This window comes from Dyadobacter beijingensis DSM 21582 (genome assembly GCF_000382205.1).
Classification (GTDB): Bacteria; Bacteroidota; Bacteroidia; order Cytophagales; family Spirosomataceae; genus Dyadobacter; species Dyadobacter beijingensis.
Genome location: NZ_KB907790.1, coordinates 115,343 through 230,685 on the forward strand (window position 1 = coordinate 115,343; position 115,343 = coordinate 230,685).

103 protein-coding genes (2 of these 103 running past the window's edge) are annotated in these 115,343 nt (G+C 51.4%); 59 read left to right on the forward strand and 44 right to left on the reverse strand.

The annotated features are described in order from the left end of the window. Both mfd and gldJ read left to right on the forward strand, forming a co-directional pair. A protein-coding gene (gene mfd, locus H144_RS0124070; RefSeq protein ID WP_019944668.1) for a transcription-repair coupling factor crosses the window boundary here: on the forward strand, positions 1 to 2,960 show its 3' portion. The gene continues 388 nt to the left of window position 1, outside the view; only the last 2,960 of its 3,348 coding nucleotides appear in the window; its start codon lies off the left edge, out of view; the stop codon is at positions 2,958 to 2,960. Between the two features lie 122 nt (positions 2,961 to 3,082). Further along, positions 3,083 to 4,345 (forward strand): gliding motility lipoprotein GldJ, encoded by a 1,263-nt coding sequence (gene gldJ / locus H144_RS0124075; RefSeq protein ID WP_026350954.1) that lies wholly within the window; start codon positions 3,083 to 3,085, stop codon positions 4,343 to 4,345. A gap of 55 nt (positions 4,346 to 4,400) precedes the next feature. Here the strand turns inward: gldJ and H144_RS0124080 are convergent, their stop codons facing one another. Continuing rightward, the gene (locus H144_RS0124080; protein ID WP_019944670.1) at positions 4,401 to 5,093 is read right to left on the reverse strand and encodes a ComF family protein; all 693 of its coding nucleotides are present in this window, start codon (positions 5,091 to 5,093) and stop codon (positions 4,401 to 4,403) included. A gap of 70 nt (positions 5,094 to 5,163) precedes the next feature. Here H144_RS0124080 and H144_RS0124085 point away from each other — a divergent pair, with 70 nt between their 5' ends. Continuing rightward, complete coding sequence (locus H144_RS0124085; RefSeq protein ID WP_019944671.1) at positions 5,164 to 6,525, forward strand: dihydroorotase; 1,362 nt, start codon at positions 5,164 to 5,166, stop codon at positions 6,523 to 6,525. Here the strand turns inward: H144_RS0124085 and H144_RS0124090 are convergent. From H144_RS0124090 to H144_RS0124100, 3 genes are all read right to left on the reverse strand, one after another. Further along, a complete protein-coding gene (locus H144_RS0124090; RefSeq protein ID WP_019944672.1) occupies positions 6,508 to 6,933 on the reverse strand; it encodes a (deoxy)nucleoside triphosphate pyrophosphohydrolase in 426 nt (141 codons plus the stop codon). The genes H144_RS0124085 and H144_RS0124090 overlap by 18 nt on opposite strands. 88 nt (positions 6,934 to 7,021) lie before the next feature. Beyond that, positions 7,022 to 8,047: a Holliday junction branch migration DNA helicase RuvB gene (gene ruvB, locus H144_RS0124095; RefSeq protein WP_019944673.1), complete on the reverse strand. Its 1,026-nt coding sequence runs from the start codon at positions 8,045 to 8,047 to the stop codon at positions 7,022 to 7,024. Positions 8,048 to 8,148: 101 nt separating this feature from the next. Then, positions 8,149 to 11,022, reverse strand: a complete 2,874-nt coding sequence (locus H144_RS0124100; protein ID WP_229207980.1) for a PKD domain-containing protein — start codon at positions 11,020 to 11,022, stop codon at positions 8,149 to 8,151. Positions 11,023 to 11,246: 224 nt separating this feature from the next. On the opposite strand from H144_RS0124100, the gene H144_RS0124105 reads away from it, so the two are divergent. The 3 genes from H144_RS0124105 to H144_RS0124115 all read left to right on the forward strand — a co-directional run bounded on the left by H144_RS0124105 (position 11,247) and on the right by H144_RS0124115 (position 14,288). Next, a complete protein-coding gene (locus H144_RS0124105) occupies positions 11,247 to 12,278 on the forward strand; it encodes a PorP/SprF family type IX secretion system membrane protein (RefSeq protein WP_019944675.1) in 1,032 nt (343 codons plus the stop codon). A 115-nt stretch (positions 12,279 to 12,393) separates the two neighbouring features. Next, a complete protein-coding gene (locus H144_RS0124110) occupies positions 12,394 to 13,182 on the forward strand; it encodes an NIPSNAP family protein (protein ID WP_019944676.1) in 789 nt (262 codons plus the stop codon). Positions 13,183 to 13,277: 95 nt separating this feature from the next. Then, complete coding sequence (locus H144_RS0124115) at positions 13,278 to 14,288, forward strand: zinc-binding dehydrogenase (protein ID WP_019944677.1); 1,011 nt, start codon at positions 13,278 to 13,280, stop codon at positions 14,286 to 14,288. A gap of 2 nt (positions 14,289 to 14,290) precedes the next feature. Here H144_RS0124115 and murQ read toward each other — a convergent pair whose 3' ends face one another. Continuing rightward, positions 14,291 to 15,094, reverse strand: a complete 804-nt coding sequence (gene murQ / locus H144_RS0124120) for an N-acetylmuramic acid 6-phosphate etherase (protein WP_019944678.1) — start codon at positions 15,092 to 15,094, stop codon at positions 14,291 to 14,293. A 325-nt stretch (positions 15,095 to 15,419) separates the two neighbouring features. Here murQ and ilvD point away from each other — a divergent pair, with 325 nt between their 5' ends. The 12 genes from ilvD (at position 15,420) to H144_RS33045 (ending at position 29,585) form a co-directional block, all read left to right on the forward strand. Then, entirely contained in the window at positions 15,420 to 17,105 is a 1,686-nt protein-coding gene (gene ilvD / locus H144_RS0124125; protein ID WP_019944679.1) for a dihydroxy-acid dehydratase, read from the forward strand. Positions 17,106 to 17,147: 42 nt separating this feature from the next. After that, a complete protein-coding gene (gene ilvB / locus H144_RS0124130; RefSeq protein ID WP_019944680.1) occupies positions 17,148 to 18,908 on the forward strand; it encodes a biosynthetic-type acetolactate synthase large subunit in 1,761 nt (586 codons plus the stop codon). A gap of 18 nt (positions 18,909 to 18,926) precedes the next feature. After that, complete coding sequence (gene ilvN / locus H144_RS0124135) at positions 18,927 to 19,460, forward strand: acetolactate synthase small subunit (protein ID WP_019944681.1); 534 nt, start codon at positions 18,927 to 18,929, stop codon at positions 19,458 to 19,460. A 64-nt stretch (positions 19,461 to 19,524) separates the two neighbouring features. Then, complete coding sequence (gene ilvC, locus H144_RS0124140) at positions 19,525 to 20,571, forward strand: ketol-acid reductoisomerase (protein ID WP_019944682.1); 1,047 nt, start codon at positions 19,525 to 19,527, stop codon at positions 20,569 to 20,571. Between the two features lie 94 nt (positions 20,572 to 20,665). Next, the gene (ilvA, locus tag H144_RS0124145; protein WP_019944683.1) at positions 20,666 to 21,922 is read left to right on the forward strand and encodes a threonine ammonia-lyase IlvA; all 1,257 of its coding nucleotides are present in this window, start codon (positions 20,666 to 20,668) and stop codon (positions 21,920 to 21,922) included. An 18-nt stretch (positions 21,923 to 21,940) separates the two neighbouring features. Beyond that, on the forward strand, positions 21,941 to 22,789 hold the full coding sequence (locus tag H144_RS0124150; protein ID WP_019944684.1) for an AraC family transcriptional regulator: 849 nt from the start codon (positions 21,941 to 21,943) through the stop codon (positions 22,787 to 22,789). A 25-nt stretch (positions 22,790 to 22,814) separates the two neighbouring features. Further along, positions 22,815 to 23,207, forward strand: coding sequence for a nucleotidyltransferase family protein (locus H144_RS0124155; protein WP_019944685.1), 393 nt, complete (start codon positions 22,815 to 22,817; stop codon positions 23,205 to 23,207). A gap of 204 nt (positions 23,208 to 23,411) precedes the next feature. Then, positions 23,412 to 24,815, forward strand: a complete 1,404-nt coding sequence (leuC, locus tag H144_RS0124160; RefSeq protein ID WP_019944686.1) for a 3-isopropylmalate dehydratase large subunit — start codon at positions 23,412 to 23,414, stop codon at positions 24,813 to 24,815. Positions 24,816 to 24,829: 14 nt separating this feature from the next. Further along, positions 24,830 to 25,426, forward strand: a complete 597-nt coding sequence (leuD, locus tag H144_RS0124165; RefSeq protein ID WP_019944687.1) for a 3-isopropylmalate dehydratase small subunit — start codon at positions 24,830 to 24,832, stop codon at positions 25,424 to 25,426. Between the two features lie 80 nt (positions 25,427 to 25,506). After that, complete coding sequence (locus H144_RS32445) at positions 25,507 to 27,069, forward strand: hydroxymethylglutaryl-CoA lyase-like TIM-barrel protein (protein ID WP_033403243.1); 1,563 nt, start codon at positions 25,507 to 25,509, stop codon at positions 27,067 to 27,069. Positions 27,070 to 27,096: 27 nt separating this feature from the next. Continuing rightward, positions 27,097 to 28,167, forward strand: a complete 1,071-nt coding sequence (gene leuB / locus H144_RS0124175) for a 3-isopropylmalate dehydrogenase (protein WP_019944689.1) — start codon at positions 27,097 to 27,099, stop codon at positions 28,165 to 28,167. Positions 28,168 to 28,430: 263 nt separating this feature from the next. After that, positions 28,431 to 29,585: a 2-isopropylmalate synthase gene (locus H144_RS33045; protein ID WP_084600013.1), complete on the forward strand. Its 1,155-nt coding sequence runs from the start codon at positions 28,431 to 28,433 to the stop codon at positions 29,583 to 29,585. 141 nt (positions 29,586 to 29,726) lie between these two features. On the opposite strand, the gene purU is transcribed toward H144_RS33045, so the two are convergent. Continuing rightward, entirely contained in the window at positions 29,727 to 30,560 is an 834-nt protein-coding gene (purU, locus tag H144_RS0124185; protein ID WP_084600016.1) for a formyltetrahydrofolate deformylase, read from the reverse strand. 138 nt (positions 30,561 to 30,698) lie between these two features. Between purU and msrC the strand changes: the two genes are divergently transcribed. Further along, positions 30,699 to 31,184, forward strand: a complete 486-nt coding sequence (gene msrC, locus H144_RS0124190) for a free L-methionine (R)-S-oxide reductase MsrC (RefSeq protein ID WP_026350956.1) — start codon at positions 30,699 to 30,701, stop codon at positions 31,182 to 31,184. Positions 31,185 to 31,275: 91 nt separating this feature from the next. Here the strand turns inward: msrC and H144_RS0124195 are convergent, their stop codons facing one another. Continuing rightward, a complete protein-coding gene (locus H144_RS0124195) occupies positions 31,276 to 31,572 on the reverse strand; it encodes a muconolactone Delta-isomerase family protein (protein WP_015813116.1) in 297 nt (98 codons plus the stop codon). Between the two features lie 246 nt (positions 31,573 to 31,818). Between H144_RS0124195 and H144_RS0124200 the strand changes: the two genes are divergently transcribed. The 6 genes from H144_RS0124200 to H144_RS0124225 all read left to right on the forward strand — a co-directional run bounded on the left by H144_RS0124200 (position 31,819) and on the right by H144_RS0124225 (position 37,698). Next, the gene (locus H144_RS0124200) at positions 31,819 to 32,388 is read left to right on the forward strand and encodes an RNA polymerase sigma factor (RefSeq protein ID WP_019944693.1); all 570 of its coding nucleotides are present in this window, start codon (positions 31,819 to 31,821) and stop codon (positions 32,386 to 32,388) included. After that, positions 32,357 to 33,832, forward strand: coding sequence for an outer membrane beta-barrel protein (locus H144_RS0124205; protein WP_229207981.1), 1,476 nt, complete (start codon positions 32,357 to 32,359; stop codon positions 33,830 to 33,832). Before H144_RS0124200 ends, H144_RS0124205 begins: the two co-directional genes overlap by 32 nt. A gap of 109 nt (positions 33,833 to 33,941) precedes the next feature. Further along, a complete protein-coding gene (locus H144_RS0124210; protein WP_157505115.1) occupies positions 33,942 to 35,159 on the forward strand; it encodes a serpin family protein in 1,218 nt (405 codons plus the stop codon). A gap of 188 nt (positions 35,160 to 35,347) precedes the next feature. Continuing rightward, on the forward strand, positions 35,348 to 36,637 hold the full coding sequence (locus H144_RS0124215) for an LVIVD repeat-containing protein (protein WP_026350957.1): 1,290 nt from the start codon (positions 35,348 to 35,350) through the stop codon (positions 36,635 to 36,637). 1 nt (position 36,638) lies between these two features. Then, positions 36,639 to 37,217 (forward strand): hypothetical protein, encoded by a 579-nt coding sequence (locus H144_RS0124220; RefSeq protein ID WP_019944697.1) that lies wholly within the window; start codon positions 36,639 to 36,641, stop codon positions 37,215 to 37,217. Positions 37,218 to 37,227: 10 nt separating this feature from the next. After that, positions 37,228 to 37,698 carry an META domain-containing protein gene (locus H144_RS0124225; RefSeq protein WP_019944698.1) on the forward strand — a complete coding sequence of 157 codons (471 nt, stop codon included), beginning with the start codon at positions 37,228 to 37,230 and terminating at the stop codon, positions 37,696 to 37,698. Between the two features lie 18 nt (positions 37,699 to 37,716). Here the strand turns inward: H144_RS0124225 and H144_RS0124230 are convergent, their stop codons facing one another. Together H144_RS0124230 and H144_RS0124235 are read right to left on the reverse strand one after the other, a co-directional pair. Then, positions 37,717 to 38,838 carry a glycosyltransferase family protein gene (locus tag H144_RS0124230; protein WP_019944699.1) on the reverse strand — a complete coding sequence of 374 codons (1,122 nt, stop codon included), beginning with the start codon at positions 38,836 to 38,838 and terminating at the stop codon, positions 37,717 to 37,719. A 2-nt stretch (positions 38,839 to 38,840) separates the two neighbouring features. Continuing rightward, complete coding sequence (locus tag H144_RS0124235; protein WP_019944700.1) at positions 38,841 to 39,707, reverse strand: UDP-2,3-diacylglucosamine diphosphatase; 867 nt, start codon at positions 39,705 to 39,707, stop codon at positions 38,841 to 38,843. 172 nt (positions 39,708 to 39,879) lie between these two features. Here H144_RS0124235 and H144_RS0124245 point away from each other — a divergent pair, with 172 nt between their 5' ends. From H144_RS0124245 to H144_RS0124265, 5 genes are all read left to right on the forward strand, one after another. Further along, positions 39,880 to 41,352, forward strand: a complete 1,473-nt coding sequence (locus tag H144_RS0124245; RefSeq protein WP_019944702.1) for an energy transducer TonB — start codon at positions 39,880 to 39,882, stop codon at positions 41,350 to 41,352. A 145-nt stretch (positions 41,353 to 41,497) separates the two neighbouring features. Continuing rightward, positions 41,498 to 42,361: an SPFH domain-containing protein gene (locus H144_RS0124250; RefSeq protein ID WP_019944703.1), complete on the forward strand. Its 864-nt coding sequence runs from the start codon at positions 41,498 to 41,500 to the stop codon at positions 42,359 to 42,361. 1 nt (position 42,362) lies between these two features. Continuing rightward, entirely contained in the window at positions 42,363 to 42,545 is a 183-nt protein-coding gene (locus H144_RS0124255) for a type II toxin-antitoxin system antitoxin (protein WP_019944704.1), read from the forward strand. Between the two features lie 55 nt (positions 42,546 to 42,600). Continuing rightward, the gene (locus H144_RS0124260) at positions 42,601 to 44,781 is read left to right on the forward strand and encodes a S9 family peptidase (protein WP_019944705.1); all 2,181 of its coding nucleotides are present in this window, start codon (positions 42,601 to 42,603) and stop codon (positions 44,779 to 44,781) included. Continuing rightward, complete coding sequence (locus H144_RS0124265) at positions 44,778 to 45,527, forward strand: hypothetical protein (protein ID WP_229207982.1); 750 nt, start codon at positions 44,778 to 44,780, stop codon at positions 45,525 to 45,527. Before H144_RS0124260 ends, H144_RS0124265 begins: the two co-directional genes overlap by 4 nt. Before the next feature lie 53 nt (positions 45,528 to 45,580). Here the strand turns inward: H144_RS0124265 and H144_RS0124270 are convergent, their stop codons facing one another. The 3 genes from H144_RS0124270 to H144_RS0124280 all read right to left on the reverse strand — a co-directional run bounded on the left by H144_RS0124270 (position 45,581) and on the right by H144_RS0124280 (position 49,003). Further along, positions 45,581 to 47,101: a M28 family peptidase gene (locus H144_RS0124270; RefSeq protein ID WP_026350958.1), complete on the reverse strand. Its 1,521-nt coding sequence runs from the start codon at positions 47,099 to 47,101 to the stop codon at positions 45,581 to 45,583. 89 nt (positions 47,102 to 47,190) lie between these two features. Further along, entirely contained in the window at positions 47,191 to 48,174 is a 984-nt protein-coding gene (hemB, locus tag H144_RS0124275; RefSeq protein WP_188982642.1) for a porphobilinogen synthase, read from the reverse strand. Between the two features lie 142 nt (positions 48,175 to 48,316). After that, positions 48,317 to 49,003 (reverse strand): response regulator transcription factor, encoded by a 687-nt coding sequence (locus H144_RS0124280; RefSeq protein WP_019944709.1) that lies wholly within the window; start codon positions 49,001 to 49,003, stop codon positions 48,317 to 48,319. A 165-nt stretch (positions 49,004 to 49,168) separates the two neighbouring features. Here H144_RS0124280 and H144_RS0124285 point away from each other — a divergent pair, with 165 nt between their 5' ends. The 3 genes from H144_RS0124285 (at position 49,169) to H144_RS0124295 (ending at position 52,086) form a co-directional block, all read left to right on the forward strand. Continuing rightward, the gene (locus H144_RS0124285; RefSeq protein WP_019944710.1) at positions 49,169 to 50,188 is read left to right on the forward strand and encodes an alpha/beta hydrolase; all 1,020 of its coding nucleotides are present in this window, start codon (positions 49,169 to 49,171) and stop codon (positions 50,186 to 50,188) included. Positions 50,189 to 50,299: 111 nt separating this feature from the next. Next, on the forward strand, positions 50,300 to 51,130 hold the full coding sequence (locus tag H144_RS0124290) for an enoyl-ACP reductase FabI (RefSeq protein ID WP_019944711.1): 831 nt from the start codon (positions 50,300 to 50,302) through the stop codon (positions 51,128 to 51,130). 143 nt (positions 51,131 to 51,273) lie between these two features. Next, complete coding sequence (locus tag H144_RS0124295) at positions 51,274 to 52,086, forward strand: hypothetical protein (RefSeq protein ID WP_019944712.1); 813 nt, start codon at positions 51,274 to 51,276, stop codon at positions 52,084 to 52,086. 11 nt (positions 52,087 to 52,097) lie between these two features. Here the strand turns inward: H144_RS0124295 and H144_RS0124300 are convergent, their stop codons facing one another. Together H144_RS0124300 and H144_RS0124305 are read right to left on the reverse strand one after the other, a co-directional pair. Then, positions 52,098 to 52,748, reverse strand: a complete 651-nt coding sequence (locus tag H144_RS0124300) for a Uma2 family endonuclease (RefSeq protein ID WP_019944713.1) — start codon at positions 52,746 to 52,748, stop codon at positions 52,098 to 52,100. A 26-nt stretch (positions 52,749 to 52,774) separates the two neighbouring features. Next, positions 52,775 to 54,316 carry a YifB family Mg chelatase-like AAA ATPase gene (locus tag H144_RS0124305; RefSeq protein WP_019944714.1) on the reverse strand — a complete coding sequence of 514 codons (1,542 nt, stop codon included), beginning with the start codon at positions 54,314 to 54,316 and terminating at the stop codon, positions 52,775 to 52,777. Positions 54,317 to 54,451: 135 nt separating this feature from the next. Between H144_RS0124305 and H144_RS0124310 the strand changes: the two genes are divergently transcribed. Next, a complete protein-coding gene (locus H144_RS0124310) occupies positions 54,452 to 55,444 on the forward strand; it encodes an N-acetylmuramoyl-L-alanine amidase family protein (RefSeq protein WP_019944715.1) in 993 nt (330 codons plus the stop codon). A 10-nt stretch (positions 55,445 to 55,454) separates the two neighbouring features. Here the strand turns inward: H144_RS0124310 and H144_RS0124315 are convergent, their stop codons facing one another. Together H144_RS0124315 and H144_RS0124320 are read right to left on the reverse strand one after the other, a co-directional pair. Next, positions 55,455 to 56,303, reverse strand: coding sequence for a TIGR01459 family HAD-type hydrolase (locus H144_RS0124315; RefSeq protein ID WP_019944716.1), 849 nt, complete (start codon positions 56,301 to 56,303; stop codon positions 55,455 to 55,457). Between the two features lie 41 nt (positions 56,304 to 56,344). Further along, positions 56,345 to 57,385 carry an aminoglycoside phosphotransferase/kinase family protein gene (locus H144_RS0124320; protein WP_019944717.1) on the reverse strand — a complete coding sequence of 347 codons (1,041 nt, stop codon included), beginning with the start codon at positions 57,383 to 57,385 and terminating at the stop codon, positions 56,345 to 56,347. A gap of 80 nt (positions 57,386 to 57,465) precedes the next feature. Between H144_RS0124320 and H144_RS0124325 the strand changes: the two genes are divergently transcribed. Further along, entirely contained in the window at positions 57,466 to 58,446 is a 981-nt protein-coding gene (locus tag H144_RS0124325) for a 1-acyl-sn-glycerol-3-phosphate acyltransferase (protein WP_019944718.1), read from the forward strand. Between the two features lies 1 nt (position 58,447). Here H144_RS0124325 and H144_RS0124330 read toward each other — a convergent pair whose 3' ends face one another. Together H144_RS0124330 and H144_RS0124335 are read right to left on the reverse strand one after the other, a co-directional pair. Next, entirely contained in the window at positions 58,448 to 59,629 is a 1,182-nt protein-coding gene (locus tag H144_RS0124330) for an ATP-binding protein (RefSeq protein WP_026350960.1), read from the reverse strand. A gap of 81 nt (positions 59,630 to 59,710) precedes the next feature. After that, a complete protein-coding gene (locus H144_RS0124335) occupies positions 59,711 to 60,769 on the reverse strand; it encodes a VOC family protein (protein WP_019944720.1) in 1,059 nt (352 codons plus the stop codon). Between the two features lie 281 nt (positions 60,770 to 61,050). On the opposite strand from H144_RS0124335, the gene aroB reads away from it, so the two are divergent. Together aroB and H144_RS0124350 are read left to right on the forward strand one after the other, a co-directional pair. Beyond that, positions 61,051 to 62,085, forward strand: coding sequence for a 3-dehydroquinate synthase (aroB, locus tag H144_RS0124345; RefSeq protein WP_026350961.1), 1,035 nt, complete (start codon positions 61,051 to 61,053; stop codon positions 62,083 to 62,085). Positions 62,086 to 62,175: 90 nt separating this feature from the next. After that, positions 62,176 to 62,751 (forward strand): DUF4136 domain-containing protein, encoded by a 576-nt coding sequence (locus H144_RS0124350; protein WP_019944723.1) that lies wholly within the window; start codon positions 62,176 to 62,178, stop codon positions 62,749 to 62,751. Positions 62,752 to 62,817: 66 nt separating this feature from the next. Here H144_RS0124350 and H144_RS0124355 read toward each other — a convergent pair whose 3' ends face one another. The 4 genes from H144_RS0124355 to H144_RS0124370 all read right to left on the reverse strand — a co-directional run bounded on the left by H144_RS0124355 (position 62,818) and on the right by H144_RS0124370 (position 67,262). Next, positions 62,818 to 63,702, reverse strand: coding sequence for an NAD(P)-dependent oxidoreductase (locus tag H144_RS0124355; protein WP_019944724.1), 885 nt, complete (start codon positions 63,700 to 63,702; stop codon positions 62,818 to 62,820). A 28-nt stretch (positions 63,703 to 63,730) separates the two neighbouring features. Beyond that, positions 63,731 to 65,344, reverse strand: coding sequence for an acyl-CoA carboxylase subunit beta (locus H144_RS0124360; RefSeq protein ID WP_026350962.1), 1,614 nt, complete (start codon positions 65,342 to 65,344; stop codon positions 63,731 to 63,733). Between the two features lie 106 nt (positions 65,345 to 65,450). Beyond that, the gene (locus H144_RS0124365; RefSeq protein ID WP_019944726.1) at positions 65,451 to 66,416 is read right to left on the reverse strand and encodes an MlaD family protein; all 966 of its coding nucleotides are present in this window, start codon (positions 66,414 to 66,416) and stop codon (positions 65,451 to 65,453) included. Between the two features lie 48 nt (positions 66,417 to 66,464). Continuing rightward, positions 66,465 to 67,262 (reverse strand): N-acetylmuramoyl-L-alanine amidase family protein, encoded by a 798-nt coding sequence (locus tag H144_RS0124370; protein ID WP_019944727.1) that lies wholly within the window; start codon positions 67,260 to 67,262, stop codon positions 66,465 to 66,467. 244 nt (positions 67,263 to 67,506) lie between these two features. Here H144_RS0124370 and H144_RS0124375 point away from each other — a divergent pair, with 244 nt between their 5' ends. After that, a complete protein-coding gene (locus H144_RS0124375; protein WP_229207983.1) occupies positions 67,507 to 70,257 on the forward strand; it encodes a putative LPS assembly protein LptD in 2,751 nt (916 codons plus the stop codon). A 68-nt stretch (positions 70,258 to 70,325) separates the two neighbouring features. Here the strand turns inward: H144_RS0124375 and H144_RS0124380 are convergent, their stop codons facing one another. After that, on the reverse strand, positions 70,326 to 70,724 hold the full coding sequence (locus H144_RS0124380) for a DUF1573 domain-containing protein (protein WP_019944729.1): 399 nt from the start codon (positions 70,722 to 70,724) through the stop codon (positions 70,326 to 70,328). A 207-nt stretch (positions 70,725 to 70,931) separates the two neighbouring features. Between H144_RS0124380 and H144_RS0124385 the strand changes: the two genes are divergently transcribed. Genes H144_RS0124385 through H144_RS0124400 form a run of 4 tightly spaced genes read left to right on the forward strand, consistent with a single transcriptional unit; the run spans position 70,932 to position 75,662 of the window. Then, on the forward strand, positions 70,932 to 73,346 hold the full coding sequence (locus H144_RS0124385; RefSeq protein ID WP_019944730.1) for an alpha-ketoacid dehydrogenase subunit alpha/beta: 2,415 nt from the start codon (positions 70,932 to 70,934) through the stop codon (positions 73,344 to 73,346). 4 nt (positions 73,347 to 73,350) lie between these two features. After that, positions 73,351 to 73,926 carry a sugar transferase gene (locus H144_RS0124390; protein ID WP_026350963.1) on the forward strand — a complete coding sequence of 192 codons (576 nt, stop codon included), beginning with the start codon at positions 73,351 to 73,353 and terminating at the stop codon, positions 73,924 to 73,926. Beyond that, positions 73,920 to 74,510 (forward strand): acetyltransferase, encoded by a 591-nt coding sequence (locus tag H144_RS0124395; protein WP_019944732.1) that lies wholly within the window; start codon positions 73,920 to 73,922, stop codon positions 74,508 to 74,510. Before H144_RS0124390 ends, H144_RS0124395 begins: the two co-directional genes overlap by 7 nt. A gap of 12 nt (positions 74,511 to 74,522) precedes the next feature. Then, entirely contained in the window at positions 74,523 to 75,662 is a 1,140-nt protein-coding gene (locus H144_RS0124400; protein WP_019944733.1) for an aminotransferase class I/II-fold pyridoxal phosphate-dependent enzyme, read from the forward strand. 26 nt (positions 75,663 to 75,688) lie between these two features. Here H144_RS0124400 and H144_RS0124405 read toward each other — a convergent pair whose 3' ends face one another. From H144_RS0124405 to H144_RS0124420, 3 genes are all read right to left on the reverse strand, one after another. Then, positions 75,689 to 76,549: an FKBP-type peptidyl-prolyl cis-trans isomerase gene (locus H144_RS0124405; RefSeq protein ID WP_033403246.1), complete on the reverse strand. Its 861-nt coding sequence runs from the start codon at positions 76,547 to 76,549 to the stop codon at positions 75,689 to 75,691. 71 nt (positions 76,550 to 76,620) lie between these two features. Then, a complete protein-coding gene (gene nth / locus H144_RS0124410; RefSeq protein WP_026350964.1) occupies positions 76,621 to 77,283 on the reverse strand; it encodes an endonuclease III in 663 nt (220 codons plus the stop codon). Between the two features lie 373 nt (positions 77,284 to 77,656). Then, positions 77,657 to 78,256, reverse strand: a complete 600-nt coding sequence (locus H144_RS0124420; RefSeq protein ID WP_015813074.1) for an RNA polymerase sigma factor — start codon at positions 78,254 to 78,256, stop codon at positions 77,657 to 77,659. A gap of 382 nt (positions 78,257 to 78,638) precedes the next feature. Between H144_RS0124420 and H144_RS0124425 the strand changes: the two genes are divergently transcribed. After that, a complete protein-coding gene (locus H144_RS0124425; RefSeq protein ID WP_019944737.1) occupies positions 78,639 to 79,334 on the forward strand; it encodes a YjjG family noncanonical pyrimidine nucleotidase in 696 nt (231 codons plus the stop codon). 7 nt (positions 79,335 to 79,341) lie between these two features. Here the strand turns inward: H144_RS0124425 and H144_RS0124430 are convergent, their stop codons facing one another. The 4 genes from H144_RS0124430 to H144_RS0124445 are packed head-to-tail and all read right to left on the reverse strand — an operon-like array spanning position 79,342 to position 82,491. Next, on the reverse strand, positions 79,342 to 80,238 hold the full coding sequence (locus H144_RS0124430; protein WP_019944738.1) for a S1 family peptidase: 897 nt from the start codon (positions 80,236 to 80,238) through the stop codon (positions 79,342 to 79,344). 24 nt (positions 80,239 to 80,262) lie between these two features. Beyond that, positions 80,263 to 80,805, reverse strand: a complete 543-nt coding sequence (locus tag H144_RS0124435) for a DUF2911 domain-containing protein (RefSeq protein ID WP_026350965.1) — start codon at positions 80,803 to 80,805, stop codon at positions 80,263 to 80,265. 3 nt (positions 80,806 to 80,808) lie between these two features. Continuing rightward, positions 80,809 to 81,459, reverse strand: a complete 651-nt coding sequence (gene porG / locus H144_RS0124440) for a type IX secretion system protein PorG (RefSeq protein ID WP_019944740.1) — start codon at positions 81,457 to 81,459, stop codon at positions 80,809 to 80,811. 60 nt (positions 81,460 to 81,519) lie between these two features. Next, positions 81,520 to 82,491 carry a DUF6089 family protein gene (locus tag H144_RS0124445; protein ID WP_019944741.1) on the reverse strand — a complete coding sequence of 324 codons (972 nt, stop codon included), beginning with the start codon at positions 82,489 to 82,491 and terminating at the stop codon, positions 81,520 to 81,522. A 283-nt stretch (positions 82,492 to 82,774) separates the two neighbouring features. Here H144_RS0124445 and H144_RS0124455 point away from each other — a divergent pair, with 283 nt between their 5' ends. Genes H144_RS0124455 through H144_RS0124465 form a run of 3 tightly spaced genes read left to right on the forward strand, consistent with a single transcriptional unit; the run spans position 82,775 to position 85,218 of the window. Next, complete coding sequence (locus tag H144_RS0124455; protein ID WP_019944743.1) at positions 82,775 to 83,401, forward strand: ABC transporter ATP-binding protein; 627 nt, start codon at positions 82,775 to 82,777, stop codon at positions 83,399 to 83,401. 60 nt (positions 83,402 to 83,461) lie between these two features. Further along, on the forward strand, positions 83,462 to 84,706 hold the full coding sequence (locus H144_RS0124460; RefSeq protein WP_019944744.1) for an ABC transporter permease: 1,245 nt from the start codon (positions 83,462 to 83,464) through the stop codon (positions 84,704 to 84,706). Positions 84,707 to 84,765: 59 nt separating this feature from the next. Beyond that, positions 84,766 to 85,218, forward strand: a complete 453-nt coding sequence (locus H144_RS0124465; RefSeq protein ID WP_019944745.1) for a YEATS domain-containing protein — start codon at positions 84,766 to 84,768, stop codon at positions 85,216 to 85,218. Here the strand turns inward: H144_RS0124465 and H144_RS0124470 are convergent, their stop codons facing one another. Both H144_RS0124470 and H144_RS0124475 read right to left on the reverse strand, forming a co-directional pair. After that, positions 85,219 to 86,304, reverse strand: coding sequence for a complex I subunit 1/NuoH family protein (locus H144_RS0124470; RefSeq protein ID WP_019944746.1), 1,086 nt, complete (start codon positions 86,302 to 86,304; stop codon positions 85,219 to 85,221). It abuts the gene before it with no gap. Positions 86,305 to 86,351: 47 nt separating this feature from the next. Beyond that, positions 86,352 to 87,362, reverse strand: coding sequence for a gliding motility protein GldB-related protein (locus tag H144_RS0124475; protein ID WP_019944747.1), 1,011 nt, complete (start codon positions 87,360 to 87,362; stop codon positions 86,352 to 86,354). Between the two features lie 20 nt (positions 87,363 to 87,382). Between H144_RS0124475 and H144_RS0124480 the strand changes: the two genes are divergently transcribed. Continuing rightward, the gene (locus H144_RS0124480) at positions 87,383 to 88,258 is read left to right on the forward strand and encodes an NAD(P)-binding domain-containing protein (RefSeq protein ID WP_019944748.1); all 876 of its coding nucleotides are present in this window, start codon (positions 87,383 to 87,385) and stop codon (positions 88,256 to 88,258) included. Between the two features lie 59 nt (positions 88,259 to 88,317). On the opposite strand, the gene H144_RS0124485 is transcribed toward H144_RS0124480, so the two are convergent. From H144_RS0124485 to H144_RS0124495, 3 genes are all read right to left on the reverse strand, one after another. Then, positions 88,318 to 89,472, reverse strand: a complete 1,155-nt coding sequence (locus tag H144_RS0124485) for a TlpA disulfide reductase family protein (protein ID WP_019944749.1) — start codon at positions 89,470 to 89,472, stop codon at positions 88,318 to 88,320. Positions 89,473 to 89,500: 28 nt separating this feature from the next. Continuing rightward, the gene (gene gatB / locus H144_RS0124490; protein ID WP_019944750.1) at positions 89,501 to 90,991 is read right to left on the reverse strand and encodes an Asp-tRNA(Asn)/Glu-tRNA(Gln) amidotransferase subunit GatB; all 1,491 of its coding nucleotides are present in this window, start codon (positions 90,989 to 90,991) and stop codon (positions 89,501 to 89,503) included. 95 nt (positions 90,992 to 91,086) lie between these two features. Then, entirely contained in the window at positions 91,087 to 91,620 is a 534-nt protein-coding gene (locus H144_RS0124495; RefSeq protein WP_019944751.1) for a c-type cytochrome, read from the reverse strand. Between the two features lie 274 nt (positions 91,621 to 91,894). On the opposite strand from H144_RS0124495, the gene rpmG reads away from it, so the two are divergent. The 6 genes from rpmG (at position 91,895) to H144_RS0124525 (ending at position 96,133) form a co-directional block, all read left to right on the forward strand. Beyond that, positions 91,895 to 92,077: a 50S ribosomal protein L33 gene (gene rpmG / locus H144_RS0124500; RefSeq protein WP_019944752.1), complete on the forward strand. Its 183-nt coding sequence runs from the start codon at positions 91,895 to 91,897 to the stop codon at positions 92,075 to 92,077. Between the two features lie 100 nt (positions 92,078 to 92,177). Continuing rightward, positions 92,178 to 92,330, forward strand: a complete 153-nt coding sequence (locus H144_RS34025; RefSeq protein WP_015813059.1) for a DUF4295 domain-containing protein — start codon at positions 92,178 to 92,180, stop codon at positions 92,328 to 92,330. A 137-nt stretch (positions 92,331 to 92,467) separates the two neighbouring features. Continuing rightward, positions 92,468 to 93,430 carry a signal recognition particle-docking protein FtsY gene (gene ftsY / locus H144_RS0124510; RefSeq protein WP_019944753.1) on the forward strand — a complete coding sequence of 321 codons (963 nt, stop codon included), beginning with the start codon at positions 92,468 to 92,470 and terminating at the stop codon, positions 93,428 to 93,430. 103 nt (positions 93,431 to 93,533) lie between these two features. Continuing rightward, on the forward strand, positions 93,534 to 94,145 hold the full coding sequence (locus tag H144_RS0124515) for a PH domain-containing protein (protein ID WP_019944754.1): 612 nt from the start codon (positions 93,534 to 93,536) through the stop codon (positions 94,143 to 94,145). A gap of 131 nt (positions 94,146 to 94,276) precedes the next feature. Next, entirely contained in the window at positions 94,277 to 95,587 is a 1,311-nt protein-coding gene (rimO, locus tag H144_RS0124520; protein ID WP_019944755.1) for a 30S ribosomal protein S12 methylthiotransferase RimO, read from the forward strand. Positions 95,588 to 95,656: 69 nt separating this feature from the next. Then, on the forward strand, positions 95,657 to 96,133 hold the full coding sequence (locus tag H144_RS0124525) for a DUF4293 domain-containing protein (protein WP_019944756.1): 477 nt from the start codon (positions 95,657 to 95,659) through the stop codon (positions 96,131 to 96,133). A 36-nt stretch (positions 96,134 to 96,169) separates the two neighbouring features. Here H144_RS0124525 and H144_RS0124530 read toward each other — a convergent pair whose 3' ends face one another. Further along, on the reverse strand, positions 96,170 to 97,144 hold the full coding sequence (locus tag H144_RS0124530; RefSeq protein ID WP_019944757.1) for a KpsF/GutQ family sugar-phosphate isomerase: 975 nt from the start codon (positions 97,142 to 97,144) through the stop codon (positions 96,170 to 96,172). A gap of 93 nt (positions 97,145 to 97,237) precedes the next feature. Here H144_RS0124530 and recQ point away from each other — a divergent pair, with 93 nt between their 5' ends. The 5 genes from recQ (at position 97,238) to lhgD (ending at position 104,892) form a co-directional block, all read left to right on the forward strand. Further along, positions 97,238 to 99,451 (forward strand): DNA helicase RecQ, encoded by a 2,214-nt coding sequence (gene recQ, locus H144_RS0124535; protein WP_019944758.1) that lies wholly within the window; start codon positions 97,238 to 97,240, stop codon positions 99,449 to 99,451. A 57-nt stretch (positions 99,452 to 99,508) separates the two neighbouring features. Next, the gene (purD, locus tag H144_RS0124540) at positions 99,509 to 100,798 is read left to right on the forward strand and encodes a phosphoribosylamine--glycine ligase (protein ID WP_026350969.1); all 1,290 of its coding nucleotides are present in this window, start codon (positions 99,509 to 99,511) and stop codon (positions 100,796 to 100,798) included. 117 nt (positions 100,799 to 100,915) lie between these two features. After that, a complete protein-coding gene (locus H144_RS32455) occupies positions 100,916 to 102,406 on the forward strand; it encodes a regulatory iron-sulfur-containing complex subunit RicT (RefSeq protein ID WP_157505119.1) in 1,491 nt (496 codons plus the stop codon). A 69-nt stretch (positions 102,407 to 102,475) separates the two neighbouring features. After that, positions 102,476 to 103,669 carry an anhydro-N-acetylmuramic acid kinase gene (locus H144_RS0124550; protein ID WP_019944761.1) on the forward strand — a complete coding sequence of 398 codons (1,194 nt, stop codon included), beginning with the start codon at positions 102,476 to 102,478 and terminating at the stop codon, positions 103,667 to 103,669. 23 nt (positions 103,670 to 103,692) lie between these two features. Beyond that, positions 103,693 to 104,892 (forward strand): L-2-hydroxyglutarate dehydrogenase, encoded by a 1,200-nt coding sequence (gene lhgD / locus H144_RS0124555; RefSeq protein ID WP_019944762.1) that lies wholly within the window; start codon positions 103,693 to 103,695, stop codon positions 104,890 to 104,892. A gap of 74 nt (positions 104,893 to 104,966) precedes the next feature. Here lhgD and H144_RS0124560 read toward each other — a convergent pair whose 3' ends face one another. The 6 genes from H144_RS0124560 to H144_RS0124595 all read right to left on the reverse strand — a co-directional run bounded on the left by H144_RS0124560 (position 104,967) and on the right by H144_RS0124595 (position 113,587). Continuing rightward, positions 104,967 to 106,616: an amino acid permease gene (locus H144_RS0124560; protein WP_019944763.1), complete on the reverse strand. Its 1,650-nt coding sequence runs from the start codon at positions 106,614 to 106,616 to the stop codon at positions 104,967 to 104,969. A gap of 124 nt (positions 106,617 to 106,740) precedes the next feature. Continuing rightward, a complete protein-coding gene (secDF, locus tag H144_RS0124565; protein ID WP_019944764.1) occupies positions 106,741 to 109,722 on the reverse strand; it encodes a protein translocase subunit SecDF in 2,982 nt (993 codons plus the stop codon). 117 nt (positions 109,723 to 109,839) lie between these two features. Next, positions 109,840 to 110,193 (reverse strand): hypothetical protein, encoded by a 354-nt coding sequence (locus H144_RS0124575; protein ID WP_019944766.1) that lies wholly within the window; start codon positions 110,191 to 110,193, stop codon positions 109,840 to 109,842. Between the two features lie 245 nt (positions 110,194 to 110,438). Further along, positions 110,439 to 111,338 carry a type VI secretion system baseplate subunit TssG gene (locus tag H144_RS0124585; RefSeq protein WP_019944768.1) on the reverse strand — a complete coding sequence of 300 codons (900 nt, stop codon included), beginning with the start codon at positions 111,336 to 111,338 and terminating at the stop codon, positions 110,439 to 110,441. Positions 111,339 to 111,363: 25 nt separating this feature from the next. Further along, positions 111,364 to 113,157, reverse strand: coding sequence for a type VI secretion system baseplate subunit TssF (locus tag H144_RS0124590; RefSeq protein ID WP_019944769.1), 1,794 nt, complete (start codon positions 113,155 to 113,157; stop codon positions 111,364 to 111,366). Position 113,158: 1 nt separating this feature from the next. Further along, on the reverse strand, positions 113,159 to 113,587 hold the full coding sequence (locus tag H144_RS0124595; protein ID WP_019944770.1) for a GPW/gp25 family protein: 429 nt from the start codon (positions 113,585 to 113,587) through the stop codon (positions 113,159 to 113,161). Between the two features lie 78 nt (positions 113,588 to 113,665). On the opposite strand from H144_RS0124595, the gene H144_RS0124600 reads away from it, so the two are divergent. Next, entirely contained in the window at positions 113,666 to 114,433 is a 768-nt protein-coding gene (locus H144_RS0124600; RefSeq protein WP_019944771.1) for a TssN family type VI secretion system protein, read from the forward strand. A gap of 48 nt (positions 114,434 to 114,481) precedes the next feature. Here H144_RS0124600 and tssD read toward each other — a convergent pair whose 3' ends face one another. Together tssD and H144_RS0124610 are read right to left on the reverse strand one after the other, a co-directional pair. Further along, positions 114,482 to 114,898: a type VI secretion system tube protein TssD gene (tssD, locus tag H144_RS0124605; RefSeq protein ID WP_019944772.1), complete on the reverse strand. Its 417-nt coding sequence runs from the start codon at positions 114,896 to 114,898 to the stop codon at positions 114,482 to 114,484. Positions 114,899 to 114,945: 47 nt separating this feature from the next. Next, a protein-coding gene (locus H144_RS0124610) for a type VI secretion system Vgr family protein (protein ID WP_019944773.1) crosses the window boundary here: on the reverse strand, positions 114,946 to 115,343 show its end. The gene runs 1,441 nt beyond the window's last position; the window shows 398 of its 1,839 coding nt (coding positions 1,442-1,839); the start codon falls outside the window, past its right edge — the gene reads right to left on this strand; the stop codon is at positions 114,946 to 114,948.

Below are 115,343 nucleotides of genomic sequence, written 5' to 3' on the forward strand. Positions count from 1 at the left end.
AGGCATTGTTTGAAAAAGTTATTAACAAGCGCTCGCTGCGGGCGAACACGTTTTCGGTCAAAGTAGGTGAAAAGCTCGATCCTGCATTCCTGACGGAGTTTTTGAACAGCTACGGCTTCGAAATTACCGATTTCGTATTCGAGGCCGGCCAGTTTTCCGTGCGCGGAGGTATTCTCGATGTGTTTTCGTTTGCCAACGAACACCCGTTCCGCATCGAACTTTTCGGCGACGAGGTGGAAAGCATCCGCTCGTTCGACCCGGATACGCAGCTTTCTATCGATAGCGCGAAACAGATCAATATCGTACCGGATATTCAGCAAAAGCTCTCGCACGAAACGCGGGAATCGTTCCTGAGCTTCTTCGGCGACGAAACGTCCATCTGGTTCAAAGATGCCGAACTGACCTTGGAAGTCATTGAAAAATGCTTCGAAAGGGCTGAAAAGGCATTGGAAGAAGTGACCGGCGGCGGCGTGCAGATCGTTTCGAACCCGAATGAGCTCTTTGAAACCCGGCGCGGGTTCCTGAACCAGGTGAAGAAGTTCAAAACGGTAGAATTTGGTAAAAAGTCCTATTTCAAAACGGAAATAAAGCTGCCCTATGGTTCAAAGCCGCAGCCTTCATTTAATAAGGATTTTAAACGGCTTTTGGACGATCTGTCTGAAAATCAGAACAAAGGATACGTCAATATCATCGTCGCCGAGCAACCCAAGCAGCTCGACCGGCTGGAAAGGATCTTCGAAGACCTCGATCCGTTCGTAAAATTCCGGCCAATGCACATTTCGTTGCGGGAAGGTTTTGTGGACGATAATATGAAGGTAGCCTGCTACACCGACCACCAGATTTTCGCGCGTTTTCACAAATACCGGTTGAAAGAAAAATTCAGCAAATCCAAGGCGATGACCTTGAAAGAGCTGAAATCCTTACAGGTAGGCGATTTCGTGACGCATGTCGATTACGGGATCGGACGTTTTGCCGGGATGGAGCGGAAGGATGTGAACGGGAAAGAGCAGGAAGCGGTGCGGCTCATTTACCGGGATAATGATTTGCTGTATGTGAGCGTGCATAACCTGCACAAAATCGCCAAGTATACCGGCAAGGAAGGCACGCCGCCCGCCATGAGCAAGCTCGGCTCGGGTGAATGGGAAGCCAAAAAGTCGAAGGTTAAGAAGCAGCTGAAAGACATTGCGCACGAGCTGATCGCATTGTACGCCAAACGTCGCCAGGCACCGGGGTTCCCCTTCTCGAAAGACAATTACCTGCAAGTGGAGCTCGAATCGTCGTTTATATATGAGGACACGCCCGACCAGGCAACCGCTACGGCCAATGTGAAGGACGATATGGAGAAAGGCCACCCGATGGACCGCCTCGTGTGCGGTGATGTAGGTTTTGGTAAAACCGAAATCGCGATCCGGGCGGCATTCAAGGCCGTTTGCGACAGCAAGCAGGTGGCGGTACTCGTACCGACGACCATTCTGGCTATGCAGCATTTCAAGACATTCAGCGACCGCCTCGCCGATTTCCCGGCGCGGGTGGGATATATCAACCGTTTCAAATCGGCGAAGGAAATCAAGCAGACCCTGAAGGACGCCGAGGAAGGTAAAATCGATATTCTGATCGGTACGCACCGCATTTTGAACAAAGATGTGAAATTCAGGGACCTCGGCTTGCTGATCGTGGACGAGGAACAGAAGTTTGGAGTGAAAGCCAAAGACCGGCTGAAAGAGATGCGCGTCAACGTGGATGTGCTCACACTGACGGCAACGCCGATCCCGCGTACGCTGCATTTCTCACTCATGGGCGCGCGCGACCTTTCGGTAATCGCCACGCCGCCGCCGAACCGCCAGCCTGTGACGACGGAAGTGCATACGTTCAGCGAGGAGTTCATTCGTGACGCGGTCAGTTTCGAGGTACAGCGCGGGGGACAGGTGTTTTTTGTCCATAATCGCGTGAACGATATCGAATCCATTGCCAATATTATCCTCCGCCTCGTGCCCGACGTACGCATAGGTGTCGCGCACGGGCAAATGGACGGCGATAAGCTGGAAAAAGTGATGATGAACTTCATCGAAGGCGAGTACGACATTCTCGTTTCGACCAATATCATTGAATCCGGGATCGATATAGCCAATGCGAATACGATCATCATCAATTCTGCGCATATGTTCGGGCTCTCGGACCTGCACCAGATGCGCGGCCGCGTGGGGCGCTCGAACCGGAAGGCATTCTGCTACCTGCTCACGCCCTCGGCATCGACGCTGGCGAGCGATTCGCGCAAACGTTTACAGACCCTGGAAGAGTTTTCCGACCTCGGCGACGGTTTCAAGGTGGCCATGCGCGACCTTGACATTCGTGGTGCGGGTAACCTGCTCGGTGCGGAACAAAGTGGTTTTGTGAATGACCTGGGATACGAGCTGTACCACAAAATGCTCGACGAGGCCGTTCAGGAGCTGAAAAGCAACGAATTTAAGGACCTGTTCGAAGGCGTATTCAGCCTGCCGAAAAACCTGGTGCCGGACACGCAGATCGAGACCGATTTCGCGACGCTGATCCCGGACGATTATGTCAAAAATATTTCGGAAAGGTTGTCGTTATATACCCGCCTCGATAATATTGCGACAGAGGAGGAGCTCGGGAAGTTTGAAAAGGAAATTCTCGACCGTTTCGGTCCGGTGCCGCACGAGGTGCAGGATTTGCTTAAAACGGTCCGTTTGCGCTGGGAAGCAGAGGCTTTGCAGTTTGAAAAACTGACTTTGAAGAGCAATACGATGAAAGGCTACTTCGTTACTTCGCAGAATGACGATTTCTTTCAGTCGGCTAAGTTTGGGCAGGTGATCGATTACATTAAAAAACACCCGAAACAAATTTCGCTTAAAGATCAGAAAGGCAAGCTGATACTGATCTGCGAAGATGTGAAAAGCATCGATCAGGCGCGCCAGGTGCTCATGGAAATGACGCGGTAGCTAAATGGCACGATGTACCTGATAATTGATTTTTAAAAATAATACCGATTGATTTCATACATTTGCGGTTTCGCATACTATAAAATACCAAACACTTAAGTCACTTTAAAGCAATGATTTGCATGCAAAAGATGGGTACCCGGTCGATCGCGTTGATTCTGATTGTGTTATTAGCGGCAACTGCGTGTAGTAAGAAGAAGCCAACCAGCTTGAAACCTGGCAAGACCAGCTCGAAAACAGGCTTGGCTTACAACGGTAAAGACGGGTTTGAGGTAAAGCAATACAAAGCTTTGCCAGCCGGTCCGGACCTTGTGTACATCGAAGGTGGCCGTTTTACGATGGGTTCACTGGAAGAGGATGTGATGACGCGCCGGGACAACCCGAAACGCACCGTCAGTATCCAGTCGTTCTATATGGACCAGACGGAAGTGGCGAACGTTCACTACCTCGAATATCTGAATGCAGTTCAGCGGGATTCTTCGGAAGAATTCTATTCAAAAGCGCTTCCGGATACAAACGTTTGGTTTAACGAATTGTCATTCAATGACTCTTATGTAACAATGTACCTTCGTCACCCGGGCTTCCGCTTGTACCCGGTGGTAGGCGTCTCGTGGGTACAGGCCAACGACTACTGTGCATGGCGTACAGCAGCCGTGAGCCAGGCTAACAACCAGAAAGGTGCAGCCGCCGCAGGTGGTAAGAAGAAAAAAGGATTTTCTTTCGGCAAGAAGAAGAAAGCAGCAGAAGGCGAAGCCGTTGCAGCTGCTGACGCTCCGGCACCACAGCTCCGCATCGAAAGCGGCTACGTAATGCCTCCATACCGCCTTCCGACAGAAGCTGAATTCGAATATGCGGCGATGGCGATGATCGGAACACAATATTCCGACGAGAACCAGGCCAATTCAAGAATTTATCCTTGGGACGGTTCGACCATGCGTAACCCACGCGGCCGTAAGCAGGGAACGATGCTTGCCAACTTCAAACGCGGACCTGGTGACTACGCCGGTATAGCAGGTAAGTCTAACGACGGCGCGATCATTACCCAGGAAATCCGTTCATATCCTGCTAACGACAACGGCTTGTACGACATGGCTGGTAACGTAAGCGAATGGGTGTACGACGTGTACCGCCCGCTTTCCAACTCCGACGTGAACGACCTCAACTCTTTCCGTCGCGACGGATACCAGGATGAGGCGAAAAACTACGATACCAAGAACAGCAACTCGATGGTTGATGACAAGCTGAGAGTTTACAAAGGCGGTTCGTGGTCCGACGTGGCATACTGGTTGTCGCCAGGAACCCGCCGCTACATGGATCAGGACTCGGCTACTGCGATGGTAGGCTTCCGTTGCGCGATGATCGCCACCGGAACGCACAAGGAGTAGTTTCAAATAACATTAATCAAAATGCCGCTGTTCTCCGAACGGCGGCATTTTGCATTTAGTGCTGTGCCAATGCAATGGTCAGGATATGAAACTCCCGGCAGCCGGCTGCCAGCAATGTGCGAGCGCATTCTTCCAGTGTTGCACCGGTCGTGAGCACATCGTCGATCAGGATCACGCTTTTGGGACAAAGCCCTGGTTTCACAGAAAACACGCCCTGCACATTATCCCTTCTTTCCAGTTTGCTTTTGCCCGTTTGCGTGGCCGTGTAGCGCGTTCGTTCGAGCACATCGGCCGACCAGGGAATGCCCGTTGCTTTGGAAAAACCTTCGGCGAGCAGGTCGCTTTGATTATAGCCGCGCTGTTTGCGCTTTTTGGCATGCAGCGGAATGCTGAGGACGATCGCGGCATCTGGTAAATGCCCGGCGGCTCTGAGCTCCTGCCCGAACATCTGCCCCAGCAGGATACCCAATTCCTTGTCGCCTTTGTATTTGAGCGCATGCAGCAGCTTTTGTACTTTGCTCCTTTTGGTAAAAATCAGAAATGAGTAGGCGGACGCTACTTCCGGAAGGTTCACAAATTTGAACCGCAATGTTTGGCTATGCAGCCCCCCGATGCCCACGCGCGGCAGGGAAATGCGGCATAATGTGCAAATGCAGGCTTCGTTGCCTTGTAACGGCTGGTCGCAGGCCTGGCAGCAGCGTGGAAATAGCAGATCGATGAAATCGAGTAAGAGTTGTTTCAGGTTCATTTTTCCAATTTTTCACGGTGAATTTCAACCTGTCTGAATACCTTTGCACGACAAACACCAATCGCCGCTCATGACAACGCTGATCGTAAATGCACAGGTCGTAAATGAAAACCAGGTTCAGTATTTAGACGTAGTAATTGAAAATGGTCACATTAAAAAAATAGGAAAGGACTTGCAGCACACGGTGGCCGACCGGGTAATCGACGCGAAAGGACTTTACCTCATGCCGGGCGTGATCGACGACCAGGTGCATTTCCGGGAGCCAGGGCTTACGCACAAGGCGAACATTTACACAGAATCCAAAGCAGCGGTGGCCGGCGGCGTCACTTCCTTCATGGAAATGCCGAACACCGTGCCGAATACCCTCACGCAGGAACTGCTGGAAGACAAGTACCAGATCGGAGCTAACACCTCGCTGGCGAACTACTCGTTCTTCATGGGCGCCTCGAACGACAACTACGACGAGGTAATGCGCACCGACCCGACCCAGGTATGCGGAATCAAGATATTCATGGGATCGTCGACGGGAAACATGCTCGTAGACGCACCGGAAGTGCTGGAAAAGCTCTTTGCCAATGCGCCGTGCATCATCGCGACGCATTGCGAAGACGAGCCGACGGTAAAGGCCAGAATGGCCTATTTCAAGGAAAAATACGGCGATGACGTGCCTTACGACATTCACGCATTGATCCGTAATGAAGAAGCCTGCCTTAAATCTTCCACTTTCGCGAGCTCGCTTGCGCACAAGCACGGCACGCGACTACATATTCTGCACATTTCCACCGGCGACGAAGTGCATTTGTTTGAAGTAGGGAACAGATCAAACGGCAAGATCCTGCTAGCAAACGGCCAGCCGAAACTGGTTACCGCAGAAGCCTGCGTGCACCATTTGTGGTTTGACGCCGAAGATTACCGGAGATTGGGTAACGACATCAAATGCAACCCGGCCATTAAGGCGCCGCATCACAAAGAAGCGATCCTGCAAGCCGTGCTGGATAACCGTATCGACGTCATCGCGACGGATCATGCGCCGCATACCATCGAAGAAAAAGCCCAGCACTACTGGCAGGCGCCGTCGGGCTTGCCGCTGGTACAGCATACGCTGAATGTCATGCTCGAATTGAGCAGGGCAGGCAAGATTACCATTGATCGCGTGGCGGAGAAAATGAGCCATGCCGTAGCCGATTTGTTCAATATCGACCGTCGCGGGTATATCCGGGAAGGTTATTGGGCGGATTTGATCCTCGTGGATACAAATGCAACCACGCAGGTTGAGAAGGCTAATATTTATTCCAAATGCGGCTGGTCGCCGTTTGAAGGCACGGAGTTCCATTCACGCATTACGCATACGTTCGTGTCGGGGCACCTGGTGCAGGAGAATGGGAAGTTTGATGAAACGGTGAAAGGAAAGCGGTTAAAATTTAGCCGCTAGGTAATCGTAGTAATTCTGGATCACGTTCAGATCGGCCTCCGTCCAGTCGAGGGAAGGCAGGTCGTCCGGGTGCACCCAAAGGATCTGCTCGTGCTCCGTCAGCACAAAATCGGTGCTGTCAACCCTGCAAATAAACGGTACGAGCACGATTTCGCGCCAGCCCTGGTCTTTGGACGTCTCAGGGAGCTTGTCGACGATTTCAACAGCTACGCTAAGCTCTTCCATGATTTCACGGAATAATGCCTGCTCGTCTGTTTCGCCTTTTTCGAGTTTTCCGCCGGGGAATTCCCATTGGAGGGGGAAGGATAGTGCCGCGCTTCGCTGCCCGGCGAGTACTTTTCCATCATGTTCTATCACAGCACAAGGCACTCTCACTACCAACTTTTCGGAAACCAGTACTTCGATCATAGGAGGCGGTTACGCTAATTCACCGCAAAATTACAATTTTAAGGTTTATGTTGTATGTTAATGTTAAAACTTCTTAAAAAGTTAACGCTCAGAACAATTCACCCGAGCGATGGCGCGGCAGAATACCGAGATGCCTGAATGCCTTTTCCGTTACTTCGCGTCCTCTTGAAGTGCGTTTGATATAACCTTCCTGAATGAGGAACGGCTCGTATACTTCCTCAATCGTGTCCGCCTCTTCGCCGCAAGCCGTCGCGATGGTGGATAACCCTACCGGTCCGCCTTTGAACTTCTGGATAATGGTGCTCAGAATACGGTTGTCCATTTCATCGAGCCCGTTTTGATCTACATCCAATGCTTGCAAAGCCATCTCGGCAATAGCCACCGTAATGCGTCCATTACCTTTTACCTGGGCAAAATCACGCGTCCGGCGCAGCAAATTATTGGCGATACGCGGCGTACCACGGCTTCGGCGGGCGATTTCGAAAGCGGCGTCCGCTTCCAGCGGCGTGCCCAGGATCGAAGCGGAACGTCTCAGAATTGACGAAAGCAGCTGCGCATCGTAGTATTCGAGCCGTGCGTTAATCCCGAACCGCGCACGCAGGGGCGATGTGAGCATACCCGCACGCGTAGTAGCGCCTATGAGCGTGAAAGGGTTCAGGCCGATCTGAATGCTGCGGGCATTCGGGCCGCTGTCGAGCATAATGTCGATTTTATAATCCTCCATCGCCGAATACAGGTACTCTTCCACGACCGGGTTGAGGCGGTGGATTTCGTCGATGAACAGCACGTCGTGTTCCTGCAAATTGGTAAGGAGGCCGGCAAGGTCACTGGGCTTGTCGAGTACCGGGCCGGAGGTAATTTTAATCCCCGAACCGAGCTCATTGGCAATGATGTTCGACAAGGTCGTTTTGCCCAAACCCGGAGGGCCGTGGAGTAATACGTGGTCGAGGGCGTCGCCGCGCTGGCGGGCTGCCAGCACGAATATTTTCAGGTTTTCAAGAATCTTGTCCTGCCCGGTAAAATCCTCGAAAGACAGCGGACGCAATGCGCGCTCGATCTCTTTGTCGGTATTGGAAAGGTTTTCGTTATCTCCGGACAGATAATCCTGGCGCATAGTCGGTTGAATAGACAGTGAAAACCAGCCTTCCGATCGCACGGAGGCTGGTTTGATATTATTAAATCAAAAATAACGGTTTTAATCTGCAAAAGGAAGGCTTAGCGGATCACCATCACCGCCCCGCGCTTCACGATCGGATTGCGTTCAGGGAAGTATTGCGCTTCGTAGGACATGACGTACGGATAGCTTCCGGGCTGCACTTTCACGCCCTTGTAGGTACCGTCCCATTCCGCTTCGATGCTGTTGGTCGCATATATCACCTCGCCCCAGCGATTATAGATCCGCATCGTGAAGTTGGTGTAATAAGCGCCAAACACTTTCAGGCTTTCATTGCGGCCTTCGCCGTCCGGCGTAAATGCATCGGGGATGAATACCCGCGGTTCGCATTGGTCCACGACTTCGGTGGCTTGCTCGGTAACGCAGCCTTCCTGGTTGGTGGCGCGGACAATGTAGCGGCCTTCCTGGTTGACTGTAATGGTACGCGTCGTATCGCCCGAATGCGGCCATAAATACGAGTACGGGCCCTGTCCGGCAGCATCCAGGATTACCGACTGGCCGTCGGGGATACAAATGTAGTTTTCAGGCGCCAGACCGAGGATCGGCGAGGGCAGCTCGCCTACCTGAATGGTGTCGGAGTTGTAGCAATCATTTCTGTCTTTTACTACGACACTATACTGGCCCGGCTGGCCGATCGTCACCTTGCGGGTGTCTTCTCCCGTGCTCCACTTGTATTCAATCCACCGCTCGCTTTCTACACGCAGCACAATGGAGCTGTCACGGCATAATGTAGTATCAGGGCCGATGGAGAATGCCGGTGGCTTGCGCAATGTGATTTCGATGGTATCGGCAGCGTAGCAATCGCCTTGCGGGCCGTTGAATGCGATAGCAATGTAGCGGCCGGTGGAAGTGGCATTGTAGGTACGGCCGCGGCCCACTACCCGTCCCCGGTTGATCCACGCGTACACTTCCGCATTCACCTTCATATCCAGCGGCACGTAAGCCCCGCAAGTGTCTTTGTCAGGCCCCAGGTCGATGTTGGAAGGCGTTTCATAAATGGTTATTTCCTGCACGATGGTCGTGTCGGTACATTTGTTCGTAGCGCGCATGGCCACCATGTATTTGCCGGGCTGCGTATAGGTATAAGTGGCTTGCTGCTGCTTGGAAGGCGCGGTGAATGAGCCATTGCCGAGAAAATCCCACGAATACATATCCTCGATCGGGTCGCACATCGGGCTGGCCTGGAATGTCGTGGGCTCATTGGTACAGAAGCCGTCGGCCTCAAACCCCGGCCCGGACGATTCCTGCGTGAAATCCTGGACCATATTCGGCAGACCGAGCTGGCTTTTTTTGCCGCCGAGGTTTACGCCGTCGCGTTCGTAGTCTACGCCCGTTAGCGAGTTGCCTTCCGGTTCTCCGATCACGGCCAGGTATTCACTGCCTTCAATGGCCATGTAAATGCGGCCATCCGGCCCGAATTGTAATGCGCCGTATTTCTGCGTGGCGGAACTGTCGATGGTAATGGCCGTTTCAATGACCAGGCTGTCGGGCAGCGAGAGGTCATATTGTTTCAAAAGGGATTTCGTACCGTTTTCACCCTGGAAAGACACATACATTTTCTCTCCGCTTGGTGAGAATTCGATTCCGTAAGCAATGGGCGGCGCGGGGCCGAGATCCATTGTTTTTTTGTAGGTCAATGTGCCCGTAGAATCATTGAAAGTGAACAATTCCACATAGTTGCGGGCCGGACCGGGGATTACCACGGCCAATTGCCGCTCACCGGTAGTGCTGTCGGGCGAGGAGAATTTCATGTAACCTTCGGCCTTGTTCGTGCTGTCGTGCGCCATGCCCAGTTCGGGAGCGCTTACTTCGACAAGCCCGCCGGTGGTAGCGTGGAAAATGCGGAATTTATTGGTGCCGTAATCGTGCGAAACGACCCAGTAAGTGCTGTCCCGGTCGTTGCGCACGGAGGCAATGCGCTCGGTGGTAGGCTGTTGCAACGTTGTATTTTGCTCAATAATCTGACCCAAACCATTATTGCGGCGCATGTCTACAACGCTCACGGTCAACAGCTTTTCGCCGTTGATGTCGGTAGTGGTAAACACATTATATAAGTACTCGCAGCCGCGGCAAGTGGGCTGTGGCACAATGAGCACCGATTGCGTGGAATTCGGGCTACCCTTCATGGGCGCGCACGGCCCGAACGTGCACGTCATTTCGTCCCCGTTCTTGTTCCAAACCTTTATACCATCCGAATAGAAGAGCAGTTGGCCTTTGGAATTGGCGATGGACGATGTTCCCTCGGGCGTGTTGAGCTTTCCGTCGGTTAATGGGGTTGGGGGTGTGTTGGAAAAATCCAGCCCTGCATTGCCGCCGAAGTACCATTTGGACCCTTCCTGCGCTTGCGGCTCCATACAGATCTTGACATTGATCCTGTTTTGAATCTTACAACCGTTCGGCATGATGACCTCCACGGAGTAACAGCCGGAGCTATCCACTTTCAAAGTTTGTGTCGTGTCGCCTTTGGGATACCAGATATATTTGGCACCGGCGGGTGCGCCATTGGGGTAAGGATCGAGGATCAGCGTGTCGCCTTTACAGATGGTCGTGTCGATTTTCCAGCCCTGAAATTCCGGCGGCAACTCCCCGATGTTGACGGATTGTGTCACGGTTTGGGTAGCGCCGCCTCTCAGTGTCCTGACCAGCGTTACCGTGTAAGTGCCAGGTGACAGGTATGAGTGCTGCGGATTGCGGCGCGTATCGGTCGCTCCGGCTTCTCCGAAGCTCCATCGCCACGCGGTGGCAGTGGAGACCGTATCCCTGAAAGAAGTTGAATCCGCTTCGCAGTCAGGGTTTTGCATGCATTGTCCCTGCACGAGAAAGGGCGTCTGTGCCCACGTACTCGCGGCGGAGAGCAGCATGAGCAGGCAGAGGACATAAAAAAAGTGCTGGTACCTATTATAAAATCGCCCCATGTTTCGTTACTTGTTCAAACACCCCTAGCCGTCTCATAGAATATTCAAGTTACCCGACATTACTAACGAAAATAAAATGTTAAAATTTTGTGCGGTAATGTCGTAAAAACCACTCTAATTTGAATATTAATACGCAATTTGGAGATATTTTGTGAAATTAATCAGGTAAATTTTTTGTGCCCGGAAAGGGTCCGTTTTTAAGGAAGCGGCAAGCTGATAAATCTATGACCAAGCGTTTACTTCTTCTCTTCATACTGACACTGCTTTGCCTTAAAGGTTGGAGCCAGGACCCGCAATTTTCGCAGTTCTATGCAAACCCTCTTTACCTGAACCCGGCATTGGCCGGAGGAGCGCTGGCACCGCGTGCAACCATCAATTACCGTAACCAATGGCCTTCCTTGTCGGCCAACTTTGTCACCACTTCCTTCGGTGCCGATATGTTTTTACCCAATGTCAACAGCGGCGTGGGCGTACTCGTGACAATGGACAGCCAGGGACTGGGTAACCTTAAATCGACAGAGGCTGCATTGCAATATTCTTATCAGATTCAGTTTAACGAACTGACTTCCCTTCGCCTGGGCATCCAGGGCGGTATCGCTTCCCGTACGCTGGACTATTTCGGATTGACTTTCGGAGATCAATACAATAATGGCGGACTTACCGGTCAGCCATCCGAAGATCCGTTCGCGAAAGGCGGTCCTAATGTGTTCTATGCCGATTTCGGTGCCGGGGCGATGCTCTACTCGGACTGGTACTGGGCTGGTATTTCCGCCCACCACCTTAACCGCCCGAACCAGGCATTTTCGGACCTCACGCAGGCGCGGCTCCCGGTAAAAGCAAGTTTGCAGGCCGGTTTGCGTATTCCTTTTGCGGGCTATACATTCCTGGGCGACGAAATCGACAAGGAGAAAACCATTTCTCCCGCTATTATGTACAAAAAGCAGGGCAAATACGACCAGTTCGATGCCGGGATGTATGTGACCATCGAGCCGTTGGTGCTCGGGGCCTGGTACCGCGGTATTCCATTTAAAAAATACGAGCAGAATATCAATAACCACGAATCGCTGATATTCCTGGCCGGTTTTCGCCAGGACAAATTTTCGATCGGTTACAGCTACGACCTCACCATTTCTACATTGGGCGCAGGCAGCGGCGGCGCGCACGAAATCTCGCTGTCCTACGTTTTCGCCCCGCTCGATTCGAAGCCGAAACGTCCGAAAGCACGTAAGCGCCAGTTATCTTGTCCGAAGTTCTGAGAAGCCGGCACCGCACGGCTGTGCTAAGAATTAAATTAGCGGGTTTTGCGATAGGGTAAACCTGCCATTCACGAGTCTTTTCGGGTAGTTATCAAATTTAACCGATTACTACCCCATGCTCCGACAGCCGAAACAGAAATTTGCGTTCTTCATGCTGCTTCTGACAGCAGCATTACATGCCGTTGCCGCACCTCCGAAACGCGAATTTTACGAAATCAAAATTTATCATCTTAAAAACACGGATCAGGAGGCCCGCGTGGAAGCCTTCCTCAAAGACGCATACGTGCCTGCCGCGCACCGCGCGGGTATCAAGAACGTTGGCGTTTTCAAGCCTGTTCCCACCGATACCATGGCCGGTAAGCTCATTTACGTGCTCACGCCGCTGAAATCGCTCGATCAGTTGCTCACATTGCCTAAAACGCTAGATAAAGACGCGGCATACGCATCGGCGGGAACCGATTATATCGATGCCAATTACAAAACGCCTCCCTACGCGCGCTTTGAATCGATCGTTCTGCAAGCTTTTACGGATGCGCCCATGCACATGAAGCCCAACCTGACCGGTCCGAAAAGCCAGCGCGTGTATGAGCTGCGCAGCTACGAAGGGCATACCGAGAAAATTTACCGGAACAAGGTGAAAATGTTCAATGCAGGAGGGGAAGTGCCGCTTTTCAAACGCCTTGGCTTCAATGCGGTATTCTACGGCGAGGTGATCGCCGGCAGCCATATGCCGAACCTGATGTACATGACCACGTTCGAGGACAAAGCTTCGCGTGACGCGCATTGGAAATCGTTCACCGAGGACTCGGAATGGCTCAAACTGAAAGCAAACCCAGAGTACCAGAACAACGTGTCAAAAAACACCAGCTTCTATTTGTATCCCACCGAATATTCGGATATATAGCATCTGAAACGGTTCCAATCATTTGAAATGATGAACAAGGGCAGGTTCCGTTTCGGACAGGCCGGTTCATCATTTTTTGTTTAAACCCCAACATTATGAAAGCCGCTATTTTAAAAAGTCTTCATGAGCCGCTGGTGATTGAAGAAACGCAAAAGCCAAACCCCGGCCCGGGAGAGGTGATCGTGGAGGTGAAGGCCGCGTCGCTGAACCACCGCGATGTGTGGATACAGAAAGGACTTTACCCCCGAATTACAACACCCATCATCCCCGGCTCCGACGGCGCAGGCATTGTGACCGAAGTGGGTGATGGTGTAGCCAAAAGCTGGATCGGGAAGGAAGTGATCATTAACCCGTCCCAGAACTGGGGCGATAATCCCGATTTTTACAGTGAAGACCATAAAATCCTCGGCCTGCCGGATAACGGCACATTTGCCGGATATGTGAAAACGGAAGCGAAGTACCTGGCCGAAAAGCCGGCGCATTTATCATTCGAAGAAGCTGCGGCCGTGCCGATGGGCGGGCTTACGGCCTGGCGGTCGCTCATCACGCGCTGCCGGTTCAAAGAAGGGGATCGTGTGCTCGTAACGGGTGCGGGCGGCGGCGTGGCGCTTTTTGCGATCCAGTTCGCCATTGCGGCGGGCGCGGAAGTATGGGTAACCTCGGGTTCCGACCAGAAAATACAGCGGGCGATCGAAATGGGTGCGAAAGGAGGTATTAACTATAAAAACCCGACGTGGTTCCGCGATCTGCTCGTGAAAGCGCGCGGTCCGAAGACGGGATATTTCAATGTGATTATCGACAGCGCGGGAGGTCCGGGTTTTGCCAAACTGATCGACATTGCCGCGCCGGGAGCGCGCATTTGTTTCTACGGCGGCGGTACGGGCAACATTACCGACATTGTGCCCGCCAAAGTGTTTTTCAAACAATTGAACATCCTCGGCAGCACAATGGGTACCGAGGCAGAATTTGCCGACATGGTGCAATTCATCAGCGAAAAGCAGATCGTGCCGGTGATCGACCGGGTCTTCCCGCTGGAAGAAGCCGAGCAGGCACTCCGCTACATGGATGCCGGGCAGCAGTTCGGTAAAATCGTGCTCTCGTTGTAATGCTATTTGCGGACGGCCTCGATGGCCGCGCGCACGCTTCCGTGCTCGTCGAGCAGTGATTGCGCTTCATCCGGCGCGATATTCAGCTCGTCAATGATCATACGCAACGCCCTGTTGACCAGTTTTTCGTTGGTGAGCTGCATATCGACCATCTTGTTACCTTTCACCTTGCCCAGGCGGATCATGACCGAAGTCGAAATCATGTTCAGCGCCAGTTTCTGGGCCGTGCCGGATTTCATACGCGTGCTACCGGTGAGAAATTCAGGACCGACGACTATTTCAACGGGATATTCGGCTGCTTTGGCTACTGCCGAGCCGTCGTTGCAAACCACGCAGCCCGTGAGCAAGCCCGCATTGCGCGCTTCGTTCAAGCCGCCGATCACATAAGGCGTGCGGCCGGAAGCGGCAATACCTACCAATGTATCGTTTTCATTGGGCGCGAATGCTGCCAGGTCTTTCCACGCCTGGTTCCAGTCGTCTTCCGCGTTTTCCACCGCTTTCCGGATAGCGGTATCGCCGCCGGCGATGATTCCTACCACGAGATCGAAAGGTACGCCGAATGTCGGCGGGCATTCCGACGCATCCACTACGCCTAATCTTCCGCTGGTGCCTGCCCCGATATAGAAGAGCCGGCCGCCCTTTTTCATCCTCGGCACGATCTGCTCCACCAATGCTTCGATCTGCGGGATCGATTTCTGAACGGCATGAGGTACGGTCTGGTCCTCGCGGTTAATGGAGGTCAGGATTTCGTTAACACTCATTTTTTCGAGGTCATTATAGTAGGAAGATGATTCGGTCGTCAGCATTGTGGTTCGTGGTTTTTGGAATTCAAAATTAAATCTTTTCCGATAACGATCCCGCACCGGGAAGAAATTTGGTATTTATCATAGATTAATAACAAAAAATCCTTCCAATGTTTGGAAAATAAAAAGATTGGCTCCTAATTTGTAACACCAAGTCAAAAACAGCGAAATTTCGCTAGACTTAAATGTTACGCTAAAATGAAATCGACAATCATCGTCCCGGTCCTACTTATCGTCACGCAATAGCGTGAGTGGGATGATAGCACATAACTGGCACCTCACTCACACAACCGAGTGGGGTGTTTTTATTTAAATACAATCATTCACTATGGCGACAGAATTAAACAGATTTTCGAAGACCCTTACCCAGGAAGTTACTAACCCCGCAGCGCAGGCCATGCTTTACGGCATTGGTCTGAAGGAAGAAGATTTCGTGAAACCGCAGATCGGTATTGCCAGCACCGGTTATGAGGGGAATCCTTGCAACATGCACCTGAACGGCTTGTCGGTGTACGTGAAACAGGGTGTGAATGCGAATGATATGGTCGGCCTGATCTTCAACACGATCGGTGTGTCGGACGGTATGACCAACGGGAACGACGGTATGCGCTACTCGCTGCCGAGTCGCGACATTATTGCGGATTCGATCGAAACGGTCGTGGCGGCGCAATGGTACGATGGCGTGATCGCGGTGGTAGGTTGTGACAAAAACATGCCGGGTGCCATTATGGCGATGGCGCGTCTGGACCGTCCTTCGATCATGGTGTACGGCGGAACGATCCGTTCGGGACATTATAAAGGACAAAAACTGGACATCGTTTCGGCATTCGAAGCGTTGGGTAAGAAGTTTGCGAACAATATATCTGACGAAGATTACAAAGGTGTAATTCAAAATTCGATCCCTGGCCAGGGTGCTTGCGGCGGTATGTATACGGCCAACACGATGGCGTCGTCGATCGAGGCAATGGGATTGAGCCTGCCGTTCAGCAGCTCCTACCCGGCCACGCACGAAGGCAAGCAGGAAGAATGCAAGAAGATCGGTGCGGCGATGAAGAAATTGCTCGAACTGAACATTACGCCGAAAGACATTATTACTAAAAAGTCGCTTGAAAACGCACTGACCGTCGTAATGGCGCTCGGCGGATCTACCAACGCGGCATTGCATTACCTGGCGATTGCTCGTGCGGCAGACATTCCTTTGACATTGGACGACATTCAGGCGATCTCGGACCGCACGCCGTTCATCGCGGATTTGAAGCCTAGCGGTAAATACTTCATGGAAGATATCCTGGAAATCGGCGGTGTTCCTGCGGTGACCAAGTATTTGTATTCGGTAGGACTCATTCACGGAGATTGCATTACGGTTACAGGCAAGACTGTCGCTGAAAACCTCGCAGAGGCGCCGGATTTGAATTTTGAAACACAAAAAATGGTGTTCCCGATCGAAACACCGATCAAGCCTTCGGGCCACATTCAGGTGCTTTACGGTAACCTGGCGCCAAGCGGAGCAGTTGCGAAAATCACCGGCAAGGAAGGTCTGACGTTCGATGGCGAAGCCAAAGTGTGCGAGCACGAATCGGAGATTATCGACATGCTGTCGAAAGGAGAAATCAAGGCCGGCCACGTGGTAGTAATCCGTAATGCAGGCCCGAAAGGCGGTCCGGGTATGTCGGAAATGCTGAAACCTACTTCCGCGGTAATGGGAGCGGGCCTGGGCGACAAGATCGCATTGATCACCGACGGTCGTTTCTCAGGCGGTACGCACGGTTTCGTGGTAGGCCACATTACTCCGGAAGCATTCGAAGGCGGGCCGATCGCGCTCGTGAAAGACGGCGACCGGATCAGCATCGATGCCAACACCCGCGTCCTGACGCTGCACATTTCCGACGAAGAAATGGCAGCCCGCAAAGCCGCCTGGGTACAACCCGCGCCGCGCTTTACAAAAGGTATGCTGGGAAGATATATCAGAACCGTGAAGTCGGCCAGCGAAGGCTGCGTGACTGACGAAGCGTAAAATTCACGATAGAAATTCATCCGACTAAACAATACAGAGGTCATGGGATTTAATGAAAATCAAACTGCAACAATTCAGGGCTCGGAACCGGCGGTTTCGGTGGCGAAGCCGGAGCTGATCAATGGCTCGCATGCGGTCATCCAGTCGCTGATCGCCGAAGGTGTTAAAACCATTTTCGGGTATCCGGGCGGGGCGATTATGCCGGTGTATGATGCGATCTATGACTATCAGGACCAGATCAATCACATCCTGGTGCGCCACGAGCAAGGTGCTGCGCACGCCGCGGAAGGCTTTGCGCGCATTTCGGGCGAGGTAGGCGTGTGCCTTGTAACTTCCGGACCTGGCGCTACCAACCTCGTGACGGGTATCGCCGACGCGATCATCGATTCTACGCCGATGGTCTGCATTATCGGCCAGGTGGCGTCACATTTGCTGGGCACCGACGCATTTCAGGAAACCGACGTGATGGGTATCACCATTCCGATCACGAAATGGAACTACCAGGTGACCAACGCCGACGAAATCCCTGAAATCATCGCGAAAGCATTTTACATCGCGAAATCAGGTCGTCCGGGGCCTGTGCTGATCGACATCACGAAAGATGCGCAGCAAAAGCTGATGACGAAGCCTTTCGTACATAAGAAAACCGAGAAACTGCTTAGCTACCACCCGCGCCTTGCTCCGAAAGATGAGCAGCTGGCAGCGGCGGCGAAGCTGATCAACCAGGCGAAACGTCCGTTCCTGTTCGTAGGCCATGGCGTACAGATTTCCGGTGCAGAGCAGGAATTGATCCGGTTCATTGAAAAAACCGATATTCCGGCTGCTTCGACATTGCTCGGGCTTTCGTCCATACCGGTAGACCACCCGAATTATGTGGGCTGGCTGGGTATGCACGGTAACTACGGTACCAACGTGCTCACCAACCAATGCGACCTCATTATCGCTGTCGGAATGCGTTTCGACGACCGGGTGACAGGCGATTTAAGCCGTTATGCGAAGCAGGCGAAGGTTGTTCACATTGAAATCGACCCGGCGGAGATCGACAAAATTGTGAAAGCCGATGCGCCGGTGGTAGGTGATGCCAAAAAAGCATTGGAATTACTGCTTCCACTGGTGAACGAGAATAACCACGAAGCCTGGAAAGCGGAATTTAAGAAATACGACGCAATTGAGGACGAGAAAATCACGCAGCCTGAACTGGCCCCCACGACCGAGAAGATCAAAATGGCGGAAGTGATCCGCACGCTTTCGGATAAAACCAAAGGTGAAGCGGTGATCGTGGCGGACGTGGGCCAGCACCAGATGATGACTGCGCGCTATTACCAGTTCAAAAAGCCCAGCTCTTTCATTACATCGGGCGGTTTGGGAACAATGGGTTACGCGTTGCCGGCCTCATTCGGAGCGAAAGTAGGCGCGCCCGACCGCGAAGTTGTGGCGATGATCGGTGACGGATGTTTCCAGATGACGATTCAGGAGCTTGGTACGATTGCGCAAAGCGGCTTGCCGGTTAAGATTATTATTCTTAACAACAACTTCCTCGGAATGGTACGTCAGTGGCAACAGCTTTTCCACCAGAAACGCTATTCGTTCGTGGAGCTGCAAAACCCCGATTTCATCACGATCGCCAAAGGTTTCGGCATTGATGGCCATACCTGCGCGAAACGCGAGGATTTGCACGCATCGCTCGACAAAATGCTGGCTTCCGACAAGCCTTACCTGCTGGAAGTGCTGGTGGAGAAAGAAGAAAACGTGTTCCCGATGGTGCCAACGGGCGCTTGTGTAGCCGATATCCGTTTGGAATAATATAAAAGAGGAAGAATCATGACATCATACACCATTTGTGTTTTCACCGAGAACTCCATTGGTATTCTCAACAAGATCACGACGATTTTCACGCGGAGAAGGATCAACATCGAAAGCCTGACCGTTTCTGAAACCGAGCGTAAGGGTATTTCCCGCTTCACGATCGTCATCCGTAGCGAGTCGCGCGAGACGGTGGAAAAGCTCGTCCGCCAGATCCGCAAGATCATCGAAGTGCTGGCCGTGTTCGGGTATCTCAATGAAGACATCGCGTACAACGAGATCGCATTGTTCAAGGTTTCGACGCCGATCGGCGCCAAACCGCTCGATATCGAGACGATCAACAAGACTTACAAGGCCTGGGTCGTTTACTGGCACCTCACGTATGTGATCATCCAGAAGACGGGTACCGAAGAGGAGATCTTTGAATTTTTCGACTATATCAAACCCCACGAAATCCTCGAATTCGTTCGCTCGGGCCGTGTGGCGGTAAGCAAATCGCCTCAGACACTGGTAGATTATCTGCCGGAAGCGGAATGGGAGTATTACCAATAGTCTATAAAGTTTTAGTAGTATTGCTTTTAAATTCGTAGTAAATCAATAATCCAATCAATAATCAATGGCAAAATTAAATTTCGGCGGGGTCGAAGAAGAAGTAGTAACCCGTGAAGAATTTCCACTTGAAAAAGCACGTGAAGTACTTTCTACTGAAACTATCGCTGTAATTGGTTACGGCGTACAAGGCCCAGGCCAAAGCTTGAACATGCGTGACAACGGATTCAATGTAATCGTTGGTCAGCGTAAAGGTGGTAAGTCCTGGGACAAAGCCGTTGCTGACGGATGGGTACCAGGCGAAACGCTTTTCGACATCGAAGAGGCGCTTGCAAAAGGAACCATCATTTGCTACTTGCTTTCTGACGCAGCTCAGATCGAACTTTGGCCAACTGTTAAAAAACACCTTACTGCCGGTAAATCATTGTATTTCTCACACGGCTTCGGTGTAACTTATAAGGATCAGACCGGCATCGTTCCTCCTGCTGACGTGGACGTATACCTGGTTGCTCCAAAAGGATCAGGAACTTCATTGCGCCGTCTGTTCGTAGAAGGAAAAGGCTTGAACTCTTCTTTCGCGGTATTCCAGGATGCTACCGGCAAAGCGCGTGAAAAATGTATCGCAATGGGTATCGGCGTAGGTTCAGGTTACCTGTTCGAAACCGATTTCTACCGTGAAGTAACTTCCGACCTTACCGGCGAGCGTGGTACTTTGATGGGTGCTATCCAGGGTATTTTCGCTGCACAATACGAAGTGTTGCGTTCAAATGGCCATACGCCATCGGAAGCATTCAACGAAACAGTGGAAGAATTGACCCAATCATTGATGCCATTGGTGGCTGAAAATGGTATGGACTGGATGTACGCTAACTGCTCTACTACTGCACAGCGTGGTGCTTTGGATTGGTGGAAGCCTTTCCGTGACGCTACGAAGCCTGTTTTCGAGCAACTTTACAACTCTGTAAAGAGCGGCGAGCAAGCTACTATCTCGATCACCCGCAACTCACAGCCTGACTACCGTGTGAAACTGGAAGAAGAACTGGCTGAGCTGCGCGAATCAGAAATGTGGCAGGCAGGTACAACTGTACGCGGATTGCGCCCAGAAAGAAACTAATTGTTTCAGAATAATTTATTGCAGTTGACTTAGGTCAACTGCAAAAGATAAAAATGGAGCTTTGCTTTTTGCAAAGCTCTTTTCATTGAATCCTATGAGCACTTCACATTCCGTTCCGACTCTCGATAACATATTCCTCGCCGCCGAACGCCTGCGCGGGGTGATTAACCACACACCGATATTTTACAATGCACATCTTTCGGAGCAGTATGGGGCTAATATTTACCTCAAAAGAGAAGATCTGCAGACGGTCCGCTCCTACAAAATCCGGGGCGCCTATAACAAAATGGCCAGCCTCACGCCCGAGGCCCTCGCGGGCGGGATCGTGTGTGCGAGCGCTGGCAACCACGCGCAAGGCGTAGCGTACGCGTGTAGGAAAATGGAGGTAAAAGGCGCGATTTTCATGCCTACCACCACCCCGGCGCAGAAGGTGAAGCAAGTGCGGTTGTTTGGCCAGGAATGGATTGAAATCCATTTGGTAGGTGATACCTATGACGATGCCTATCACGCATCTATGGCCTACCGTGACAGCACCAATGCCGTTTTTGTGCACCCTTTCGACGATTTACAGGTGATAGAAGGCCAGGGAACAGTAGGGCTGGAAATATTCAAAGACGCCGATTTCAAAATAGATTATCTGCTGATGGCGATTGGCGGAGGCGGATTAGCGTCAGGTATTTCAACTGTTTTCAAACAGCTTTCGCCCAAAACCCAGCTGATCGGCGTAGAACCGGAAGGCTCCCCGACGATGCATAAATCCATCCAGGAAGGACATGTGGTGACCCTGGATAATATCGACAAGTTCGTGGACGGCGCCGCGGTAAAGCGTGCCGGCGACATTACATTCGATATTTGCAGCAAGAGCCTGAACCAGATCCTTCTCGTACCGGAAGGAAAGGTATGCTCGTCGATTTTGCAGCTTTACAATGAAGAAGCCATCGTAGCCGAACCCGCCGGCGCATTGACAGTGGCTGCATTGGACCTGATCAAAGAGGATATTACGGGTAAAAATGTAGTAGTGCTGATCAGTGGAGGGAATAATGACATTACACGAACGGAAGAAATTAAGGAGCGCTCGTTGCTCTATGAAGGCTTGAAGCATTATTTCATCATCCGTTTCCCGCAGCGCTCGGGTGCATTCCGGGAATTTTTGAATGTCCTCGGGCCGAATGATGATATTGCCCGTTTCGAATACGTGAAAAAGACGAACCGCGAGCAGGGGCCTGCGTTGGTGGGTATTGAATTGAAAAGTCGCGAAGACTTCGCCCCGCTCATCGAACGAATGGATTCGAATAGAGTGGTTTATGAATATCTGAATGATCAGCCGGATTTGTTTCAGTTTATGGTGTAACATTTAGCCGATAACAACTTGCTCCGCGTACCATCCGATATCAGCTCCCAGGAATTTGAGTCCCTGAAAATTCAGGATATGACCTTCGTGGCCTATCGGAATGAGGTGTATCCTTCCAAATACGATGTGTTTTTCGAGGAACATGCGGTGATTGTCGTGCTGGAAGGCGAGAAGAAATTCACCAGCCCGACCCAGGAAGTGCATGTAGAAAAAGGGGATATTCTGTTCATTCAGAGGGGTTTTTACCTCATGTCGGAATCCATTCATGAGGCTTACAAGAGTCTGGTTTTCTTTTTTGATGAAAAGCTGCTGAAAGAGTTCGTAGGGCTGCATCCGGAGCTTTTCGACGCGCAAAAAGATGCAGAAACTGTCGAATACCCGATTCTGTTGTTGAAGTCGGATGATAATTTCGAGAAATTTATCCAATCCGTGTTTCCCTACTTCCGGTCTAGAACGGAGTTGAAGAACCACTTTCTGCGATTGAAATTTCAGGAGTTGCTGCTGCATTTAATGGAATTGGATAATTCAAACCAGCTGCGGGGTATTTTGTACAGCTTGTATAAGGGAGAGAAAGTCGACCTTTCGTTTTTAATGAACAGCTATTACCTGAAACCGCTTACACTCAATGAGCTGGCGCGTTTGTCGGGTAGGAGCTTGTCTGCATTCAAAAGGGATTTTCAGGACGAATTCAATACCTCGCCGGCACTATGGCTGAAAAACAAGCGGCTCGACTACGCGGATTTCCTGTTGAGGAACAGCACCAAAAACGTTTCCGAGATCAGTACGGAGATCGGCTACGAGAGCGTTTCGCATTTTATCAAGACTTATAAAGAGAAGTACGGGACTACGCCGAAGCGGCAGGGGTGAATTGTTAATTTCAAATCCATAGGTTATGAAGTTACCGGATAGAATATTGAAGGGAATCAATGAAGGTAGGGAGGAAATTGCCGAAGGGCGCTTCATAACATTGAGCCAATTCGAGGACAGGATGCGAAACCGTACGCTAACAAGAATTTTAGACTGTCTACATAAGCATAAACTCAGCCTGTTTGCCAAGTATCCAATAAGATCACTTGCACTCTTCGGTTCCTATGCACGGAACGAGGCTCGCGAGGAAAGCGACGTGGATATTTTGGTCGAATTTTCTCAGCCTGTTGGCTTCGAATTTATTGACTTAGCGGGAGAGCTTGAAGAACTATTGCAGCAGAAAGTAGATCTGGTAAGTAAGAATGGGGTCAAACCGAATGTTTGGCCATTTATAGAGAAGGATCTGATTTATATCTAAGTTCGGAGACGCGATACAAATAAAGATTTCCGCTCAAACCATCTCCCCAAACCAAAATCACTATTTTTTGAACCTTTACCGTTATACATATTCCTTTAATTATACGGTAATTTGTAATGTCGGTTCTCCTTTTGAGAAAGGCGTTGATTATCAGCTCTTTCTTGGAAGCCTGAACGACGAGGCGAAATTCTAATTTTAATCAAAATGAGTAATCAAGCGAGTACCCTTTTCGACAAAGTGTGGGATGCCCACGTTGTCCGTAAAATCGAGGATGGTCCGGATGTGTTTTTCATCGACCGCCATTTTATCCACGAAGTAACAAGCCCTGTTGCTTTCCTTGGACTCGAAAACAGAGGCATTGGTGTGATGTACCCCGAGCGCACTTTCGCGACGGCCGATCACAACACCCCGACCATCAACCAGCACCTTCCTGTGGCTGACCCGCTTTCGGCTAACCAGCTGAAAGCCCTCGAATCGAATGCTGCGAAATACGGCATCTCACACTGGGGACTGGGCCACGCTCGCAACGGGATTGTACACGTGGTAGGGCCTGAAAACGGTATTACGCTGCCGGGCATGACCATCGTTTGCGGTGATTCCCACACTTCTACCCACGGAGCATTCGGCGCGATCGCGTTCGGTATCGGTACTTCGGAGGTAGAAATGGTGCTTTCTTCGCAATGCATTATGCAGCCTAAGCCTAAGAAAATGCGTGTAAACGTGAATGGCCAGCTGGGCAAAGGGGTTACTCCGAAAGACGTGACGCTTTATATTATCTCGAAACTGACCACTGCCGGCGCGACGGGCTATTTTGTTGAATATGCAGGTGATGTGTTTGAAAACATGTCGATGGAAGGCCGTATGACCGTCTGCAACATGAGCATCGAAATGGGTGCCCGCGGCGGTATGATCGCTCCCGACGAAACGACTTTTGCGTACATCAACGGCCGCGAGCAAGCTCCGAAAGGAGAGAAGTGGGACAAAGCATTGGCTTACTGGAAAACTTTGAAAACAGACGAAGGCGCTGCTTTTGATAAGGAATATAATTTCGACGCGGCCGACATCGAGCCGATGATCACTTACGGTACCAACCCCGGAATGGGACAAGGTATTACAAGGGCGATCCCTACTTCCGACAAAGTGGAAGGTGGTAAGGCTACTTATGACAAGTCGCTGAATTACATGGGCTTCCATGAGAACGAGAATATGCTGGGCAAGAAAATCGACTACGTTTTCATTGGTAGCTGTACCAATGGCCGTATCGAGGACTTCCGTGCATTCGCGTCGATCGTGAAAGGCCGTAAGAAGGCCGACAATGTGACGGCGTGGATCGTTCCGGGCTCGCATATTGTAGAAGCGCAGATTAAAGAAGAGGGTATTCTGGACATTCTGACCGAAGCTGGTTTCGAGCTGCGCCAGCCTGGATGCTCGGCTTGTCTCGCGATGAACGACGACAAGATTCCTGCCGGCAAATATGCCGTAAGTACTTCTAACCGTAACTTCGAAGGTCGCCAGGGTCCCGGCGCACGTACGTTGCTCGCAAGCCCGCTCGTTGCCGCCGCAGCAGCTGTTACCGGCGTAGTTACAGATCCAAGAACACTTCTTTAATCCGCATTAACACAATGGCTTACGATAAATTCACCATACTGAAAAGCTCGGCCGTGCCTTTGCCGATCGAAAACGTCGATACAGACCAGATTATCCCTGCACGCTTCCTGAAAGCGACCAAACGCGAAGGATTCGGCGACAACCTCTTCCGCGACTGGCGGTATAACGGCGACGATACGCCGAAGCAGGACTTCGTCTTGAACAACCCTATTTACTCCGGAAAAATACTCGTAGGAGGCCACAACTTCGGCAGCGGTTCCAGCCGCGAGCACGCTGCGTGGGCGATCTACGACTACGGTTTCCGCTGCGTTGTTTCCAGCTTCTTTGCGGATATTTTCAAGGGTAACTCATTGAATATCGGTATCTTGCCGGTGCAGGTGAGCCCTGAATTCCTCAACAAAATTTTCGAAGCGATCGAGGCCGATCCGAATACGGAACTGGAAGTGAACCTGCCAGAACAAAGCATTACCATCCTGGCAACCGGAGAGAAAGAGTCTTTCGACATCAATGGTTATAAAAAACACAACCTGACGAACGGCTTCGACGATATCGATTATCTGCAAGCTATGAAGGGAGAGATCAAGGAGTTTGAAGCTGAAAGAATATTTTAATGGGCTGTCGGCGATCGGCAGTCGGCTGTCGAACTTGATTTTCTGACCGCCGACTGCTGACCGCCGACGGCTGACTACCTATGAACAGCCGCTACATAGAAATAATGGACACGACACTTCGCGATGGTGAGCAAACCAGCGGGGTGTCGTTTTCCGCATCAGAAAAACTGACCATTGCCCAAATCCTTTTGCAGGAAGTGAAGGTAGATCGCATTGAAGTAGCCTCGGCACGCGTGTCGGAGGGGGAGTTTCAGGCGGTTAAAAAAATCACCGATTGGGCTGGTAAGAATGGTTTTCTGGATAAAATTGAAGTACTCACGTTCGTCGACGGCGACGCGTCCATTAACTGGATGGTGCAGGCCGGCGCGAAAGTGATGAACCTCCTCACCAAAGGGTCTCTCAACCATTTGACCCATCAACTCAAAAAATCGCCGGAAGCGCATTTCGAGGACATTCGCAATGTGGTCGAGCTGGCGGAAACGAAGGGCATTCAATGCAATGTGTACCTGGAAGATTGGAGCAACGGTATGCGTAGTTCCAAAGAATATGTGTTCCAATCGCTCGATTTCCTGACCACGCTGCCCGTCAAGCGCATTCTCCTGCCCGACACTCTCGGCATTCTGACGCCTTTTGAATCCTATACGTTTATCAAGGAGATCGTCGATCGTTATCCGAACCATCATTTCGAATTTCATGGCCATAACGATTATGACCTGGGTGTGGCGAATGTCATGGAAGCGCTTCGCGCGGGCGTGCAAGGCTTGCACCTGACCGTGAACGGCATGGGCGAGCGCACGGGTAATGCGCCGCTCGCGAGCACGATTGCCGTGATCAACGACCTCATGCCTGAATGCACGACGGCGGTCAATGAGAAGTCGCTGTACTCGATCAGCAAGCTGGTGGAGACGTTTTCGGGTATCCGCATTCCGGCCAACAAGCCGATTGTCGGCGAAAGCGTGTTCACCCAAACGGCAGGCATCCATGCAGATGGCGATAAAAAGAACAACCTGTATTTCAGCAAGCTGATGCCCGAGCGTTTCGGCCGTCAGCGGTTGTATGCATTGGGTAAAACTTCCGGAAAGGCGAATATCGAGAACAATCTGCGGGATCTGGGCATCACACTGTCGGACGCCGATTTGAAGAAGGTAACGCAACGCATTATCGAGCTCGGCGACCGCAAAGAGGCTGTGACGCCTGAGGATTTGCCTTACATTATCTCCGATATCCTCGATAGCGACGCCATTGAAGAAAAGGTGGTCATCACCAATTATGTGCTTACGCATTCCAAAAATCTGAAACCGTCCGCCACATTGCAGATATCTTTCGGCGAGGAGGTTTTTGAGGAGAATGCACAGGGCGACGGTCAGTACGATGCATTTATGAATGCATTGAAAAAGATTTATGCCAAAAAGGGGATCGACCTGCCGATGCTGAGTGACTACACCGTTCGCATTCCGCCTGGCGGTAAAACGGACGCATTGTGCGAAACGATCATTACCTGGGAAATCAACGGGAAGGAGGTTAAAACGCGCGGTCTGGATTCGGACCAGACGTTCTCGGCGATCAAGGCTACGCAGAAAATGCTGAACCTGATCGGCGTGCCTGAAAGCAAGATTGCAGCCGAACCCATCATTACTTTATAATTTATTGATTATCAATTAAAACTCTTAATGAAAAAGCATATCCTTATCGTTCCGGGCGACGGAATCGGACAAGAAGTTACAGAGGTAGGAAAGGCAGTGTTGGTAAAAATCGCCGAGAAATTCGGTCATGAATTCACTTACGACGAAGCATTGATGGGCCATGTGGCCATCGAAGCGACCGGCAATCCGCTTCCGGACGAGACCCTCGAAAAGATGCGTAACTCCGATGCGATCCTGTTCGGCGCCGTAGGTCACCCGAAATATGACAACGATCCTACTGCCAAAGTTCGCCCTGAGCAAGGCTTGCTTAAAATGCGCAAGGAGCTCGGTTTGTATGCTAACCTTCGTCCGATCAAGCTGTTCGACGAACTGTTAGGCGCCTCTTCCATCCGTCCTGAAATCCTGAAGGGTTCGGATATCCTTTTCTTCCGTGAGCTGACCGGCGATATTTATTTCGGAGAAAAAGGCCGCAAAAACGATAACAATACCGCTTACGACATCGCGGAATACAGCCGTTATGAAGTAGAGCGCATTGCACGCAAAGCATTTGAAGCTGCTCGTACGCGTGGAAAACGTCTTTGTTCGGTAGATAAGGCTAACGTTTTGGAGACCAGCCGTCTGTGGCGTGAAGTAGTTCAGGCGTTGGCTCCTGAATATCCGGACATTACCGTTGAGCACCAGTTTGTGGATGCAGCAGCGATGATGCTGATCAAAGATCCTAAGCGTTTCGACGTGGTTGTGACCGCGAACCTGTTCGGGGATATCCTTACCGACGAGGCCAGCCAGATTGCGGGATCAATGGGTATGCTCGCTTCGGCATCGGTTGGCGACAGCACAGGTGTTTACGAACCGATCCACGGCTCGGCGCACGACATTACAGGCAAAGGTGTTGCAAACCCCTTGGCATCAGTACTTTCGGCTGCATTGCTCCTCGATATTTCATTTGGTTTGAAAGAAGAATCGGAAGCGATTATTTCGGCGGTTGACAAGTTGCTGAAAGATGGTTTCAGAACGCGAGATATTGCCGATGCAACCACCCCGGCAGACAAGGTGTTGAATACCCAGCAGGCAGGCGAAGAGCTTTTGAAAAGAATTTAAAAAATTTCAAAGTTTTGCCAAACAATATTTGTTGCATTCAAAACTTGTGCTTTCTTTGCAGAAGAAACTCGCGGTTAGCGAAATTTCGCCGCATGAATATGAGCCAGCAGAATAACCTCAATCTCATTCTCCAACAACAACCGTGAGTCCGGGAAAGGTTATGTTTTGATATGTTCCAAACCCTTTCCCGTGACAAGGAAAGGGTTTTATATTGCTTGAAATATTGTTAAATTCGTGTCCCATAAAAAAATTAATACCCACCAATGAGTAATCGAGTTCAGATCTTCGACACTACTTTACGAGACGGCGAGCAAGTGCCGGGCAGCCAATTGACCACAGAAGAAAAAATTGTTGTTGCCACACAACTCGAAAAACTGGGGGTAGACATTATCGAAGCCGGTTTCCCGGTTTCAAGTCCCGGGGATTTTCGTTCCGTGGTTGAAATCTCCAAAGCAGTACGCGAGCCGATCATCTGTGCGCTTTCTCGTGCGGTGCAGGGCGATATTGACGCAGCAGCAGAAGCATTGCAATATGCACAGCGGGCTCGGATTCACACCGGTATCGGGTCGTCGGACATTCACATCCAGCATAAATTCAACACTACCCGTGAAAAAATCATCGAGAGGGCGATCGCGGCTACGAAATATGCTAAGAGCAAAGTAGAAGACGTAGAATTCTATTGCGAAGACGCCGGTCGCGCAGACCTGGTTTTCCTTTCCCAACTGGTAGAAGCGGTGATCGGCGCAGGTGCAACCGTGGTAAATATCCCTGACACGACAGGGTACTGCCTGCCCGACGAGTATGGTAATAAGATCAAATACATCTTCGAACACGTTTCGAACATCCATAAGGCAACCATTTCCATCCACTGCCACAACGACCTCGGCCTTGCAACGGCGAATTCCATCGCGGGTATCAATGCAGGAGCACGCCAGGTAGAGGTGACGATCAACGGGATCGGCGAGCGCGCCGGTAACACGTCGCTCGAAGAGGTGGTGATGGCGTTAAAAGTACATCAGGAACTGGGCCTGGAAACAGGTATCAACACGCAACACATTTACCCGACCAGCCAATTGGTGTCGAAAATGATGCGCATGCCGGTGCAGGCCAACAAGGCGATCGTTGGGCGTAATGCGTTCGCGCACTCGTCGGGGATTCACCAGGACGGCTTCCTGAAAAACAACCTGAACTACGAGATCATGAACCCGCAGGATGTGGGTGTGGATAAGTCGGATATCGTGCTGACTGCCCGCAGCGGTCGTCATGCGTTGAAGCACCGTCTGGAATTGCTGGGTTTCAGCTTTGAAAAACCAGTGCTGGATGAGTTGTATACCCGCTTCCTGGAAGTGGCCGACGTGAAGAAAGAAGTGAACGACGGAGACCTGGTTGAGCTGGTGCGTACAGCCGAAGCAGTTTAATTAGAATATCCTTAGAATTAGTTAACAGCTTGAATCTGAATTTGATGTTTTAAAGAAATTTTTGTAAGATTACATATTCAATAACATCCATCAGATTGCAAAAAGCCCTCGGTGATTCTGACTAAGGGCTTTTTCTTTGTTTTACAGGATGATGGTGCGGTTGTTATGGATAAAAACCCGGTCGTTAAATACCAGTTTTAGCGCCTTTGACAACACCGCTTTCTCCGTAACCTTTCCCAATGTTGCCATATCCGAAGCGGTTAGTTTGTGATCGACTTCTTTTACATCCTGCGCGATGATCGGGCCTTCGTCGAGGTCGTTGTTCACAAAGTGCGCGGTAGCTCCGATGATTTTCACACCTCTTTCGTAAGCCTGCCGGTACGGGTTTGCCCCGATGAATGCAGGTAGAAATGAATGGTGGATATTTACGATGCGGTTCGGATAACGGTCGACAAAACCAGGTGTGATAATACGCATATATTTGGCCAGCACTACATAATCGGGGCGGTAGATGTCGAGCGTCCGCAAGATCGCACTTTCGTGTTCCTCACGCGTTTTGTTTTCGTGGGAAATAAAATGAAAAGGGATTCCAAACTTGCTCACGAGCGGCTGCAATGCATTGTAATTGCTGATAACTGCCAGAATAGTCGCGTCGAGTTCATTGAATGCATAGCGGATCAGCAGCTCCCCCAGGCAGTGATGTTCCTTGGTCACCATGAGCACAATATCCTTGTTCTTTTTAGGATTAATGCGGAGGTTAAGCCCGGCCGGCAGTTCCGATTGCAGTGCGCTTAATAGTGCGGGGATATCCGCTTCGCCTTCAAATTCGGTACGCATAAAGAAATACCGTGAAGGACTTACGTATTCGTCGTTGCTGATGATATTTTGATTGTGGGCAAAAAGAATGCGGGTAACATGGTAGATCAGCCCCTTGTGATCGGGACCGTCCATTAATAATATATGTCTTTGACTCATCGGCGGGTTTTGCATTAAATCGAACTTCAAATATAGCATTCGCCGTTCTTAACTGCTCAATTTGAATGCATTTTAGCGTGAATCTGTAACTATTCAAATGGCATCCGTGTTAACCAGTAATCATAATGCATTTCAATGATGGCAGAGACATTATTTATACCCACAGATACAAATAGAGAAGCGGTTTACACGGCACTTTTTCCACAAATAGAAGCATTGATTGCCGATGAAGGTGACCTTATTGCCAACCTTGCGAATATAACCGCGGTTATTAAGGAGGCATTCGGCTTTTTCTGGATTGGATTTTACCTGGTAAAAGAAGGACAGCTGGTGCTCGGCCCATTCCAGGGACCCATTGCGTGTACGCGCATACCGTTCCACAAAGGCGTGTGCGGGGCAAGTTATTCCCGCGCCGAAACGATCATCGTGCCGGACGTGGAGGCATTTTCCGGCCATATCGCATGCAGTTCGGCATCCCGTTCGGAGATCGTAGTGCCTGTGTTTCACCGGAATGGAACGGTTGCAATGGTGCTGGACGTAGATAGCGACCAGCTCGATGATTTTAGCGAAACCGATCGCGCGCATCTGGAAAAAATCGCGTCGCTGATCACACGTAAGCTTTGATTTGAAGAAAAATAAGAAAGCCTCTTCCTGAATGGAGGAGGCCGGCGTTGCGGGCGATAACGCCCTGCCACGAAAAGTCTTTAAATGGGTGTCAGTTTAATGAAAACATGGGCAACCGGAGGGCCACCACATTGTTGAACATCAGCTTGGTTATCTTGGGGTCCATATAATCGATTAGTGGGAATTCCGAAACGAGCGACATTACTTCAAATTCACTTTCCGCTCTTACTACGCACCAGAGTCGGGAATAATCATCGGACAAAGCATAGGACATTAGCCTTCCCTGCTCCATCAGTTCATTAATCTTTTTTCTCTGAGCGGGTATTTTTGCTGTGAAATCTTCCGACATGACAGCCGGAAGCTGGATTTCAACCATATATTGGCTCATGGGCGATAGATTTTAGGTTGTAATTGTTAAAGGATAAGCGCCCCGGATTAGTTCCTTCATAGAAAGTACCAGCCATTTGGCAATAGTTTTTCAAAGTGTTCCAACCATTTTGATTATGAGCGTGTCAACTCACTTACGACGGCCTGAAAAAAGGAGGCCGGATCATAACGCAACAGTAATCGGCTATCTTATGGGTAGAGGTGCTGAATTTATTTACAAACCGAACGAAGCACCCCTAACCTTCGGATGACGTTTAACGAACAGGAATTGGTGAAAGGCTGCAAGCAGCGCAACCGGATCGCCCAGAAACAGCTATATGATGTTTATGGGGGTAAGTTGTTCGCTATATGCCTGCGCTACACGAAGAACCGCGCCGACGCGGAGGACGTGTTGCAGGATGCCTTCATCAAAATTTACGAAAACATTGATTCATTCAGGGCGGACAGCCCGCTGGAATACTGGCTCAGGTCTGTGGTAGTAAATACCGCGCTGAACCATTTGCGGCAGCAGAAGTATCTGAAAGAGCTGGATGATATCGATATACACCACAATGGTGTGGCCGACCGGGAGTTTACGCTGGGGAATTTCCAGATGCAGCAGTTGCAGGGAATGATCCAGGAACTTCCGCCGGGGTGTCAGACGATCTTCAATTTGTATGCAATTGAAGGTTATCAACACAATGAGATTGCCCAGATGCTGGGTATCTCCGAAGGGACTTCCAAATCGCAGTACTCGCGGGCGAGGAGTTTACTTCAACAAAAATTGAACAAAGAAAAAAGATTTGATGATGGATCCGTCCAACATAAACAGTTTTGAAGATCAGTGGAGGAAGGCCTTGCAGGAGGCTTCTGAGACGCCCCCGCCGTCGGTGTGGGCGGGTATAGAAGCGCGCCTGGACAAGGATGAGGAGAAGGTGATCCCGCTCTGGTGGCAATCGCCGAAAATGTGGTATGCCGCTGCGTCGATCGTAGCATTGATGCTCGTCGGTGGCGGGCTGTGGTATTCGGGTATCGAAAAAACCGGCGTACAAGTGGCTGTGAGCACAAAGCCGGTTGAAAAGCCAGCTGTCCCTGCGGGTAAAGCTGCACCTGTCGAAACCGCTGCGCCAGGATTGAACAAACCAGAAACGGCCAGGCCGGCTGATGACAATACCGCGATTGCTGCTCGGCGTAGCGGCAATGCTGCTGCCCGGAAACCGGAAAATGTACTGGGCAAAGTTCACGAACCAGCTGCGGAACCTGCCACCGTTGCAACAGCTACCGTTCCTCAAAATGCGGCTGCAAAAGGCACGTCGAATAGTTTGATTGCAGAAACAGGCGTTCCAACTACATTGCCGGCGGAAATCGCATCTTCCAAAATTGCCGGGACTAGCAATGCAGCAGCGGATGAAAATCAGCCGATTTCCGCGCAGCTACTGGCTTCGTTGCCATACAGCAACCTGGACGTTTACATGCAGAAACGCATTGTCTTCTTCCGTCCCGAAGTGCGTAATGAAGAGCCTGTAAAGGTTTCGAAACCTAAGGAATACTATGCGGGCGTAGGCATTATGCCAGCGTCGTTTAATCCGGATGTACAGTTAAAAGAAGCCCCGATGGCGTTTTCAGCCCAATCGGTGAGCCAGAAACGTGCCGTAACCGGTTCCAGCCAGGCGCGGGCGTCCTATGCCGTGCAAACGCAGGGTGGCGTGCGGCTTTCGAAGCACTGGTCGGTGGAAACGGGCGTGAGCTACCTCCGTGGAAATTCGGCTTACGAAGGCGGCGGTTATATGCTGAATGCCTACAACAGCATGGCGGCCAATGTACTTGAAAATGCACTGGCCGGGATGCCAGCCGCAGCAGCGAACAGCGATAAATCAGCCAATTTCGACAATGGCGCATTGTATATCGATGTGGCTAAAAAAGTGAGCAACAATTACCAGTATCTGCAATTGCCGGTTCAGGCGGGTTTTACATTGAACCCGGAGAAGAAGTTCAGCTACTCGGTGCTCGGCGGGATGATGGCGAATTTCTTTTTGGCCAATGAACTGGAATCCGCGTCGGGCGACATTATCCGGACCACCGCCAGCGACGAGATTTACCGCGGCATGAACTGGGCGGCTACGACCGGTTTGCGATTGAATTATAAACTTTCTGCAAACTGGGGCGCCAATCTGACAGGTTCTTATCAACGAGCGGTTTCGTCCGGTTTTAAATCCAATCAGAGCCTGGATTCGCACCCGTATTTGTACGGCGTTTCGTGGTCGGTTCGCTATTCTTTTTGAGAATATTGAAAAAAGTTTCCAACCATTACCGGTTGGTTTGAATCTTCGATTTGTGGGTTGATTGTGGAGAAGTAAAAAGTTCTTGCATCTGTTAGCCATGAAAATTTTAATGAAATCGATCACTGTCACGATGCTCGCGGCGGCCACGTTACTCGGCTGTTCCGATGACGGCGTTAATTCAAACAACGAGGTGAACCCGGTGGTCATACCGGCTGCCGTTTCGACCGGAACTACGTCGTTCGCATTTGATTTCATTCATGCATTACAGAAAACACAGCCCACCAGCGAAAACTTGTTCGTTTCGCCGCTAAGCCTGCATATGGCTTTGGGAATGCTTTTGAATGGCGCCGAAAATGAAACGGCCGCCGAAATTCAAAAGACATTGAAAATGGACGCCATTGCATTATCCGAATTGAATGCGGCCTATAAAACATTGATTCAAGACTTGCCCGTCGCCGATTCGAAAGTAAGTTTGGGATTAGCCAATTCGGTTTGGTACCGGAATGATTTTACCGTTGAAAATGAATTTCAATACACATTAAAAGATTCGTTTGAATCGGAAGTGACAAGTTTGCCATTTGACAATGCCGCGAAAGAACGCATTAACAAATGGGCCAGTGATAAGACGAACGGGAAGATCAAACAAGTAATCGATCAGATCCAGCCCGATCACGTCATGTTCCTTTTGAATGCATTGTATTTCAAAGGAGACTGGAAAACGAAATTCGATGCCAATAAAACAAAAGACACGCCATTCCAGCTGGCAAACGGGCAGAGCAAAACGGTGAAAATGATGTACGCTTCATCCGATTTCAAGGTGGGCGGCGGAAACAATTACGCAGCCGTGCAGCTCCCTTATGCGAATGGCCAGTTTACTATGACATTGCTTATTCCGAGAGGACAGGCGAATATTAACCAGGTGCTGAACGAAATCACCGGCGAGAGTTGGACGCAGCTGACCGGAAGAATGGTCGAGCAGGGTGTAACGGTAGGATTGCCGAAGTTCACGCTCGATTATTCGGCGCAATTGAAAACGACATTGCAGGGAATGGGCATCGATAGGGTGTTCAAATCCGGCGCGGAACTTGGGAAAATCAATAAATCGGGCAGGCTTATGGTCGATTTTGTGAAGCAGGATGCTTACCTGGGCATTGATGAGCAAGGTACGGAAGCAGCGGCAGTCACTTCGATCGGCATTGTAGCCACGTCGGCAGGACCTGAGCCACCGAGTTATATTTGCGACCGCCCGTTCGGACTAGTGATCAGTGAAAGTACTTCCAATACCATTCTTTTTATGGGAAGGATAAATAATCCGGAATCGAAATAGGGCCGAAAGGCTATTAAAAATATCAAAGATAAAAAATACCGGTCCGCCGGTATTTTCGGGGTGCGTTATCGTCCGAAGGCATTGCTTTCGGACGATTTTGTTTTGTATTCCAACTAATTGCAAAAAAAGGTTGTCATGCACTTACCGAAGTAATAATATCATTTTTACTAGCCTCTAAAACCTGTCCTATGAATCCTAAACTTCTACTATTGTGTGTCGTGGCATGGCTGTGCTGGTCGTGTAACGATCAATGCAAAGAGACGCGCGTTGTACGCCGTTTCAGCAATGTAACGCATTCCCTGATGGAATTGCGGACGATGGTAAAAGCCGAATCGCCGCGCACGCTCCAACAACCGGGAAAGATGTATGTAAAGGGGAAGTATTTATATGTGAATGAAATTAAAAAAGGCATTCATATCATCGACAATGGTAATCCCGCCAGCCCCAAATTCGTCACGTTTATCAATATCCCCGGTAATGGCGATATCGCGGTTCGAGATAATATTCTTTATGCCGACAGCTTCTCGGACCTCGTATCCATCGACATCACCGACCCCGCAGCTCCGAAAGAGGTGGGCAGGGTGAAAAATGTATTCAAAACCGGCCTTTTCGATGGCGGTAGCTGGGCATTGAATGAGACGGTAGGTGCCATTAACGACCAGAGCGTGGAATGGGTCGAGGAAACGGTAACCGTAAACTGCGAGGATAATATATCGCCTAACTGGTGGTGGGGCGGCATGCTCGTATTCGCCGACCGCGCGTTTCTGAGCAACTCTTCTTCTGCCTCGCCGCAATCGTCGGGCGGGACCAGCGGCCAGGCGGGTTCCATGGCGCGTTTCGCATTGGACCGTAACTTTTTATATGCTGTCGGTCAGAACCAGCTGCACCTTTTCAATATCTCAAAAGCGGCGCAGCCGGTCGATTTCGCGACGGTAAACCTCGGGTGGGGAATTGAAACGATCTTTCCATATGACAATAAGCTGTTCATAGGCTCGTCGACGGGCATGTTCATCTACGACAATACCAATCCCGCCGAACCCAAGCAGCTTTCCACATTCCAGCACGGCCGCGCGTGTGATCCGGTGGTCGTGAGCGGGGACATTGCGTATGTGACCCTGCGTACGGGTACCGCATGCGGGGGCGGACAAAACCAGCTTGATCTTGTGGATGTGAGCAATCCGTCGTCTCCGCAGCTGATCAAAAGCTATCAGATGGAAAACCCGCACGGCCTGAGCATCGACTTTCCGAATTTGTTCCTGTGCGAAGGCGAGCATGGCTTGAAGGTATTCGATGTATCCGACAAGTTTTCTGTGGATAAACACCAGCTGGCACATTTCAAGGATATGCACGCCTATGATGTGATTTCGCTCGGCAAAACATTGCTGCTCATTGGCGACGACGGTTTCTACCAATATGACGCCTCGAACCCGAAAGATTTAAGATTGCTGAGCAAAATTCCGGTTGGAAAAGCGATTTGATATGAAAGGGATCGTCATACTGATACTCATTCTTGTTGCGGGAACTGCAAATGCGCAGACGGCCAACAAAATGAAATTCGTCAATCACACAGAGTTTGGCGGGTTGTTCGGGCGGGTGAAATTTCAAAACCCGTATTCCAATAACGAGCAAATTGTGGACAGTAAAACCAGCCTTACGGTGCAGACATTCAACGGCATTCAGCTCAACCGAAGGCTATCGGCCGGCGTCACATTGGGAATGGATTGGTACAAAGCCGCGTTGCTGAACCCGATAGCGGCAGGTTTGCGGTACGACCTGTGCGGCCGTAAAAATGTGCAATTGTACGGCTCGGTCGATGCAGGTTATGCATTCACCTGGTTCCACGACGACTCCGAGGGCTTCGACACCGACGGCGGACTGATGCTCAATCCGGGCATCGGAATGAAGGTAGGGAAGCCCGGTGCTGCCGCATTTACGATTTCTCTAACCTATAAAAGACAGGAAGCGCACGTGACCAAAACGCCGCTGTGGGACCAGCGGGAACGGTATGAAGACAGGGTTTATAACCGGCTCGCGTTGAGATTAGGGATCAGTTTTTAATCAGTTAGCCATGAAAAAAGTTATTTCTGCCGCCGCGTTAGGCCTGTTTTTTCTTTCCACCGCATTCGAATGCGGCCGCGAGGTCGATTGCTGCGTGCCGCCTCCCTGCACGGAAAATGCATCGCTGGACGGCACCTGGAAGCTGGAACAATTTCAGAATATATCGACCGGCACCAGCGATCCCGATCCGAATGTCGAGGGAAAGAGCGTGATCTACACTTTTGACGACGATCAGAGGGAAGGCAGCATTACAGGCCACACTTTTGTGAACACCGTCATGGGCAGTTATACGCTCGGTGCGGGCTGTACGATTAAAGTGAATGGCTTCGGTGGAAGCAAGGTCGGTGAGCCCGAATGGAGCCGTAAAGCGTGGTTCCCGTCCGATTCGGCGGCGTTGGGTAACTATTCGGTGGTGAAAGACAAGCTGGTCATCCGGTTCGGGCAGAGTCCCGAACAATTGGTTTTCAAGAAGCAAAAATGAATCGCCGGGCGGGAAATGTCAGATCTCCGACTGCATTTTCCGCCTGATTTCAATGGATTTTTCGAAATCCGCAACTTCCCGCACAAACATTTCCTGCCCGCGCAGGTACCAGTTCCTGAACTTCTCCGACTGGTCGATATGTTTCGGTAGATAATCGAAAATCACGGATAGGTCGAAAGACCTGGACATTACCCCAGCGCCTGAGATCACGCCGTCGATCGCATTGCATTCCTGTTCGAAATGGTTGGGCACAGGCACCATCATCACGGGCTTGCCCAGGTACATCGCCTCACATACCGATTCGAAACCAGCCGTCGTAACTAACGCCCGGCAGGTTGCGAGCATGCGGAGGTACTTTTCGCTGTTGATCTGGTGGAATGTCAGCGTATTGTCGAAAACAAATTCTTCCGAAGCCTCCGCGTTGTCCCAGAAGCAATGCAGCTGCACGTCCGGGTGTTTCAAGTGCCAGTCGATCACCTGTTTGCTCAGGCTGTGATGCGTCATGTACACGAGGATAAACGAGCCTTTTTGCGGTATAAGGCGTGTTACTTCCTTGCGCAGCAGCGGTGGTACAACGGTAATATTCATCTTTTGCGCCGAATGCATTTCGCGGAACGATAATGCAAGCCGCTTAGCCGACATCCAGGACGTGGACCGTGAATTGAGGTTGATCAGAAATTGGTTAACCCGGCTTTTTTCCGGGAAAATAAACTTCGGATGCAGCAGCAGATACTGGTGCGCAATGCACACCATCGGTATGTTGGAGCGGTAAATCAGGTTATAAAGCCCGCCGTATGTGTCATAAAAGCTGATGATCAGATCGGGGTTGATCTGCTTCACGGTCTGGTGAATGCTATGCAGGCTTTTGAGGTATTTGGGTAAATGCGCCAGGTGCGTGGCGATCGTGCGGCCGACGTTCATACCGCCGCCATGTGCTTTGTAAATGATATTAGGCGCGGCAAAATGATGTACCGGCGCGAAAATCTGCTCCTGAAAAAATGAAGGGATATTCCGGCCAGGCGACGTTCCTACCATCGCGCCCACCACCTTGTGCCCTGCACCGCGCAGGATCTGGCCGAGCGAAATGGCTTGCGTCAGATGCCCCCGGCCCTCTCCCTGAACAAGAAAAAGGATTCTCATAGCTATAAGTAGTGCTGATTCCGTCCCGTTAAAAAACCAGTGAATGCCACTTGCTTTTCAATGCCGGGGAAGTTCTCAACGACTTTTTTGGTGCTTGTTTTTTTTACAGGCTTTTCGGTAATCGTCTGCTGATCGTAATACAGCAGGCTCCAGTTGCCGTCGAAATCCTCTACCAATGCGCTCAGCGTTTCCACCCAGTCGCCGGAATTCATGTATTTGATGCCGTCGATCTCGCGGATGGCCGGATGGTGAATGTGGCCGCAGATCACACCGTCGCAGTCGCGCGAGCGGGCGAGTTCGGTCAGTTTTTCCTCGAAGTCGGTCATGTAGTTGACGGCCATTTTCACCGATTGCTTCACGCGTTGCGACAAAGAGTAATAGGAGAGGCCGCGCCACGCACGGTACTTGTTATAAAATTTATTGACCCAGAGCAGGAACGTATAACCAATGTCGCCCAGGTAGGCGAGCCATTTCAAATGCGTGGTAATGGAGTCGAAAACGTCGCCGTGGGTGACGTAAAACCGCTGCGCTCCCGAGGTAAGGATATAATCCTTCCGGATTTGAAAATGCTTGCCGAGACGGAGTGGGATGATCTGGTCGAGGAAATCGTCGTGATTTCCGCGGATGTAAATCACTTTCGTCTTATTTTCCTCGATCATTTTCAGCACGCGTTTGAAGAATAAGGTGTGTTTGCGTTTCCACACACCGTATTTTTTCAGTTGCCACGCGTCGATAATGTCGCCATTCAGGATCAGCTTTTTGCAGGTGTAGCTTTTCAGAAAATTGGTGACTTCTTCCGCCTTCGATCCCCCTGCTCCGAGGTGGACGTCCGAAATGATGATAGTCCGAAAGTGAGTTGTATCTCCCATGATACAAATTTTCTCATTTAATATTACCTGCATATTATTCGCAGGTTATCAGTAGGTTAACTTTTGGGTAGAAATTAGTTCTACAAGCCATTTTTGAAATATTTGCCGAGTAACTATGAGTTTCTTTAAAAGAAAGTAACCATTTTTACTGTTACGTAACTCATCAGCTTTCATGAAAAAACTACTCACCCTGGTATTGCTTTTCAGTGCCCCTGCGTTCGCGCAGAAAGTGTATTTGCCGCATGAAGTTGAGAAACAGGCCGAACCTGCCGGAGGGCTGGTCGCGTTGAACCAGTTTGTCGCTTCCAATCTCCGTATTCCGCTAAAAAGCGCCGCAAAGGGTGTAAACGGCCGGGTTTACCTCAAAGGCGTCGTGCAGCCGGATGGCAGCATCGACCAGGTCGAGGTAACGCGGGGCATCGACACGCTCTGCAACGCGGAGGCCGTGCGGGTATTCAAAATGTACCGCGCCTGGAAACCGGCAACGCTCGCGGGCGAACGGGTACGCCAGACGGTCTTTATGCCCGTCACCTTCAAAGCCAGCACAGGCCCCGGCTATGATTCGCTCAACCGCGTGTTTATTGATTATTTCGATGACCGGTTCGTCGCCGTCGATTCGGCAACGGCCAAATACCGCCGGCTCCTGCCCGTCGACAGCATGGGATTTGTGGCCGGAAATGTAGCCTATGAGGAAGCCAAAGGCAAAAAATGGAAGAAGCTGGGCGAAGCGAAGTTTGCCCGGACGCCGATTCGCTACAAATCGCGTTTCGTGAACCCCGAATCCGATTCCATCACCGCCTACCGCATTTCCGCAAGGGATTACAATGAGGCCAGTCACGCCACCGAGGCCACATTCCAGCCCGACGGCCGCCTGCTTTCGTACGTCGAGTACGGGGTAGACGGAAAAGAATCGCTCATTAAGGATTACGACCTCAAAGGCATGGTGCGCCGCCAGCAAATCATCGGCGATTCGATGGTGACGGATGTGTACTGGGACCCGAACGGGCAAATCCGGGCGCACCGCGATTTCCCCGTTAATCAAATGGGTGTCAAAGGCGACCCGTTCCTGATGAATGCATGGGGGCCGGATGGTGCTCAGTATGTAAGCAACGGCGACGGTTACTGGCGCGGCGTAACCGAAACGCCGTATGGCAAATGGCTTCTGGAAGAAGGTAAGGTCGTGAATGGCGTGAAAGACGGCAAATGGACCGGCAAGCTGGCCGACAGCACACAGTATTATGAGGAAATATATGATTTGGGTCAATTCAAAAGCGGCGTCTCGTGGCTAAACGGTGAGAAAACAGCCTATACCAAACCACAGGTCAACCCGGAATTCAAAGGAGGGATCAAGGAGTTTTATAAATTTCTGGCATCGAATATGCGCTATCCGCCCGATGCCGCACGCCGGGGCGCTTCCGGGCGCGTGATGCTCTCGTTCGTTGTGTGCGAGGATGGCTCGGTATGCGATTACAAGGTCGAACGAAGGGTCGGCTATGGGCTGGACGAAGAGGCGCTGCGCGTGGTGAAGCTCATGAGCGGAAGCTGGGAGCCGGGCGTGCAGCGCGGGCAGAAGGTCAGGGTTAAATACAATGTGCCCATCAATTTTCAGCTCGAATCCCGTACCGAAGTGCGGTTCATCCGATAACATGGTCTGACTTACGTATTTATACCACTCATCCATTCCCGGCGCCGATTACAGGCCCCGGGAATTTTTTATCCCAAATCCACTAGGAAGTTGAGGCGGTTTTGATAATATTGTGATATCAATTTAATATCAAACTGAACCAACTATGATCGAAAAGGAATTACGCTCCATGTCTGGCTATCTGCTGTTTGTGATTGGCCTGTTGCTGCTTTTCGGCGGCTTTGTGAGTATCGTCTCGGGCGGTAACCCGATCACCGGCGGGCTGATCAGCGCGGCCGGGTTTATCGTTCTTATCGGGTTGACGGTGATTAACCCGAACGAGGCCGTGGTAACAACGTTTTTCGGCGATTATATGGGTACGATGAAGCAAAACGGCCTGCGCTGGGTGAACCCGCTTTTCCGCAGGAAGAAAATCAGCCTCCGCGCCCGTAACCTGAACGGCCAGAAACTGAAAGTGAACGACAAGCTCGGTAATCCGATCGAAATCGCGGCTGTCGTGGTGTGGCGCGTCGGCGATACGGCCAAGGCGTCGTTTGAGGTGGATGATTATGTAAAATATGTGGAAATCCAGTCGGAAGCGGCGGTCCGGCATTTAGCGGGCATTTACGCTTACGATTCAATGGAAGACGAGGAGGTAGGCACGCAGGAAGTGACATTGCGCGACGGTAGCGGGAAGATCAATGAAATGCTCGAAGCCGAGCTCACCGAGCGTCTGAGCCGGGCCGGTATCGACGTGCTGGAAGCGCGGATCAGCCACCTTGCCTATGCGCCGGAGATCGCGGGCGCCATGCTGCAGCGCCAGCAGGCTTCGGCGGTGGTGGCGGCGCGCCGGCAGATCGTGAATGGCGCAGTGGGAATGGTGGATATGGCCCTGGCCATGCTGTCGGAGAAGCAGATCGTCGAGCTCGACGAGGAGCGCAAGGCAGCGATGGTGAGTAATTTGCTGGTAGTTTTATGCGGTGAGAAAGCGGCGACCCCAATCCTGAACGCCGGTACTTTGTATCCTTGATATGGCGGAGAAAAAAGCATTTGTTTTGCGGATCAATCCTGATATGCTGCGGGAACTCGAAACCTGGGCACAGCAGGATTTTCGCAGTTTGAACGGGCAGATCGAGTTTTTGCTGAGCGAAGCATTGAAAAAACAAAGGCGCTCAAAATCAAAGGGAAGCGGCGACGAGGGTGTAAAAGATTAATTAAAATGTTAAAATTGCATTCATATAGTTGTCGTACTAATTTTTAAAAGCTCACATGAAGCGAATATTCAGGACACTTTCATTAACACTCTTATCCTTTCAGCTCTTTGCGCAAATTCCCGACACATTTCAGTGGCTCCCCGATGGCAGCGGTTTCCGCGACGCCGGCGATAGCCAGATTGTGGAAGTAACACTGCCCGGTAACCAGGAAAAAGTCATCGTTTCGGAAGCACAGCTGACACCGCAGGGAGGCAAGCCGCTCACGATCAGAAGCTATGCCATCAGTAAGGCGGGCGACAAGGTACTAGTTTATACCAATTCAAAACGCGTTTGGCGGTACGATACCCGCGGTGATTACTGGGTGTATGACATCACGGCTAAAACGTTGAAACAGCTCGGAAAAAACCTGCCCGAATCGTCGCTGATGTTTGCGAAATTCTCGCCCGACGGCAAGCACGTCGCCTATGTGAGCAACCATAATGTGTACGTGGAAGACCTGGCCGGCCATGCCGTGAAGCAGCTTACCACCGACGGTACCGACCGCGTGATCAACGGCACATTCGATTGGGCCTATGAAGAGGAATTCGACTGCCGCGACGGTTTCCGGTGGAGCGACGACAGCAAATCCATCGCCTACTGGCAGCTAGACGCCCGCAAGATCCGCAACTTCCTGATGATCAATACGACGGATTCCATTTACTCATTCAATGTGCCGGTGGAATATCCCAAAGTAGGTGAAACGCCCTCGCCGTATAAAATCGGCGTGGTGGATATTGCTTCGGCGCAAACCAAATGGATGAATATTCCCGGCGACCCGCAGAACACCTATGTGCCGCGCATGGAATGGTCGGGGATGCCCAACGAGCTCGTGATCCAGCAGCTTAACCGCAAGCAGAACGAGAGCACATTGTTTTACATTAATACGACCGACGGCAGCGCGAAGCCTTTTTACAATGAAAAGGACGAAGCATGGATCGATATCAAGAGCCGCTGGGACAACGACCCCGTGGGTTGGGACTGGATCAATGGCGGAAAGGAATTTTTGTGGGTAAGTGAAAAAGACGGCTGGCGCCACACCTACCGCGTAAGCCGCGACGGCAAGAAGGAAACGCTTATTACCGCCGGAAACTTTGATATGATCAGCCCGGTGCGCATCGACGAGAAGAACAATGCCTATTACTTCATGGCCTCGCCGGATAATGCCACGCAAAGCTACTTGTACAAAACCACGCTCGACGGAAAAGGCACGCCCGTGCGCATGACGCCCGCGGACCAGGCGGGAACGCACAGCTACGACATTTCGCCGCTGGCCAAATTTGGAAGACATCAGTTTTCGAATGCTAAAACTTCCCCGCTCGTAGAATGGATTTCATTGCCTAAACACGCGGCGATAGACCCGGCGAACTCCATTGCGCAGTCGAAAAGCAAGATCAATTCGGCGAATACGAACATCGAATTCTTCAAAGTTAAAACCGAGGAAGGCGTGGAAATGGACGCGTGGATGGTAAAACCGACGAATTTCGACGCAACAAAAAAATACCCGATCGTATTCATGGTTTACGGCGAAGCGGCGGGAAGCACCGTGAAGGACGTTTGGGGAACCGGCCGCAACCGTTTGTACGCCGGCAGCATGGCCGACGACGGCTACATTTACGCTTCGATGGACAACCGCGGCACACCGTCGCCCAAAGGTGCCAAATGGCGCAAGGCGATTTACCGCAATATTGGCCGCATTAATATCAAGGACATGGATGGCGCTGCTACGGCGATGTTCAAACAATTCGCATTCATCGATACCAGCCGCGTCGCCGTGCATGGTTGGAGCGGGGGCGGTTCGTCTACGCTGAACCTGTTGTTCCAATATCCGCAGCATTTCAAAACAGGTATCGCGGTGGCAGCCGTGGCCAACCAGCTTACCTACGACAATATTTACCAGGAACGTTACATGGGCATTCCACAGGAAAACCGTGAGGATTTCGTAAAGGGATCGCCCATTACCTATGCCAAAAACCTGCGCGGTAACCTGCTCTACATTCACGGTACCGGCGACGACAATGTGCATTACCAGAATGCCGAAATGCTTGTCAACGAGCTGATCAAGGCGAATAAGGTATTCCAGTTTATGCCTTATCCCAACCGCTCGCACAGCATTTCGGAAGGCGCGGGCACATCGCGGCACTTGCAGTCGCTCTTTACCGATTACCTGAAAAAGAACTGTCCTCCGGGAGCGAAATGATATTGAAAAGGATTTTATGCATGATGGGCCTGGCGGCAGGGTTGCCGCTCGGCTCCTTCGCACAGATAAGCGAGGGTACCAAGGTCGGAATTAATACCGGGACGGGATTGAATGCGCCGAGATCGGGCGTTTTCTGGACCTCACCGACTGCGCAGACCGGTGTCATCGGCGACTTTTACATCGATTCGCTCTGGCGGAAAGGCGATGTGAAACTGGCCAAACCCGTGGCGCAGATCGGCGGCCTGGAATCGGACAGCATTGCGGGCATCGACATTCGTTATAATGTACTGAACGACGAGCTCGAAGTACTGGCCGATCCGGTGAAGAAAGACATCCGGGTAATCCGCGGCAACCAGTTGAAAAGCTTCAAAAGCAACAGCGGCTTCGGAATGGTGGAATACGTTAACCTGGCCGAACGCGATCCGAAAGGCGAGCTGAAAGGCTTCGGTGCTGTGCTCGCTTCGGGGAAAGTCACGCTGGTGAAGGCTTACAAGCCCAAAATTACCAAGCCTAACTATAATCCCGGATTCGGCACGGGAGAGAAAAACACGATCGTGCGCCTCACATCGGACTATTACCTGTTCACTGGTGCGGGTGTGGAAAAGGTGAGTTTAAGTAAAAAAAGCCTACTCCCGCTCATGGCCGACAAAAAGGCCGAGGTGGAACAATATGCCAAAGAGCACAACCTCGATTTCAAGGATGAAACGCAGGTTGCCGGACTTTTGCGATTTTATAATTCCAAATAACAAAAATGCCTCCCAATCACTTCGGAGGCATTTTTTTGTGAAATTCAAAAGCATTACTTGCCGTATAACTTCTTTGCGGCAGGCTCGTATTTGTCGCCGGCGCTCCATTGCGGGGCGGTTTTGCGGTCGGCGATGAGACGTGTGGCGTAAGTATAAGCCTGGCTGAATTTTAACAGGTAGTTGAAATCGATCGTCTCGGGATTGTCGGTCACCTGGTGGTAGTTTTTCATGATATCCCCATTGAATTCCTTGAAACCGGGTGTGAACGTCGGCGCGGGGACGCCTTCTTTGGCAAAGCTCACATTATCCGAACGGTCGAATAGCCCCTGCTCCGGCGACGGATCGGCGAATACACCGAGGCCGAATGCTTTGCAAGCCGTCTCGATCTCCGCCCGAGCGCCCGTGCGGTCGAGGCCCATCACCGACACGATGGTGGTATCATTATAGCCCGCGCCATCGGAATTCATATTGAAAATGCATTTGTTCAAAGGCAGAATCGGGTGAGCGGCGTAGTATTTGCTGCCCAGCAGGCCCACTTCCTCACCGGTAAGCGCCACGATCACGATCGAGCGTTTCGGCGGGTTTTTGGCCAATGCTTCGGCGGCGGTCAGCAATGCGGTCGTACCAAATGCATTGTCGCGGGCGCCGTTGAAAATACTGTCTTCGGGGGTGTAGGTCTGTCCGCCCTGCTTGCCCACGCCCACGTGGTCGTAATGCGCGGAAAGGAGTACATATTCTTCTTTCAATTTCGGATCGGTACCGGGAATGTAGCCCGCCACATTGTAGCTGTAAATCGGTTTCGCCATTCTCCCCGAAGTTCTGAAAGTAACCTCTTTCACGGCGCGCAATGCACGGGCATATTTGGCTTCCTTGCCATTCACCCAGGCATGCGGGATCGATTTGGCATCACCGCCCTCGGCCAGTGAAATTTTTTCTCCGGAAAAAAACTTACTCACGACATTCCACGGCACAGGCGCATTGAAAAGCTCAATTACGGCAATCGCGCCCTTATCCATCGCTGTTTTGCGTTTCTCTGCCGAAGCAGCGAATATTTCCGAAGGCGTCTGGGTTTCGGGTGAACCGCTTTCCAGTAAGACGATCTTGCCTTTCACGTCTAGCCCTTTGTAATCGTCCCAGCTTTTGGCCGCATTTTCCAGCCCGTAACTGGCATATACAAGCGGCGCCTTCAAATCCACGGCGTCTCCGGCCATTAAGATCCAGTCGGTGCCGCTTTTCATGATTTCGGCGTCAGCGGCGATCTCTCCCGTGCCATTAGCGCCCATTTTTTCGAACGGAACACGCTGAAAGTAGCTCGATGTACCGGTTTCGGTGTTGCCGGGAACAGGTACCACGCCCAGTTTGCGGAATTGCTCGGCAATGTAGCGTGCCGCCACAAAGTTGCCCTGCTCGCCCGTGCGCCGGCCCATAAGCTCATCGCCCGCGAGAAAGCGGATATGCGCCTCGGTTTCCGACTTTTTAATCTGAAATTCGGGTAATGCAGCTGTCTTTTTCTGCGCGTCGGCGGGAAAGGTGAGGGCCAAACCGAGCGGCAACAGTAGTAATGGTAGTTTCATGACTGTTTGTAAATGATTCCAAAAGAAAATGTGAAGACGTAAGTTAGCCAGACATCTTCACATTTAAAGGCGGTGATAATGGGAAATCGCTACCGTTTATTCAATAATACGGCCGCTTCTTTCGCGAAATAGGTCAGAATGCATTTGGCACCGGCGCGGCGTATGCTCGTGAGCACTTCCATCATGGCGCGCTCGCCGTCGAGCCAGCCGTTTTGCGCGGCCGCTTTCACCATCGCATATTCGCCGGACACATTGTAGGCGGCAATAGGAATGTCGAAATTCTCGTCGAGCAGACGGATAATGTCCAGGTACGACAAGGCCGGTTTCACCATCAGCATGTCCGCACCTTCCTCGAAATCGAGCTGCGCTTCGAGCAATGCCTCGCGCTTGTTGGCGGGGTTCATTTGGTAGGTCTTCTTATCGCCAAACTTCGGTGCCGATTCCAATGCATCGCGGAACGGGCCGTAGAATGCGCTGGCGTATTTGGCCGAGTAGGACATAATGCTTACATCGGTGAAGCCGTGGGTATCGAGGTGCCGGCGGATGTAGCCGACGCGGCCGTCCATCATATCGCTCGGGCCGAGAATGTCGGCACCGGCTTTGGCCTGCGCCAATGACATATTGCCAAGGATTTCGAGGGTTGCGTCGTTGAGGATCTTGCCGTTTTCGACAAGGCCGTCGTGGCCGTCGGAGCTGTACGGGTCCATTGCCACGTCGGTCATGATCACGAGCTCGGGGAATTTCTCCTTCACGGCCGTAATGGCTTTCAGGTAAAAAGTGTCCTCGTGGTAGCTTTCCGACGCGAAACGGTCCTTTTTGCTTTCGGGATAATTAGGAAAAAGATCGATGGCTTTGATACCCAGGTCGGTCACCTCTTTGAGCTCTTCGAGCAGGTTATCCACCGAGTAGCGGTAAATGCCGGGCATCGATTTTACCTCCGATTTCTGCCGGGTGCCGTCCACGACGAACATCGGGAAAATGAAATCGGATACCTGCAGATTGGTTTCCTGCACGAGGTCTCTCACACCGGCAGATTTTCTATTGCGTCGCGGGCGACGGGATAATTGGATCATGATATGGCAGTCGGCGACCGGCTTTCGCCGTCGGCTTTTACTTAAAGCAATGGAACATTAAAAAGAAAACGACACAAAGAAACGCAGAGTTTCCCAAACAGCCCCTTTTTCCTCCCATTCTCCCAGGCCTCCATTCGCCTTCCTAACCGACCATCAACTTGAAACCTTCTCCATGCAAATTCATGATCTGGATCGCAGGGTCTTCGCGGAGGTATTTGCGGAGTTTGGTAATGTACACATCCATGCTGCGCGCATTGAAGTAGGAATCGTCGCCCCAGATGGTTTTGAGCGCGAAACTGCGGCTAATGGGCTGGTTGAGGTTCTGGCAAAATAATCTGAGCAGCTCCGACTCCTTGCTCGTAAGCCGCGCCGAATTGTCGCCGATCGCTAAATGTTGGTGGTCGTAATCGAAGGTGTATTGTCCGATGCGGAATACTTTGGTGTCTTCCGGCTGGTCGGCCTGGCGGTTGTAGCGCCTCAGAATGGCCTGAATGCGCATTAGAAGTTCTTCGCGATCGAAAGGTTTCGTCACATAATCATCGGCGCCGACGCGGAAGCCCTGCATGGTGTCTTCCTTCATCGATTTTGCCGTTAAAAAAATGATAGGGACATCTCGTCCACTCATCCTGACCTCTTTGGCGAGCGAAAATCCGTCTTTTTTAGGCATCATCACGTCGAAAATGCACAGATCGTACGCCTTATCGACAAAATGCTGCCAGCCCTTCTGCCCATCAGTAGCAAGGTCGGTAGGAAAGCCTTTATCGGTCAGATATTCCTGAAGAAGCATTCCCAGGTTGGCATCATCTTCGACGAGTAGGAGATTGGGCATTGGAAAAGCGGATAAATCGGTTAGGTATCGCAAGATACTGCATCCCGGCGCACGATGCATTGGCCAGGGAATAACAGAATTTGCTGAATGGTTACATGATGCGTAAATTAACCCGATAAAACTAGCGACTTTCGCATTCTGTGAAACCTTCTTAACTCATAAAAAATGTTAAAATTCATCCTCTGGGTCGCCGCGATCCTCGTGATCCTTGGTGTCGTTTACCTATCCGGGCCCAAAGTGCCGGAAGCCAAGCTGACGCCCGTTTTACCTACCATTACCAGCGACCTGGCGCAGTTGGAAGCGGAAGTGAACCGGAAGGAAAAGGCCACGCCGCTGCTGAAACCCGATAATGAAGCGCGCATTGTATGGGCGAACGACAGCTTGAAGCAGAAAACGACATACAGCATCGTGTACATCCACGGTTTCGGTGCCAGCTGGGCCGAGGGCGATCCGGTCCATAAGGACCTCGCGAAGAGATACGGCGCGAATCTCTACCTCTCGCGTATGCACGATGCCGGTATCGCCGATACCAATGCATTCGACGACCTCACGCCTGCCAACTTCCTCGCGGGCGCAAAGCGGGCACTCGCGATCGGTAAGGTACTGGGCGACAGCGTGATCGTGATCGGTACGTCCGCCGGAGGTTTATTGTCCGTTTACCTGGCGGCGACACACCCGGAAATCAAGGGGCTGGTGCTATACTCGCCCTGTATGGCCATCGCGAACCCTGCCGTGAAGCTCATTACCGGGCCGTGGGGGCAGCAAATCCTCCATAAGGTGATGGGAACGCACAATATGGGCAAGGATTCCATTCCGGAGCAGGCGCAATTTTGGTTGCAGGGCTACCATACCAACGGGCTTACCACTTTGCAGCAGATGGTGAATGCCATTGCGCGGCCGGAAGTATACAAAGAGGTCAAAATGCCCGTGTTCGTAGGGTATTACTATAAAAACGAGGAGGAGCAGGATAAGGTCGTGTCCGTGAAAGCGATCCGCAAAATGTTCGAAGGGCTGGGTACGCCTCCCGGTTTGAAAGAGGAAAAGGCATTTCCCGAAAGCGGCGACCACGTGATCGCGTCGCGGTTGCGGTCGAAGGATGTAAAAGGCGTGTATGAAGCCACGGACCGGTTTTTTCAGGAAAAGCTGCATATGAAACCAGTAGAATCGCCTGTCGCTCAGCCTTGAACGGATATACAAACGGCATCTGAACCGTGTTTAATGTGGTTAAACCCGTTAAAAATGCTTTACTTTGCCGCTTTGAACGGACATCCGAATTAATCAACAATAAAAGGAAACATGGCTTACGGTTTATTAAAAGGAAAAAGAGGAATCATATCGGGGGCATTGGACGAAAACTCCATTGCCTGGAAAGTAGCGCTGAAAGCAAAGGAAGAAGGTGCCACGTTTGTACTGACCAACGCGCCTATCGCCATGCGTATGGGTGCCATCAACGACCTCGCGAAGCAATGCGACGCCGAGATCATCCCTGCCGATGCTACCTCCCTGGAAGATATCGAAAACCTTTTTACCAAATCGACCGAGATCCTTGGCGGCAAGATCGACTTCGTATTGCACTCGATCGGGATGTCGCTCAACGTGCGCAAAGGCAAATCCTACGGCGACCTGAACTACGAGTGGTTCCAGAAAGGCGTGGACATTTCGGCGCTTTCGCTGCACAAATTCCTGCAAGTGGCCGAGAAGCTCGACGCGATCAACGACTGGGGATCGGTTGTGGCATTATCCTACATTGCGGCCCAAAGGACCTACTCTTTTTACAATGATATGGCCGAAGCCAAGGCCATGCTCGAGAGCATCGCGCGCAGCTACGGCTACCGTTACGGAAAAGCCAAGAATGTGCGCGTGAACACGATCTCCCAGTCGCCTACCAAAACCAAGGCCGGCTCAGGTATCGAAGGTTTCGATGCATTCTATGATTTTGCTGAAAAAATGAGCCCGCTGGGCAATGCTTCGGCAGATGATTGCGCGAATTACGCTATTACCTTGTTCTCTGACCTTACCCGTTTCGTGACGATGCAGAACCTCTACCACGACGGCGGTTACTCATCGACGGGTATTTCTGAAGAACTCGTGACGATGATCCAGCAACAGGCACAGGCGCAGCAATAAGCATTCATATAATACCTAGGAAAACCCTTCAAGGCACGCGTTTTGAAGGGTTTTCTTTTTGTATTAAAATAAATGCGTATACACACCGTTTCGCGTTGTGTATAATTTGTGAACCAATTAGTTTAGCCAAATAAAATCGATTTATGAATCAGCAGACCCATCACCCCTTTTTCAGCAAACTCGGGGCGCAGGCCAGTCGCCTGTTGCTCGCAGCCATGTTCCTGACGATTATTTCCTGCGGCAGCGAAAAGGAAACCACCCAGGCCGTGCCCGACGCGCCGGTGTACACGCTCGTATTTCTGGACAAAACCCAGAGCGTGCATGTGGATAAGCGCTACGTCAACGACAAGTACCGCCAGGCGCTGACCGACATTATCGAGCAGAATATGAAAAACAAGGGGGATAAACTGGAAGTATATTTTATCCACGAAAACACCTCGAAAGCGCGGGCATTGTCGCTTACCGTCCGCAGCGAACGCGATAACCTCGAAGGCGCCAACGCCACCGACCGTGAAGGCATTGAAACGTCCTTCCAACTGGCATTGCAGAAAGAAAAGGGCATTTACCTGCGCCAGCTGCTCGCCAAGCTCAACCAGCAAAATACCGGCTCATCCAATCTCTCGACCGACATTTGGGCGAGCTTACCCGTGATCGCGAAGGCGGGTGAAAGCGGTTCGGAAGTGAAAGTGTATTATTTCAGCGATATGGTCGAAAGCGTAAAAGGCGCTGATCGCCGCGATTTCCATACCAATCCGCCGAAAAGCGACGCGGAAGCTGAAACGGACGCCAAAGAAGATACCAAAAAACTGGAACGTTATGCTATCGGAGCGCCGCAGGTAACAATTGTATCGCCATTTGAACCGACGGCTTCCAGCAAGGAAAACAATCCGCACGTGACGCATTACTGGGCAACACTTTTCCAGGAGCTGGGCGGGGTAAGTGTAGAGGAACTTTGAGTAGTTGAGTATTATAGATTTTGAATGGCTTTCAGATTCTCGGCGTCGTCGAAAATAGCGCGGATAGGGATCTGGAAGCCATCAATTACAAAGCTTTTGACGTCACAGGTTTGGGCTTTTAATATAAGCTCATATGTACCGTTGATCAGATGATATTGTTCAAGCGTTCGTTTTCGAGGATCGACAATCCAATATTCTTCGACTCCATGTGCTTGATAATCCCTGAATTTCACTCCGCGATCACGATGTTCCGTTGCTTCTGAAATAACTTCAATAGCGAGATCTGGTGCTGGAAATAGCGTTTGCTCGTCTGTAAACTCACAAGACTTTTCTTCACCGAAAAAACAAATGTCGGGTTCGTAATCGTTGCGGGTAAGCGCGACAATCGTTCTTCGGAATCCGACGAACGTCTTGGGCATATGCTTGATCGTGTAATATCCCAGTAGTGCCAGCAGACGTCCGGAAGCCCTGCCGGTCTGTAAGTCTACATGAGGTTGAATAATCACTTCGCCGTTGATAAACTCGATCTTGTCGTGGTCGTCGAAGTCGAAATAAAATTTATGCCGGCGGACCTTTTCTTCTTCAAGCGCGGCATTTACCTTATCCAACACCAGATATGCATCGGGCGTTGCAAGGATTTTCGAAACAAGTGATTCATTCATAGCGTATTAATGTTTAGTTTTTGCTTTCACCCAGCCCAGTTCTCCCGGTCCAGGCTGCGGTACTGAATCGCTTCGGCGAGGTGTTCTACTTTGATATCGTCGCTATCGGCGAGGTCGGCGATAGTGCGGGAAACTTTGAGGATGCGGTCGTAGGCGCGGGCGGAGAGCCCGAGGCGTTCCATGGCTTTGCGCAGGAGCATTTTGCCGGATTCTTCGATAATGCAGATTTGCTTCACCATTTCAGGCGTCATCATCGCATTGGAATACGTCTCTTTATGGTTTTTAAATCGCTCGGTCTGGCGCTGGCGGGCATTGATCACGCGCTCACGGATTTGCTCGCTGCTTTCGGATTTGCGGGTGGAGGAGATCTGGTCGAAGGACACAGGCGTTACTTCGACGTGTAGGTCGATGCGGTCGAGGAGCGGGCCGCTGATTTTGTTAAGGTATTTCTGAACGACGCCCGGGCCGCAAACGCAGTCTTTTTCCGGGTGATTATAATAGCCGCAAGGGCAGGGATTCATGCTGGCGATAAGCATGAAGTTGGCCGGATATTCCACCGCCATTTTCGCCCTCGAAATGCTCACCCGCCGTTCTTCCAGCGGCTGCCGCATGACTTCCAGCACGGACCTTTTAAATTCCGGCAGCTCGTCGAGAAAAAGCACGCCGTTGTGCGCCAGCGATATTTCCCCCGGCTGCGGATAGCTCCCGCCGCCTACCAGTGCGACGTCGCTGATGGAATGGTGCGGCGAGCGGAACGGCCGGCGCGAAACCAGCGTGGCCTGCTTGCCCAACCGGCCTGCTACCGAATGGATTTTAGTCGTTTCAAGCGCTTCCGGCAAGGTTAATGGCGGCAAAATGCTGGGAATGCGCTTGGCAAGCATCGTTTTTCCCGCTCCCGGCGGACCGATCATGATCGCGTTGTGGCCGCCTGCCGCCGTGATTTCCAACGCGCGTTTGATATTCTCCTGCCCTTGCACGTGCTCGAAATCAGCTTCGTATTCGTTTTGAGATGTGAAAAAAAGGTCGCGGGTGTCGACACGGAGCGGATCGATGTCCTGCGTGCCTTTGAAGAAGCCGATGGCGTCAGCGAGTGTTTCGACGGGGATCACATCGAGGTTGTTGACGATCGCGGCTTCATAAGCGTTCTCGGCCGGGAGCACAATGCCTTTGAAACCCTGCTTACGCGCCTCGATGGCAATGGGGAGTACGCCTTTGATGGGCCGGAGAATGCCATCAAGGGAGAGTTCGCCGAGGATGATGTAGTCTTCGGTGCTATTGGCGCAAACTAATTGGTCGGAGCATTGTAATGTGCAGATCGCGATGGGCAGGTCGTAGGCAGAGCCCTCTTTGCGGATGTCGGCGGGAGCGAGGTTTACAACGAGTTTTTGGCGGGGCATTTTGTAGCCGAAGTGTTTCAGCGAGGCTTCCACACGCTGCTGGCTCTCTTTGACGGCACTGTCGGCCAGGCCTACCAAATAGAATCCCAGTCCCTGGCCAACATTTACTTCGATGGTGATGACGGTGGCATCAACGCCGAACACGGCGCTTCCGTAGGTTTTGGCAAGCATAAGTGTGTGCTTTTGGTAAATAGAAAGATTTTTGGCAAAAATAAGAGGAAAAGGGATAATGCAGGTAAACCGTAGATAAGGCTTGCGTAACCGGCTGATCATTCCTAATTTATCAATCCAATACAATCCATCCGCATGAACCGCATTCTCCTGACCCTGTTAATTCTCGTTGGCATTACCTCCCTGACCTTCGCGCAATCGCGGCGAAAACCACTGAAAGGCAAGACCATCTGCATCGATCCCGGCCACGGCGGTACCGCAGCGACAGATAGCTACCGGGTAGGTCCCGGCGGCGAGCGGGAAGAATGGATTAACTTGCGGGTAGGGCTGTTGTTGCAGAAAATGCTGGAAAAGAAGGGCGCCAAGGTTGTGATGACGCGAATGGAGGACGTCCAGGTGCCGCTACCCGACCGCGCCAGGCTTGCCAAGGACCGCAAGGCCGACCTTTTTATTTCTATACACCACAATGCAACCGCCGACTCGGCAGTGAATTTCCCGATCATCTATTTCCACGGAAACCAATCGGAAAATGCAGCCAGCGTGGATTTTGGGAAAGAACTCGCGGCCAGGCTGCTCAAATACCTCCATAAACCCAACACGCCCGTCTCGCTGGTATCGGATTTTACCATATTTGCCGACGCCGGGGCGTCTGTTCTCCGAAATTCCTACGGCATACCCGGTGTGCTGGCGGAGGCTTCGTTTTTTACTAATCCATCCGAAGAGCAGCGGTTGAAACAACCGGAGCACAATCGGCAGGAAGCACTCGGATACACAGAGGCGATTATCGCATTCTTCGCCAAACCGCTCGCGCCGATCGTGGCCAGGAACTCAAAGATCCCGGCCATTCCCGCATTCAAGGTTTTTCAGGAAGCCGAGCGCATGACGCCCATCGCCAGGCGCTGGAAGCAGGATTTCGAAGAAGGAAAGGTTTTTATGACCAAAAAGGACACCGCATTGCTCCGCGAATCCTACGAACTCTTCACCCGCTCCGCCCGCTCATTCCCCGATTCGCCCGTGGCCGGCCAATGCCACCAAAACCGCGCGGTACTGCTCCGAAAACTGGGCAAAGCCGTCGAGGCCGGCCAGGAGGACCAGCGTTTCAGGGAATATTATGTGCCGGTAAAGTAATAGCTTTTGGTTATTCCACAACAGCCGACACGCAAATGTAAGTCGGGATAATGCCCGTCGCGCGTATACGCACCTCCGCGTCCTCGGCCTGCGTGTTGCCCGTGAGCACGAGCGCGGTGTCGAGGCCGAATTTGTTGCCGCCGAGAATGTCCGTTTGCAAGGTGTCCCCTACCATGAGAATCTGCTTTTTGCTCACATTAGGGTAGTTTTTAATGTGCTGGTAAGCAAAAATGAACATCTGCGGATCGGGTTTGCCGAAGCGGATAAACTGCCGCCCGATCGTGTCTTCGATCATCTTCGCCAATGCGCCGATCGCGAATGAGACGCGGCTGCGCGATGCCGGGTAGGTTTTGTCGGTGTTGGCGACGATCACCGGGATATTACGTTTACGCAGCAGGTTGAGCGTTTTGGTGAGGTCGGTGTTCCAGTCGAAACCTTCGTCGTCGAGGAACACCAATGCATTGATGTCGTTCACATTGGCCAGGTCCAGCTGGCGAATGGAAAGCGTGCGCAGGTCGGAAGTTTCAATGTAATGCGCCGAATTTTCCGTGCCGAGGTAGGCAACAACCCCCTGCCGCACTTTCAGGTCCAGGTACTCGCGTGCGAGCATGCCCGACGAAATGATCCGGTCCGGTGTGACATCGTTCACACCGAGGTTCACATAACTTTGGGCGAGCTGTTCGGGGCTGCGGGAAGCGTCATTGGTAACTACATAAAAGTCCTTTTCATGCTCGCGCAGGTAGGAGAATGTGTTTTCAATGCCGGGAATCAGCCCGTTGTAGGTTTTAAGCACGCCAAATGCGTCAAAGAAAATTACGTCGTACTTCGAAATGACGGATTTAAAGTTATCGAGGATCATACAGTCGGTGTCTTGGAGCGAAATGGGTGGATAGGGCCGCGTCAGATTTTCAGTGCGCGCAGTATTTTGTCGGCATCGAAGCCGTCGATCGACGGGAAATACAGGTCGTAAGCCTCCCGTTGCAGCTTGGTGCAGTACGAGCGGTGGAAAAAGTATTTACCGTATTTGATCACGTAATTCAATATAAAAAAGCGGTAAGCTTCCTTCATAAAGCGTACCTCGTTCTCGGTCAGCGGGTACACTTTATGGTATTCCTGTAAAAACATAATGAACCGTTCTTCCATCAGCGGCCCGATGAGGTAGCTGAACACCGTGCGGTCGCCGACATTGGAACACACCCGGCTGAAGAAATAGAAGTCCATCACGCGCGACGATACCCGGAACCAGTCGTAATCCCAGCGGGAAAACAGCTTCAAATCGTCGGTAACCGAGAAATTTCCGATGTTCCAGTCCACAAAAACGGGCATCAGGTCGAACGAACTGACATTGAGCCGCTGGATATTTTTCATGAAAATATCGCATTGCTTTTGCAGGATGTTAATATACCCGCGATGCTCGTATTTGCCCGTGTCCGTTTCCAGGATTTCCAGCAAATGATGAATGTCCGTCCGGAGGTTTTTGGACGATTTCGGGATCGATCGGCTGGCCCGGAAGCATGCCTGGTGAAATTTGGCTGTTTCGGTGCCAAGCTTGCGGATATGCTCTTCGTCCAGGCGCCGCGGCAGGCGGTTCATGGCGCGGATCGGGTTGTAAAAAACCACCCAGGTATCGACAAAATCCTCCTGATAGCGGTAGGTATATACCTGGTTATTCTTCACCAGCGACTTTGCCAGTACGTTTTCGAATGGGTACAGCAGGTTATTGGAAAGGGCCTGGATGATCCGGTGGTCTTCCTTGAAATGTTCGTATTTTCCAAAATAGGAAAGTTTCGCCACCACCTTATCGTCGTTGTCGAGCGTGACGCGGAACACGTGGTTGGTCGAAACCTTGGCACTGATATCTTCTACAAATTTGACCCCGATTGAATTATCGAACCCTGCCCAGGCTTTCCGGATAATTTGGGGATAGTCTTTTAAACGCATTCCTGATCTCGCATTAGGCTTTACAGGGCGTCAATAACCAAATATTCACCTAATTTTGCAAAAAACTTATTTCAGAAGCTTTGTTTTACTATTTCTCGCGTTTCCTGGTCCGTCTGGCATTGCCCATATATCTGCGGAAGCTTTGCGTAGCCAATTTCGATCAATTACCCAAAGGAGCGCCCCTGCTCCTCGCATCCAACCACCCCGATTCGTTTTTCGACGCCGTGGTGATCGGTTCCGTCCTGGAACAGCCCATTCACACGCTCACGCGGGGCGATGTTTTCCGCAAAAAAGCGGCCGCATTCTGGCTGCGGCAGATCAATCTGATCCCGGTTTTCCGCGGTTCGGAAGGAAGGCAATATGTTAAAAACCATGATGTTACGGCACAGGAAAGTCACGATGCATTGAAAAAGGGCGATGCGGTAGTCGTGTTTTCTGAAGGGATTTGTGTCAATGAATGGCGCCTGCGCCCGCTGGGCAAAGGTACCGCCCGGATGGCGTACAAAATCTGGTACGGCGAAGATGCCCTGCAAAGCATGAAAGTCATTCCGACCGGCCTGAACTACGAAAATTTTCGCGGCCCGGGCAAGCGCGTATCATTGAATTTCGGCGAAGCCATCGCCGCGGAAGACATTCAAACCAGCCCGCAGGAATACGAAAAATGGCTCCGGGAATTCAACGAAATCCTCGACCGCAAAATGAACGCCGAAATCCTCACCATTCCCGCGGATGCGCCCAAAGCCGAGCAGCAACGTCAACTAAATGCGTTCTTCGATAAATGCGCGGCACCGAAAGCGAAAAGCAGTCCATTACTGGGTGCAATAGGCTGGGCCGGCCGCATGATCCACCTGCCGCTGTATTCCTTCTTCGAGAAAAAAGCCGCGAAACTGACCGCAAGATCGGTTTTCTATGATTCTGTTTTGTTTGGGATGCTGCTGTACCTGTATCCGGTGATTGTTGGATTGCTAGCGATCATTGTGGCCGCATTTGCGGGCTGGCAGGTTGGGCTGGGGCTGTTTGTAGCGCTGCCGTTACTGGCCTGGGTGGGAAGCAAGTACTAAGTTATTCCGCAATTAGTTTAAGTGTTCTCAAATGCCCGATCAGCTCGTGGATGTTGCAATGCACCCATTGCGGACGTACGGCAACATTGCCGCCGTTTGGCGTCACTACATAATTGTTTTTTGTTTTCAAATCCGCAACCGACTCGGTTGAGCCTCTTTTCAGCGCTGGTGCCAGCGATAGTTTTATTTCAATAGAAACTACCGGCGTAATGCCGTCTACCAGCACCAGATCCATTTCAGCTCCATTGGAAGTCCGATAGAAATACGGCCGGATCGCCGGATCGAGCAATGGAATGACTTGTTCGATTACGTAACCTTCCCAGGATGCACCTGCGATAGGATGTGTTATCAGATCTTCATAATGGCGAATGTTACTGAGGAAATGCAGATTCCCCGAATCGCGAATGTAGATTTTTGGGCTTTTGACGATCCTTTTGCTTACGTTAACAAACCACGGTTCCAGCCTCCTTATCAAATAGGCTTGTTCGAGAATTTCAACATATCGCTTTACGGTAGCGTTAGCCATTCCCAGCGAATTACTTAATGTCGAGTAGTTAAGTAACGAGCCGTGGAGATGCGATATCATTCGCAGAAAGTTATTGAGCAAGGGGATAGTGGTTGAAATCCCCATGGCAGACAAATCCTGTTCCACGTAAGTTTTAATAAAATTCTGCTGCCATTGGTACCAGTATCCACTATCGGGCGCGAGCAGCGCATCCGGGAAACCTCCACGGTGCCAATGCGTCGGCTGAGGGATAAATGCGGATTCCGCTTCTGATTTTAAAATGGGGGAAAGCTCGTGATAAGCAATCCTGCCGGCCAGTGACTCGGAACTTTTTTGTAAGAAATCCGGCGATGCTGAGCCCAGTAATATGAACCGCCCGGCCTCCCGCTTGCGGTCGATCAATGCGCGTAGTTGGGGGAATAATGGCAGATAACGCTGTACTTCATCTATTACAATCGTTTTATCGATACTATTTTCGAGAACCCAGGTGGCGTTTTGGGAAAGCGTCTCGAAATCTTCGACGAGTTCCAAATCATAATAGATAGCAGGTTTGCTTAGTCCATCAATCAGCTTCCTCGCCAAAGTTGTTTTTCCAACCTGACGCGGGCCGAGGATACCGACTGCGGGAAAGAAGTTTAGCGATCTTAGAACGCTTTGCTCAATGACTCGATTTATCATTAACCATGTAAATTTGAACTTGACTTGCAAATTTACATGGTTAATTTCGAATAACTGTATTTAACAAAGATAAAATTAGTACTATTTGTCTTTCACCTTCCCCAGTCCCATTGCCTTTAACATCCAGTTCGGCAAGGGCTTTCTCAGCCCGCGTTTTTGCAAATCCATAAACCAGCCAAGCTTTTTCAGAATAGGTACCTTATGTGTCTCCACGAGCTCGATCAAGGTTCCGTCCGGATCTTCGAGGTAGGCGAAGCGGCCGGCGGCGTTTTCCATGCCGAAGGAGCTTTCGCTGTCGATCGTGAAGGGGTAGCCCTGGGCCTGGAGTTTTGTTTTCAATGTGTCCATATCCAGCGTGTCGAAGCACAGGTGAATGTAGCCACAATCGCCCCAGTAGCGGTTTTCGAAGATCTTTTTCGGGGTGCGGTCAAGGGCCTGGACGAGTTCGATCTGCACGTCGCCGAGTAGGCGGCTGAATGCGCCGTCGGGCGTGAATTTCTTGCGGAGCAGCGCCCGGCGGAAGCGCTGGCCGGGGATCGACGTCGGCAGGTCTTCGAAAACGCCGGTTTTATCGTATACCAGTTCCAGCGGTTGCAGCAGGTTCTGGTAAAAAACAATCGATTTATCCACATCAGATACGCCTACTACTACACCCGCTACACCGCCGACATGCTTGCCTTTGGTCTGGAACCAGGTAGCGTCGCTGGTGATCTGGAAAGTATTGCCGTAAGGGTCCGTGCCCCAGAATCCTTCGCCCTCGGGGAGTTTCACAAGCGGACCGGTGGCTTCTCTGGAATGACTTTTCACCCATTCGTGTGCCTTTTTTACGTCGGGTGCTTTAAAACGGATCGCGTTAATGCCCAGGTCGCCGATTTCCACTTTGAAATTCGCAGGTTGTGACACGCGGCTCGTGAACGACCAGATTTCCAACCCGCCGCCGCCGGCCATATTGATTGCCAGTGCCGCCTGCCGCGAATGCACTTTGCCGCCCGTGTAAGGCGTCATCAGCGGCGCGTCCGCTTTTTCGTCGAATACGGGCACATCGAAACCCAGCACCTGCCGGTACCATTTCCAGGTTTCGGGGACATTCTGACAACCAATTCCTACCTGTTGAATTCCAGAGATCAGCGGAGCACTCATTTTGTTGAGATTGTATGAGGATAACGGTGGATAATCTTTAATGAAGCGGCAATTTTACGAAATAAAAAGCAAACGAGCCGTGGCACAGGCATTTGAACTGAGATTGCTACCTGTGGAAAAATTTCTCGGGATACAAAAAGTAAATGTTTATTTGATAAGCATAATAATTGCTATCTTTAAAATGGTTTTCCAAAATTTTATTTTAAAAAGCTGGAAATCAACGCATCCATTTGGTTGCACTCATCGTATGTGTGATGAGCCCGTCTCAATGATAGTTTAGAATGAACCAGTCAGTAGTAATTGCACCGATAGGCGAGAGTCTACCGGATTTTTTGAGTTCAAAACAGTATTCAAAAATTGTAGTAATAGCCGATAACAACACCAAAAGGCATTGTTATCCCTTTTTGAAGGCGGTTTTGCCGAAACATAGTGTAGTGACCGTTCCGGGCGGCGAGGCGCACAAGACATTGGCGACTTGCGAGAAGATCTGGGAGGCCATGACGAAAGAGGAACTCGACCGGCATGCATTGGTCATCAATGTGGGCGGCGGGGTGATCGGCGACATGGGTGGCTTTTGCGCCGCGGTGTATAAACGTGGAATAGATTTTATCCAGGTTCCGACGACCCTGCTGTCGCAGGTGGATGCGAGCGTGGGAGGAAAGTTGGGGATTGATTTTCAGGGTTTCAAAAACCATTTGGGCGTTTTCAACATCCCGAAAAGCGTGCTCATCGACCCGGTGTTTCTTAAAACATTGCCCGAGCGTGAAATACGGTCCGGGTTTGCCGAGATAATCAAGCATTGCCTGATCGCCGACGCGACGAAATGGGAGGAGATCAGAGGGAAGGATTTCGAAGAACAAAAATGGCCCGACCTGATTGCGCATTCGGTGAAGATCAAGCAGCAGGTGGTGGACCAGGACCCGACGGAGAAAGGCTTGCGGAAGATCCTGAATTTCGGACATACGCTCGGCCACGCGGTGGAGACCTGCTTTTTGAACAAGTCTCCCAAAGAGCGGCTTTTCCACGGGGAAGCCATCGCGGTGGGGATGATCATGGAAGCGTACCTGTCGTTCGAGCGTAAGATGATCGACCAGCAGACGCTGACGGATATCGAGGAATTCCTGTTCGCGACGTACGGTAAAGTGAAGATCAAGCCGGAGGACATTGAAGAAATTATCGCCCTGACGCGTCAGGACAAGAAGAATAGAGGAAAGGAAATCAGGTTTTCATTGCTGAAAGGGGCCGGGCAATGTGCCTTTGATATCGTAGTAACGGCAGCTGAAATGCGGAAATCAATAGCTTATTATTTGGGGTAGATTTAGAGGATCGGCATAAGCTATTGGCAGTGTAAGGGAGTATCGAAATACATTCTTGATATATTTTAATTCACAACCTGACAAATTTAAATGCTTATGCTGAGGTCTATTACTATTTATGCCGCTTTACTGCTCGTAGTCGTGATTGCAGGGTGTTCCAGTGGCCGGAAAGTGTTTGTGGAGCATGATTACAGCTACGAGACCAATTTTAAAGATTACTCTTCTTATACGTTTCTGGAATGTGAGAGGGATACCAACAATCTTTGCACCGAAATTTACGAGGCGATCCGTCGCCAGATGCAGGTAAGAGGCTACAAGCTCACTGCCGAAAAACCCACACTGCTGGTCAACTACGGGATTTTCTATGATAACCTGCGTTATCAGGGCTATATGCAGCCGGTGATCAAGAACTGGGTGGATACGGAGAACGAAGGCTTCCGGTACGAGCCGATCAAATACGCGCTCGACAAAGGCACGCTGATCGTTTCGCTCATCGATGCCGAGAGTGATCAGGTTGTTTGGAGAGGATATGCTTCGGGGATATTTAAAGGAACTGAAAGTTCCAATAACCATTACCGGAGCGTTGTAAGGCGTATTTTTGACCAGTATCCGCTGTTCGCGAAGGGGTATGACCCACGGCGTTACAGCGAGCAGGTTGGACGATAAGTAATTTTATGTGAAAAGCCTGGTTCACGTGCTCTGTCAGGGACACGCGAACCAGGCTTTTTTATGTTACAGGGCCAGGCCGGCATCGTCGGAAGCGCCTAGTGCCAATGCTCCCCAGTCGAGGTTCTCACGGCCTTTGGCGAGGCCGGAAATAAAGCGGTTTTTGATAATGTCTGCAAATGGCATGGGCGCATTCACATTCGAGGCGGTTTGGAGTGTGAGGTTAATGTCCTTCAAGCCCAGCGGGAAGCGGAATGCAACCGGTTCGTACGCGTGCTGCGCGACGATTTTTCCGTAATTCTGGAAAATAGGGGCCGCAAACAGCGTCGAAGTGAGCATTTCGTAAATGCTTTGTCTTGAAATACCATTCTTTTCGGCCATAGTGAATGCTTCGCCCATCATTTCGAGGCTGCACGCGATCATGAAATTGCCGGCGAGCTTGATCACATTCGCCGCGCCCGGGTCGTCTCCGAAATCAAAAACGCCTTTCACGAAACTCTGTACAATAGGCTTAATGCGCTCTTTGGCGGCTGCATTGCCCGAAAGGCAGATGTTACCCACTTTTGCGCGCACCGCTTCCGGCCGGGCGAATATGGGCGCGGCCACGTAATGCGCGCCATACCACTCGTGCACCTGCGCAAGCTGGCGCGAGGTTTCCGGTGAAATGGTGCTCATCGAAATGTGCACGCCGTCCTTGCCCAGCGTTTCCACCAGTTCCATTGAAAATAGTTCTTCTACGGCATTATCGTCGGCCAGGACGGAGAATACCAGCCCGCCAGGGGTAATGGCATCGATGGCGTCCTCTACCACCGTGGCGCCAAGTTTGATCAATGGTTCTGCTTTGGCGGTTGTTCTGTTCCAGACAACCAGTTCGTAACCCGCTTCGAGCAGGCTTTCAGCGATAGGAGTACCGAGGTTCCCGAGTCCGAGGAACGCTATTTTTTCAGACATAATTGACAGGTTTAGATAGTATTCAAAATTAAACTTGGATTACACCCACATTGAATGGCTTCTCGATGGGTGCCTGATTGGCGGCTTCGATGCCGGCGGAAATGATGCGCCGCGTTTCCACGGGATCGATAATGCCGTCTACCCAAAGACGCGCGGCAGCGTAGTAGGGCGACAGTTCTTCGTTATAACGGTCGGTAATCTGTTTCAAAAGCTCCTTTTCCGCTTCCGGCGTGATGGTTTCGCCTTTGGCTTTCAGCGTGGCCGTTTGCACTTGCAACAATGTGCGCGCAGCCGTAGCACCGCTCATCACGGCCATTTGGGCTGTCGGCCAGGCGAATATCAGCCGCGGATCGTAAGCTTTGCCGCACATGGCGTAATTCCCGGCGCCGTAGGAGTTGCCGATAATAAATGTAAACTTCGGTACCACCGAATTAGCGACGGCATTCACCATTTTGGCGCCGTCCTTGATAATGCCGCCCTGCTCCGCGCGGCTGCCGACCATAAAGCCGGTGACGTCATGGAAAAACACGAGCGGGATTTTCTTCTGATTACAGTTCATAATGAAGCGCGCAGCCTTGTCGGCGGCTTCGGCGTAGATGACCCCGCCCATTTGCATTTCCCCTTTGCCCGATTTCACCATTTTGCGCTGGTTGGCCACGATGCCTACCGCCCAGCCGTCCACGCGTGCGTAGGCGCATATGAGGGTTTTGCCGTAATCGGGCTTGTATTCATCGAGCTCCGAGCCGTCCACCATGCATTCGAGGATGGGCAGCACGTCATAGGGTTTCAGGCGGTCGGTGGGGAGCAGTTGATAGATTTCCCCGGGCTCGCGTGCGGGATTTTGGGATGGCCTGCGATCGTAGCCGGCGGATAAGGGCCTGCCTATTTTATCAATGTGCCGCTTAATGGCGTCGAGGCAGGATTTATCGTCGGGGAACTTGTTGTCCGTCACGCCGGATATTTCGCAATGCATGGTAGCGCCGCCGAGCGATTCCGCGTCGATATCTTCTCCGATGGATGATTTTACCAAATACGGCCCCGCCAGGAAAACGGAGCCTGTGCCTTCGACAATGAATGCCTCGTCGGACATAATGGGCAAATACGCCCCGCCCGCCACACAGGCACCCATAATGGCCGAAATCTGTACGATGCCCATTGCCGACATCTGCGCATTATTCCTGAAAATGCGGCCGAAATGCTCCTTGTCCGCGAATACCTCCGCCTGCATGGGCAGGTACACGCCCGCGCTGTCGACGAGGTAGATCACCGGCAGCCGGTTTTCCATCGCGATCTCCTGCGCGCGCAGGTTTTTTTTGGCCGCGATCGGGAACCAGGCACCGGCTTTCACGGTAGCGTCGTTGGCGACGATCATGCATTGTTTTCCCGAAACATAGCCAATGCCCACCACCACGCCGCCGGACGGGCAGCCGCCGTCTTCTTCATACATGCCTTCCCCCACAAATGCGCCGATTTCGAGGAAATGAGAACCATCGTCGGTCAGGTAACCGATCCGTTCGCGGGCCGTGAGCTTGCCTTTCTGGTGTTGCGCGTCGATTTTTTTGGATCCCCCGCCGAGCTTTACCTGCTCGTATTTCCGGTTCAGGATTTCGATAAGGTGCGGGAGGCTTTCCTGGCTGGTCATGATGATGAAGAATGGTGTGAATAATGCAAATGGGCTTATTTCAAATGTAAAAAGTCGTTTACCGGTAAGCAAACGACTTTCACATTTATTTGAAAAATGACGGGTTCTATCTGACGGTCGTAGCCGTGTCGAGCGGCGATTCGGCAGGTCCTTTGTCTTTTTTACCAAAAACCGACACATTGATGTAGCGCTTCGGATGCTCGCGGAAATTGGTGAGCAGCTTGTTCATGCTGATCATCGTGCGGTTGAGGTTGTTATACAATGTCTCGTCCTTCACGAGCTTGCCCGCCGTGCCCTTGCCTGCTTCCACGCTGGCGAGCAATGTGTGCAGCTCTTCAATGGTCTTTCTGGCACTGGTAACGGTTTCCCCAAGCCGCAGTGCATTCAGCGAATCGGCCAGGGTGCCGGTTTTGGCCAGCAGTGGTTTCAGCTCTTTCTCGGTTTCCAGGAGTGAAGTAGTGAGTTTATTCAGGTTTGATGTCATGGTGAGCAGGTTCGAGCGGTTTTCAGCCAGTAAACCCTGCAGGCTGGTGCCGGTCTGGTTATAGTTCCTCAAAACCTGGTTCAGGATCAAACCGGTTTCCTGGAAACCGCCTACCACGAGGTCGAGGTTTTTGATGAGTGAATCGGCATGGGAAACAAGCGGCAATGCTTTTTCCTGCAAAACAGCCGAAATACCTGACTCTTTGCGCGCTACGAGCGTATCGCCGTCCTTCATCGCCGCGCCGGTGCCCATCGCAAGGTGGATTACCTTGCCGCCGAGCAGCCCGCCGTCGGCCAGTATAGCACCTGTTCCCTGCGGCACCGAAATGCCCTTTTGTACATCCACCGTTACCAGCAGCTGGTTGCCGCGGTTTTGGAGCAGCTTGATCTCCTGCACACGGCCGACATTCAAACCATTCAATAACACGGGATTGGAGACGGTCAGGCCATCGATATTGTCGTAAACGATGTGGTATTTGTAAGTTCTGGAAAAAACGTCGGAGCCTTTGAGGATATGGAAGCCGAAATACAGCATGACAATGGCGAAGAGCGCCATGATTCCGACTTTTGCTTCTCTTGATATTTTCATGGACTATTAGTTTGTTTTGACAAATTAAGGCAATATGTCACTGGTTCACTACCGGTCCATATCTTTTTTATATGCCATAAATGCCGCGTGAATGCATTTGGCTACCTCTTCCTGTCCGGCGTCGGAGCTCAGGTATTCTTCTTCGTCGGGTGAGGAAAGGAAACCTGTTTCGATCAATACGCTGGGCATGGCGCAGCGCCATAGCACGAGGAACCCGGCTTGTTTGACGCCGCGGCTGTCGCGCTCGGAAATCGACTGGAATTTCTTTTCGATCAGATCGGCGAGTTTTACGCTGCTGGAAATGAACGCGCTTTGATAGTTAGCGAGCATAATGTGCGCCAGCGGAGACTCCGGGTCGAAACCCTTGTATTTCTGCTTGTAATTGGTTTCCTGCAAGATTACGGAGTTCTCCCGTTTCGCGACTTCCAGGTTACCCTCGGTTTTGTGCAAACCCATTACGAAGGTTTCGGTACCTCGCACCGTACGGGAGCGCGGCGTGGCGTTGCAGTGGATCGAGATGAACAGGTCGGCATTGTTGCGGTTGGCGAATGCGGAGCGTTCGCCGAGTTCGATGAATACGTCCGTGGACCGCGTGAAAAGCACTTTCACATCCGGCGTTTCCGCTTTGATCTTCTTGCCGAGCTCCAATGCGACGGCCAGTGCTACGTCTTTTTCCTTGGTGTATTTGCCCCTGGTGCCGGGGTCTTTGCCGCCGTGGCCGGCGTCGATGACTACTGTATTTACCCTGCTGCCCGATTTCTCAGTAACCGGTTCTTGCTGAAAAACAAAGGCAACGCTCGCCAGCAGAAAACATGCTACAATTACTAATTTAAGAAGTTTTAACATTATTTTTTGGTTGGGGCCTTACGCGAAAGAGCTTTCTGTGCTTAATTTTGAAATTCGATATGCAAAAATACGCTAATTGTTAGAACTGAAAAGAAAGGCGATTATTATATCGTCGGTAGTTGTGGCGTTTCTCCTGTTCAGCACTGTGGCATGTGTGCAGCAACGCTCCAAGGGTTCCGGGAAAAATCAGGGTAAGCTAAAAAGTTCGACTTCTGCAAAGCAATCAGCGGATTCCCTTCTTACAGTGCAAAAGCAAGCAGGTACGGATACTTCCCGTGCCGGCCAACCTGCTACGTCCGTTCCGAGAGGTAGCGTAAACGCAGATAGTACGCTCGCTAACAATGGTTTACCAGCCGATTCCACAGTTGCCGATACGCTGAAAAACCCCGATGACCTCGAAAATACGGTCGAATACCATTCTGAGGATTCTACGATTATGGACGCTGTTTTGAAGCAGGTTCATTTGTACGGCAATGCGGAAGTCAACTACGGGACCATTAACCTCAAAGCCAATTACATCCGCCTGAACTGGATCACCAACGAGGTGTACGCCGTCGGGACTTATGATTCAACGGCAAAGAAAATGGCCGGCGAGCCGATCTTCCAGGATGGTCCGGAGACGTACAATACCAAGGAAATCCGCTATAATTTCAAATCTAAAAAGGCGCTTATTCAGGGTATTGTTACCCAGGAGGGCGATGGTAATATCCGTGGGGAAAAGGTGAAGAAGGACACGGAGGGCAATTTTTACATACGGCATTCCATTTATACCACCTGTAACCTTACCCACCCGCATTACTTCATCAATGCGCCGAAAATCAAGATGGTGAACAAGAAGCAGGTGATTTCGGGGCCGTTCAACCTCGTTATCAGCGATGTACCGCTGCCCATTGCATTGCCATTCGGGTTTTTCCCTTTTCCCAAAAAGAAGGAAAACGGTACGAGCGGCGTCATCTTCCCGACCTACGGGGAAGAGCCTAACGGCCGCGGGTTTTACCTGCGCGACGGGGGTTACTATTTTGCGATCAGCGAGTACATTAATGCGGAGGTAACCGGGCAGATTTATTCCAATGGCAGCTGGGGGTTGCGGCTCCAATCGACCTATATCGAGCGTTACAAGTATTCGGGTAATTTTTCTCTCGCATTCAATAAAAACAAATCCAGCGACGAGCTTCAGAGGCTGCTGGGAACCGGCGGTACCAACGATTTCAGCGTCGTATGGTCGCACGCGCCCAAGGCGAGGGGGAATTCTACGTTTTCGGCGAACGTGAACGTGAGCAGCAATACCTATAACCAGCAGCAGTCGTTCGATGTGAACCGATATACGTCCAACGTGGCCAGTTCCTCGGTACAATACAACCGCACATTCGGGCAATACATGCGCGGCGCGGCGTCCCTGCGCGTGAACCAGAACTTCGGGCAGATCAACCCGACGACGCAGCGACGCGAGGGCGGCAAGACGAACGTTTCGTCCGATTTCAGCTTCGGTGTGAACCAGATCGCGCCTTTCGCATTGAAAGGCGGCAGCGGTCGCTGGTACGAAAGCTTCCGTCTCGGCCTCGATTTCAGCGGAAATTACGCATTGACGAACTCCCTTACGGCCGTCGATACTTCTTACAGCCGCCTGGGCTTTGTCGTGAGCGATGCGAAGATCGATACGAGTCGCCTGAACAAAACGAAGGTGGTTTCATTTAACCTGAACAACCTTCCCGACATGTTGAAGGACGCGCAGTTTACCGGCCGTTACAGCCTGCCGATTTCACTGCCGAACTTCAAGGTGCTGCGTTTTGTGAACATTACCCCAAGCATGTCGCTGTCCGGCGAGGTATTTACAAAACAATACCGCTACACGAAAACAGGCCGTGATTCGATCCGTATCGATACTTTGAAAAAGGTTGGGACTGAGTATTCCTACAACTTCGGGGCGGGTATGAACACGCGTTTTTACGGGACATTCTTCTTCGGCGGCAAGCGGCTGGAAGCCATCCGGCACACGGTAATTCCTTCGGTATCATTCACTTATACGCCAGATTTTACCGGCGACGCTTTCGGGTTCTACGAGCGCATCCAGGTAACCGACCGGAAGGGCGAGGTGCGCGAACTGTCGCTTTCGAAATTCCGCGGGGTCGGGTCGGGTGTGGCGAACGGGCGGGCGTCGAGTGTGATCTCTTTCAGTTTGAATAACTCGTTCGAAATGAAGCTGAAAAGCAAGAGCGACACGGCGGCGCAGCAGTTCGAAAAAGTGTCGCTGCTGGATAACCTGAGCTTGGGCGGAAGCTACAACCTGCTGGCCGACTCCCTGAATTTATCCAATATCACCATTAATGCGAATGCGCGGATCGGGCGTAACCTGAACCTGAACTTCAACATGAACCTGGACCCGTACACGTACGTGGCAAACCCGAATATTACTGGTAATCAGATTGGTACAAAAATTAATAAGTACGCCATTACTTCGGGGCAAGGATTGGCCAACCTCCAAAACCTTGGTTTTACATTAGGAACCAGCTTCTCCCCGAAAAGCACTTCTAACAATAATACCAATACCAACAATAACCAGACCAACCCGAACGACCCGAATGCACAGGCCAAGAAAGAGGCAATGGAGTATGTCCGGCAGAACCCCGATTTGTACGTCGATTTCAATATCCCCTGGAATATCTCCCTGAACTACAACTTCGGGTTGACGAAAACCGGTCTTTCCAGAGCCACCATTATCCAGGCGGTACAGGCTACGGGTGATTTAAGTCTGTCCAAAAACCTCAAAGTGACCCTCAGCACCGGGTTCGACTTCGTAGCATTTCAGCCGACGATCACGCAGATCGGTCTCGCGCGCGACCTGCATTGCTGGGATATGAGTTTCAACTGGACGCCGTTTGCGGGCAGCGCCGCCCGGGCGAGCAACTACAACTTTACGTTGAAAGTGAAGTCGGCCATCCTGCAAGATCTGAAAGTGACCCGCCGCCGGTCATTCTACGACAGATCGGCCTATTAATCAGTTAGTAACCAAACAAAAATGGCCGTCCCACTGGAACGGCCACTGCAAAAATCTTTGCTGAAAGTTTATTTGGAAGACGGTTTCGCCGCTGCTTTGGGAACCACTTCTCCATTAAGGTAAAGGGTAATTGAACCACCTTCTGTGTTGCTGAAAACGGTTACAGGCTTGTTGAAAGGACCTGCTGCTGCTGCATTGAATGTCGCTTTTACGGAACCGGTTTTACCAGGAAGTACAGGATCTTTGGACCATACCGGTGTAGTACATCCGCAAGAAACGGTTACGTTTGAAAGGATCACGGGATCAGAGCCTGTGTTGGTGAATACAAACTCGTGCGTAACGGGTGTTCCTTGTGGTACTTTGCCGAATTTGTGTGTTTCTTCTTTGAATTTCAGCACACCTTTCTGTGCAAAACTTACGGTGGTCAGCCCGAGGATCAATACCAGCGCTGAAAAGAATACTTTCATAGTTGTAACTATACTTTAAGTGGTGAAAAACTTATTGTTAAACAAGATTAATGCTTAAAAAGTTAAATATAATAATCGTTAACCAATATTAACAATGCCCCAAAAGTACGCGCTGCGGTGTAGTGTTTATTATTTTCCTGCCTAATTTTGGCTTGCATTCAAAAAAACGTAATTTAACTAACGGATTAAAACCCGTGATTTTTGCTTATGCTTCAAAATGATAGTTTGACCGGTTCCAGTGTTTTGAATAAGGAAGAGATTATCGACGATTACCGCCTCGCATGCGAGAGTCGTCAGGTAAGTTTGCTGGGGAGGAAGGATACTATGGGCGGTCGTTCTAAATTTGGAATTTTCGGAGACGGCAAGGAGGTTGCACAGATTGCACTTTCCAAAGTTTTTCAACCCGGTGATTTTCGCTCGGGATATTACAGGGACCAAACCATCGAAGCGGCTGTCGGGAATCTCACCTGGCAGCAATTTTTTGCCCAAATGTACGCCCATGCCGATCTGGAACACGAACCGAACACGGGCGGCCGGTCGATGAACGGCCACTTTTCCACGCGTTGGGTAGATGAGAATGGTCAGTGGCTGGATCAAACGAAATTGTACAATTCCGTTTGCGATATATCTTCTACGGCAGGCCAGATACCACGCTCTGTGGGCCTCGGATACGCTTCCAAATTATACCGCGAAAATTCTGAATTGCATGATATGACCACATTTTCCCGGGAGGGAAACGAAGTGGTGTTCTCGACTATCGGCGATGCCTCCACTTCCCAGGGAATGTTCTGGGAGGCGATGAATGCGGCCGGCGTGTTGCAGATCCCGCTGATCGCTTCCGTGTGGGATGATGGTTATGGTATTTCGGTACCTGTTGAATATCAGACAACTAAGGGCAGTATTTCGAAGGCATTGGCCGGCTTGCAGCGCAATGAAGACGGCGACGGCATCGAGATCATGGCCGTGAGTGGTTGGGATTATCCTGCGCTGGTTGAAACTTATCAAAAGGCGGCCAAATTAGCCCGCGAAAATCACATACCGGTGCTCGTACACGTCACCGAACTGACGCAGCCGCAAGGGCATTCCACCTCTGGCTCGCATGAGCGTTACAAGTCGAAACAGCGGCTGAACTGGGAACGTGAGCGCGACTGCAACGTCCGTTTCCGGGACTGGATATTGAAAAACGGCTACGCTACCGACGACGAGCTGGAAGAGATCGAGCGGGAGGCCAAGGAAAAGGCGCTGAACGAGCGCAATGCGGCCTGGCAGGCTTACCGGAAGGAGCTGGACGCGGAGTACAACGAAACGATCCAGCTTTTGCAGGACGCAGCACGCGCCAGCACACTGACGACCGAGATCAACGGCGCCATTCTCGATCTGCAAAAGACCTATCTGCCCGTCCGCCGGGATATGATCGCCGCCGTGCGCCGCGTTCTACGGATCATCGGCAGGGAGGAAAACGCGGAAAAGCAAGCATTACAGCTGTTTTTGAAGGATAACCTGAAAGCGAACAAAGCGCGTTTCAACACGCATTTATACAGCGAAACGCCCGAGTCTCCGATGCTCGTTGAGCCGATCAGCCCGGTATTTTCTGAGCATAGCCCGGTTGTCGACGGGCGGGAAGTGATACGGTCTTATTTCGACGCACTTTTTGCGAAAGACCCGCGTGTGGTGGCATTGGGGGAAGACATCGGCTTTATCGGCGATGTGAACCAGGGCTTCGCGGGTTTGCAGGAAAAATACGGCGAAATCCGCATTACCGACACCGGAATCCGTGAAACGACGATCATCGGCCAGGGGATCGGTATGGCGATGCGCGGCCTGCGCCCTATTGTTGAAATCCAATATTTCGATTACATCTACTACGCGTTGGCGACGCTCACGGACGACCTGGCATCACTTCGTTACCGGACGGCCGGAGGCCAGAAAGCCCCGCTGATCATTCGTACGCGCGGGCACCGGCTGGAAGGGATCTGGCATTCGGGCTCGCCGATGGGTACAATGCTGAGCAGCCTTCGCGGCCTGCACGTGGTTGTTCCGCGCAACTTTACCCAGGCGGCCGGTTTTTACAATACATTAATGCAAGGCGACGATCCTGCGTTGATCGTGGAACCGCTGAATTCCTATCGCCAGAAAGAAACTTTGCCCGATAATGTCGGCGAATACTGCATTCCATTGGGGCAACCCGAAATTTTACGGGAAGGAAGTGATATCACCATTGTTACCTATGGCTCAATGTGTCGTATAGTAATGGAGGCCGCTTCTCAATTGCAGCATTCAGGCATTGAAGTTGAAGTCATCGATGTGCAGACACTCCTGCCGTTCGACGTCGACAACAGGATAGTGGAGTCCATTAAGAAGACAAACCGGGTCATTTTCGCCGATGAGGACCTGCCCGGGAGTGCATCGGGTTTTATGATGCAACAGGTTTTGGAAGGGCAGCATGCTTACCGTTGGCTGGATTCGGCTCCGGTAACGATTGCTGCGAAAGATCACCGCCCGCCTTACGGCTCTGACGGCGATTATTTCTCGAAGCCCAATATGGACGACATTTTTGAAACTGTTTACGAAATCATGCGAGAAGCGGCCCCAGATAAATATCCGGAGCTGTTTAACGTATGACATCATGTATCTTTCAAGAGGAAAAAGGATCTCAGACATTTTTCTGGCGGCAACGGGGTTGATTACCTCGTTGCCGTTTTTTGTTGTATTGCCGCCGCTTTTATGGGTGTATTTCAAAGGCAGCCCGTTTTTCGTGCAGCAAAGGCCGGGCTTGCACGGGCAGTTGTTCCTGATCTACAAATTCAGGACCATGCAATGTGCCAGTCGGCCTATTCCCCGGCTAGGGAGGATTATCCGGCGGTTGTCATTGGACGAACTGCCGCAGTTCTGGAACGTGCTTCGGGGAGATATGAGCATCGTCGGCCCGCGGCCGCTGCTGGCGGAATATCTGCCGCTTTACAATGCGGAGCAGCATTTGCGCCACGCTGTGAAGCCGGGTATGACCGGTTTGGCACAAATCAACGGCCGGAATAACCTTGGCTGGGAGGAGAAATTGGAATATGATGCGGCGTACGTCAGCAATGTCACATGGCAGATGGATATGCTGATCATTTACAAAACAGCACTCCAAATGCTGCGAGTTTACCGCGGCAGCGATAATGCGGCAGCCGCTCCCTCCGAAGGAAACGCCGCATGCTGATCCACGGCGCAGGCGGCCATGCGAAGGTCGTGGTAAGCATTCTCTCAGCCTGCGGAGAACGGGTTACAGGTGTTTTCGACGACAATAGGATCGGGCTATGGCAGCCTGGCGCGCACGTTATACGCCCGTATACGCCTGATTTCAAGGGATCGGAAAAGCTCATCATCGCAATAGGCAACAATCAGGATCGCAAGCGCATAGCTGACTCTGTGTGCCATGCTTTTGGAAAAGCCATTCATCCCGCGGCGATTGTGGATAACACGGTCGTAATCGGTGAGGGGACGGTCATTGTGCATGGCGCGATCGTTCAGGCGGGGAGTTGCATCGGCGATCATGTAATCGTCAATACCGGAGCTATTGTCGATCACGATTGTCTGATCAGCGATTTCGTTCACATTGCATCGGCCGCTACGCTGTGCGGGAGCGTACGTGTGGGAGAATGCACGCTCGTCGGTGCGGGAAGCGTGGTGGCGCCGGGGATTGCTATCGGTAAAGAGTGCGTGATCGGGGCGGGCGCAGTGGTAGTGCGCGATGTGCCTGATTATGCAAAGGTTGTTGGAAATCCAGCGAGGGTTATCATTTAAACGAAACACACTATGCAATACAAAATCCATCTTTCGCCCCCGCATATGAGCGGGCGGGAAATGAAGTACGTTCAACAGGCATTTGATACGAACTGGATTGCACCGGTCGGGCCGAATATCGATGCATTCGAGGAAGGGTTATGCCGCTATACAGGCAGCAGGCATGCATTAGCAGTATCGTCGGGGACTGCGGCCATTCATCTGGCATTGCTGGCGCTTGGCATCGGCAAAGGCGATATCGTGCTTTGCCAGTCGCTCACCTTCGTCGCTACGGCCAATCCGATCATGTACGTAGGCGCGACGCCGGTATTCATCGACAGTGAGCCGGTAACCTGGAATATGTGCCCGAATGCGTTGGAGGACGCTATTTTGCATTACGCACACCTTGGGCAGAAGCCCAAAGCCGTGATCGTCGTGCATTTGTATGGAATGCCGGCGATGCTGGACGAAACTGTGTATTTGTGTAAAAAACACGAAGTCCCATTGATCGAGGACGCCGCGGAAGCGCTCGGTTCGGAATACCGTGGCCGGAAAGCCGGGACCTTTGGCGATATCGGGGTATTGTCTTTTAATGGTAACAAAATTATCACCACTTCCGGCGGGGGAGCAATGCTGTCGGATCATGCGCATTACATCGAAAAGGCCCGCTTTCTCGCGACCCAGGCACGCGAGCCGGTGGGGCATTACGAGCATCGGGAAATAGGTTACAGCTACGGGATGAGTAATGTATGTGCGGGCATCGGGCGGGGGCAGTTGGAGGTCATCGATATGCGGGTAAGGCAGCGTCGGGCCAATTTTTTTACTTACCAAAATGCATTGTCCCGCATCGAAAGTATTCATTTTCAGACAGGTAATGCTGATATGTCATCCAACCGGTGGTTAAGCGCCTTGCAAATTAAGCGTGAACACCTGTCGCCGGAAGACATTCTAATGGCACTGGCGTCGGAAGGTATCGAGTGCCGGCGAACGTGGAAGCCCATGCATTGCCAGCCGATATACAAAACGCTGCCCCATTTCGGAGGCAGCGTTTCAGAAAGTTTGTTTGAAAGAGGAATTTGCCTTCCCTCCGGCTCAGATTTGACTTATGCGCGACTGGCCGACATTATCTCAAAACTGGCCGCGGTCATAAGAAACAAGCACCGGCTTCAATGAGGCCGGCGCTTGCGATGTTATCAATATTATGGCAAGATCTCGATTTCGAACTGCAGTGGTGAATATCTCGGGATCACGCCATCGGAGCTTCCGAGATCTTTGTAACCCAATGCAGACGGGAATACGACGATGGCTTTTTCAGTTTTGCGCATCTTGCGGATAGCCTTGTCAAAACCTGCGATGGTGCCGCTTGTTCCGGTTGTATGGTTAAATGTTCCTTCGCCGAATTTCTTGTCGTTCAGGAACTTACCAACATATTTCACAGAAACGGACTTGCCTACGCCCAATGTGTCTCCCGTTACTGTATTAGTGCGAATGATCACCAGGTCGTCGCTTGTGCGTTCATACTTAGGGAAGCCTTTGGCTTTCAGGTAGTCGTCGATCTGCTCCTTTTCTGTGCGGGTTTTGATGAATTCCACTTCAAGCCGGATCACAGAATAGGCGGGAACATTCGTTCGGTCGATGTTTCCGAACGCCAGGTAGAAAGGCAGCAGGAACGTTGCTTTTTCTCCGGTTTTCATGAGAAAAATAGCTCTTTCCAGTCCCGGGAAGCCGGTTGAGTAGCCCAGAACCGGGAAGCTCAGCGAAGAATCCTTTTCGATCGACAATACCTTGGTGCCGTCGAGCAGGTAGCCATTCAGTTTAACAGTGGCTGCCTGGCCTGCTTTCGCGTATACGCCCTGGGGATTGGATTTGCGGATAATATAGTACAAGCCGCTGCTGTCTCTCGCCGCGGTGCCGCCCTGGCTATCCGATTGTATAAATGCCTGGATTTGAGTTTCATTCTCAGCGATTTTCTCCTCATCCTTGTTGTCATCCTTCATACAGGACGACAGCCCGACCACGATTGTCAATAATAGACACCAAACCAAATTGATACGCTTCATTGCTTTTTTAAGTAATTAATGGGATTGTTTTAGTTTGAGGGTAGACCCCCGCATTGCGAAATTGGTTGTAATCAGGAATGAAAAACGTCGATTTTTACATTTTTTTCAAAGTATTTGCAAAAAGGCGACAGCGGGCACTGGAAGCATTGCGGGTTGCGCGCTGTGCACACGTATCGTCCATGCAGGATGAGCCAGTGATGCGCTTTGTGGATCAGGCTTTTCGGGATGTGCGCTACCAGCTCGCGTTCCACAGCCAGCGGCGTTTTGGCCGTCACAGGCACCAGCCCAAGCCGCCGCGACACTCTGAAAACGTGCGTATCTACCGCCATGGCCGGCATGCTGAAAACCACCGATGCAATGACATTAGCCGTTTTCCGACCTACGCCGGGCATTTTTTGCAGTTCTTCCACCGTGGAAGGTACTTCGGAATTGAATTGCTCCACCAGCATGCGGGCCATGCCTACCAGGTGCTTGGCCTTGTTGTTGGGATACGAAATGGAGCGGATATAGGTAAAAACTTCTTCCGCATTGGAAGCTGCGAGCGATTCCGGATCGGGAAAGCGCTCGAATAGCTGAGGCGTAACCATATTGACCCGCTTGTCCGTGCATTGTGCCGACAGGATCACCGCTACCAGTAGCTCGTAGGGATTGCCGTAATGCAGTTCGGTTTCAGGTTCCGGGAAGTTCTGGGTAAAATAGTCCAGGAAATGTTTATAGCGTTCTTTTTTTTGCATAATAGGTTCATGGTCCTGCGAAGGGTGGAGGTCCGACACAGAAATATTGTAAAACCGGCAAGCCAGCAGCCGGCCGGGTCAGTCTTAAGGGTAATGACAATTTCCAGCTACCGTGTCGATAGCTGGAAACAAAAAACCTGCCGACTCGCCCTAGTAAAGGAGTGCAGCAGGTCTTTTAGAAGAGAATTGTCGCGAATATCTGAAAACTTCTGAGATCACATTGTCGGATGGGGTCCGTGTGATTTTGTTCATCTGACTCTGAATTTCCAGCGAGTCGAGATAAAAGTTCATCAAGTTGTCGTCAAGTGCGAGCGCCTCAACAATCTGTGCGTTTTCATTCTCAGTTGTTTCGGCATATAGATACCTTACAACATCATCGTAAGTAAAGGTTTTTGTCATACTGTGGGGCACGTTGGTTAAATTGCTTACGCAGGTTTATCAACGCGTAACGCATTCTCCCCAATGCCGTATTAATACTCACACCCGTGGCGTCGGCAATTTCCTGAAAACTCATGTCCTCGTAATGGCGCATGATCAGAACCTGCTTCTGCACATCCGGCAGCCGTTGGATCATCTCCCGCAGCTGTTCATGTGTTTCCTGACGAATCTGGATCGACTCAACGGAATCTTCCGAAAAATCCAGCGTGTTGAAAACACTGCTCCCATCTTCGAACACTACATTGGGGTAGCGTTTATCGCGTCTGAAATAATCAATGGCGAGGTTGTGTGCGATACGTATAATCCAAGGCAGGAATTTACCTTCGTCGTTATATCTCCCACCTTTAATCGTGTCAACGGCTTTGATAAATGTATCCTGTAATAGATCTTCGGCTACATATTGATCCTTGACAATCAGATAAATAGTGGTGTATATTCTCGACTTATGGCGCTGAACAAGCTTTTCGAAAGCCTTCTCATTGCCCCGGATATACAATGTTACCAACTCACTGTCGCTAACCTGGACTTTCTCCATTTTACTATTCGATTTAGTTAACGTAGAGCGGTTCGTCGATATTGTTTCTCCTTTCTGGTTAGGTGAAAATTAGATGTGATTTTTCGGCATTTCGAATTATACGAATCAAAGAAATGGATTTGGAAAATAATTTGCAAATGTTTCAGTTCCTTTTTGCAGAAAAATTATTTGCCGTTAACAGATGTTAACAACTTGTGCATCTTTTTGATACGGTAAGTTCGTTGCCCGCGCAATCTAGGGATATTAAAATAAATAATTGAATTTAACGAATAACTTACGATATCGGCGCCGAATTAGATCGAATTCCGAAGAGGTGGATCAAAATTTGTCAGACGAGAATTGTAATTTCACTTTTTTAATAAAAATTGAATTTTTCTTAGATATGAAATACAGACATATCTTCTTCGATCTCGACCATACCCTTTGGGATTTTGAAAGAAATTCTTCCGAGTCGCTGGAAGAAATTTTCCACCATCAAGAGCTTACAAAGTACGGCATCTCGTCCTGCGAGGCTTTTGTGTGTTCTTTCCTTAAAATCAACACTGCACTTTGGGACGCATTCGACAAGGGCCAGTTGCACCATAGCTATATACGTGAGAATCGTTTTAAGATGGTTTTCGCTGAATTGGGCGTAGAATGCCCGCCGCACCACGGCGAAATCGGCGAATTATACCTGACCTCGCTGCCCACCAAAAAGCATTTACTGGAAGGCGCGCTCGACTTGCTCAATTATGTGGCGGAAGCCGGGTATGGCATGCACATTATCACCAACGGTTTCAACGAAATCCAGGCGCGGAAAATAGCCAGTTCGGAAATCGGGCATTTCTTCGAAAATGTCGTGACGTTCGAGACGGCCAATGCCAAGAAGCCCGACCGGCGCATTTTCGAGTTTGCATTGGAAATCGCGGGAACTACCGCTTCTGAAAGCCTCATGGTGGGCGATAACTGGATCGCCGACATCCTGGGAGCGAAGCAGGTGGGAATGGACACGGTGTACCTCAACCCGGCCGGATTGGAATTCGACGAGGAGCCTACCTACAATATCAAACGGTTGGAAGAGCTGCTGCTCGTGTTGTAACGGCTGGTCAGGATGGATCGGCTTCGTAAAATTTGATATGTTTTTCTTTCAGGAATTGCTTGATCACATCCACATGCACGCATTGCCCGACGTTCAGGAATGGGTAGTTGGAGACTTTTTTGCGGTGCCCGTCAATCGTCACCTCGCGGTTCACCTGGTCGAAACCGAGGTGCAAATGCCGGGTAGAGCTCTGCATGCCGTAAATGAGGCCGTTCGGATCGAATAGCGGTCCGCCGCTTTGCCCGCGCAGACCGGGCGTGCTCATTTCGATGCCTACTACCTCGTTGTTATTATCGCCGATATGCCGTGTTACGATGCCATCGATGGGGAAACTCGGCGTTTTCACTTTGCCTTCTGCCGTCCATTCGATGTCGCCGGTGTTCTTATTGAACCGGTAATTCGTGAATTCCGGAAATGGATAACCCAGCCGGCACAGGTACCGACCCTGCTTCACCAGCCGAGAATCTTTCAGGAACTGCGCATGCGACTGGTATTGCGTCGATTCGAAATTGCGGAACTGGATAATGGCCAGGTCCTGCGTGGGATGCAGGTGAATGGTAAGCCCCTTATACGCCGATACGCAATGTATAAAGTTGAAAAGAATGCGTATCGGGCTGTCAGGCGCGATTTTGTATTGGGTTTCGAGCAGGCTACGCTGCGTGGCAAGGCCGGGGTCTTTTTCGAATTTGCGCAGCTCACCCTTGAATTTCAGGTAGTTTTCGTAAATGCTGTTGGCATACAAAATCTGTCGCGCCACATGCCTGCACGTGACTGCGAAACCATCTTCATTGACAAAAAATAGGGTAGCCGTACCGGGGACGATGTCGCTTCCGGCATAGTAGCGGATAATAAAGTGAACCGGACGGGTAAACTGATCTATTTTTTCAATAGCATCAACAAACATAATACTGGCGTAAGCCGTGAAATGCTAAGGGTGGGTAAAAGGAACGAGCGCTTCGGTCTGGTCCCAGCTCAGGACCATATTCACGCCATTGGGAATGGGTTCAAAGTAAATATGGAACAATTCCTGCACCGAAGGCCGGATTCGGATCGGTACTTCTACATTCATGACGTTTTTGCCGTCGTTGTATTCCGTACCCCATTGTCCTGTTTCAGAATTCAGGATGATTTTCCAGCTGCTTTGGCCGGGTACCGAAAAGAGCGAGTAGGTTCCCGCCTTCACCGGCTTGCCGCCCATGATCACATCTTCCGGAAATTCAATTAAGGTGGCTTCGTTGGCGCCGGTACGCCATACTTTGCCATAAGGAAGCAATGCCTTGTCCTGCTCGCGGCCGAAGATCATCCGGCCTTTTTTGCCCGGCTGGCTGTAAGTGACGTGGACTTTGACCCCGTTTTCAGTCGTTTCGGCAACCGCCTCCGGGCTGAATGATTTTGTGTATTTTCTGACTCCCCAAAAGCCCGCCGACGCAACTGCAACCAAGGCGAAAACAATGAGTAGAACTTTTCTCATAAATCAAGGACAGAAGATTTTGTAGAAGGTATAGGTGACCGAAAGACGGACGTAAAAATAGGTATCTTTTACAGAAGGATCGCCCTGCTGGAATTTATCCGTGGAAGTTGGGTCGCCGCCGAGATTGTCCAGGTAATCGGTAAATGTCTTTCTCGTACCATATTCGAGGCCAATGTTCCAGGGGCGGCGGATCTGGTATTTAATGCCTACGCCATAAGGCAGCACGAGGCATGAGGTTTTGTAGGAACTGGTCTGAATATTCGGGTTAAACTTGTTGAAACCGAGGCCGCCGAACACATAAGGGCTCCAATTGACGGCAAACCGGCGGTCCTGGTAGTTAAGAAAGTTGTATTCAGCCACGGCACTGCCTTCGAAGATCGTCGTTCGGAAAGACATATTCCTGGCCTGCTGGAAAGGATCGTCGCTCTGCTTGTCGTCGGCACCGATGAACCCGCCCGCCACCTCCGCACGGAGCGATAATGCCTGGTTGGGGTTATACCGGAAGAAAAGGCTCCCGGCCGGTTTAAAAAAGCGGAACCGGAAAGTAGGAGAAATATCGCCCCGGTAGTTGAAGCCCCCGATGCCCGCGCCGATCTCGACGCGCTGCGCCCGCACTTGTGCGATGGTCAGGAAAAAACAAATACCTGCCAGCATGATAGCAGGCAAGTATTTGATATTTAAATGTTTAGAATAATACTTCAACGGGGTAAGCAATTATTTCAGTGGCGGACATTTGATCTGTGAAGGCAGCATGTAATGAATGTGGATCATACCGAAAAGGTATGCGTCCTTCTGGGTAGGACTGTTGCCACGCGCCGTGCCCGGTGCTGCGAAACCCGTTGTAGGAAGGGTTTCCAGCGGGTTAGGCACATTGTCCATGCCCTGGTAATTGGCTTGGAGGAACCTTCTCACGCCATCGGTACGGTCTACGCCTTTGCGTACCGCAATTTGTTCGGCCGAGCGGTTGGCCATATGTGCTGCCAGGGGATCATCCGCAAACAATGCCGGATCGGCGTAGTTGCCGTGGGCATCGTCGAGGTAGTCCGTAAATGTTTTGCGGTATCCAAGTTCTGCCGAAATGTCAAATTTGGAATTGATTTTGTAGCGAACCCCAATACCCATCGGAATCGCGAACTGGACGAGCGAATAAGGTTTTTCATAACCTTCATTACCCTGGCCCTCGGTACCCAGCGGCTGCAATTTCACCCAGTCGCCTTTCAGTGAATCCAGTGCTTTGGGATTGTGTGCGGTGAGCGCTACCCCCGCAAACAGGTACCAGCCCAGCTGAGGGCGGCGGTCGTAGCTGCGGTTATCGGGCGTGAGTTTGTAGATACCCTGCACCGAGAATTCTTTCAGATCGTTACGGAAATGCAGGTTCCGCGCGTAGAAAATGCTCGTTTCATGTTTCGAGTCGCGGTTCATAATGTAATCATCCCCGGCAATGCGCGCATAGATGAAGCTCGCGCGTGCGGCGATACGTGGTGTAAAGTGGCGTGTGTAGTTTCCGCCTACACTCCAGCGGGCCATTTTGAAGGTAGAGGCCAACGGACGGCGATAAGGTGCGAGGTCGCCGTAGTAAGATGAAGTACCAATACCAAAACCTGCGGTAGAATACGGAACGAAGAAGCCCCGGCTCTGCGCTTTTACCTCTCTGGATGATAGTAAAAGCCCGAAAACGAGGGTCATAGCTAACGCTCCGGATACTCTTCTCAAGTCGAAATTTCTACGCATTTTCAGATCGATTTTTTTGCAAAAATAGAATAGTTGTTGGTTTTCTTCAGGATGCAACACCATTTCAACGATTTTAACAATGTTTTATTTGTACTGACCTTGTTTTTTCAAAACCAGCGCGCATTCGAATGTAACGGCACCGTGCAGAATGCGCCGAAAACCGTACATAAGCAAACGTTTTGACTGGAAACGAGGCAAAACTTCGTTATCATTGCGTACGCAAACAGCCCACAAGACGATGATTTCGAGTAATCAGCTCAGATTTTCCTATTCCACCCAGAAGAAATTCACGTTCCCCGATATCCATTGTAATGATCAAGAAACGCTGCTCATTCTCGGGCAGTCGGGGCGGGGCAAAACGACCCTGCTGCATTTGCTGGCCCTGCTCCTGAAACCGGAATCCGGGGACATCGTGATCGCGGGCAAATCCATTAAAAACCTCACGCCGCAGGAAGTTACGGCCACGCGCGCGAAGCATATCGGGATCATTTACCAGCGCCCGCATTTCGTGAGCTCGCTGTCGGTCATGGACAATATATTGCTTTCCAACTACCTCGCCAATCAGAAGGAAGACCGCCGGAAAGCCCGGGAGCTGGCAGAACAGCTCGGTTTTGCGGACCATTTATCCAAAAAAACGAACCAGCTGAGCCAGGGAGAGCAGCAGCGCGTGAGCATTGCCCGCTCGCTGATGAACAATCCGAACATTATCCTCGCCGACGAGCCCACATCGAACCTCGACGACGACAACTGCCAGCGCGTGATCCAGCTTCTGAAAAAACAATCCGCGCAGATCGGCGCGAGCCTGGTAGTGGTCACGCACGACCAGCGGCTGAAAGACGAGTTCTCCAACCAGGTATTTCTGTAAAACAGGTATTTCAAACATATAACCGGCCTGCGCCGCGTTTCAGACCTAATCCATATCCGAATGAACCTCTTCAAGATCAGCATGGCCAATCTCCGGGAGAAAAAGCTCAACAGCTTTCTGAGCGCATTGCTGCTCACCCTCGGTATCGGTATGATCTCCCTGCTTCTGCTGCTCAACAAGCAGCTCGACGAGCAATTCAAACGCAATCTCAAAGGCATCGATATGGTGGTTGGCGCCAAAGGCAGTCCTTTGCAGGTGATCCTTTCCAGCATTTACCAGATCGACGCGCCCACGGGCAACATTCCGCTCGCCGAGGTGAATGCATTACGCAAAAATCCATTTGTGAAGACGGTCATCCCACTCTCGATCGGCGATAATTACCAGGGATTCCGCATTCTGGGCACCACGCCGAAGTACATCGAGCATTTCAATGTAAAATTGGCCGAAGGACATTTATATAACGCGTCGATGGAAGTGACCATCGGCAGTAAGGTGGCACGGGACTCGAAGCTGAAAATCGGCGACCAGTTTTCCGGCTCGCACGGCCTGGATTCGGAGGGGGAGAAGCACGAGGACAAGAAATATAAGGTAGTAGGCATTTTCAAATCCAGCGGTACCGTCGTGGACCAGCTTATTGTTACGCGACTTTCGAGCGTTTGGGACATTCACGAGCATTCGGAAGGCGGCAAAACGCCCGAAGTTGCGGAGGTGGAGCATAGCGACGGCCCATCACACGTGGACCCGGAACCGGACGAAGAAGGCAAGGATGTGACCAGCGCATTGATCCAGTTCCGCAATCCGATGGGCCTCATTACCATTCCGCGGCAGATCAACGACAACACCTCGATGCAGGCCGCATTGCCCAGTATCGAAATAAACCGTCTGTTTTCCCTGCTCGGCGTGGGGATCGAAACGCTGCGGACGCTCGCATTGATCATTATTTCGATCGCCGGCGTGAGCGTGTTCATATCACTTTACAATTCATTGAAAGACCGCAAATACGAAATGGCGTTGATGCTGTCCATGGGCGCCACGCGCACGAGGCTGTTCCTGATGCTGCTGATCGAGGGGCTTTCGCTCGCCGTGATCGGCTTTTTTGCGGGCATTATCGCGAGCCGGGTGGGGTTATGGGTGTTTTCCAATGCGGCGGAAGATGATTTCCACTATTCGCTGGGCCAATTTGCATTGCAGCCCGAGGAAATCTACCTTTTTTTCGGCGCTATCGCGATCGGCATCGTGGCGGCGGCATTGCCTTCGCTCGGTATTTACCGGTTGAATATCTCCCGGACGCTGGCGGAGGAATAATAATGTGTGTAAATTTGTTAACCCGGTACAAATCATTGTAATACAAAATTGGAATACTGATGAAATCTGTCAAAATCAGCATATTATTCTTCTGCATGGTCTCATTGTTCGCTTTCAAACCGGCCGTTGAACCGGTGAAACTGACCTGGGAAACGCTGCGGGATGTGACTTTTAAAAAGAAATGGTATGCCGAAGAATCGATCTACATGCTTCACCCGACATTCGGCCCGAGCGTGCAGAAATTGAAAAACCAGCCGGTTTCGATCACAGGTTACATCCTTCCGGTTGATCTGGAAGCAAATTTGTACGTGCTTTCCGCATTTCCGTTCAGCGCCTGCTTTTTCTGCGGCGGAGCCGGCCCGGAAACGGTCATGACCCTGAATTTCAAGAAAAAGGACGGAAGGAAATTCAAAACCGACGAGCGGCTGACCTTTACCGGCACGTTGAAGCTCAATGCCGACGATATTTACCAGATGAACTACATTCTGGACGGCGCCGAGATCGCGAAATGATCAGACGCCTATCAGGCGCCAAACGCCTGAAATGAAGAATAATACAAGTCCCACGGGCGTGAGGACTTTCCAGCCGAGGTACATGAGCTGGTCTACACGCAGGCGGGGGAGCGTCCATCGCGCCCACATCTGGATGAGGATGCCGAACAAGGCTTTGCCCAGCAGCCAGAAAATACCGGTCACATAGCCATAGAATGTACCGGGCGCACCGCTGGTCCAGTCGGCGAGTTTAACCGGGCCGATATTCGGCAGCGGCGTGTTCCAGCTTCCCAGGAACAGGATCGCGCCCAGCAGCGATACCAGCAGCATCATCCCGTATTCCGAAAGCATAAATAATGCCCAGCGCATACCCGAATACTCGGTATGGAAGCCGGCCACGAGCTCAGATTCTCCTTCGGGAAGGTCAAACGGAGCTCGGTTGCATTCAGCGAGCGTGGCGATAAAGAATACCACGTAAGCAATCAGCAGGAACGGGTTACGGATGATATTCCAGGTGAGAAACCCGCCTACCTCACTTACATTGATCCCCAGTTCACGCATTCCGAAAAGATAAATGGTTTCGGGCGCGTAAATGCCCTGCTGATAGCTGATTACCTGCAAATCCAGCGTTTGCGTGAGCATGATCACACACAGTATGGAAAGGCCTAGGGGTATTTCGTAAGACACGATCTGCGCCACGGCACGCATGGCGCCGTACAGGGCAAATTTGTTATTGGAACCCCAGCCGGCCATCAGCAGGCCGATTACATCCACTGAAACGATCGTCAGCAGGAAAAATACGCCCACGGCAGCGCCCGAGCCCGCCAGTTCCGGCGCCAGGGGTACCACGGCGAAACCTGCGAAAACCGATATGAAAATGACGAACGGGGCAATCAGGAACAGTCGCCGGTCGGCGGCTTTGGGTACGATATCTTCTTTTTGAAGTAGTTTGAGCAAATCGGCAAAAAGCTGCAAAAGGCCCCATTTACCTACCTCCATCGGCCCCAGACGGTCCTGGATAAAGGCCGAAACCTTCCGTTCCAGGTATACGCCGATCACTACAAAACCGGGGACAAGCAGGAGGAGAATGATGAGCGTCAAAGGCATTTAAATGCGGTCTGGACAATGGTTTGACGCAAAAGTAAGTAAAAAACTTACTCGTCTTCGTCTGTTTGCCCCTTATATCCCGATTCCTGCAAAATTCGGGCGGCATTGTCGATCTCCATCAGCTCGGTAAGCGTGACAGCAGGGTTTTCGGCCATAAACCGGCTCACGATCCGCCAGCCTACCCAGCGGCCGATCGCACCCGGCACCTTGTTCCCGATCTCGGTCGTGAACGGCCGGTCTTCGATGAACTTGCGTTTTTTCAGGTCGCTTTTTTCGTAGAGCAGCTTGCTGGAAATGAAATAAGCCCAAATATCCGTCTGGCTGTTATAAGTTTTCCTGAGGTCGTCGGCCGAGTAGCCGATAATGAGGCTGTCGGGTGTTTGGGGCATGATTTGTCTCACAAATTCATAACCTTTGCCGTAGCCGATCATATCTGAAAGTAAGGTCTGGTCGTTCGCGCCGGTGCGGTTATATTTGTTGGATTCGAAGAAAACGATCGAGGGTACAATGTACTCGCGCTGGTAACGGCGAAGCTGGTAATCGTATACATTGGGCCTGAAACGCGCCGCAGGGCCACCGAAGTAGTCGAGGCCGATGACGATCAGCGAGTCGGAGATATACAGGTCGTTGCCGGTGAAGCCGGTGATCATAAACTGGATTTCCGGGATTGGAAAACCAGGGTAATGTGCCTTAATGCGCTTGAATGCATCAGTGAGCGGATTGACTATTCGGACTTTGCGGTCGCCGATAATGGAATCCAGCTGCGCGCGGAAGGCCCGCAAATCGGGGCTTTGCAGGATTGTGAACAAGTGCGAAGCCAATTTGGCCGGTTCTACGGGCGCGTCGGTGAAGTAACCTTTGACCAGCGCGGGGTGGCTATCGAGGAACTTTTGCACGTCTTCAACGGATTTGCAAGAGAATAGCTCTTCGTCGAGATTTTTGGAAACCAGTTCAAAGCGGATATTGCTGATGTCGGCTTCCTTGCGCTGATCGGTTTTGCACGAAAATTGAATGAGCGCGATGAACAGAACGAATAGAAGGGACCTGAAATAAACCATTCGGTGGAAACGAGAATAATATGTCGAAAGAAGTTTCAAAAGTAGGAAAAAAACGCGTTAGCATCCTGGGTTGCGGCTGGCTCGGGTTTGCATTAGCTAAACGGTTACTTGGCAGCGGTATTACATCGGAAGTAAAAGGCAGTACCACTTCCGCGGATAAACTGGACAAATTCGCTGCTGCGGGCATCCGGGGTTTCGTGATACCGCTCAACCCGGATACCGGCCTCGATGCCGACATTACCGGGCCGTTTTTCGATTCGGACGTCATTGTGATCGCCATTCCGCCGCGAATGTCGCAGAATGTGGCCGGCAACTATTCCGCACAGATGCGCATGGTCGCCGACGCGATACGCCAATCGCCGGCCACGGAGGTGATTTTTGTTAGCTCCACCGGCGTGTACCGCGATTTGAGCCAAACCGCATTCGAAAGCGATGTGCAGCTGCCGGAGCATTCGGCCCAGCCCGAAATGGTGGCGGCCGAGCATGCAATCGCCGCATTAAGGCCGGAAAAAACGGTCAGCATTCTTCGCATGAGCGGATTACTGGGCTATAACCGCATTCCGGGTAAATATGTGCAGGGCCAAAAGGATATGACAACCGGCGATATTCCCGTCAACTACATTCACCGCGACGATGCGGCGGCGATCATCAAAGCGGTGATTACCCAGGGCGTTCAGAATGAAACATTCAATATTACCGCACCTTTTCACCCTACCCGTAGCGAGGTGTATGTCGATTCCTGCGCGCAGTTCGGCTGGGAGGCGCCCACGTTCAAAACGCCTGAAACGCCGCCCGCATTCAAAATGATTTCGGGGGACAAGTTTTTCAAAACCTATTCCTACGAATTCAAATACGCCGATCCGTTACAGTTTCATTACCAGCTGGAAGACCTTTAACGCAAAAAATCCGCAGGATCAACTCTGCGGATTTTATTATTTATAAACCAAAAAGTGAATTATTGGGCACCCAGCAGTTCGGTGAGCTTGGTTTCAAGCGCCGCGCCGCGGAGGTTTTTGGCAATGATCTTGCCTTCTTTATCGATCAGGAATGTGGCCGGGATTGCGTTTACGCCGTAAGATTGCGCCACGCCCGAGTTCCATTTCTTCAATTCCGAGCCGTGCAGCCAGGTCAGTTTATCGCGTTCGATGGCCGTTTTCCAGGCTTTTTCGTTATCGTCGAGCGATACGCCGTAAATGTCGAAGCCTTTGTCCTTGAACTTGCCGTACATGCGCACCACATTCGGGTTTTCCATACGGCAGGGACCACACCACGAGGCCCAGAAGTCGATTAATATGTATTTGCCACGCAGCGACGACAGTGCGATCGGCTTACCTTCCGGGCTGTTCAGCGTAAAGTCGGGTGCCTGTTCGCCGACAGCCACACCAGCCATTCTTTTAACGGAGCCGATGAAGCCCTGCGCGAGCGTAGGCACGGGGTTGACTTTGGAATAATCGTCGGCCAGTTTTTTCAGCACGTCCAGGTCGGCTTCGGGCGTCAGGAAGTTGTTGGCGGTGAAAAGCGCGATGAGCGACGTTCCCATTTCCGGGATCATCTGCCGTAAAGCGGTTACCCTTTCCTTATCCGCCGCCTGGTAGGCCTGCTGTATTTCCTGAATTTTTTTGGCGTCCTTTTTCTCTTCGGCGGTAGCATACTGCTCGTTCCAGCCCGTCACTTTGGCGGCGAATGCCTGCATCAGCTGGTCGACTTTGGCATAATACTCCATGTTTTTGGAGCCGGTAATGCTCACTTTTCCGCCATTGCCTTTATCATCCCGAGGAGTACCGTCGGCTGTTACATTGAATGTCTCGCCGCCTTCCACGAGCAAAGGGAATTTTTGCCTGTCGGCGATATTGAGGGTGAAAAAGCTTCCGCGGTCCTTTTCGGTGCCTTTGAGGCTGAAACTGCCGTCGGCGCCGAGCTGAGCAGAGTCTACTTTTACAGAAGATCCGGCGGCGGTGGATTGCGACAGGATCACTTTTTCGCCTTTGGAGCCGCTTTTTACCTTGCCATTAATGGTAAAGCCTTTCGGTTCGATCTGGGCCATGACCTGGAAGGTCAGCAACGCGCTGCCCAAGACCAATGCACTCCGTTTGAATAACTCCTTCATCATCTTCTGTTTATGATTTGCAATGTGTGGTTCACAACTTTTGCGCCAGCAGCTGGTTCACAAGCTTCGGATCGGCGGCTCCGTTGGATTTCTTCATCACCTCTCCAACGAATAGGCCCATGAGCCCCTTTTTTCCTTTTCTGTAAGCCGCTACCTTGTCGGGCATGGCATTAATAACCTCATCTACCAACGTTTCAAGCTCGTTTGTATTGCTGTTTTGCAGCCAGTTATTTGCCGATGCGACCTCCGATGGCTGGCGGTTCGGCTCCGTCAAAAGCACGGGGAAAATCTTTTGCGCCGCCACCGAATGGCTCACAGCGCCCGACTCGTTGAGTTCGATCAGGTCGGCCAGGGTTTGCGCGGAGATAGGCAAATGCTGAATATCGCCGTCGTGGTCGTTGAGGTACGATTTCACGGGCCCCATCAGCCAGTTGGATACTGCTTTATAATGGCTGGTTTTGGCACAAACTGCCTCGAAATATTCGGCCAGTTCACGGGTATCGGTCAGCACCGACGCATCGTAAGCAGGTATACCATATTGATTGATAAATTTGTCACGCAATTCCTGCGGCAATGCGGGCATGGACTCTTTGATGCTCGCCAGCCATTCGTCCGAAACCACTACCGGGCTCAGGTCGGGATCGGGGAAATAGCGGTAGTCGTTCATCGTTTCCTTTACGCGCATGCCATAAGTCTGCCCGGTTTCCACGTCGAACATCCGCGTTTCCTGCTGGATCGCCTCGCCGTTTTCGATCATGGCCACCTGCCGTTTTTCTTCAAAAGCGATGGCACGCATCATATTGCGGATCGAGTTCATGTTTTTGATCTCGACTTTGGTACCGTATTGTTCGGCGCCTCTCCTGCGTATGGACACGTTCACGTCCGTGCGCAGGGAGCCTTCTTCCATATTACCGTCGCTGATACCCAGGTAGCGTACCAGGCGGCGGATTTCCGTCACGAATGCGCCGGTTTCCTCCGCGGAACGCAAATCCGGCTCGGATACCATCTCCACGAGCGGTGTACCGGCGCGGTTATAGTCGAGCATGGTTTCGGTGTGGCTGCCGTCGTGCACGGATTTGCCCGCGTCTTCTTCCAAATGGATATGGTGGAAGCGGATCACCTTTTCCTGCAACTTGCCGTCATGCTTGAACGAGATGGTCACGCCACCCTGTTCGCAGATCGGTTTTTTGTCCTGCGAGATCTGGTAACCCTTCGGAAGATCGGGGTAAAAATAATTTTTGCGGTCGAAAATAGTCCTGTTGCTGATGGAGCAGCCACAGGCAATGCCGAGCCGGATGGCGTATTCGATCGCTTTTTTATTGACTTTGGGCAAAGTCCCGGGCAATGCGATCGTCAACGGACCGATATTGGTGTTGGGCTCGGTGCCGAAAATATTGAAATCGCGGGTAAACAGCTTGGATTCCGTCAGAAGCTGACAATGCACTTCCAGACCGATTACGGTTTCATAAGCGGCCAAAAGTTCATCAGTAACGTCAGCGGGGTGAAGTGCGGATTGACTCATATTAGATTACAAATGCTTTCGCAAAGATACAAATACGGGCCGTCCATAGCATGAACGACCCGTATTTTATGGAATATAGCAGGTATTCGCTGTAATTAAAGCGAGTTGATCCAGTTAGCGATCACGACGATGTCCGCTTTCGGAACGTGCGCCAGCGGTGCCATCGGAGGGTAGCCAGGCCAGTGCTCAGGTTTCGGGTTATGAACCAGCTCTACGATCTGGTCGGCCGTATATTTTTTCTTCGCTACTTCTGAATAAGCCGGTCCGATCACCTTGTCGTAAGCCTGGTGGCATGCGAAACAGGTGTGTTTGTTCAGCAATGCAGAAACTTCGGCAGGAACAGGTTTGCGTTTCGGCGCCGCGTCTGCTGCGGGTGCTGCTGCGCTGTCACCGGCAGCAGCTGGTGTTGCCGCAGGGGTTGCGGGTTTGGCCGCTGCTTCCGCCTCTGCTTTTTCAATGGCTGTTTTTCTATCGTTTTGGAGCTTCACGAGGGCTGCTTCCTCCCTTGCCTTGCTGCCTGAACCATACCATTGGTCGTACTTGTCACGGTTTTCCTTGGACGAGCAACCGATGAAGAAAGAGACTGCCAGGGCCATCAGGGCCAAAGAAGCGCTTTTTTTGAGTGTCATTGTTTTAATTTTTAAGAATTTCCGCCAGATTAAGGTTGCGATGTCAAATCGACCACGAAGAAAGCAAGTTTGCGTTAGATTTCCGTCATGAACCGCACAGAAATTCGGGTAAATCACCAAAAAGGCGGAATGTATCGACTTGTACGACAACCCGTTACTAGGGTGCCGCTTTGAAAAATTTACGCAAATTTTCCTGTTTATTTAGCTGTAATTGTTGCGATTAATTATAAAACGCTTTACTTTTGCACTCCTATTTGTAAAACGATGTAAAGCAATGGCTAAGAAAGGTAATAGAGTACAGGTCATATTGGAATGCACAGAACAAAAAGAAAGCGGTGTTCCAGGCATGTCACGTTATGTGACCACAAAAAATCGGAAGAATACGCCAGGCCGTATGGAATTGAAGAAATTCAACTCTTTCCTGAGACGTTACACAGTCCACAAAGAAATTAAGTAAGTTCGTTTGTTACCCGTTAACTGTCACGTGAAGCTGATCAATAACCGGGTAAGCGCGCAACAGTTAATCTAACATTATAACTTCTAACTGATATACAGACATGGCAAAGAAAGTAGTTGCTACCCTGAAAAAAGAAGGCGGTAAGGCATTTGCAAAAGTGATCAAGGCCGTTAAATCTCCTAAAACAGGAGCTTATACCTTCAAAGAAGAAATCGTTCCCCTGGACGGTGTACAGGGCGCATTGAAAAACTAGTCTTCGACTTCGCTCAGACTGACAGCCAGTGTCACCCTGAGCACAGCCGAAGGGCGAGATTTTGATATTGAGTTTATAAAAAGTCCCTTTCCGGGACTTTTTTGTTTTATTTTTGAGCCATTAATGTAATCAGCACTATGGGTTTATTTGGCTTTTTTTCAAAGGAGAAAAAAGAAACACTAGACAAGGGCCTCGAAAAAACCAAAGACAGCTTCTTTGGCAAGCTTTCGCGCGCGATCGTCGGTAAAACGACGATCGATGAGGAAGTCCTCGATGAACTGGAAGATATACTGGTAAGCTCCGACGTGGGCGTGGAAACGACCGTGAAGGTCATCAAACGTATCGAAGAGCGCGTAGCCAGGGACAAATATGCATCGGCAGCCGAGCTCGACATTATCCTGCGGGAGGAAATCGCGGCATTGCTGACCGAAAACAAGTCGGTTGACATTACCGACAGCTTCGAAACCGAGCATTTGCCCAAACCTTACGTGATAATGGTGGTAGGGGTGAATGGTGTGGGGAAAACAACGACCATCGGAAAGCTGGCGCACCAGTTTCACCAGCGCGGCCACAAAGTGGTGCTCGGCGCGGCGGATACTTTCAGGGCAGCGGCGGTAGACCAGCTGAAGCTCTGGGGCCAGCGCGTGAATGTGCCCGTGATCGACCACGGGATGAACACCGATCCGTCGGCAGTTGCGTACGACGCGATCAAAAAAGGCGTCGAATCCAATGCGGATGTGATCATCATCGACACCGCGGGCCGTTTGCATACGAAAGTGAACCTGATGAACGAGCTCTCGAAGATCAAGCGCGTCATGCAGAAGATCCTTCCCGAAGCGCCGCACGAGGTATTGCTCGTCCTCGACGGCAGCACCGGCCAGAACGCCGTCATCCAGGCGCGCGAGTTCACGAAAGTGACCGACATTACGGCATTAGCCATTACCAAACTGGACGGAACGGCCAAAGGCGGTGTCGTGATCGGTATTTCGGACGAATTCAAAATCCCCGTCAAATACATCGGCGTAGGCGAGAAAATGGATGATCTGCAAGTATTCGACCGCTCGGAGTTTGTGGATTCGTTGTTTAAGAAAATAGGATAACAGCCGCTGATCGTGTTTTGTAACCGTTTGGGACGCTGTTGTTTCGGAACATATTTGAAAGAGGTATCTTGAAGTGAAATGCTTTGAGACACCTCTTTTTGCTATGGAAACACTGATTATCTTTTTGGGCGTATTTCTGCCAGTAGCCTGGGGTATATGGCGATTGGTTCAGTATACAAAGGACACCATCGGTACAAATTCACCGGTGAAGGTAAAGCGAACATATCGCGCGAAATCCTGGACTTACTTCGCCACCTTCGACAATGTTATGTTATATCTGGTGGGCATGATAGGATTCTTTCTGGTACGGGGGACATTCACATTTCATTTCGTTCCCGAAAACAATGCATTCATCGGTAGAATTTTTGTTTTCACGGTTGGGGCATTACTGGTGGGTGGCAGTTTGTGCATGCTGCTGATTGACCTGAATCATTGGAAATACGCAAGGGGTGTGGTCATCGAAACGTTTCCCGAAAGACATGAACTGGAAATAACCTTCGAAGATGCCAAACTCAGGTTAAAAGAAGGTGATATTGTGCGCATTCTGGTTACCGGGCAAATAACCAAAATGCATATCACCTACACTACGTTTCACCTAGATAATGGCCATCACTTTATTCTTCCCTATAAAATGCCTGGAATTTGGGTCATTCAGGAGTATTTTAAAAAAATCCCGACGGAATTTCGGCATAAGCGATTTCCTTTCATTCCATAGTGCTTCCTGTCTGATTTTTCACGAACTTTGCACCCCATTTCGCCGTTCATTATCAGTCACTTTGACGCAGAATGGCGGTTAATCAATTTCAAAGCATACAGCTTATGGCTTAAAGCCTACGGCCAATATCAATGAAAACCAAAGGAATAGTTAAGAATAAAGTCAATATCGTGACGCTGGGTTGCTCCAAAAATCTGGTCGACTCGGAGGTACTTTACACCCAGCTCAAAGGCAATGGGTTCGCCGTGGACCACGAGTCGAAAAAGGATGATTCGCAGATCGTCGTGATCAATACCTGCGGGTTTATCGACAATGCGAAAGAGGAATCAATCAACACCATTTTGCGCTATGCCGATGCGAAAGCGGCCGGTATGGTGGATAAGGTGTACGTTACAGGCTGCCTGTCGCACCGGTACAAGGACGAACTTTCGGTTGAAATACCTACTGTCGACGCCTGGTTCGGTACCAACGAACTCCCGCGCCTGCTTAAAACACTGAAAGCCGATTACAAGCACGAGCTCGTAGGCGAGCGCCTGCTCACCACGCCCGCGCATTACGCATACCTGAAAATCGCCGAAGGCTGCGACCGTCCTTGCTCGTTCTGCGCAATCCCGCTCATGCGTGGGAGCCACGTTTCCCGGCCGATCGACGAGCTGGTAAAAGAAGCTAAATCCCTTGCAAAGCGCGGTACGAAGGAGCTGATCCTCATCGCCCAGGATTTGACTTATTACGGTCTCGATATTTACAAAAAACGCAATCTTTCCGACCTGCTCCGTAACCTGTCCGACGTGGAGGGCATCGACTGGATCCGCCTGCAATATGCCTATCCGGCCGGTTTCCCGATGGACGTGCTGGACGTGATGAACGAGCGCAGCAACATCGCCAGGTACCTCGATATGCCGCTGCAATCGGGTTCGACGGAAATGCTGAAACTCATGCGCCGCGGCATTACCCGCGAAAAAACGGAAGCATTGATCCACTCGATCCGCGACAAAGTGCCCGATATCGCATTACGCACGACGCTGATCGTCGGCCACCCCGGCGAGACGGAAGCATTGTTTGATGAGACTTACGAGTTTGTTGAAAAAATGCGTTTCGACCGGCTGGGGGCATTCCAGTATTCCCACGAGGACAATACGCATTCGTTCACGATGGAAGACGATATCGACCCGGAAGTGAAACAGGAACGTGCGGACGCCATTATGGAGTTGCAGCAGGGTATTTCGGCCGAGCTGAACCAGCAGAAGATCGACAAGACATTTAAAGTGCTTTTCGACCGCAAGGAAGGCGGCTATTTTATCGGCCGCACCGAGTTCGACTCGCCGGAAGTTGATAATGAAGTGCTTGTACCCGCGAGCCAGTACGTGCGCCTGGGCGATTTTGCGCATGTAAAAGTGACTTCCGCCGAGGAATTCGACCTGTACGGCGAGGTGATTTCGTAATGCATTTCCGGCAAATGGCTGCATTGCCTACATTTGCCCCAATATTTGAAAAGAACAATTTAAAAAAGCATGTTACAACGTATTCAAACCATCTTCCTGGCTATGGTGATCATCGGAATGGGCATTTTCCTGGCCTTCCCGATCTGGTCGAAAGTAGCGGTTGCGGGAGGGCAAAGTGTCGATCTGACGGCCCTTCGCCTGCATCATCAGATCAACGAAGTGCAATCCAATGACAAGCCGGTATATTATTTCGTGGTGCTGGCCATTCTTACGGCCGGTGTGGCTGCTTACGCGATTTTACAGTTCAAAAACCGTGTGCTGCAATCGGCATTATGTGCCGTGAACTCGATTCTGATGACGGTAACGATGGGTCTGGTGATCTACTTCACTTTTTACCAAACCTCAAAACTATTCGATCCGGAACTCGCCGGCAAATACGATATCGGCTTTTTCGGGCTGGTAGGGGCCATGCTCTCGAACGTTTTCGCCAACCGCTTCATCCGCAAGGACGAGCGCGAGGTGCAGCAGTCCAAGAGATTCAGATAATCAGCAAAAAAGGCAGGTCGTCATACCTGCCTTTTTTTATACCAGTCCCTCCCGCAGCAAGTCGTGCAAATGCACAAAACCCAGCGCTTTCCCTTCCTCGACTACCACCACCTGCGTAATGCTTTTGGACTGCATTACTTCCAGCGCGTTTACGGCATATTCATCAGGAGAAACGGTAATCGGCGATTGCGTCATAATATCCCTTGCATGTAGATCGAGGAGCCCTGCGGCTCCGTAGGTTTTCAGCATCCGGCGCAGGTCGCCGTCGGTGATAATGCCGGCCATCAGCCCGTTTGCATCGATTACGGCCGTTGCTCCGAGGCGTTTGGAGGTCATTTCGAGAATAACTTCCTGCAAAGTGGCCTGTTCGCTCACGGTAGGCAATGCGTTGTGGGGGTAAAGGTCGCATACTTTGAGGTAGAGGCGCTTGCCCAGCGAGCCGCCGGGATGGTACCGGGCGAAATCGTCGTGCGTGAAGCCGCGCGCTTCGAGCAGGCAAATGGCCAATGCGTCGCCGAGCGCCATCGTAACGGACGTGCTCGTCGTAGGCGCGAGGTTGAGCGGGTCGGCCTCCGCAGGGGCGTGCGCGTGAAGCGTGAGAATGCAGTTTTTCGCTAAGTACGAGTCCCTGTTGCTCACCATCGCGATCATTTGTACGCCGGTGCGTTTGAGCAGCGGCACGAGCACCTTGATCTCCGGCGTGTCACCACTTTTGGAGATCACGATCACGACGTCGTTCTCCTGGATCATGCCTAAATCCCCATGAATCGCGTCGGCCGCGTGCATAAAAAGCGCTGGCGTCCCGGTGGAGTTCAGGGTAGCCACAATCTTCTGACCTACAATAGCACTTTTACCTACACCAGAGACTACAACGCGTCCTCCGGAATGTAAAATGGCATATACGCATTTTTCAAATTCATCATCAATCAATTCAATCAGATTGCGTACTGCTTCCGCCTCCTGACGTAATACTTCTTTTGCGATTGACTGAATATTTTTTATTAATTTCAAATCTGAAACACAGTTTAGAGCGACAAAAACGTCATAATTTATTTCAAAGCGCAAAGATAGGGAAGTTTGGAATAACCATTTTGTGAACAGAGTATGGTACAGCAGGTTGATAAAGTCATTGAAGACACATTAAAAGGGAAGCTTAAAGAAATATTTGGATACAGTCAATTCCGCGGAGATCAGGAAGTTATCATACAAAATATCCTTTTAGGTAAAAATACATTCGTGATCATGCCCACGGGCGCAGGCAAGTCTCTCTGCTACCAGCTTCCTGCCCTAGTCAGCGACGGACTGACCATCGTTATTTCTCCGCTGATCGCTTTGATGAAAAACCAGGTCGACCAGCTTACCGCGTTCGGTATCAACGCCCAATTCCTGAATTCCACGCTGACCAAGGCTGAAATGACGCGCGTCAAAACCGACGCGCTCGACGGAACCCTGAAACTGCTCTATATCGCGCCCGAATCGCTCACGAAAGAAGACAACCTCGACTTTCTGAAAAGGGTCAAAATCTCGTTCGTCGCCATCGACGAAGCGCATTGTATTTCCGAATGGGGCCACGACTTCCGGCCTGAATACCGTCGTATCCACGGAATTATCGAGAATATCGGTAACCTGCCCATTATCGCGCTTACAGCTACCGCCACGCCGAAAGTGCAGCAGGATATCCGTAAAAACCTGCAAATGGAGGAAGCGGAGACGTTCAAATCCTCGTTTAACCGCAAAAACCTCTACTACGAAATCCGCCCCAAAAAGGACGTCAAAAAGCAGCTCATCCGCTATATCCGCAACAACAAAGGCAAGTCGGGCATTGTATACTGCCTGAGCCGGAAGACGGTGGAGGAGGTAGCCGAGCTTTTGAATGTCAACGACGTACGGGCATTACCGTACCATGCGGGCCTTGACGCCGGCACGCGGATGGCCAACCAGGACGCGTTCCTGAACGAGGAATGCGACGTGATCGTGGCGACGATCGCATTCGGGATGGGGATCGACAAGCCGGATGTCCGCTTTGTGATCCATTACGACGTGCCCAAATCGCTCGAAGGCTACTACCAGGAGACCGGCCGCGCGGGCCGCGACGGACTGGAAGGCAACTGCCTGATGTTTTACAGCTACGAAGACATTCAGAAGCTCGAAAAGTTCAATAAGGACAAAACCGTTACGGAACGCGACAATGCGCGGCATTTGCTGAACGAAATGGTCGCCTATTCGACGCTGGGCGTTTGCCGGCGGCGGCAGCTGCTGAGCTACTTCGGGGAATACCTCGAAAAAGATTGCGGCTACTGCGACAATTGCAACAAACATACCGACAAAATCAAGGTGCAGGACGACGTGATCCTGATCCTGAAATCGGTACTGCTCACCGAACAGCGATTCGATGCCGATCACATTGCCGATCTCCTTACTTCAACCGATAACCAGTACGTCAAAAGTTACGAACACGACCAGCTCGAGGTATTCGGCAAGGGTCTGGAACTGAACGAGTCACGCGATTACTGGGTTTCGGCGATCCGCCAGCTGGTGATTTTTAACTACCTGGAAAAAGACATCGAAAACTACGGTGTCATCCGATTGGGAGAGAAAGGCGCCAACTATCTGAACGACCCTTACCCTGTAACGCTCCACAAGGACCACAACTTCGACGAAGAAGATGTGAAATCCGACGAGGACGACAAGGAATCGCTGAATGGAAGCGGCAGCGCACACGCCTACGACGAGGCATTGCTGGGTATGCTCAAAGCATTGCGTAAGAAGGTCGCGAAAGAAAAGAACCTGCCGCCTTACGTGATCTTCCAGGACCCTTCGATGGAAGAAATGGCCACCACTTACCCCACGACCCAGCAGGAAATGGCGCAGATCAACGGCGTGGGAATGGGGAAAGTCCAGAAATTCGGAAGGCCGTTTATCGAATTGATTTCAAGATACGTGGAGGAAAACGAGATCGAAACGGCGAAAGACGTTGTGATCAAATCCACGGTCAATAAATCCAAAATCAAGATTTTTATCATCCAGCAGGTCGATCGCAAGATCAGTCTCGACGAAATCGCCGAGGTGAAAGACCTCGCGCTGGCCGATGTGATCGAAGAAGTGGAGCACATTTGCTACTCCGGCACGAAACTGAACCTGGATTACTATATCAACCAGGTGATCGACCGCGAGCGGCAGAAGGATATTTATGATTATTTTATGACCGCCGAGACCGACAACATTGCGACCGCACTCAACGAGTTCGACGGAGAGGAGGTCAGCGAAGAAGAACTACGGCTGATGCGGATCAAGTTTTTGTCGGAACTCGCCAACTAACAGCGCCCCGGGAATACCGCCGGAACATCAGTATTATTCGAATTTTTAAAACCTGTTATGAACATACTCATCTTGGGATCTGGCGGAAGAGAGCACGCTTTCGCCTGGAAAATAGCCCAAAGCCCTCTTTGCGACAGCTTGTTTATGGCCCCGGGAAATGCCGGAACAGCAAGTGTGGCAACGAACCTATCTATTTCTTACAACGATTTTGACTCCATTGCCAACGCGGTAATTGAAAATAGTATCGAACTCGTCATCGTAGGCCCCGAAGAACCGTTGGTTAATGGGGTAGTCGATTACTTCAATGGCCGTGACGACCTGGCCAAAGTACGCATCATCGGGCCCGACAAAGCCGGTGCGCAGCTCGAAGGCAGCAAGGACTTTTCGAAGCAGTTTATGCAGAAATACAGCATTCCAACCGCCGCTTCGCAGACCTTCACCGCCGACGACCTCGAAATCGGTTTGGAATATCTTGAAAATCACTCCTTACCGATCGTACTCAAAGCCGACGGGCTGGCGGCAGGCAAGGGCGTGATCATCGCCGAAAAGCATGCTGATGCCACGCAGGCATTCCGCGAAATGCTGCTGGACGGCAAATTCGGCAAGGCGGGTAATAAAGTTGTGGTAGAACAATTCCTGAAAGGGATAGAATTGTCTGTTTTTGTACTTACTGATGGTGAGCACTACAAAATTCTGCCCGAAGCGAAGGATTACAAGCGTATCGGCGAGAACGATACGGGCCTGAACACGGGCGGGATGGGCGCTGTCTCGCCGGTGACGTTCGCGGATGCGAATTTTATCAGAAAAGTAGAAGAGAAGGTCGTAAAACCTACATTGCATGGGCTGCAAAGCGAAGGCATTAAATATGTAGGCTTTATATTCATCGGATTGATGAATATTAAAGGCGAGCCTTATGTGATTGAATACAACGTCCGGATGGGCGATCCTGAAACCGAAGTCGTAATTCCACGTATCCAGTCGGATTTCGCCATGCTCATGGCCGCGACTGCGAAAGGTACCCTGCAAGATTTTGAATTGCAGATCTCGCCGCAAGTGGCCGTTACCACGGTAGTGGTATCGGGCGGTTACCCGGAAGATTACGAAAAAGGAAAAGTGATTTCGGGAACAGAAAAAGTGGAAGAAGTGCATGTATTCCATGCAGGGACCACTTTTAATGCAAACGCCGAAGTCGTGACCAACGGAGGGCGGGTAATGGCGCTGACAGGCCTGGCCAATTCCCTCGAAAATGCTGTACACAAGTCGCAGCGGGCTGCACAAGTGGTGCAATACGAAGGGAAATACTTCCGGCACGATATTGGCGTGGATTTAATTCGTTATAACGATTGATGAAGCGGAGTAATTATGGGATGTGGATCATGTTCATCCGGAGGCTGCGGTACTAGCGGTACGGCTGTCGCCGGATGTGGAAGTAAAGGAAGCTGCGGAACGGGCGGATGCAACAAAATGAATGTTTTCGACTGGCTGAGCCATATGGACGTGCCGTCGGGACAGCGTTTTGATGTAGTCGAAGTCAAGTTCAAAGGAGGCAGAAAGGAATATTTCCGGAATATAAATCAGCTGGAATTTATTACAGGCGATTTTGTCGTGTGTGAAATGGCATCCGGCCAGCATATTGGAACGGTATCGTTGCAGGGGGAACTCGTGCGCCTGCAAATGAAGCGCAAGAGCATCCAGATGAACGACGACCTGCACGTGATTTATCGTGTGGCGAGCGAGAAGGACCTCGATAAGTTCACACAGGCGATGGCACGCGAAATGCCCACGCTCTACCGCACACGGGAGATCATCCGCGATATGAAGCTCAATATGAAGCTTTCGGACGTGGAATACCAGGCCGATAATACCAAAACGACCTTCTACTATTCGTCGGAAGAGCGTGTGGATTTCCGGGAATTGATCAAATCGCTGGCGTCGGAGTTTAAGGTGCGCATTGAAATGCGGCAGATCAGCCTGCGACAGGAAGCGAGCCGTCTCGGCGGACTGGGTTCCTGCGGGCGTGAACTGTGCTGCTCCACCTGGCTTACCGATTTCAAGAATATTTCAACGGCTGCGGCGCGTTACCAGAACCTCTCGCTAAACCCGGCCAAGCTGTCGGGCCAATGCGGAAGACTGAAATGCTGCCTCAACTACGAGCTGGAAACGTACATCGATGCATTGCGGGATATCCCGACGGTGGATGCGCCTTTGAAAACTAAAAAAGGCGTCGCGACACTGCAAAAGACGGATATTTTCAAAAAGATCATGTGGTTCGGCTTCGATAAGGACACCAACTGGTATCCTGTGCCCATCGATAAAGTACTGGAAATCATTGAGCTGAACAAAAAGGACATTATCCCTGAATCGCTGGAAATCCTGACACCGGAACCGGAAAAGGGCCTGGATAAAGTGCCCGGCAAGCTCAATAGTGATCTGGAAAACCTCGACAAGAAGTACAGCGACGAGCAAAAGAAAAAGAAAAAGAAGAAAAGCCGGTCCGGTAAAAATCGGGGTAACGGCCCCGAAAATAGCGCGGGCGATAATGCAGGCGGCGAATCCGGGAACATTAATCCGGGTAGTAATGCCGGCAACGCACCTTCGAACAAGGGTAATAACCAAAACCAGGGTCAGCGTAACCGTGGTAACAACCAGGGCGAAGGACCGAGAAACCGGGGTAATAACAACGGCGACGAGCCCCGCGAAAAGGGAAATAACCCGAACGAAGGCCAGCGTAACCGTGGTAACAACCAGGGTAACGAGCCGAGAAACAAAGGCAATAACAATCCCGGCGGTGAGCCCCGCAACAAGGGCAACAATACCCCTGAGGGCGGAAACCGAAATCCGGAAGGTGGAAACAGAAACCCCGAAGGCAACAGAAACAACCGGAACCGCAACAGGGGGCAGCAAAAGCCAGCCGGCGGCCCGCCGCCTCCGCCCCAGGAGCGCAGCGAAGGTTAATACAGTTTCAAACGAATCCAAACGGGCCAGCTCATTCCAAGACTGGCCCGTTTTTTAGCATTACCATCTGTGAAAGAACACGTTGAAAAGCTTTATGCGCTGAGCAGCAAACCTGTGCGCAGGATTGTCGGCCTCATGTCCGGTACCTCGCTCGATGGGCTGGATGTGGCACTTTGCCGCGTAGAGGGAAGCGGTCCGGGCACGTCGTTGCAGGTGGAACATTTCAAAACGGTGCCTTATGAAGCGCGTTTCAGGAACGAGGTGCGGGAGATTTTCGCCAAACGGCAGATCGACTTCCAGCATTTGGTACTGCTTAACCCACTCATCGGCCTGCAACACGGACAAATGATCCTCGACTGCCTCACCGAATGGGGAATAGAAGCAAGTGACGTAGATTTGATCGCCAGCCACGGGCAAACCGTTTTCCACGCGCCCCAAAAGCAGCATGGACTGCCCGGTTTCCCGAATGCGACCCTGCAAATCGGCGATGGCGACCATATCGCCGTAAAAACCGGCATTATCACCCTCAGCGATTTCAGGCAGAAACACATTGCGGCAGGTGGAGAAGGCGCACCATTGGCCGTGTACGGCGATTATTTTTTGTTTTCCCAAAAGAATGAGAACCGCATACTGCTCAATATGGGCGGCATTGCCAACTTCACGTTCCTTCCCGGTAACCTCGATGCTTCACTCGTTTTCACCACCGATACCGGGCCGGGCAATACATTGATCGACGCATTGACGCGTCAACTATACGGGAAGCCTTTCGATGAAAACGGCAGCATCGCCACCAGCGGCAATATCGACGGCGCACTGCTGAACGCATTGAAGGATGCGTCTTTCTTTGAACAGCCCTTCCCGAAAACAACGGGCCCGGAGGTTTTCAGCCTCGGTTACGTGGAGGATGCGCAAAAGCGTTCCAATCGCGAAGGTATCGCACCTGCGGACCTGATCGCGACGCTCACGCAGTTCAGTGCCGAAACCATTTCGGAGGCGATCCGCAATGCAATGCCGGAGGGTGAGATATTTGAAGTTTACGCCAGCGGTGGCGGCGCGCACAACCCGGTGCTTATGCAGGCGATAGGAGCATTGTTGGGTATTCAAATCCGCAGAATCGACGAACTTGGTGTGGCAGGCGATGCGAAGGAGGCGGTGTTGTTCGCAGTTCTGGCCAATGAGGCCGTGGCGGGTGAGGCGACGTATTTTGGGGAAAAACAAGGCGTGCCCGGCGTTTCGATGGGGAAAATATCCTTCCCCGGTTAAGTAAGGAAAAAGTAAGTAAATATATGTACGACATTACCATCATAGGCGGCGGCATCGTAGGCCTCGCAACAGCCCTCCGCATCAAAGAGCAACGGCCCGCATTGAAAGTGCTTCTGCTTGAAAAAGAAAACGAAGTGGCCAAACACCAGACCGGCCACAACAGCGGCGTGATACACTCCGGGCTATATTATAAACCCGGAAGCCTCAAAGCAACGAACTGCATCCGTGGCTACCGCATGCTTATTGATTTCTGCGAGAGGGAAGGCGTTGCCTATGATTTGTGTGGAAAAATAGTGGTAGCCACTACCGAAGCGCAGCGCCCATTGCTTCGTAACCTCTTCGACCGTGGTAACCAGAACGGCCTGACCGACAACCGGATGATCTCGGAAGGGGAAATGAAGGAAATCGAGCCGCATGTGAAGGGCCTGGAAGGCATTTGGGTGCCTTATACCGGCATTATCGACTATAAAACCGTTTGTGAAAAATACGCCGACAATTTCCGGAAGCTCGACGGCGAATTGCGCTTCAATGAGAAAGTGACGGACGTAAAAAACCGCAACACGCATTCGGAAGTGGTGACGGCTACCGGGAAGGTGTTTGAAACGAAACTCGTCGTGAACTGCGCCGGGCTGTATTCCGACAAAGTGGCCCAGCTGACGCAGCCGGAGAATATCAATGTGCGCATTATCCCGTTCCGCGGCGAATATTACAAGATCCGTCCCGAAAAGCATTACCTGGTTAAAAATCTCATTTACCCCGTGCCTGACCCGAATTTCCCGTTCCTGGGCGTGCATTTCACGCGCATGATCGAAGGCGGCATCGAAGCAGGGCCTAATGCGGTATTTGCATTTAAAAGGGAAGGATACAGTAAACTGGATATTCATGTGCCCGAAATGCTCGAATCGCTCACGTGGCCGGGTTTCCGGAAGGTAGCGATGAAGTACTGGCGCACGGGCATGGGCGAATATTACCGCTCATTTTCCAAAGCCGCATTTACGAAAGCATTGCAGGGCCTTATTCCTGAAATTCAGAGCGAAGACCTCATTCCCGGCGGCTCGGGCGTACGCGCACAGGCCTGCGATTACGACGGGGGCCTGCTCGACGATTTTTCCATTATCGAAAATAAAACGGCGATTAATGTGTGCAATGCACCTTCGCCGGCCGCGACGTCGTCATTGTCCATCGGGCAAACGGTTTCCGAAAAAGTACTTTCAAGATTTTAGAATTGCTTTTTGTACAAATAAAAACCGGCCACCCCTTCACGGAATGGCCGGTTTTCGTTGACAGGCTTTCGTAATTACGCTTTCTTCGCTTGCGCCATCCCGAACATAATGATGTGGATCAGGGCAAAAACCATCGAGAAATAATAGATTCCCGTGTCGGCACCGTCGGTTTGCAGGTGGTGGAAGTAAGCGATCACGCCCAGCAATACTGCCAGCACGATGCCCACCAGACCTACCGTTTTGCTACCGGCGGCAATCGCTGCCGGCAATCTGTTCGACAGGAAGCTGTTTTTGATTCCATAATACAAATACACGTCGAAACCGATGATCATCCATACGAACAGACGGATCCAGGTATCGAGCGGCAGGAACGCCATCATGAAGAAGCAGGTGAAGACCCCCAGGATCGGAACCAATGGAACGAGCGGCGTTTTGAATGCACGCGGCGCATTCGGCATTTGCTTGCGCATCACGATGATACCGATACAAACGAGGATGAATGCGAACAATGTACCGATACTCGTCATTTCACCCACGACACGCGCCGGCACGAATGCCGCGAAAAGGCTCACAAACACAAGAAACATGGTATTGTTTTTAACCGGCGTCTGGAATTTCGGGTGAACCGCAGAGAATACGCGGGGGAGCAGGCCGTCTTTGCTCATACTGAAAAATACGCGGCTCTGGCCCAAAAGCATTACCAGGATCACAGAAGCATAACCGGCAAGGATTGCGACGATGATCGCGCGGTTCAGCCACGGATAGTCGGGGTGAATGGCGCCGCTGGCGTCGGTAGTACCCATATTTTCGATGGCCACAGCTACCGGTGCGATACCGTCCTGGCCTTTGAATGCGGTATAGTTAGTTACGCCCGTCATCACGTGCGCAAAAAGGATATAAAGGATGGTACAGATCACCAGTGAACCCAGGATACCGATCGGCATGTCTTTTCTTGGGTTTTTGGCTTCCTGCGCCGCGGTACTTACGGCATCGAAACCGATATAGGCAAAGAATACGATCGCCGCGGCCCGTATGATCCCGCTGAAACCGTATTCCCCGAATGTGCCCGTGTTATCGGGAATGTATGGTACATAGTTCGATTCGTTGATATACTTCCAGCCGAGGATGATGAAGATGATCACAACGGCAACTTTCAGGCCTACGATAATGCCGTTGACCAATGCGCTTTCCTGTGTGCCTTTCATGAGGAGCAGGCTCATCAGGATCACGATGAAAATAGCGGGGAGATTGATCACACCGCCGTCCCACGGGCCTACCGTCAGGGCCGTGGGTAAATGCACGTCAAACCCCTCGCAGAACTTGACTAAATACCGGCTCCAGCTGATACTTACCGTGGCGGCACCTACCGCGTATTCGAGTACAAGATCCCAGCCGATAATCCACGCGATGAACTCGCCCATGGTGGCGTAGGAATAGGTGTAGGCGCTACCTGCAACCGGGATCATGGACGCAAATTCGGCATAGCAAAGGCCTGCGAATGCACAGCCCAATGCGGCTACGATAAAGGAGATGGTGATCGCGGGACCCGCCTGGTTGGCTGCGGCCCCCCCGGTAATCGAGAAAAGACCCGCGCCGATAATGGCACCAATCCCCAGGGCGACGAGGCTTCCTGGGCCCAGCGTCCGTTTTAGTTGGTTACCTTCACCGGAGGATTCCTGTAAAAGTTTTTCAAGTGGTTTCTTAATCCAGAGTTGACTTGCCATATATTGGGTTTGTTGTTGTAGAAATGATGGTGTGTTAAAGCTAAAATAAAATTTGCTAACTGCGTGCGGGCACCAAAGAAAAAGAGGGTAAGTACAAAACTTACCCTCTTTTATTCTTTTATTTTTAAGCTTTTACTTTTTTGGTAGCCGCTGCCGCCGTCGCGTCTGCAACTGCCGCCGGTGCCGGTTCGCTCTTCTGTGAACGTTGCAGCAGGTCGACCACGATTGGTGCCGCTACGAAGAGTGAAGAATACGTACCTACGATTACCCCGAGGAGCATACAGAATGTAAACCCGCGGATTACCGCACCACCGAAGATCATCAGAACGATCAACACGAGGATTACCGAAATACCGGTTACGGCCGTACGGCTCAAGGTGCTGTTCAAGGCATTGTTGATAACGGTCGACAAGCTTTGGCCACGCGATTTGTCGTCGGCGAGGTAGTCGCGGATACGGTCATAAATTACGACGGTATCGTTCATGGAGTAACCGATCATCGTCAGGATCGCACCGATGAATGCCTGGTCGATATCCAGTGACCAGGGCAGCCAGCCGTTGAAGAGCGAGAAGATCGCGAGAATGATCACCACGTCGTGCGCGAGTGACATAACCGCACCGTAAGAGAACGCCACGCGTTTGAAACGGATGAAGATGTACACGAAGTTGGCCGCCAGTGCAAGCAATACTGCGTAAACCGCGCTCCACAACGTGTCTTTCGCCATAGTAGGTCCTACTTTGTTAGAGCTTACGATGGTTGCCTTGTTGTTTGCGATTTTTTTAGTGCCTTCCAGGATTTTGGTTTCCGCTTTCTGGTCAGCTTCCGGCGTTACGTCTTCGATCAGGTAAGGAGTCGTGATTTTCACCTGGTCCTGTCCGCCGAATGTTTTTACTTCCGTTGTCGAGCCGAGCACTTCGTCCATGCTGGTACGCAGTTCGTCCGCATCTACATTGTTTTCAAAACGAACCACATACGAGCGGCCGCCTTTGAAATCGATACCTAGTCCAAATCCTTTGAAAATGAACGATCCCACACCGATCGCGATGATGATCGACGAAATGATGTAGAAACGACGGCGTTGCGATACGAAATCGAAGTGGTTGTCCTGGAACCAGTTTTTGGTCAGGTTAGTCGCGAATGCGAAAGTCTTACCGTTTTTGATTTTTTGTTCCAACAGCAAACGTGTAATGAAGATCGCGCTGAACAAAGAAGTCAAAAGGCCGAGTACGAGTGTCGTTGCAAAGCCCAGTACCAGACCGGTACCGAATGTGTACAGGATGATACCCGTCAAAAGCGTTGTCACGTTGGAGTCGATGATGGCGGTCAATGAATGCTTGAAACCGTCACGGATCGACTGCCCGAATGCCTTACCGGTAGCGAGTTCTGCTTTAATACCTTCGTAAATCAGTACGTTGGCATCTACCGCCATACCGATCGAAAGCACAATACCTGCAATACCCGAGAGGGTCAATACCGCCCCAAGGGAGGCCATGACACCCAACAGGAAGAACAAGTTGATCAAAAGCGCGATGTCCGCGATCCAGCCGGCCTGGTTGTAATACGCAATCATGAACACGAGTACGATCAGAAGACCTACCGCCGATGACAGCAAACCATCATTGATCGCTTCCGCACCCAGCGAAGAACCTACTACGGCCTCTTCCACGATATGCGTCGGCGCAGGCAGCTTACCCGCTTTCAATACGTTCGACATATCCTTTGTCTCTTCCACGGTGAAGCTACCGGTGATCGACGAGTTACCGTTAGGGATCTCGCCTTGTACGGTTGGAGCCGTGTAAACGAGGTTATCGATGATGATCGCTACCGGGCGGCCTACGCTGCGGGCGGTAAGTGAGCGCCATTTGCGGGCACCTTCGCCGTTCATACGCATGGTCACTTCCGGACGGCCGCGGTCGTCATAGTCGTGGGTAGCATCTACGATCACGTCACCTTCCATGGCTGCTTCGCCATTGGATTTCTTGATGAAATACAAAGGCAGGATCAGCTGGTTGCCGCCGGCTTCGGTGCCTTTGCGGTCCCACATAAATACGAGGTCGGCAGGGAAAAGCGAGCGTACTTCCGGGCGGCGCAGGATTTCGCTGGCGCGCGCGGTGTCTTTCAGGTACACGCCCAATCCTTGCGGCATCGGCACGAAAAGGCTCGTCAATGCAGCACTTTGGGCTGCGATTGCAGCCGAGTCGGTAGCAGTAGAATCTGCTTTTTTCTCCAACTGGGCAGCCAGGCCGCCTTCTGTCGACTTTTTAGTAGTATCGGTAGAAACGGCAGCGGCAGGTGCAGCGCCTTTCTTGGCAGCTTTTTCGAGCTCAGCCTGCTGGGTCAGGTAGCGGCCGAGGCCTTCGAGGCCGGCACCCAGCTCCTGGGTCAGGTATACTTCTGCAAATTCCAGTTTCGCAGCACCTGAAAGCAGGCGGCGAACACGTTCAGGGTTATCCACACCGGGAAGCTCTACCAATACGCGGTTCTGGCCTGGCAGACGCTGGATGTTCGGGTTGGTAACACCGAATTTGTCGATACGCGCCTGGGTGATCTGGAATGCGCGGTCGATAGAACCGTCGATTTCCGTTTTCAGCATTTTGATCACGTCCGAATCCGACGAGTTGCTGTTGATCTTACCGCGGTTGGCGCTGGTAGCGAATACCGAAGCGAGGCTGGTATTCGGCGCAGCTTCTTTATAAGCGCTTACAAAACGGTTGATAAACGTGCTGTTGTTGGCCGATTTGTCTTCGCCCGCTTTTTTCAATGCATTCTGGAATGCCGCACTGCGTGCATTACCGCCCGCCATTCCTTTCAGAATGTCAGCAGGAGCTACTTCCAATACCACGTGCATACCGCCCTGAAGGTCGAGGCCGAGGTTGAGCTCGCGCTCCATTACTTCCTGCAAAGTATGGCCCAGGTACACATCCTCACGCCACAGCGAGTCGATGTAATGTTGTTTTTTGGTCATATCCACCTCGCCTTTCGCATCGGTTGCATAGGCTACCGCCTTGCTTTTGATGTTGCGCGACACAAAAGTGAAGGAGAGATAATAGACGCTAATAAGGGCGATGACGATCGTCAACGCGATTATCCCGTTCTTGTTGGTCATTTTGAAATGAAAAATTTAATTGAAATTCCTGAAATACAATGAGAAACGGCCGGGCCGTGAGGCACAGGCGGTGGTAACGCGGCATGTCATAAGGACGAGCCGCGCCTGCGAAGCGCGCTAGGGAGCGTTGGTGACTATAAACCGGCCGAATATCCGCTGAAAATGCGAAACCAGGAATACCGGCTCGACGAACGCCGTGCGGGCAACGAATTTCCGGGCAACGAAATGCCAGACGGGCTGCGGTAAAAAGTATAGGTATTGGTAAAAATCGAAGGAAATGGCGGGCGTAATGACCGCATTCAGGCTGAGAGCGCTTACCTCGGGCTGGTCACCCTGCCTCGAAGGCGCATCGGCATGCTTGCTGAGCCCTTTGGAGATTGCTTCCGTTTTAACACTTTTGAAAGATCCGTTCTCCGCGTGATCCGACCATGACCGTGCCCCTGCCACCATCAATAGCATGATGGCTAGCATTAAGCTGATGGCCTGGTTAAATACGCGTACAGTCTTCACTTTCAGATTCGGGATTTCAATGAAACCGCAAATTTGATTGTAAAAAACCAGAATCGCAAAATAAATTTCAAGGGTATTTGTATTACTATTTTGTTAATAACTTGTGTTTTCTTCGTTTTCGAGCTCAAAACACGATTTCAGAACCAGTTTTCTAAGCGAATGGAAATCAGGAAAATACGAGTGGGATTGCAAACGACCATTGCCGGCTAGCTTGCGGCGAGCGTGGCATAGCCAAGCGGAACGGCATCAGCATCGGCCGCTTGGATCGTGAATACCGATGCGGCGGGAGCGAGATCAAGGGACACTTCAAAGTCATATTCGACGGGGATGAACCAACCCAGAAGCCAGTTGACCATCGTTTCGAAACTTTTGCTTTGCAAACAATCATTCAATTGGCGGGGCGTACCGACCTCTATTTGCACGCGGATTTGCGGCAGGCCGGTATCCAGCTCACCACCCAGCGAAGTATCGGTGCCCAGCCTTGAATCGCCCATGCCGGTAACGGCCTCACAATGGTGTTTTAATCCAAAAACCTCTCCGATCCGCACCGGCATTTGCAGGGCAGCCGCCATTATTTCCTCCGCTTTATCAAGGTCGCCGCAGTGTACCGACATCAGCGGCAGATGGGGCAGCAATTTTACAAACACTTTTTCATCCACCGACACCGGCGCTTGCCAGAATGTTTTCAGCTCGCCCAGCAGCAGCGAGTCCACCGCCAACTCCCAGGCCGACTGTTCAAGCAATGTCAGGTTCAGGCGGTTAAGAAAGAATTCCTGTTCCAAAGGCAGAAAAAAAAGACGCGACTGCTGTTCCTTTTCTCGTTGCAGCCGGATTTCCTCTACCTTCTTTTTGGTCGTGTTGATGCCGGCCGAGGACGGCAGGTGAAACAGCTGTTCGGGCAAATGGTCATAAATGCCGCTTCGGTTGGAGTCGATCACATGGCCTTTGAAATGGCCGAGTTCCAGCTCGCGGGTAGCCTCCACGTCGCGGTGGCCGCGGCGTTTGAAATCGCCCAGCGGGCGCAGCAGGATTTGCGCTACCGGAATGCCGCAGGCAAGCCAGGTGCTGGCGATAAACTCGGCTTTGAGGTCGGGGCGGGGTTCCATGGAGGGCAGTTATGGTCAGGAGTTTTCAGGCTTGATTGGGAATGGTGACTACCTGAATGGGGTACATACCGGTGGAAAGGCGCGTTACTTTTAGCTGTAATGCCTCGCATTCGCGGGCCCAGTCTTCGCTGCGGCCTGCCTGCGGCGTTGGGGTGAGACCTATTTGGAGGCAGCGTACGAAGCCCTGTCCCGGCATTGTACCAGGCATGAAGTGCGGTTTGACCTGAATTTTACGCAAATGACCGCCTATTTCGGCGGTACAGAACGCCCGGATGTCTTCCAGGGTCACGAGCCGGTTGCGGGTGACGATATTTTTTCGCAGCTGGTTCACATATTCCGTTTCATCGGGCTTCCCGCGCCCGCCCGTAGCCCGCGTAAGCATGACCGTGTCGCCTGCACTTACGCCCGAGGCCGCGTACGATTGCAGGCGCGTACCGGCGGGAATGCCGTTGGCCTGGTCGGCGAGGGTGCTCCAATAGGCGATGAACAGCACGTCCGCATGCTTATCGCCCCGCATAACGAGAAATGGCTGTGCAGCCGTTTCACTGGCCTTCTTAATGCCGAGCTTTTGCTCTATCCGTGCCATATTCTGCGCGATTTCACGGAGAATGGAAGCCAGGAAATCCTCGCCGACCGCATTGAATGCCGTCACCTCGTCGCGCAGAAGCTCGACCAGCTGATAAAGGACCGTCCGTGCATCGCGCTGGTCAAACCGGCCGATGCCCTGCTGCCGGAGCGTATAGGTGCGCGTGGCTTGCCCGTCGTCGGTGTACAGGTTCTTTTCGGAAGGCGCGTAAGATTGCCCTTTTTGGTTAATCACACTTTGAATGCCCATGAAAGCGTCGCCGGTGGGCAATGCAACGCCATTCAGACCGGGTTGGAGCCGGTAGGTAATCTTGTTGAGCTGTTTGTTCTGAACCGGAAATGCATTCAGCGCGACATTCATTTCTTCAAATCCGGCGGCAGGAAATATGGCCGGCCAGGTTACCTGTACCCACACAAGCGGCCGTTTAAGCGACTGCAAGGTGCGGCTATCGAACATTTCTTCAAATGCTGCCGGGTAGGGTTCAGTCTTCAACTTTCCTTTTTCCCAGGAATCGTCGCTGGCGATGCGGATGAAGCTGTTATTATAAATGAGTATGGAATCGTCGGGCTCGTCGTCCTGCAAGCCGGGCATTGCCGGCAGGTTTTTTTCATTGCCCTGCCAGCGGGTAGCGGGCAGGAATTCCCGGTATTGATATTCACCCGGGGCCGCCCAATCGAAATAGAAACGAAACCCGTCCCAGGACGTAATGCCCGTATCCACATCCAGGCCCAGCCAGATACTCTGCTCACCGCCGGGCTGGGGAAGTGTTTTGGTAATCAATGTTTTAATGCCTTTTTCGATCGAAAAAAGCGCTAGCGGCGTTGCGTAGTGCACAATAGCCGCATTCACGATCGGGTAACGGCCGGTCGGTGCAAAGTGTATATCGCTGCTTTCACCCTTCCGTGCATTGGTACGCTTGCCTGAAAGCTGGTTTTCCGGCTCGACCCAGCCGGTGGGTTCCTGCGAGCGTGCCTGGGCGATGGCCGTGGCCGGCAGCGGTCCGTTATGCGTTTCGGGGGCCAGGATCTCGGCCAGGCGGGTCATAAGCCGGAGCTCGGTATGCTGTATTTCCTGCCCTACCTTCTCAAATTCCACCGAACAGGCTTCCACAAGCAGCCTCACCAGCGGGTCAAATTGGTCGGCATGGGCGTCGTCGATGCCCCAGAGCTCGGCGCAGCGTTTGATGAGCCGGCGCGAGATGTTTTCCTTGGTATAGCTCAGCGTTTCAGGCATATTATTCGATGGATAAGGGCGATATGAAAATGCGTTCGAAGAAAACGAACGGCTCGTTGGTGCGGCGGATCATCGCTTTGACCTCCACGCCCACGCGCTTGCGGACGTAGTTGTTGGTTTTGGTCAAAATTTCAAATTCCTCCATTTCGATCCTGATTTTGACGTTCGTCAGCCGCCGCTCGTAAGTGCTTACGGCCTCTTCCAGCGATTCGCGGATGAGGTCTTTCCATTTGATCTGGGACAATACTGAAAAATCATAGTCCCAGAGCGCGCAGCCATAGCGACTGTCGAAACGGTTTTCGTCGAAGTGGGTGACCATCAGCAGGTATAAATGCTGGTGGATCGCCTCCCTGTCGGGGCAGCGCGGATGCGGCTGGCCGGCCACGATACGGTCGAGCGAGAGCGGCAGGGAATAGTTTTGATCTTCCATCCGGCGTTTACTAATTTGTGGTTGTATTAATGAAAGTCTCGCTTATTTTTGTCTGATCACCATTCTTCCAGCTTCCCGATGAACCTTCCGTTTGCCAAAACTGTCACGCAACGCCTTCAAATCCTGTATGCAGTTGTTATGATAGCCTTATTGACTTTGGTAGGAGCGCTGGGTTTCCGGGTGATCGATTACCGCGACGCTTACCCGATGGCGATGTCGTTTTTTCTCGTGCTGGGCATCCTGCACGTTTACCTGCTTTCGCAATGGTTTGGCCGCCTTTTTGAAAGCCGCTCGGCCCGCGCGGTCGGTTTTACGTTGCTGATCACGCTGGTTACCGCGCTGGTAATCCTTTTGCTGTACCATAAAATTGCCCGGGAATTGTTGAAAGGCCTGGGGATGGCCACGGCGCTGGTGGGTTTTCTATTCCCGGTTTTTGTAGCGCGGGTCTACCAAAGCTATCTCGAAATACCGCTTAAAGAATATAAAAAGTGGTATTACCCCGTGGGCCAGCCGCTGCCCGACATGGACCTGCTCGACCTTTCCCGTGTGCTGGTAATCCAGTTTGAATTCACCAAGCGTGCCGATGAGCCCGCATTCACCAATTTCCGCGCCAAAGCGCCGCATTCGATGCTTTTCGGCGAGCTCTTTTTCATCTTCCTGAACGACTACAACGACCGCAATCCAGCAAGCCCGGTGGAATACCTGGCGCCCGACGGCACGCCGTACGGCTGGTTGTTTTACAAAAAACAGCCCTGGTACAAGCGCCGCGTTTACATGGACCCGGACCTGACATTCCAGGCCAACCACATTGTCGATAATGAAACCGTCGTGGCGGTCAGGGCCTGATGTATTCGATTTAGGAAAGAGGCGGGAACATCTCCCGCCTCTGCCGTTTTACCAGCGATTGGTATGCGGGGTGCCGAATAGTTTGATTTCCCGTGCCGAAAGCGTGATGCTCGTCGTCATCGGCATAGAGCCGGTTTCCACGAAGCTTTCCGAGTATTGAACACAATAGACGTCGGTCAATTCGAGCTCCTTCTGGGTTTGCTCCTCGTCTACATTCTTGAAAGTGACCTTGGCAGAAGCTTTCTTGCCGTCCGGGTCTACCATCCACTCCCAGAGGCTCTGGCTGTCGCTGGCGCTGGAAGAATCGACTTGTATGAAAACGTTTCCTCCATAAACTTTTGAAGAAACACGTCCTTTATCGTCAGTGGATTGGGATAATGAATAGCTGCATGATATCACGGCGATACCGTCTCCGGAAGGACCGCCATCCCAGGTGAAATACGCATCAAAACTTGAAGCTGGCATAATTGTAAGTGTTTAAAAGTGAATGGATTGATTATGGATATATTGACTTAGTTGAGCATGACGAGCGATCCCCGCACGACGGTATTGCCACTGCTGGTAAGTTCGGCCATGGCGTCGCCTTCCACATTGACCTGCGCCCCTTTCAGCTTGGCGCCAGCGGTACCTTCGGCTTTCAGTTCGGTGCCGGCTTTGATTTCGATGTCGGTACCGCTTTCGATTTTAATATTCTGATCAGCCTTGATGGAGATTTCGCCGGCATGCAGATCGAACTTGCCGCCGGCAGTCACGGTAATGTCCTCGGTGGCCTCGATCGTGAGTTCTTTGGATTTGACTTCGACGAGCCCGTTCTCGACATGCAGGCGAATACGGCCGTCGTCTTTGAATGCGAATTCCAGGAATGTATCGGTCTTGTTCCGGTTGCTGATCTGGATTTTGGCATCGCCTT

Excerpts from the sequence above, each read along its gene's own strand:
- gldJ (WP_026350954.1), top strand. The coding sequence starts at position 3,083 with ATGCAAAAGATGGGTACCCGGTCGATCGCGTTGATTCTGATTGTGTTA.
- H144_RS0124080 (WP_019944670.1), bottom strand. The coding sequence starts at position 5,093 with ATGAACCTGAAACAACTCTTACTCGATTTCATCGATCTGCTATTTCCA.
- H144_RS0124085 (WP_019944671.1), top strand. The coding sequence starts at position 5,164 with ATGACAACGCTGATCGTAAATGCACAGGTCGTAAATGAAAACCAGGTT.
- H144_RS0124090 (WP_019944672.1), bottom strand. The coding sequence starts at position 6,933 with ATGATCGAAGTACTGGTTTCCGAAAAGTTGGTAGTGAGAGTGCCTTGT.
- ruvB (WP_019944673.1), bottom strand. The coding sequence starts at position 8,047 with ATGCGCCAGGATTATCTGTCCGGAGATAACGAAAACCTTTCCAATACC.
- H144_RS0124100 (WP_229207980.1), bottom strand. The coding sequence starts at position 11,022 with ATGGGGCGATTTTATAATAGGTACCAGCACTTTTTTTATGTCCTCTGC.
- H144_RS0124105 (WP_019944675.1), top strand. The coding sequence starts at position 11,247 with ATGACCAAGCGTTTACTTCTTCTCTTCATACTGACACTGCTTTGCCTT.
- H144_RS0124110 (WP_019944676.1), top strand. The coding sequence starts at position 12,394 with ATGCTCCGACAGCCGAAACAGAAATTTGCGTTCTTCATGCTGCTTCTG.
- H144_RS0124115 (WP_019944677.1), top strand. The coding sequence starts at position 13,278 with ATGAAAGCCGCTATTTTAAAAAGTCTTCATGAGCCGCTGGTGATTGAA.
- murQ (WP_019944678.1), bottom strand. The coding sequence starts at position 15,094 with ATGCTGACGACCGAATCATCTTCCTACTATAATGACCTCGAAAAAATG.
- ilvD (WP_019944679.1), top strand. The coding sequence starts at position 15,420 with ATGGCGACAGAATTAAACAGATTTTCGAAGACCCTTACCCAGGAAGTT.
- ilvB (WP_019944680.1), top strand. The coding sequence starts at position 17,148 with ATGGGATTTAATGAAAATCAAACTGCAACAATTCAGGGCTCGGAACCG.
- ilvN (WP_019944681.1), top strand. The coding sequence starts at position 18,927 with ATGACATCATACACCATTTGTGTTTTCACCGAGAACTCCATTGGTATT.
- ilvC (WP_019944682.1), top strand. The coding sequence starts at position 19,525 with ATGGCAAAATTAAATTTCGGCGGGGTCGAAGAAGAAGTAGTAACCCGT.
- ilvA (WP_019944683.1), top strand. The coding sequence starts at position 20,666 with ATGAGCACTTCACATTCCGTTCCGACTCTCGATAACATATTCCTCGCC.
- H144_RS0124155 (WP_019944685.1), top strand. The coding sequence starts at position 22,815 with ATGAAGTTACCGGATAGAATATTGAAGGGAATCAATGAAGGTAGGGAG.
- leuC (WP_019944686.1), top strand. The coding sequence starts at position 23,412 with ATGAGTAATCAAGCGAGTACCCTTTTCGACAAAGTGTGGGATGCCCAC.
- leuD (WP_019944687.1), top strand. The coding sequence starts at position 24,830 with ATGGCTTACGATAAATTCACCATACTGAAAAGCTCGGCCGTGCCTTTG.
- H144_RS32445 (WP_033403243.1), top strand. The coding sequence starts at position 25,507 with ATGAACAGCCGCTACATAGAAATAATGGACACGACACTTCGCGATGGT.
- leuB (WP_019944689.1), top strand. The coding sequence starts at position 27,097 with ATGAAAAAGCATATCCTTATCGTTCCGGGCGACGGAATCGGACAAGAA.
- H144_RS33045 (WP_084600013.1), top strand. The coding sequence starts at position 28,431 with ATGAGTAATCGAGTTCAGATCTTCGACACTACTTTACGAGACGGCGAG.
- purU (WP_084600016.1), bottom strand. The coding sequence starts at position 30,560 with ATGAGTCAAAGACATATATTATTAATGGACGGTCCCGATCACAAGGGG.
- msrC (WP_026350956.1), top strand. The coding sequence starts at position 30,699 with ATGGCAGAGACATTATTTATACCCACAGATACAAATAGAGAAGCGGTT.
- H144_RS0124195 (WP_015813116.1), bottom strand. The coding sequence starts at position 31,572 with ATGAGCCAATATATGGTTGAAATCCAGCTTCCGGCTGTCATGTCGGAA.
- H144_RS0124200 (WP_019944693.1), top strand. The coding sequence starts at position 31,819 with ATGACGTTTAACGAACAGGAATTGGTGAAAGGCTGCAAGCAGCGCAAC.
- H144_RS0124205 (WP_229207981.1), top strand. The coding sequence starts at position 32,357 with ATGATGGATCCGTCCAACATAAACAGTTTTGAAGATCAGTGGAGGAAG.
- H144_RS0124210 (WP_157505115.1), top strand. The coding sequence starts at position 33,942 with ATGAAATCGATCACTGTCACGATGCTCGCGGCGGCCACGTTACTCGGC.
- H144_RS0124215 (WP_026350957.1), top strand. The coding sequence starts at position 35,348 with ATGAATCCTAAACTTCTACTATTGTGTGTCGTGGCATGGCTGTGCTGG.
- H144_RS0124220 (WP_019944697.1), top strand. The coding sequence starts at position 36,639 with ATGAAAGGGATCGTCATACTGATACTCATTCTTGTTGCGGGAACTGCA.
- H144_RS0124225 (WP_019944698.1), top strand. The coding sequence starts at position 37,228 with ATGAAAAAAGTTATTTCTGCCGCCGCGTTAGGCCTGTTTTTTCTTTCC.
- H144_RS0124230 (WP_019944699.1), bottom strand. The coding sequence starts at position 38,838 with ATGAGAATCCTTTTTCTTGTTCAGGGAGAGGGCCGGGGGCATCTGACG.
- H144_RS0124235 (WP_019944700.1), bottom strand. The coding sequence starts at position 39,707 with ATGGGAGATACAACTCACTTTCGGACTATCATCATTTCGGACGTCCAC.
- H144_RS0124245 (WP_019944702.1), top strand. The coding sequence starts at position 39,880 with ATGAAAAAACTACTCACCCTGGTATTGCTTTTCAGTGCCCCTGCGTTC.
- H144_RS0124250 (WP_019944703.1), top strand. The coding sequence starts at position 41,498 with ATGATCGAAAAGGAATTACGCTCCATGTCTGGCTATCTGCTGTTTGTG.
- H144_RS0124255 (WP_019944704.1), top strand. The coding sequence starts at position 42,363 with ATGGCGGAGAAAAAAGCATTTGTTTTGCGGATCAATCCTGATATGCTG.
- H144_RS0124260 (WP_019944705.1), top strand. The coding sequence starts at position 42,601 with ATGAAGCGAATATTCAGGACACTTTCATTAACACTCTTATCCTTTCAG.
- H144_RS0124265 (WP_229207982.1), top strand. The coding sequence starts at position 44,778 with ATGATATTGAAAAGGATTTTATGCATGATGGGCCTGGCGGCAGGGTTG.
- H144_RS0124270 (WP_026350958.1), bottom strand. The coding sequence starts at position 47,101 with ATGAAACTACCATTACTACTGTTGCCGCTCGGTTTGGCCCTCACCTTT.
- hemB (WP_188982642.1), bottom strand. The coding sequence starts at position 48,174 with ATGATCCAATTATCCCGTCGCCCGCGACGCAATAGAAAATCTGCCGGT.
- H144_RS0124280 (WP_019944709.1), bottom strand. The coding sequence starts at position 49,003 with ATGCCCAATCTCCTACTCGTCGAAGATGATGCCAACCTGGGAATGCTT.
- H144_RS0124285 (WP_019944710.1), top strand. The coding sequence starts at position 49,169 with ATGTTAAAATTCATCCTCTGGGTCGCCGCGATCCTCGTGATCCTTGGT.
- H144_RS0124290 (WP_019944711.1), top strand. The coding sequence starts at position 50,300 with ATGGCTTACGGTTTATTAAAAGGAAAAAGAGGAATCATATCGGGGGCA.
- H144_RS0124295 (WP_019944712.1), top strand. The coding sequence starts at position 51,274 with ATGAATCAGCAGACCCATCACCCCTTTTTCAGCAAACTCGGGGCGCAG.
- H144_RS0124300 (WP_019944713.1), bottom strand. The coding sequence starts at position 52,748 with ATGAATGAATCACTTGTTTCGAAAATCCTTGCAACGCCCGATGCATAT.
- H144_RS0124305 (WP_019944714.1), bottom strand. The coding sequence starts at position 54,316 with ATGCTTGCCAAAACCTACGGAAGCGCCGTGTTCGGCGTTGATGCCACC.
- H144_RS0124310 (WP_019944715.1), top strand. The coding sequence starts at position 54,452 with ATGAACCGCATTCTCCTGACCCTGTTAATTCTCGTTGGCATTACCTCC.
- H144_RS0124315 (WP_019944716.1), bottom strand. The coding sequence starts at position 56,303 with ATGATCCTCGATAACTTTAAATCCGTCATTTCGAAGTACGACGTAATT.
- H144_RS0124320 (WP_019944717.1), bottom strand. The coding sequence starts at position 57,385 with ATGCGTTTAAAAGACTATCCCCAAATTATCCGGAAAGCCTGGGCAGGG.
- H144_RS0124330 (WP_026350960.1), bottom strand. The coding sequence starts at position 59,629 with ATGATAAATCGAGTCATTGAGCAAAGCGTTCTAAGATCGCTAAACTTC.
- H144_RS0124335 (WP_019944720.1), bottom strand. The coding sequence starts at position 60,769 with ATGAGTGCTCCGCTGATCTCTGGAATTCAACAGGTAGGAATTGGTTGT.
- aroB (WP_026350961.1), top strand. The coding sequence starts at position 61,051 with ATGAACCAGTCAGTAGTAATTGCACCGATAGGCGAGAGTCTACCGGAT.
- H144_RS0124350 (WP_019944723.1), top strand. The coding sequence starts at position 62,176 with ATGCTTATGCTGAGGTCTATTACTATTTATGCCGCTTTACTGCTCGTA.
- H144_RS0124355 (WP_019944724.1), bottom strand. The coding sequence starts at position 63,702 with ATGTCTGAAAAAATAGCGTTCCTCGGACTCGGGAACCTCGGTACTCCT.
- H144_RS0124360 (WP_026350962.1), bottom strand. The coding sequence starts at position 65,344 with ATGACCAGCCAGGAAAGCCTCCCGCACCTTATCGAAATCCTGAACCGG.
- H144_RS0124365 (WP_019944726.1), bottom strand. The coding sequence starts at position 66,416 with ATGAAAATATCAAGAGAAGCAAAAGTCGGAATCATGGCGCTCTTCGCC.
- H144_RS0124370 (WP_019944727.1), bottom strand. The coding sequence starts at position 67,262 with ATGTTAAAACTTCTTAAATTAGTAATTGTAGCATGTTTTCTGCTGGCG.
- H144_RS0124380 (WP_019944729.1), bottom strand. The coding sequence starts at position 70,724 with ATGAAAGTATTCTTTTCAGCGCTGGTATTGATCCTCGGGCTGACCACC.
- H144_RS0124385 (WP_019944730.1), top strand. The coding sequence starts at position 70,932 with ATGCTTCAAAATGATAGTTTGACCGGTTCCAGTGTTTTGAATAAGGAA.
- H144_RS0124390 (WP_026350963.1), top strand. The coding sequence starts at position 73,351 with ATGTATCTTTCAAGAGGAAAAAGGATCTCAGACATTTTTCTGGCGGCA.
- H144_RS0124395 (WP_019944732.1), top strand. The coding sequence starts at position 73,920 with ATGCTGATCCACGGCGCAGGCGGCCATGCGAAGGTCGTGGTAAGCATT.
- H144_RS0124400 (WP_019944733.1), top strand. The coding sequence starts at position 74,523 with ATGCAATACAAAATCCATCTTTCGCCCCCGCATATGAGCGGGCGGGAA.
- H144_RS0124405 (WP_033403246.1), bottom strand. The coding sequence starts at position 76,549 with ATGAAGCGTATCAATTTGGTTTGGTGTCTATTATTGACAATCGTGGTC.
- nth (WP_026350964.1), bottom strand. The coding sequence starts at position 77,283 with ATGCAAAAAAAAGAACGCTATAAACATTTCCTGGACTATTTTACCCAG.
- H144_RS0124420 (WP_015813074.1), bottom strand. The coding sequence starts at position 78,256 with ATGGAGAAAGTCCAGGTTAGCGACAGTGAGTTGGTAACATTGTATATC.
- H144_RS0124425 (WP_019944737.1), top strand. The coding sequence starts at position 78,639 with ATGAAATACAGACATATCTTCTTCGATCTCGACCATACCCTTTGGGAT.
- H144_RS0124430 (WP_019944738.1), bottom strand. The coding sequence starts at position 80,238 with ATGTTTGTTGATGCTATTGAAAAAATAGATCAGTTTACCCGTCCGGTT.
- H144_RS0124435 (WP_026350965.1), bottom strand. The coding sequence starts at position 80,805 with ATGAGAAAAGTTCTACTCATTGTTTTCGCCTTGGTTGCAGTTGCGTCG.
- porG (WP_019944740.1), bottom strand. The coding sequence starts at position 81,459 with ATGCTGGCAGGTATTTGTTTTTTCCTGACCATCGCACAAGTGCGGGCG.
- H144_RS0124445 (WP_019944741.1), bottom strand. The coding sequence starts at position 82,491 with ATGACCCTCGTTTTCGGGCTTTTACTATCATCCAGAGAGGTAAAAGCG.
- H144_RS0124455 (WP_019944743.1), top strand. The coding sequence starts at position 82,775 with ATGATTTCGAGTAATCAGCTCAGATTTTCCTATTCCACCCAGAAGAAA.
- H144_RS0124460 (WP_019944744.1), top strand. The coding sequence starts at position 83,462 with ATGAACCTCTTCAAGATCAGCATGGCCAATCTCCGGGAGAAAAAGCTC.
- H144_RS0124465 (WP_019944745.1), top strand. The coding sequence starts at position 84,766 with ATGAAATCTGTCAAAATCAGCATATTATTCTTCTGCATGGTCTCATTG.
- H144_RS0124470 (WP_019944746.1), bottom strand. The coding sequence starts at position 86,304 with ATGCCTTTGACGCTCATCATTCTCCTCCTGCTTGTCCCCGGTTTTGTA.
- H144_RS0124475 (WP_019944747.1), bottom strand. The coding sequence starts at position 87,362 with ATGGTTTATTTCAGGTCCCTTCTATTCGTTCTGTTCATCGCGCTCATT.
- H144_RS0124480 (WP_019944748.1), top strand. The coding sequence starts at position 87,383 with ATGTCGAAAGAAGTTTCAAAAGTAGGAAAAAAACGCGTTAGCATCCTG.
- H144_RS0124485 (WP_019944749.1), bottom strand. The coding sequence starts at position 89,472 with ATGATGAAGGAGTTATTCAAACGGAGTGCATTGGTCTTGGGCAGCGCG.
- gatB (WP_019944750.1), bottom strand. The coding sequence starts at position 90,991 with ATGAGTCAATCCGCACTTCACCCCGCTGACGTTACTGATGAACTTTTG.
- H144_RS0124495 (WP_019944751.1), bottom strand. The coding sequence starts at position 91,620 with ATGACACTCAAAAAAAGCGCTTCTTTGGCCCTGATGGCCCTGGCAGTC.
- rpmG (WP_019944752.1), top strand. The coding sequence starts at position 91,895 with ATGGCTAAGAAAGGTAATAGAGTACAGGTCATATTGGAATGCACAGAA.
- H144_RS34025 (WP_015813059.1), top strand. The coding sequence starts at position 92,178 with ATGGCAAAGAAAGTAGTTGCTACCCTGAAAAAAGAAGGCGGTAAGGCA.
- ftsY (WP_019944753.1), top strand. The coding sequence starts at position 92,468 with ATGGGTTTATTTGGCTTTTTTTCAAAGGAGAAAAAAGAAACACTAGAC.
- H144_RS0124515 (WP_019944754.1), top strand. The coding sequence starts at position 93,534 with ATGGAAACACTGATTATCTTTTTGGGCGTATTTCTGCCAGTAGCCTGG.
- rimO (WP_019944755.1), top strand. The coding sequence starts at position 94,277 with ATGAAAACCAAAGGAATAGTTAAGAATAAAGTCAATATCGTGACGCTG.
- H144_RS0124525 (WP_019944756.1), top strand. The coding sequence starts at position 95,657 with ATGTTACAACGTATTCAAACCATCTTCCTGGCTATGGTGATCATCGGA.
- recQ (WP_019944758.1), top strand. The coding sequence starts at position 97,238 with ATGGTACAGCAGGTTGATAAAGTCATTGAAGACACATTAAAAGGGAAG.
- purD (WP_026350969.1), top strand. The coding sequence starts at position 99,509 with ATGAACATACTCATCTTGGGATCTGGCGGAAGAGAGCACGCTTTCGCC.
- H144_RS32455 (WP_157505119.1), top strand. The coding sequence starts at position 100,916 with ATGAATGTTTTCGACTGGCTGAGCCATATGGACGTGCCGTCGGGACAG.
- lhgD (WP_019944762.1), top strand. The coding sequence starts at position 103,693 with ATGTACGACATTACCATCATAGGCGGCGGCATCGTAGGCCTCGCAACA.
- H144_RS0124560 (WP_019944763.1), bottom strand. The coding sequence starts at position 106,616 with ATGGCAAGTCAACTCTGGATTAAGAAACCACTTGAAAAACTTTTACAG.
- secDF (WP_019944764.1), bottom strand. The coding sequence starts at position 109,722 with ATGACCAACAAGAACGGGATAATCGCGTTGACGATCGTCATCGCCCTT.
- H144_RS0124575 (WP_019944766.1), bottom strand. The coding sequence starts at position 110,193 with ATGCTAGCCATCATGCTATTGATGGTGGCAGGGGCACGGTCATGGTCG.
- H144_RS0124585 (WP_019944768.1), bottom strand. The coding sequence starts at position 111,338 with ATGGAACCCCGCCCCGACCTCAAAGCCGAGTTTATCGCCAGCACCTGG.
- H144_RS0124590 (WP_019944769.1), bottom strand. The coding sequence starts at position 113,157 with ATGCCTGAAACGCTGAGCTATACCAAGGAAAACATCTCGCGCCGGCTC.
- H144_RS0124595 (WP_019944770.1), bottom strand. The coding sequence starts at position 113,587 with ATGGAAGATCAAAACTATTCCCTGCCGCTCTCGCTCGACCGTATCGTG.
- H144_RS0124600 (WP_019944771.1), top strand. The coding sequence starts at position 113,666 with ATGAACCTTCCGTTTGCCAAAACTGTCACGCAACGCCTTCAAATCCTG.
- tssD (WP_019944772.1), bottom strand. The coding sequence starts at position 114,898 with ATGCCAGCTTCAAGTTTTGATGCGTATTTCACCTGGGATGGCGGTCCT.